Genomic DNA, 113,271 nt, shown 5'->3' on the forward strand with positions numbered 1-113,271 from the left:
CGACGCAAGGCCGCTCCTACAGGTGACCGCGTTGACCAGGCCAAGCGGTTGCCCACCCCAGAGCCCCGGCTTATCCTCCTCCCCTAGCCCACCAGCCCCCAGGAACGAGCCAATGATCCACAGCGCGCAGCACGCCGCCTCCTATTACGCCGCCAGCAGCGCGCCACACCCTGACTACTCCTTCCTGCAAGGCGAGCACAGCGCCGACGTATGCATCGTCGGCGGCGGCTACTCGGGCCTGAACACCGCCATCGAACTGGCCGAGCGCGGCTTCTCAGTCATCCTGCTGGAAGCGCGCAAACTGGGCTGGGGCGCCAGCGGGCGAAACGGCGGGCAGTTGATCCGCGGCGTCGGCCACGGCCTGGAACAGTTCCTGCCAGTAATTGGCGAGGAAGGCGTGCGCAGCATGAAACTGATGGGCCTGGAGGCCGTGCAGATCGTGCGCGAGCGGGTCGAGAAGCATGCCATCGCCTGTGACCTGACCTGGGGCTACTGCGACCTGGCCAACAAACCCGCCGAACTGCTGGGCTTTGCCGAAGACGCCGAAGAACTGCGCAGCCTGGGCTACGCGCATGAGCTGCGGCTGGTCGGCAAGGACGATATCCACAGCGTGGTCGGCGCGGACTGCTATGTGGGCGGGCTGGTCGACATGGGCTCCGGCCACCTGCACCCCCTCAACCTGGCCTTGGGTGAAGCGGCCGTGGCCAGCCGCCTGGGCGTGAAGCTGTTCGAGCAGTCCGAGGTCACCCGCATCGACTATGGCCCCGAAGTGCAGGTGCATACTGCCCAGGGCCGGGTACGCGCCAAGACCCTGGTGCTGTGCTGCAACGCCTACCTCAACGGCCTCAACCGCGAGCTGGGCGGCAAGGTGCTCCCGGCCGGCAGCTACATCATCGCCACCGAGCCGCTGGGCGAAGCGCGCGCCCGCGCATTGCTGCCGCAGAACATGGCGGTGTGTGACCAACGCGTTGCGCTGGATTACTACCGCCTGTCCGCCGATCACCGCCTGCTGTTCGGCGGTGCCTGCCACTATTCCGGCCGCGACCCGAAAGACATCGCCGCCTACATGCAGCCGAAGATGCTCAAGGTGTTCCCGCAGCTGGCCGACGTGCGCATCGACTACCAGTGGGGCGGCATGATCGGCATCGGTGCCAATCGCTTGCCGCAGGTTGGCCGCCTGGCTAGCCAGCCGAACGTGTATTACGCCCAGGCCTATTCAGGCCATGGGCTCAACGCCACCCACCTGGCCGCACGCCTGCTGGGCGAGGCCATCAGTGGCCAGGAAAGCGGGCGTTTCGATCTGTTCGCCAAAGTGCCGCATATCACCTTCCCCGGCGGCAAGCACCTGCGCTCGCCGCTGCTGGCGTTGGGGATGCTGTGGCACAGGCTCAAAGAACTGGCCTAAAAGTTCACACCGCCCTCCTTGTGGGAGCGGCCTTGTGTCGCGATAGGGCTGCGAAGCAGCCCCAGGGTTTCAGCGCAGATGCACAAATTGCTGGGGCCGCTTTGCGGCCCTTTCGCGACACAAGGCCGCTCCCACAACGATCGCATCAGTCTTTCCAGAAGGGTTTGCGCCCTTCTGTACGGGCCTGCTCCCAGCTCAGCCCGACATCGCGCAACTCGTCATCCGTCAGCTGCAACAGCGCCCTGCGGGTATGCCAGCGATGCAGCATCAGCCCCCAACGCCCAAGCCCTTCCGGCGCGTTGAATACCTTGGCCTGCTGCCCGGCTTCCAGTTCCCTGGCCATCAGTTGCAAGCGCACATCGCTCATGCCACCCATCACCGCACCCTCCCGTTCAGTTGATACCGTGGAGAAAGGATGCGCGTCGGCACCATCGACAATACAGATCCAATACAGCCTTATTATTCCCATACAGAATTGGCCAGCGGCCGACTGAATGCTGTATTTTCAGCCAAACTGTACCGGTCGCTATGCCAATGCAGCGCAGGAGTATGCCGTGACCCTCTACCTGAACCTGGCCGAACTGCTCGGTGCCCGTATCGAGCAAGGCCTTTATCGCCCCGGCCAGCGCCTGCCCTCGGTACGCGCCCTGAGCGTGGAACACGGGGTCAGCCTGAGTACGGTGCAGCAGGCCTATCGCATGCTGGAAGACAGCGGCATGGTCTCGCCCCGCCCCAAGTCGGGCTACTTCGTCAGCGACCATCGCCACTTACCCGCCCTGCCCGCGGTCAGCCGCCCGGCCCAGCGCCCTGTGGATATCTCGCAATGGGAGCAGGTGCTGGAGCTGATACGCAGCACGCCGCGCCAGGACGTGGTCCAGCTCGGTCGAGGCATGCCCGACATCAACAGCCCCACCCTCAAGCCGCTGCTGCGTAGCCTGGCGCAGTTGAGCCGGCGCCAGGACATGCCTGGCCTGTATTACGACAACATCCACGGCAACCTGGCCCTGCGTGAGCAGGTGGCCCGGCTGATGCTCGACTCCGGCTGCCGCCTGAGCCCGGCTGACCTGGTGGTGACCACCGGCTGCCACGAGGCGTTGTCGTGCAGCATTCGCGCGGTCTGCGAGCCAGGCGACATCGTCGCGGTCGACTCGCCCAGCTTCCACGGCGCCATGCAAACCCTGAAGGGCCTGGGCATGAAGGCGCTGGAAATCCCCACCGACCCGGTTACCGGCATCAGCCTGGAGGCGCTGGAGCTGGCCCTGGAGCAGTGGCCGATCAAGCTCATCCAGATCACCCCCAGCTGCAACAACCCGCTCGGCTACATCATGCCCGAGCCCCGTAAGAAGGCCCTCCTGAGCCTGGCCCAGCGCTACGACGTGGCGATTCTGGAAGACGATGTGTACGGCGACCTGGCCTTCACCTACCCGCGCCCGCGTACCCTCAAGTCGTTCGACGACGATGGCCGCGTGCTGTTCTGCAGCTCGTTTTCCAAGACCCTCGCCCCCGGCCTGCGGGTCGGCTGGGTGGCACCCGGGCGCTACCTGGAACGGGTGCTGCACATGAAGTACATCAGCACTGGCAGCAGCGCCAGCCAACCGCAGCTGGCCATTGCCGACTTCATTGCCGGCGGGCACTACCAGCCCCACGTGCGGCGCATGCGCAGCCAGTACCAGCGTGGCCGAGACCTGATGAGCGAATGGGTAACCCGCTACTTCCCGCCGGGTACCCGGGTCAGCCGCCCCCAGGGTGGCTTCATGCTGTGGGTGGAATTACCCGAACATTTCGACACGCTGCGCCTGAACCGGGCTTTACTGGAGCAGGGTGTACAGGTTGCCGTGGGCAGTATTTTCTCGGCCTCGGGCAAGTTTCGCCACTGCCTGCGCATGAACTTCGCCGCGCGGCCGACGCCGCAGATCGAGGCCGCCGTGCGCAAGGTCGGTGAAACCGCCCTTCGTCTACTGGATGAAGAAAGCGCCGACGCGTAACTTTGCGCCGCCCGCCACGGTCCAACTCCTTAAGCCCTTGCTGCACAGGACGATCCACCTTTGAGACTCCAGCGAGCCTTGCCTCTGTTGCTGGTGCTGCTGCTCGGCCTTGCCGGCTGTGCCAGCGTCGGCACGCCCCGTGAAACCAGCCAGGCGCTACCTGCCAACGACTCCGCCTTTGGCCGCTCGGTACTGCGCCAGGCAGCACCCTACGGCGGCCGCTCGGGTTTTCGCCTGCTGCCCAACAGCAATGAAGCGTTCCGCGCCCGTGCCGAACTGATCCGCAACGCCCAGGCCAGCATCGACCTGCAGTACTACATCGTCCACGACGGCCTCAGCACCCGCGCCCTGGTACATGAACTGCTGCGTGCCGCCGACCGCGGGGTGCGTGTGCGCATCCTGCTCGACGACACCACCAGCGACGGCCTGGACACCATCATGGGCACCCTCGATGCCCACCCCAACATCCAGATCCGTGTGTTCAACCCGCTGCACCTGGGCCGCAGCACGGGCGTAACGCGCGCCATGGGCCGGCTGTTCAACCTGTCGCGCCAGCACCGGCGCATGCACAACAAGCTGTTCCTGGTGGACAACAGCATGGCGATTGTCGGCGGGCGTAACCTGGGCGACGAGTATTTCGATGCCGAGCCCAACCTCAACTTCACCGACATCGACCTGCTGGGCGTAGGCCCGGTGGCCGAGCAGCTGGGGCACAGCTTCGACCAGTACTGGAACAGCGCCCTCAGCCGGCCGATCACCGACTTCCTCTGGCATGACCCGGATGCCAACGACCTGCGGGCCAGCCGCCACCGCCTGGAAGTGTCCCTGGCCGAGGCGCGTACCCAGCGCAAAGCCCTGTATGACCGTTTGATGGCCTATCAGGCGCAACCGCGACTGGATGTGTGGCGCAACGAGCTGATCTGGGCGCACGCCCAAGCGCTATGGGATGCCCCAAGCAAGGTGTTGGCCGACGACGAACCGGACCCGCAACTGCTGCTGAGCCAGCAACTGGCGCCTGACCTGGCCAACGTGCACCGCGAGCTCATTCTGGCATCGGCCTACTTTGTGCCGGGTGAACCGGGGCTGCTGTACCTGACCGGCCGCGCCGACGCCGGCGTTTCGGTGAAGCTGCTGACCAACTCGCTGGAAGCCACCGACGTGCCGGCGGTGCATGGCGGCTATGCGCCCTATCGCCGGGCGTTGCTTGAGCACGGGGTGGAGCTTTACGAGCTTCGCCGCCAGCCAGGCGACCCCAGTGCGGGGCGGTTGAGCTTCCGTGGCAGTTCGGATTCGAGCCTGCACACCAAGGCGATCGTGTTCGACCGGCGCAAGACCTTCATCGGCTCGTTCAACTTCGACCCGCGCTCGGTGTTGTGGAACACCGAGGTCGGGGTGCTGGTGGACAGCCCGGAGCTGGCGGAGTACACCCGCGAGCTGGCCCAGCAGGGTATGGCACCTGCGTTGAGTTACCAGGTGAAGTTGGCGGGGGGCAAGCTGGTGTGGGCGACCGAGGACAATGGCCAGCGGCATGTGCTGACGTCTGAACCGGGTGGGGTGTGGCGGCGGTTCAATGCGTGGATCAGCAAGGCGGTTGGCTTGGAGAAGATGTTGTAGCCGCTATTTTTTGGGGCTGCTTTGCAGCCCATCGCGACGCAAGGCCGCTCCCACAAAGGTACGGCGTACACCGATCAATGTGGGAGCGGCCTTGTGTCGCGAAAGGGCCGCAAAGCGGCCCCGAAATACTTCAGGCTGACACAGCCTCGAAAGCCCCGCGCCGCTGGGTCAACACCACCAGCCCGGCAGCCCCGGCGGCCATCAGGAACAGCAACGCATGCCCGCTGATCCACTGGCTCCCGGCCCCCGCCAGTAACGGCCCAAGCAGGCAACCAATACCCCACAGCTGCGCCACATGAGCGTTGGCCCGAACCAGCGCATCATCCCGGTAGCGCTCGCCAATCAGCACCAGCGACAAGGTGAACAAGCCCCCTGCACTGGCCCCGAACAACACCCACAACGGCCAGATCAGCGGCGTATGCAGCATCAGCGGGATCGCCAGGCTGGACATCAGCAGCGTTACCGCGCAGCCGGTGAACAGGGTGCGCCGCGACATATGGTCGGCCAGCGCGCCAATTGGCAATTGCAGTACTGCATCACCCACCACCACCGTACTGACCATGAACAGGGCGATCTCGGTGGTAAAGCCCTGCTGCAGGCAATACACCGGCAGCAAGGTCAGGATCATCGCCTCGAACGAAGCGAACAGGGCAATGGCCCAGGCGATCACCGGCAAACGCCGGCAGAACGCGAACAGGTCGCGGAAGGTAACGTTGCAGGCTTCCGTGCTCGGTGCGCCGCCACGCCCCATCAGGATCAGCGGCGCGATCAGCAGCAGGCCCGTGGCGGCCCAGAAACCAAAGTCGTCATCGGAGCCGAGGAAGCCCAGCACCAAAGGCCCGGCCAGCTGGCTCAGGGCGTAGCTGCTGCCGTACAGCGCCACCAGGCGGCCACGCCATTGCTCGACCACCAGTTGGTTGATCCAGCTTTCGCCGAGGATGAACACCACGGTCAGGGACATGCCGATCATCAGCCGCAGCAGCAGCCACAACGGGTAGCTGGGCAGCAGGGCGAGCAGGCCGATCGACAACGCCCCACCCCACAGGCACAGGCGCATCGCCGAAGGTACGCCAACCCAGCCTGCCAGGCGGCTGGCCAGGCTGGCACCCGCCAGTACGCCCAGCGCCGGCATCGCCGCCATCACGCCGATGGCAAAGCTGCCGTAGCCCCAGGCCTCAAGGCGCAGGGACACCAGCGGCATGCTCACGCCGAGGGCCAGCCCGACGCTAAGCACCGATGCCAGTACGGCGAAGTAGGTACCCCAACGCATTGCAGCCTCCCAGGCAGAATTCTTGAACAGCAAAAACGACGAAGCCGGGTCAGCGTGAACCGACCCGGCTATTGTTGGGGCTGCTGTGCAGCCCATCGCCGGCAAGCCGGGCTCCCACAGGGACAGCACATTGCTCTAGGTTTGCACTGTACCTGTGGGAGCGGGCATGCCCGCGAATGGGCCGCAAAGCGGCCCCCTGGAATTACAGCTTGATCCAGGTCGCCTTCAGCTCGGTGTATTTCTCCAGCGCATGCAGCGACTTGTCACGGCCGTTGCCCGACTGCTTGAAGCCACCGAACGGTGCGGTCATGTCGCCGCCGTCGTACTGGTTCACCCAGACGCTGCCAGCGCGCACGGCACGGGCGGTCTTGTGGGCCTTGGAAATGTCCGACGTCCAGATGCCAGCCGCCAGGCCGTAGGGCGTGTCGTTGGCAATGGCGATGGCTTCTTCGGCAGTGTCGAAGGCGATCACCGACAGCACTGGGCCGAAGATTTCTTCCTGGGCAATGCGCATGGCGTTGGTCACGCCGTCGAAGATGGTCGGCTCGACGTAGGTGCCGCCAGTCTCTTCCAGGGTGCGCTTGCCGCCGGCCAGCAGTTTGGCGCCGTCCTGGTGGCCCGCTTCGATGTACGACAGCACGGTGTTCATCTGCTGGGTGTCGACCAGGGCACCGACGGTGGTAGCCGGATCCAGCGGGTTGCCTGGCTTCCAGCCTTTCAGGGCCTCGACCACCATCGGCAGGAATTTGTCCTTGATCGAACGCTCGACCAGCAGGCGCGAGCCTGCGGTGCACACTTCGCCCTGGTTGAAGGCGATGGCGCTGGCAGCGGCCTCGGCGGCAGCTTGCAGGTCCGGCGCGTCGGCGAAGACGATGTTCGGGCTCTTGCCACCGGCTTCCAGCCAGATGCGCTTCATGTTCGATTCGCCCGCGTACACCATCAACTGCTTGGCGATCTTGGTCGAACCTGTGAACACCAAAGTGTCGACGTCCATGTGCAGTGCCAAGGCCTTGCCCACGGTGTGGCCGTAGCCTGGCAGCACGTTCAGCACGCCAGCCGGGATACCGGCTTCGATCGCCAGTTGGGCGATGCGGATGGCGGTCAGTGGCGATTTTTCGGACGGCTTGAGCACTACCGAGTTACCGGTGGCCAGCGCCGGGCCGAGCTTCCAGCAGGCCATCAGCAGCGGGAAGTTCCACGGGACGATGGCACCGACCACACCCACGGCTTCGCGGGTAACCAGGCCAAGCTGGTCGTGCGGGGTCGGGGCGACTTCGTCGTAGACCTTGTCGATGGCTTCGGCAGTCCAGTGAATGGCCTGGGCCGCACCCGGGATGTCGATGCTGGAGGAGTCGCCAATCGGCTTGCCCATGTCCAGGGTTTCCAGCAGCGCCAGCTCTTCGACGTTCTTGCGCAGCAGGTCGGCGAAGCGGATCAGCTTGGCCTTGCGCTTGGCCGGGGCCAGTTGCGACCACACACCGGAATTGAAGGTGGCGCGGGCGTTTTCTACAGCGCGGTTGGCATCGGCCAGGTCGCAGCTGGCAACCTTGGCCAGGAAGCGTCCGTCGACCGGGCTCAGGCACTCGAAGGTTTCACCGGATGCGGCATCGGTGTATTCGCCGTTGATGAAGGCACGGCCTTCGATCTTCAGTTGCTGGGCACGTTGTTCCCAGTCCGCACGGGTCAGGGTAGTCATACGAAACTCCTCCTCTTGTTTAGGTGCAACGCCGCACTGAGGACTCACAGGCGTTGTCAGAATTCTGGCCGGGCGACGAGCGCACACTGGCAAGCGATACCCTAAACCAGCCGGTGTAAACTATCAATATATTTGACACGAAAGGCTCAAAAGCCTACTGATGTTCATTTTATTAAACAAAAACAGGAGCCGCACCATGAGAATCGACAGCATCATCGACTTCGCGCAGATCATCACCGAGGCCGAACGCTACCGCCCGGCGGCGGAAAAAATCCTCAAGGGCGAGCCAGACCAAGCGGTCTATAACCACTACTCCAGCCCTTGCGGGCAGTTTGCCGCAGGCGTGTGGGAAGGTGAGGTGGGGCAGTGGACGGTGAACTACACCGAGCACGAGTACTGCGAGATCGTCCATGGTGTTTCGGTGCTGCGCGACCAGGAGGGCGATGCCAAGACCCTGCGTGCCGGTGATCGGTTTGTTATCCCGGCCGGGTTCACCGGCACCTGGGAGGTGCTGGAGCCTTGCCGCAAGATCTATGTGATGTTCGAGCAGAAATGATCTGACGCCCGTGCAGCCATAAAAAAACCCGCGTCCTTTCGGATGCGGGTTTTTTTCAGGTCGCCGATCAATTACTTGATCTTGGCTTCCTTGTACACCACGTGCTTGCGAACAACCGGATCATATTTCTTGATCTCGATTTTGTCCGGGGTGGTGCGCTTGTTCTTGTCGGTGGTGTAGAAGTGGCCGGTACCGGCACTCGAAACCAGACGGATCAATTCACGCATGATGTTCTCCCTTAAACCTTGGCGCCAGCTTTACGGATGTCAACCAGAACGGCGTCGATGCCGCGCTTGTCGATGATACGCATGCCCTTGGCGGAAACGCGCAGACGCACGAAACGCTTCTCGGATTCAACCCAGAAACGGTGGTGCTGCAGGTTCGGCAGGAAACGACGACGGGTTTTGTTGTTTGCGTGGGAAATGTTGTTCCCGGTTACTGGACCCTTACCAGTAACTTGACAGACTCTCGACATGACTCAGCCCTCTAAAACCACATGCCCAACCCGGCATGGGTTGGCCGCTTAATCTCTCAGTCTTTGGCGCCAGGGCGCCGTGATTCTGGAGGTCTTATCGACCGGATCCGCTTATGCGACAGGCCGAGCCCCTAGAAAAGAGCGCTGCTTTATACCAGAAAGACTTGCCTGCAACAACAGTAGATACACATTGCCGCAAGCCAGAACGCGCCGGGCCAGCATAGCGGCAGGCCCCGCCAGCCGTCGACCGCTCGTCGCCAGATTTGTAAAAAAGGATGTGGTCATTTGCCGGCGGGCACACTAGGGTAGGCCTTTTCCAGACTGCACTGGCAGATGGGCCACCGACAGCCAAGGAGCCACCATGCGTGCTGCCGCCCTTTCCTTATTGTTCAACTCTCTGTTCGCCGCCGGCGCCCTGTTCGCTGCCGGCGCAGCCCAGGCCGCGCCGCTGAGCGTTTGCAGCGAAGCCAGCCCCGAAGGCTTCGACGTGGTGCAGTACAACTCGCTGACCACCACCAACGCCACGGCTGACGTGCTGATGAACCGCCTGGTGGAGTTCGACGCGGCGCAAGGCAAGGTGGTGCCGAGCCTGGCAGCCAGCTGGACGGTGTCGGCCGACGGCCTGGTGTATGAGTTCACCCTGCGCGATGGCGTGAAATTCCACACCACCCCCTATTTCAAGCCAGGCCGCGAGCTGAACGCCGACGATGTGCTGTTCAGCTTCCAGCGCATGCTCTACCCCGCCCATGCCTGGCACAAGACCGCAGCGGGTGGCTACCCGCATGCCCAGTCGCTGCAACTGGGCAGCCTGATCAAGGCAATCGAGGCCCCGGCGCCGAACACCGTGCGCTTTACCCTCAGCCACCCGGACGCCACGTTCCTGGCCACGCTGAGCATGGGCTTCGCCTCGATCTACTCCGCCGAATATGCCGACAAGCTGCTGAAGGCCGGCACGCCCGAAAAGCTCAACAACCAGCCTATCGGCACCGGCCCGTTCGTCTTCCAGCGTTTCCAGAAGGACGCCGTGGTGCGTTACCGCGCCAACCCTGACTACTTTGCCGGCAAGCCTGCGGTCGACCCGCTGATCTTCGCCATCACCACCGATGCCAACGTGCGCCTGCAGAAGCTCAAGCGTGGCGAATGCCAGGTGGCCCTGTCGCCCAAGCCGCTGGACATTGCCGAGGCAGGCAAGGACGGCAACCTCAAGGTGGCGACCACCCCGGCCTTCATGACCGCCTTCGTCGCCATCAACAGCCAGCACCCGCCACTGGACAAGCCGGAAGTGCGCCAGGCTATCAACCTGGCGTTCGACAAACAGGCCTACCTCAAGGCCGTGTTCGAAGGCTCCGCAGTGGCCGCCAACGGCCCCTACCCGCCCAGCACCTGGAGCTATGCCAAGGACCTGCCCGGCTACCCGCTGGACCTGAAAAAAGCCAAGGCCCTGCTGACCAAGGCCGGCCTGGGCGATGGCTTCAGCACCACCATCTGGACCCGCCCGTCGGGCAGCCTGCTCAACCCCAACCCCAGCCTTGGCGCGCAGATGCTGCAGGCCGACCTGGCCAAGATCGGGGTAAAGGCCGAGATCCGCGTGATCGAATGGGGCGAGCTGATCCGCCGCGCCAAGGCCGGCGAGCATGACCTGCTGTTCATGGGCTGGGCGGGCGACAACGGCGACCCGGACAACTTCCTCAGCCCGCAGTTTTCCTGTGCTGCGGTCGAGTCGGGGACCAACTTTGCGCGCTTCTGCGACAACCGCCTGGACCAGCTGATCAGCGCCGGACGCACCACCAACGACCAGAGTGTGCGCAGCCGGCTGTACCAGCAGGCGCAGACGCTGATCCAGCAACAGGCGCTGTGGGTACCGCTGGCGCATCCGAAGGCGGCGACCCTGCTGCGCAAAGGCGTCGAGGGGTACCAGGTAAGCCCGTTCGGGCGGCTGGATTTCAGCAAGGTGTCGGTGACCCCGTAAACCTGCACCGGCCTCTTCGCGGGCTTGCCCGCTCCCACAGGTATCGCACCCACCTTGAGGGATGTGCAATACCTGTGGGAGCGGGCAAGCCCGCGAAGGGGCCGGTGCAGGCAGTACAAAACCTAAGCCACAATCCACCCCTGCTCCAGCATCGATAACGGTTCTCCATCGCCGATGATGATGTGGTCCAGCACCCGCACATCGATCAATGCCAACCCCCGCTTCAGCGACAAGGTCAGGTGCACATCGTCCTGGCTGGGCTCGTTGTTGCCCGAAGGGTGGTTGTGACACAGGATCAACGCCGCCGCGTTGTGCAGCAATGCCCGCCGCACCACCTCCCGCGGGTAGACACTCGCCCGGTCTATCGTGCCCCTGAACAAAATTTCAAACGCCAACGGCCTGTGCTTGGTATCGAGAAACAGGCACCCGAACACCTCACTGGCCTCATGTCGCAGCATCGCCTTCAAATAGCGCCGCACCGTTTCCGGGCTGTCCATGGCAGATTCCCGCTCAATCGACGTTGCAAGGTGCCTGCGCCCAATCTCCAGCAGCGCCTGCAACTGGCTGTACCTCACCGGGCCCAGCCCAAGCTCGCCAACGAAGGCCTCGCGGTCGGCCTCAAGCAACCGGCGCAAGCTTCCGAACTTCACCAGCAGGCCTCGCGACAACTCCACGACATTCCGCCCGCGCACACCTGAACCGAGAAATACCGCCAGCAACTCCGTATCGGTCAGGCTTCCAGCCCCGCGCAGCAGCAACTTCTCCCGTGGCCTTTCTTCAGCCGGCCATTCCCTGATATTCATCCCCGCCCCCTGCCCTTGCTGCGGCCCATTTCGACCCTGTGTTAATCTATTTCGCCTCGTACATGCGACGTACTGCCGCAGGCAATTTCAAACGTCGCCGCCCGCTCTCACTGGAAAAAGGCAAGCCTATGCAGCGGCTGTATCGCAAGCGCATCGTTCTCGGCGTAGGTGGCGGCATTGCCGCCTACAAAAGCGCCGAGCTGATTCGCCGACTCCTGGAGCACGGCGCGCAAGTGCGCGTCGTCATGACCCGTGGTGGTGCCGAGTTCATCACCCCGCTGACCCTGCAAGCGCTGTCGGGCCACCCGGTGCACATGGACCTGCTTGACCCTGCCGCCGAAGCGGCCATGGGCCATATCGAACTGGCCAAGTGGGCCGACCTGGTGCTGATCGCCCCGGCCACGGCCGACCTCATGGCGCGCATGGCCCAAGGCATGGCCGACGACCTGCTCACCACCCTGGTGCTGGCCACCGACGCGACCGTTGCCGTCGCCCCGGCGATGAACCAGGCCATGTGGCGCGACCCGGCTACCCAGGCCAACCTCGAACTGCTCAAGAGCCGTGGCATCCAGGTGTTCGGCCCGGCGTCCGGCAGCCAAGCCTGTGGCGACGTGGGCCTGGGCCGCATGCTCGAAGCCACCGACCTGGCCTGGTGCGCCGCAGAAAGCTTCAAGCGCCAGGCGCTGACCGGCAAGCACGTGCTGATCACCGCCGGCCCGACCCAGGAAAACATCGACCCGGTGCGCTACATCACCAATCATAGCTCCGGCAAGATGGGCTTCGCCCTGGCCGAAGCAGCTGCCGAGGCCGGGGCTCGGGTCACCCTCGTCACCGGCCCTGTGCACCTGCCAACCCCCGACCGGGTCAGCCGCATCGACGTGGTCAGCGCGCGGGACATGCTCGCGGCCTGTGAAGCAGCCATGCCGTGCGACCTGTTCATCGCCTCGGCGGCGGTTGCGGACTACCGCCCGGAAGTCGTTGCCACGCAAAAACTGAAGAAAGATCCTACGACTGGCGACGGCATGCTGCTGCAGATGGTGCGCAATCCCGATATCCTTGCCACCATTGCTGGCCGCAGCGACCGCCCGTTCAGCGTCGGCTTCGCCGCCGAAACCGAACACCTGCTCGATTACGCCACGCGCAAGCTCAAGGACAAAAACCTCGACCTGATCGTCGCCAATGATGTGGCCAACCCCAGCATCGGCTTCAACAGCGAAGAAAACGCCTTGACCGTGATCGACCGCCAGCAGCACCAGACCCTCTTCGCGCAGACCAGCAAGGGCAAGATCGCCCGGCAACTGGTCGCCTTCATCGCCGATCGGCTCAATCAGGTTCAATAAGTTACATGCACGCTCTTCAAGCCAAGATCCTCGACCCACGCCTGGGTACCGAATTCCCCCTGCCGACCTACGCCACCCCCGGCTCCGCCGGCCTGGACCTGCGCGCCCTGCTCAAGGAGGACACCGTCCTCGAGCCAGGCCAGACCCTGCTGATCCCTACCGGCCTGTCGATCTACATCGGCGACCCGGGCCTGGCAGCGATGATCCTGCCGCGCTCGGGCCTGGGCCATAAGCACGGCATCGTGCTGGGCAACCTGGTCGGCCTGATCGACTCGGACTACCAGGGCGAGCTGATGGTGTCGTGCTGGAACCGTGGCAACACGCCGTTCACCATCGCTGTGGGCGAACGTATCGCCCAGCTGGTACTGGTCCCGGTGGTACAGGCCCATTTCGACATCGTCGAAGCCTTCGATGAAAGCCAGCGTGGCGCTGGCGGCTTCGGTCACTCCGGCAGCCACTGAGCCGGCAAATGACCGTTCAGGCCAAGGATGGCGAACTCTCTGGCGAAAGCACCGTCCAAGCGTTCAGTTTGCGCCTGCCCAGAAAGCCTTTGACTATTGGAGCTTCCAGAGATGAACGACATGGCCCACCTGGTCCCCGCCGCACTACCAGACAGCATTTTCCGCGCGTATGACATTCGCGGCGTGGTCGGCAAAACCCTCCATGCCGATACCGCCTACTGGATCGGCCGCGCCATCGGCGCGCAGAGCCTGGCCCAGGGTGAACCGCAGGTTTCTGTAGGCCGCGATGGCCGCCTGTCGGGCCCGATGCTGGTCGAACAGCTGATCAAGGGCCTGGTCGATGCCGGTTGCCAGGTCAGCGACGTCGGCCTGGTGCCCACCCCGGCGCTGTACTACGCGGCCAACGTGCTGGCCGGCAAGTCGGGCGTGATGCTGACCGGCAGCCACAACCCGTCGGACTACAACGGTTTCAAGATCGTCATCGCCGGCGACACCCTGGCCAACGAACAAATCCAGGCCCTGCTGACCCGCCTGAAAACCAACGACCTGACCTTGGCCGAAGGCCGCGTGGAAAAAGTCGAGATCCTGGACCGCTATTTCCAGCAGATCGTCGGCGACGTGAAACTGGCGAAAAAACTCAAAGTGGTGGTGGACTGCGGCAACGGCGCCGCCGGCGTGGTCGCGCCGCAGCTGATCGAAGCCCTGGGCTGCGAAGTGATCCCGCTGTTCTGCGAGGTCGACGGCAACTTCCCCAACCACCACCCGGACCCGGGCAAGCCGGAAAACCTCGAAGACCTGATCGCCAAGGTCAAGGAAACCGGCGCCGATATCGGCCTGGCCTTCGACGGTGACGGCGACCGCGTCGGCGTGGTGACCAACACCGGCAGCATCGTCTACCCCGACCGCCTGCTGATGCTGTTTGCCCAGGACGTGCTGGCACGCAACCCGGGCGCCGAGATCATCTTCGACGTCAAATGCACCCGTCGCCTGACCCCGCTGATCGAACAGCTAGGCGGCCGCGCGCTGATGTGGAAGACCGGCCATTCGTTGATCAAGAAGAAGATGAAACAGACCGGCTCGCTGCTGGCCGGCGAAATGAGCGGTCACATCTTCATCAAGGAACGCTGGTACGGTTTTGACGACGGTATCTACAGCGCCGCGCGCCTGCTGGAGATCCTCAGCAAGGCCGGGCAAAGCGCCGAAAACCTGTTTGCCGCCTTCCCGAACGATATTTCCACGCCGGAAATCAATATTGATGTGACCGACGAGGGTAAATTCAGCATCATTGATGCACTGCAACGCGACGCCGACTGGGGCGAAGCCAACCTGACCACCATCGACGGTGTACGGGTCGACTACCCCCACGGCTGGGGCCTGGTTCGCGCCTCCAACACCACCCCGGTGCTGGTGCTGCGCTTCGAGGCCGACAGCGACGCCGAGTTGCAACGTATCAAGGATGTATTCCGTACCCAGTTGCTGCGGGTTGAGCCTGAGCTGCAACTGCCGTTCTGACCGACTATCTGTTCCTTACAGGAGCCCTGCATGACCCTCGATCGCGATGCCGCTTCCCATGTAGCCGAGGTTTTGTCCGAAGCACTGCCTTACATCCGCCGCTTTGTCGGCAAGACCCTGGTGATCAAGTACGGCGGCAACGCGATGGAAAGCGAGGAGCTGAAAACAGGCTTCGCCCGTGACATCGTGCTGATGAAAGCTGTGGGCATCAACCCGGTGGTGGTCCACGGTGGTGGCCCGCAGATCGGCGACCTGCTCAAGCGCCTGTCGATCGAAAGCCACTTCATCGACGGCATGCGCGTCACCGACTCGGCGACCATGGACGTGGTGGAGATGGTGCTGGGTGGCCAGGTCAACAAGGACATCGTCAACCTGATCAACCGCCACGGCGGCAGCGCCATCGGCCTGACCGGCAAGGACGCGGAGCTGATCCGCGCCCGCAAGCTGACCGTCAGCCGCCAGACGCCCGAGATGACCACCCCGGAAATCATCGACATCGGCCACGTGGGCGAAGTGGTGAGCGTGAACACCGACCTGCTGAACATGCTGGTGAAGGGTGACTTCATCCCGGTGATCGCGCCGATCGGCGTGGGCGCCAACGGTGAGTCGTACAACATCAACGCCGACCTGGTTGCAGGCAAGGTGGCCGAGGCGCTGAAAGCCGAGAAGCTGATGCTGCTGACCAACATCGCCGGCCTGATGGACAAGCAGGGCCAGGTACTGACCGGCCTGACCACCGAGCAGGTCAACGAACTGATCGCCGACGGCACCATCTACGGCGGCATGCTGCCGAAGATCAAGTGCGCACTGGATGCGGTGCAGGGCGGCGTGAACAGCTCGCACATCATCGACGGCCGCGTGCCGAACGCGGTGCTGCTGGAAATCTTCACCGACAGCGGCGTGGGCACCCTGATTACCAATCGCAAGCCACGCTGATTGGTGAGTTAGCCTGCCCCGGCCTCTTCGCGGGTGAACCCGCTCCCACAGGGATAGCACCGCCTTTGATGGCTGTGGAGATCCTGTGGGAGCGGGTTTACCCGCGAAGAGGCCGGAGCAGGCGACACAAAAAAGGCGACCCTCATGAAGGGTCGCCTTTTTCTTTACCCGGCCAGGATCAGATCCCGTACTGCGCCCGGTAAGCCTCGACAGCCGGCAGATGCTGCTTGAGCTGCGGGTCATCGGCCAGGAACTCCAGCACCTGGGTCAGCGAAACGATGCTGACCACCGGGATACCGAAGTCGCGTTCCACTTCCTGGATCGCCGACAGCTCGCCATTGCCGCGCTCTTCGCGGTTCAGCGCGATCAGCACTCCAGCGGCCTTGGCCTGCTGGGCGTTGATGATCTGCATGACCTCGCGGATAGCGGTACCAGCGGTGATCACGTCGTCGATGATCAGCACATCACCGGCCAGCGGCGCGCCGACCAGGCTGCCGCCTTCGCCGTGGTCCTTGGCTTCCTTGCGGTTGAAGCACCATGGCACGTCGAGCTGATGCTGATCGGCAAGGGCCACGGCAGTGGTCGCCGCCAGCGGGATACCCTTGTAGGCCGGGCCGAACAGCACGTCGAACGGGATCTTGCTGTCGACGATGGCTGCGGCATAGCACCGCCCCAGCTCGGCCAATGCAGAACCGGTGTTGAACAGGCCGGCATTGAAGAAATACGGGCTGGTACGCCCCGATTTCAGGGTGAATTCACCGAAACGCAGTACCCCGCGATCGATGGCAAAACGGATAAAGTCGCGCTGATACGGCTGCATGAATAGTCCCGGACACCACGGATTTAGCTAAATGGGTTGAGCTCGGGTATCATACACGCACGAGATTTTTGGGGCCATTTATGCGGATCATCAGTGTGAACGTAAATGGCATTCAGGCTGCGGCCGAGCGTGGTTTGCTCAGCTGGCTACAAGCCCAGAATGCCGACGTCATCTGCCTTCAGGATACCCGCGCCTCGGCCTTTGAACTCGATGACCCAGCTTTCCAGCTCGATGGCTATTTCCTTTATGCCTGCGACGCGGAGGTGCCTGCCCAAGGTGGTGTGGCCCTTTACTCGCGCATGCAGCCCAAGGCAGTCATCACCGGCCTGGGCTTCGAGACAGCCGACCGTTACGGGCGTTACCTGCAAGCAGATTTCGACAAAGTCAGTATTGCCAGCCTGCTGCTGCCTTCGGGCATGAACGGCGACGAAGACTTGAACCAGAAATTCAAGTTGATGGACGACTTCGCCAAGTACCTGGACAAACAGCGTCGCAAGCGTCGCGAATACATCTACTGCGGCTCGTTCTACGTGGCGCAGCAGAAGCTCGACATCAAGAACTGGCGTGACAGCCAGCAGTCGCCGGGTTTCCTGGCGCCGGAACGCGCCTGGATGGATGCGATTACCGGCGAGATGGGTTACGTCGATGCACTGCGCGAAGTCAGCCGTGAAGGCGACCAGTACAGCTGGTGGCCGGACAACGAGCAGGCCGAGATGCTCAATCTGGGCTACCGGTTCGACTACCAGATCCTCACGCCGGGCCTGCGCCGCTTTGTGCGCAACGCCCGCCTGCCGCGTCAGCCGCGCTTCTCCCAGCATGCGCCGCTGATCGTGGACTACGACTGGACGTTGACCATCTGAGTGCTGTTCAGACACGAAAAAGCCGACATCGATGTCGGCTTTTTCGCATCTACAGGAACAGTCAGTCAGCCAGAGCGGCCTGCTGCAGTTCGAAGATCTCGTTCATGCCTTTTTGCGCCAGCGCCAGCATGGCGTTGAAGTCTTCCGGCTGGAACGGCGCGCCTTCGGCGGTGCCCTGCACTTCGATGAAGCCACCGGCGCTGGTCATTACCACGTTCAGGTCGGTTTCGGCAGCGGAGTCTTCCGGGTAGTCCAGGTCGAGCACGGCTTCGCCCTGGTACATGCCCACCGACACGGCAGCGATCATGTGCTTGAGCGGGTTGCCGGCCTTCAGGCCACCGCGCTTCTTGATCACCGCCAAGGCGTCGCACAGGGCAACCATGGCACCGGTGATGGACGCGGTACGGGTGCCGCCATCGGCCTGGATCACGTCGCAGTCGACATACAGGGTGATGTCACCCAGCTTGCTCATGTCCAGCGCAGCGCGCAGCGAACGGCCGATCAGGCGCTGGATTTCGAGGGTGCGGCCACCCTGCTTGCCACGGCTGGCTTCGCGCTGGTTACGCTCACCGGTGGAGCGCGGCAGCATGCCGTACTCGGCGGTCAGCCAACCTTGGCCCTGGCCTTTGAGGAAGCGCGGCACACCGTTTTCCACGCTGACCGTGCAAATGACCTTGGTGTCACCGAACTCGACCAGTACCGACCCTTCGGCGTGCTTGGTGTAGTTGCGGGTGATGCGGATCGAGCGGAGCTGATCGGCGGCGCGACCACTTGGACGTTTCATCTGGGATACCTGTACTGGGACTTTGAATCTGCCGAGCATTATAGAGCCCGCAGCGCGGGGAAGACATGCCTATTGTCGCGCCCGACACAGCCCGTCGCCTTTTCCTGCTGCCATGGCCACCCCTCTGTAACATGGGTGGATTGGGCGCCGAGGCCCCACTGCGCTACAATCCTGCGCCTTGCAGCCGAGAGGCTCCCACCGTTCATTCATCTACGCGAGGTACTCCCCATGGTGCACAGCATGACCGCTTTTGCTCGTGTCGAGCGCGCCGGCAGCCAAGGCACCCTGATCTGGGAGCTGCGTTCGGTCAACCACCGTTACCTGGAACCCCACCTGCGCCTGCCCGAAGCCCTGCGCGATCTCGAAGGCGCCGTGCGTGAAGGCCTGCGCCAGGGCCTTTCGCGGGGCAAGGTGGAATGCACCCTGCGCCTCAATGAGGACAGCAACGGCAAGCCGCTGAAGGTAGACCGCGAGCGCGCCGCACAGCTGGTCGCAGCCGCCGAGGAAGTGGCCGGCCTGATCAAGCAGCCGGCACCGCTGAACCCGCTCGAAGTACTGTCGTGGCCGGGCGTGCTGGTGGCCGACACCAGCGACCCACAGGCGCTGAACGCCGAAGCCATGGCCCTGTTTGATGAAGCACTGGCCGAACTCAAGGCCGGTCGCCAGCGCGAAGGCCAGGAACTGGCCCGGCTGATCAACGAACGCCTGGACAACATGGCCAGCGAAGTCACCACCCTGCGCGCCCTGGTGCCGCAAATGCTGGCAGCGCAGCGGCAGAAGATTCTCGACCGTTTCGGCGACATGCAGGCCGAACTCGACCCGCAGCGCCTGGAGCAGGAGATGGTGCTGCTGGCCCAGAAAAGCGACGTGGCCGAGGAACTCGACCGCCTCAGCACCCACGTCACCGAAGTGCGCCGGGTGCTCAAGGGTGGCGGCGCCGCCGGCCGGCGCCTGGACTTCCTGATGCAGGAACTCAACCGCGAAGCCAACACCCTCGGCTCCAAGGCCTTCGACCCACGCAGTACGCAAGCGGCGGTCAACCTGAAGGTATTGATCGAACAGATGCGTGAACAAGTACAGAACATCGAGTAAGGCCAACCCGACCATGAACCACAGCAGCGGCACCCTCTACATCGTTTCGGCCCCTTCGGGCGCCGGCAAGACCAGCCTGGTAACGGCCCTGACCAAGGACGACCAGCAAATTCGCGTCTCGGTCTCGCACACCACCCGCGCCATGCGCCCGGGCGAGGAACACGGGGTGAACTACCACTTCGTGGTCCACGAAGAGTTCAAGGCGCTGATCCAGCAAGGCGACTTCCTGGAGCATGCCGAAGTGTTCGGCAACTTCTACGGCACCTCGCGCAGTGCGCTGCAGCAGACCCTGGATCAGGGCTATGACCTGATCCTGGAGATCGACTGGCAAGGCGCCCAGCAGGTGCGCAAGCTGATGCCGCAGGCGTTGTCGGTGTTCATCCTGCCGCCAAGCCAGGAAGCGCTTCGTCAGCGCCTGGACGGCCGCGGGCAGGACAGCGAAGAGATCATCGCCGGGCGCATGAAGGAAGCGGTCAGCGAGATGGTGCACTACGACGAGTATGACTACCTGATCATCAATGATGATTTCGACGTGGCGCTGGACGACTTGAAGGCGGTGTTCCGCTCGAACCGGCTGGTGCTGAAGAAGCAGCAACAGCGTCATGCGGCGCTGCTGAAGCAAATGATCGGCTGAGAAACGATTGGGGGCTGCTTTGCAGCCCTTCGCGGGCACGCCCGCTCCCACAGGTTAGTCACAGCCCTGAGGCTTGTGCTGTACCTGTGGGAGCGGGCGTGCCCGCGAAGGGCCGCAGAGCGGCCCCAATTATTTATTCCTGCAAAGGCAGGGTAGCCTGCTGACGCAGGGTAGCGCCCAGGAAATACGCCGGCGCCCGCATGCGCGACAGCATCATCAGCCCGATGCCAAGCACCGAGATGATCGCGGCAATCACGAACACCAGCCCCAGCCCACCCACATGCGAGCCACTGCCGAAGTCCGGCGAGGCGCTGTCGATGGCGGTCCGCGCGAAGATCACCGACAGGATCACCCCACCCACCAGCGGGCACATGCCGCGCATGATGAAATGGCGCAGGCTGCTGAACAGGCTGTCGCGGAAGTACCAGACACAAGCGAACGCGGTCAGCGAATAGTAGAAGCAGATCATCATGCCCAGCGCGGTGATGGTATCCGCCAACACGTTCTCGCTCAGGGTACGCATGGTCACGTAGAACAGGCCTGCCGCCACGCCGGCGCAAATGGTGGCGTAGCGCGGGGTTTGCGAGCGCGGGCAGACGCTGGCGAACTTCTGCGGTACCGCACCGTAGTAACCCATGGCCAACAGGGTGCGCGCCGGCGCCACGAAGGTGGACTGCAGCGACGCCGCGGTGCTGGCCAGCACGGCGATGGACATCAGGATTGCCAGCGGCCCCATGACCGGGCCAGCCAGGTGGGCGAAGACGTTCTCCTGGATGCGTGGGTTGTTCAGGCCCAGCCCCGTTTCGCTGACACCGGCAAACTGCAGGGTGGCGATGGCGGTGAACAGGTACAGGCCCAGGATCAACATCACGGTCAAGGTGGCGGCCTTGCCCGGCACCTCTTCGCTGCCCACCGACTCTTCGCTGACGGTCAGGCACGTGTCCCAACCCCAGAAAATGAAGATCGACAACGACAGCCCGGCGGCAAAGGCCGAGAACGACTCGACACCGAACGGGTTGAACCAGGCGAAATCGAACGCCAGCGGTGGCGGCGCAGTGGTGCCGCCGAAGGCGGCGAAGGCAAAGCCGATCAGCACCAGCAACTGCAGGGCCACCAGGCCGTACTGCACCGTCATGGTGGTGGCGATGCCTCGACAGCAGATCCACACGGCCAGGCCGATGAACACGCAACAGGTGCTGATGTTGATCAACAGGTTGTCGGCCAACGCTGCCAGCTCATGCTTGCCGGTGATCTGGCCAAGGAACAGGTAGAAGAAGTCGACCGCCACCCCCGCCAGGTTCGACAGCACGATGGTGGTGGCGACCACCAGCCCCCAGCCGCCAATCCAGCCGATCATCGGGCCGAAGGCACGCGCCGACCAGGTAAACGAAGTACCGCTGTCCGGTTCCGCCGAGTTCAGTTCGCGGTAGCCCAGGGCCACCAGCAGCATCGGCAGGAAGCCGACGATGAACACGGCGGGCAGGTGGGCACCCACCTCACGCACGGTCGGGCCAAGGGCGCCCGTCAGGGTGTAGACCGGGGCGATGGTGGAAATGCCCAGCACCACGCTGGCCAGCAGGCCCAGGCGGCCTTTGGCCAAGCCCTTGCCGCGTTGGGTGTTGCCCGCGTCGGCCGCCACATCGGGTGGGCGGCCGGCTTCTGTATAATTGCTCATGAGTATTTGCCGTAAATTTTGGAATTGTTTTCGCAGGCCTTGCGCACAAGGCCTGCTTTCACTCATTGAAAGCTTGCTGCCGGGAACAATCATCCGAGACCTTCGGCTGACGTCAGAATGCCTCCTGCCGTGCGCCCTCCCGTGCTGCGTAGGCAATGCAGGCCTCGCGAAACGCCTGGAACAGGCGCAGCGAGACCGGGTTTTCGGTGAAGCGCCACTCCGGGTGCCACTGCACGCCAAGCACAAAGCCCGGCGCCGCAGGCATGGACACCGCTTCGATCAGGCCATCCGGGGCCCGTGCCTCGACACGCAGGCCAGGGGCTAGGCGGTCGATGCCCTGGCTGTGCAGCGAGTTGACCTCGAACTGCGCCGCCAGGCCCAGGCGCTCGAACAACCCGCCTGGCTCGATGCCGACAGGGTGACGAGGGCCGTATTGCACCTCCAGGGGTGCGTCCTCAGGTTCGCGGTGGTCAAGGTACCCGGGCATTTCCTGCACGCGCTGGTGCAGGCTGCCGCCAAGCGCCACATTCAGTTCCTGGTAGCCACGGCAGATGCAGAAAACCGGCACGCCGGCGGCGATCGCTGCCTGCAGCAGCGGCAGGGTCAGGCGATCGCGCGCCAGATCGTGCCGGGTACCGGCTACGCTAGGGGCGCCATTGTAATGATGCGGTTCGATATTTGAAGGCGAGCCGGTAAAAACAATGCCGTGCAGCCGGGCCAGCAGCGCCTGCGGGTCGCTGCCCCCGTCTCGGGCCGGCAGGATCAGCGGCAAACCGGCAAAGCCGGCCGCCTCGACATACTTGTCGCCTACTGTATGCGACGAGTTCTTCCCCACCTGCTGGCGGCAGGCGCTGACACCGATCAGGGGGACCGCATTTGCGCTCATGGGCTTACACCGTGTGCAGGTACCAGTTGTACTCAAGGTCGGAAATCGACACTTCGAACTCGGCCAGCTCGCTTTCCTTGCAGGCCACGAAGATATCGATGTAGTCCGGGCTGATGTATTGGTTGAGCACTTCGCTGTCGTCCAGCGCGCGCAGGGCATCACGCAGGTTGTTCGGCAGGCTCTGTTCCAGCTGCTCGTAGGAGTTGCCCTCGATCGGGGCATCCGGCTCGACCTTGTTGGTCAGGCCGTGATGCACGCCGGCAAGGATGGCCGCGAGCATCAGGTACGGGTTGGCGTCGGCGCCGGCCACGCGGTGCTCCAGGCGCACGTTTTCGCTGCTGTCGGTAGGCACGCGCACGGCCACGGTGCGGTTGTCCAGGCCCCAGCTCGGTGCATTGGGCACGTAGAACTGCGCGCCGAAGCGGCGGTAGGAGTTGATGTTCGGGCAGAGGAAGGCCATCGACGCCGGCATGGTTTCCAGCACACCACCAATGGCGTGGCGCAGCGTGTCGCTTTGCAGCGGGTCATCGCTCGAGAAGATGTTCTTGCCGGTTTTCTTGTCCAGCAACGAGATGTGCACGTGCAGGCCGTTGCCTGCCTGGCCCGGGTAGGGCTTGGCCATGAAGGTGGTGTCCATCTCATGGTCGTAGGCAACGTTCTTGATCAGCCGCTTGAGCAGGATCGCGTAGTCGCAGGCCTTCAGCGGGTCGGCCACGTGGTGCAGGTTCACCTCGAACTGCGCCGGGGCGCTTTCCTTGACGATGGCATCGGCCGGCAGGCCCTGCTCCTTGGCCGCTTCGAGCATGTCCTGCAGGCAGTCGGCGTATTCGTCGAGGTCGTCAATCAGGTACACCTGGGTCGACTGCGGACGCTTGCCGGAAATGGGCGAGCGCGGCGGCTGCGGGCGGCCGTTGAGGTTGTCCTGATCGATCAGGTAGAACTCCAGCTCGAACGCCGCGCAAATGGTGAGGCCCAGATCGTCGAACTTGCTCACCACCTGACGCAGCACTTCACGCGGATCGGCGAAGAACGGCGCGCCTTCGATCTCGTGCATGGTCATCAGCAGCTGGGCGGTGGGGCGCTTCTGCCACGGCTCATCCGACAGCGTGCCGGGGATCGGGAAGCAGATGCGGTCGGCATCGCCGATGTCCAGGCCCAGGCCGGTGCTCTCTACCGTGGAACCGTTGATGTCCAGGGCGAACAGCGAAGCCGGCAGGTTGATGCCTTTCTCGTACACCTTGTGCAGGCTGGCCCGCTCGATGCGCTTGCCACGTACCACGCCATTCATGTCGGAAATCAGCAGGTCGACGTACTGCGTTTCCGGATGGGCCTGGAGGAAGTCATTCATCTCGCTGGAAGAACTGGCGCACGGGGTTACCGACGTCATGGTGTACATCCTTTGATGTGCTGCGGCGATGTGGGGATACGGCTGGCGCCTCACGGGCGACGATGGTTGCAGCTGTTGTTTTTTTCACTTTCCCATCGTGGGGATTGGTTACCCGACCGGACGCATTGATTCCGGGGGGCCGTTTCACTATAAAATGGCCCTGACGCAACAGACATTGGCAATTCGGCAAGCAGAGCGTGCACCAATGCAATATCAGATCACCCACGCCGACCTCTCCCTGGTCCTGGCACTGGAGCGTGGCCGCTCGCTGGCCAAGGCTGCCGAGTTACTCAAAGTCGACGTTTCGACGGTATTCCGCTCGATCCGACGGCTGGAGTCGGCGCTGGGCACCGCCTTGTTCGTCAAGAGCCGCAAGGGCTACCTGCCGACCGACACCGCCCAGGCCCTGGCCGAGCAGGCCGAGCGCGCGGAACAGGCGCTGGAGGCGGCGCGCATTGCCATGACCAGTGGCGAGCAGGTGGTCAGCGGCACGGTGCGGGTGACCTGCACCGAGGCGGTGATGCATAGCCTGCTGCTGCCGGCGCTGGCCGAGTTCATGCCCAACTACCCGGCCTTGTCGCTGGAGATGGGCACCTCGAACACCTTCGCCAACCTCAGCCGGCGCGATGCCGACATTGCCCTGCGCCTGACCAATACGCCGCCGGAGCACCTGGTGGGTCGCAACCTGGGGTCCACCTCCTATGTGGTCTGCGGCCAGCCGCAGTGGCGCGAGCGCCTGGCCGAGTCGCCCGTCAGCGTGCCATGGATCGCCCCCGACGACTCGATGCAGGACCACCCCACGGTGGTCTGGCGCAACCAGCAACACCCTGGGTTGAGCCCGCGCTACCAGTGCAGCGGCATGTCGACCATCGCCCAGTTGGTGACCGCCGGCCTGGGCGTGGCGGCCCTGCCGGACTACATGGTGCACGCCTTGCCCGGCGTGGATGCGCTGAGTGGACCGCTGCCGGGTTGCGACACCCAGCTGTGGCTGCTGACCCGGCCGGATTGCCGGGCGCTGCGCTCGGTGCAGACCCTGTTCGAAGAGCTGACACCGCGGTTGCGTGGCGCGATGCTCTGAGGTTATCGTCAGGCTCATGTATGAGGGTGTCTGTTCCGGCCCTTTCGCGGCTACAGCCGCTCCACAGGTAAAGCGGCGGCGGTGAGACCTGTGCAGGACGTGTGAAAGCGGGCGTGCTCGCGAAGAAGCGCACGCCGATCAGCCCGGCAAAACAGCGCTTCCCTATTGGCTGGTGAATTTTTATACTATCGAGTCCGCCTGCCCATTATTGGGCTGCACGCCCACCGCATTTGCTACTGAGGAAGACCATGGCCCGCGTAACTGTTGAAGACTGCCTGGAACACGTGGATAACCGCTTCGAGCTGGTCATGCTCTCGACCAAGCGCGCTCGCCAGCTGGCGACCGGCGGCAAAGAGCCACGCGTCGCGTGGGAAAACGACAAGCCGACCGTTGTTGCCCTGCGTGAAATCGCCGAAGGCATCGTCACCAACGAGTTCCTCGCCGCTGAAGAGATCGTCACCGAGGATCCGGTGTTCGCCGCCTTCGAGGACGAGAACAACGAGGCTGTCTGATTGATGCCAGGTCGACGTCGCACGGCGCAAGGCCCTCGCCCTCCGCAGGAGGTGAACCCATGCCGGGTATAGAAGCCTTGGCCGAACGGCTGTCGACCTACCTTGGCCCCGAACAGGTCAACCTGGTGCGGCGCGCCTATTTCTACGCCGAACAGGCCCACGACGGACAACGCCGCCGCAGCGGCGAGCCCTACGTGACCCACCCGCTGGCCGTGGCCAGCATCCTCGCCGACATGCACATGGACCATCAAAGCCTGATGGCGGCCATGCTGCACGATGTGATCGAAGACACCGGTATCGCCAAGGAAGCCCTCAGCCAGCAGTTTGGCGAGACGGTGGCCGAACTGGTCGATGGGGTCAGCAAGCTGACCCAGATGAACTTCGAGACCAAGGCCGAGGCGCAGGCCGAAAACTTCCAGAAGATGGCCATGGCCATGGCGCGCGACATTCGCGTGATCCTGGTCAAACTGGCCGACCGCCTGCACAACATGCGCACCCTGGAAGTGCTGTCCGGCGAAAAACGCCGGCGCATCGCCAAGGAAACCCTGGAAATCTACGCCCCCATCGCCAATCGCCTGGGTATGCACACTGTGCGCGTGGAGTTCGAGGACCTCGGCTTCAAGGCCATGCACCCGATGCGCTCGTCGCTGATTCACCGGGCGGTGAAAAGCGCACGCGGCAACCGCAAAGAGATCGTCGCCAAGATCGAGCACTCGCTGGCCAACTGCCTGGCTGCCGACGGCATCGAAGGCGAGGTCAGCGGCCGGCAGAAACACCTCTATGGCATCTACAAGAAGATGCGCGGCAAGCGCCGTGCCTTCAACGAGATCATGGACGTGTACGCCTTCCGCATCATCGTCGACAAGGTCGACACCTGCTACCGCGTGCTCGGCGCCGTGCACAACCTGTACAAGCCGCTGCCCGGTCGCTTCAAGGATTACATCGCGATCCCCAAGGCCAACGGCTACCAGTCGTTGCACACCACGCTGTTCGGCATGCACGGCGTGCCCATCGAAATCCAGATCCGCACCCGCGAGATGGAAGAGATGGCCAACAACGGCATCGCCGCGCACTGGCTGTACAAGTCCAACGACGACGAGCAGCCCAAGGGCAGCCATGCCCGCGCGCGTCAGTGGGTCAAGGGCATCCTCGAACTGCAGCAACGTGCCGGCAACTCGCTGGAATTCATCGAGAGCGTGAAGATCGACCTGTTCCCGGACGAGGTCTACGTGTTCACGCCCAAAGGCCGCATCATGGAGCTGCCCAAAGGCTCCACGGCGGTGGACTTCGCCTACGCGGTGCACACCGACGTCGGCAACAGCTGCATTGCCTGCCGCATCAACCGCCGCCTGGCGCCGCTGTCCGAACCGCTGCAAAGCGGCTCGACGGTGGAAATCGTCAGCGCCCCTGGCGCACGGCCGAACCCGGCCTGGCTCAACTTCGTGGTGACCGGCAAGGCGCGCACGCACATCCGCCACGCGCTCAAGCAGCAGCGCCGTTCCGAGTCCATCAGCCTGGGCGAACGCCTGCTGAACAAGGTGCTCACCGGCTTCGACAGCAGCCTGGAGAAAATCCCACAGGAGCGCATCCAGGCGATTCTCGCCGAGTACCGTCTGGAACTGATCGAAGACCTGCTCGAAGACATCGGCCTGGGCAACCGCATGGCCTACGTGGTCGCACGCCGACTGCTGTCGGCCGACGGCGAGCAACTGCCTGCACCGGAAGGCCCGCTGGCGATCCGTGGTACCGAAGGCCTGGTGCTGAGCTACGCCAAGTGCTGCACACCGATCCCTGGCGACCCGATCGTCGGCCACCTGTCGGCCGGCAAGGGCATGGTCGTGCACCTGGAGAATTGCCGCAACATCAGTGAAATCCGCCACAACCCGGAGAAGTGCGTACAGCTTTCCTGGGCCAAGGACATCACCGGTGAGTTCAATGTCGAACTGCGTGTCGAACTGGAGCACCAGCGCGGCCTTATCGCCCTGCTGGCCAGCAGCGTCAACGCCGCCGACGGCAACATCGAGAAGATCAGCATGGACGAACGCGACGGCCGTATCAGCGTGGTCCAACTGGTGGTCAGCGTGCACGACCGTGTGCACCTGGCGCGTGTGATCAAGAAGCTGCGTACCCTGACCGGTGTGGTCCGCATCACCCGCATGCGTACGTAGTCCGCCAACCGCAAGGAGTCATCATGAGCAAGACCGTCATCAATAGCGACAAGGCCCCAGCCGCCATCGGCACCTACTCGCAGGCGATCAAGGCCGGCAACACGGTGTACATGTCGGGCCAGATCCCGCTGGACCCTAAGACCATGGAACTGGTCGAAGGCTTCGAAGCCCAGACCGTGCAGGTGTTCGAGAACCTGAAGTCCGTGGCTGAAGCCGCTGGCGGTTCGTTCAAGGACATCGTCAAGCTGAACATCTTCCTCACCGACCTGAGCCACTTCGCCAAGGTCAACGAGGTAATGGGCCGCTACTTCGAGCAGCCTTACCCGGCCCGCGCCGCCATTGGCGTTGCCGCGCTGCCGAAAGGCGCCCAGGTCGAAATGGACGCCATCCTGGTCATCGAATGATGCCCCCGGTGACGGGCGCCCTGCCCGTCACCCCTCCTCTGCAAGGTTACCCCGTCATGCGTCAAGCACTGCCCCTCGCGTTGGCAGCCCTGCTACTGGGCGGCTGCGCCAGCCACAAACCCGAAGATTTCAACGGCACCTGGATCAACCAGGAGGCCATCACTGCAGCGGTCAAAAGCGGCAGCCTGCGCCAAGCGCTGAATGAACACGGCCCGGTGTTCGAATGGAAGCTCGACGTTGCCAGCCAGCAGGCCAGCTACAGCAATGGTTTCGAGGCCGCTGACGGCCAGCTGAGCAGCAACGAAAAGCAATGGCAAGCCAGCTTCGAGGGCGGCCAGACCGAGCAGCTGTCGCTCGACGGTGACGAGCTGCAAGCCGTCGACCAGCGCGGTGCCAAGCAGACCTTCGTCCGTGCCAAGGCGCCGGCGACTGCCAATGCGCCGCTGGGCAGCAGCTTCGAGAAAGCGCTGTACCAGGCCTACCTGGGCGGCAACTGGAAGGTAGTCGAAGGCGAAGGCAAAGGTGCCAGCGTCCGCTTCAGCGACACCGGCAACGTCACCGGCCTGCCGGGGCCAGACCGTTTTGCGCTGTGCCTGGCAGGCGACTGCGCGACCATGGGCGGCAGCAATGACAGCCTGTGGCTGGAGCGTAACCAGCGTGGTGCACCGTTCATCATCAAGCGCGATGGCGACAAGCTGGAGATTTTCCAGGCAGTGAACCGTGCGCAACCGGATGAAATGCCGGAGCTGGCCGCAGGCAAGCGCCAGTGGGTGCTGGAGCGTAGCTAAAGCAACACACGTCCCCTGTAGGAGCGGCCTTGTGTCGCGATAGGGCTGCGGAGCAGCCCCGGCATTCTATGCGGCGACGCTGAGATACTGGGGCCGCTGTGCGGCCCATCGCGACACAAGGCCGCTCCTACAGGGACCGCATCAAGACTGAGGCTGGTTTTTACCCTCAAGGATCGCGGCATAGCCTTCCTTGTAACTCGGATACACCGGCGCCCAGCCCAGCGCCCGGGCCCGGGCGTTGCTGCAGCGCTTGCTGCCGGTACGCCGCACCCGCTGCTCATCGGACCATTCGGTAACCCCCATGTACGCCCGTAGCCAGGCCACCACGTCGGCCAGCGGCGCCGGATCGTCATCAACGCCAATGTAGTAGTCGTCCAGCACCTCGCCATCGGCATCGGCCTGCAGCAGAAACGCCAGCAGGCTGGCGGCATCCTCGGCGTGGATGCGGTTGCCATACAGCGGCGGCTCCTCGGCCACACGGTAACCCTGGCGCACCTGGCTCAATAGCCACTCGCGGCCTGGGCCGTAGATGCCAGTCAGGCGCACAACGCTCGCCGGGGTACCACTGGCCAGCGCCAGCCGCTCAGCCTCCAGCATCACCCGCCCGGAATAACCTTCAGGCTCGGTGGCTGCGCCTTCCTCGACCCACTCGCCGTCCTTCTGCGCATACACGCTGCTGCTGGAGACGAACAGCAGGCGACGGGGGCGCTGGCCTCGCTCGGCGAGCCAGGCCAGCACATGCCGCAAGCCCTCCACATAGGCCGCCTGGTAGCCGGCCTCGTCGTGCTGGCTAGCCGCCACGCAATACACCAGGTAATCCAGCGGGCCCTGAGGCCATGCTTGCGGGATCGACGGTTCGGCCAAGTCCGCAGCAACCGGTTGGACGCCCGCAGGCAGCTGCCCGACAGAGCGGCGAAGGCCGCTTACCTGCCAGCCTTTGGCCATAAGTTGCTGGGCCAGACGCCCTCCCACATCACCACAACCCACCACCATCACGGAAAGGTCTGACATCTCTAAACTCCCTAGACCAATTGATCAGCCCGGCCACGCTACACGATGGGCGGCTAGACCATAGGCGAAAAAAGCAACAAGATTACTTTTGTTAACAAGAATTACTTGCAATAATGGCCGCCAATTTGTTCTCGGCCTACCTCGAGGCCTTGGAGAACGCTCACTTTTTTCTTCATCAGGTCCGGCCAGCATGACACGTACTCAACCTTCCGCTTCGCCAACCCCGTCGCGCGCCTGGCGCGCCATCGCCGCGCTGACACTCAGCCTGGTGCTGGCCCCGGTGGCCATGGCCGATGAGCCAACCGCCAACGCCGCCACGCCGGCCGCCGCCACTGCCCCGGCCGCACCTGCTGCTGCCCCGGCTGCCCCGGCTGCCGATGCACAGGCCCCTGCTGCTGCCGACGCGGCCGCTGCCACCCCGGCTGATGCACCGGCCGCGGTAGACCCAAGCGTTGAAGCCCTGGTTGAAGACACCTCGCTGGGCATGGCCCACGACCTGTCCCCATGGGGCATGTACAAGAACGCCGATATCGTGGTGAAGATCGTCATGATCGGCCTGGCCATCGCCTCTATCATCACTTGGACCATCTGGATCGCCAAAGGCTTCGAGCTGATGGGCGCCAAGCGTCGCCTGCGTGGTGAAATCGCGCAGCTGAAGAAATCCGCCAGCCTGAAAGAAGCCAGCGACGTTTCCAACAAGGAAGGCACCTTGTCCCACACCCTGGTCCACGACGCCCTCGAAGAGATGCGCCTGTCGGCCAACGCCCGCGAAAAAGAAGGCATCAAGGAGCGTGTCAGCTTCCGCCTGGAGCGCCTGGTACACGCCAGCGGCCGCACCATGAGCAACGGCACCGGCGTACTCGCCACCATCGGTTCCACCGCGCCGTTCGTCGGCCTGTTCGGTACCGTGTGGGGCATCATGAACAGCTTCATCGGCATCGCCAAGACCCAGACCACCAACCTGGCCGTGGTTGCCCCAGGTATCGCCGAAGCCCTGCTGGCCACCGCCCTGGGCCTGGTCGCTGCAATCCCGGCTGTGGTCATCTACAACGTCTTCGCCCGCTCCATCGCTGGCTACAAGGCCCAGGTGTCCGACGCCTCCGCCCAGGTACTGCTGCTGGTCAGCCGTGATCTGGACCACCAGGGCAGCGAGCGCGCTGCCCCGCACATGGTGAAAGTGGGGTAAGCCATGGGCCTGCATCTCAACGAAGGTGGCGACGACCTCGCCGAAAACCACGAAATCAACGTTACGCCGTTCATCGACGTGATGTTGGTGCTGCTGATCATCTTCATGGTCGCTGCTCCCCTGGCCACGGTCGACATCAAGGTCGACCTGCCGGCTTCCACCGCCAAACCGGCGCCGAGGCCCGAGAAACCGGTATTCGTCAGCGTCAAGGCCGACCAGAAGCTGTACGTCGGCGACGATCAGGTTGCTGCGCCCGAACAGCTTGGCCCGATGCTCGACGCCAAGACCAAGGGTGACAAGGAAACCACGATCTTCTTCCAGGCTGACAAAGGCGTGGATTACGGCGACCTGATGGAAGTGATGAACAACATGCGCGCGGCCGGCTACCTGAAGGTCGGTCTGGTAGGTCTAGAGACGGCAGCCAAGAAATGACGAAAACGCGCTCAAACATGGCGCGCTACGGTGGCAGCCTGGCGATCGTGCTGGGCGTGCACGTGGTCGCCGTGCTGCTGACGCTCAACTGGTCGGTGCCCCAGGCCATCGAGCTGCCCCCGGCAGCGATGATGGTCGAGCTGGCACCGTTACCGGAGCCTGCGCCACCACCGCCACCGAAAGCGGTTCCTCAGCCACCGGCACCGGTGGAAGAACTGCCGTTGCCGAAACTGGTAGAAGCGCCCAAGCCCAAGATCGCCGTCCACAAGCCGCCCAAGCCGAAGGCCAAGCCCCAGCCGCCCAAGCCTGAGAAAAAGCCTGAGCCGCCGACGGAAGCACCGCCGACCGAGCAGACGGTAGACGCACCGCCCAGCAACACGCCCCCGCAGAAGTCCGCGGCACCGGCGCCGAGCATCGCGTCCAACAGCAACGCCCTGCCAACCTGGCAGAGCGACCTGCTGCGCCACCTGGCGAAGTACAAGCGTTACCCGGAAGACGCGCGCCGTCGTGGCCTGCAGGGCATCAACCGCCTGCGCTTCGTGGTCGACGCCGAAGGCAAGGTGGTGTCGTACGCCATGGCCGGTGGTTCGGGCAGTGCTGCACTGGACCGGGCGACCCTGGAAATGATCCGTCGGGCTGGCACGGTACCCAAGCCGCCACCCGAGTTGCTGAACAATGGCACGATCGAAGTCGTGGCACCGTTCGTCTACTCGCTGGACCGCCGATAAGCGTTTTGCTTCTGTCACAAATCGGCAAGTCTGATAACGTGCGTCTATCGATTGCAGCCGCTATGCTGGGCCCGCAACTTCATGGACGCACGTTATGACCCTCACCGAATTACGCTACATCGTCACACTCGCCCAGGAACAGCACTTCGGCCATGCCGCCGAACGCTGCCACGTGAGCCAGCCGACCCTGTCGGTCGGTGTGAAGAAGCTCGAGGACGAGCTTGGCGTGCTGATCTTCGAGCGCAGCAAAAGCGCGGTGCGCCTGACCCCGGTTGGCGAAAGCATCGTCGCCCAGGCGCAGAAGGTACTGGAGCAGGCCCAGGGCATTCGCGAACTGGCCCAGGCCGGCAAGAACCAGCTGACCGCCCCGCTCAAGGTCGGTGCCATCTACACCGTCGGCCCCTACCTGTTCCCGCACCTGATCCCGCAACTGCACCGCGTAGCGCCGCAGATGCCGCTGTACATCGAAGAAAACTTCACCCACGTACTGCGTGAAAAACTGCGTAACGGCGAACTGGACGCGGTGATCATCGCCCTGCCGTTCAACGAAGCCGACGTGCTGACCCTGCCGCTGTACGATGAGCCGTTCTGCGCCCTGATGCCCGCCGACCACCCGTGGACGGCGAAAAAGACCATCGACACCGCCATGCTCAACGACAAGAGCCTGTTGCTGCTCGGTGAGGGCCACTGTTTCCGCGACCAGGTACTGGAAGCCTGCCCGACCCTGAACAAGGGCGGCGAAGGCGCCAGGCACACCACGGTCGAATCCAGCTCGCTGGAAACCATCCGCCACATGGTGGCCTCGGGCCTTGGCGTGTCGATCCTGCCGTTGTCGGCGGTGCACAGCCATCATTACGCCCCTGGCGTCATCGAAGTGCGCCCACTGACCGCACCGGCACCGTTCCGTACCGTGGCCATCGCCTGGCGCGCCAGCTTCCCGCGGCCGAAGGCCATCGAGATCCTCGCCGACTCGATCCGCCTGTGCTCGGTCGCCAAAGCCCCTGCGGAACAACCGGCCTGAGTCATGAGTGAGCTGTCGAAGGTCCCGGTCACGGTACTCAAGGGTGTTGGCGAGGCCATGGCGGAAAAACTCGCCAAGGTCGGCCTGGAGAACCTGCAGGATGTACTGTTCCACCTGCCCCTGCGCTACCAGGACCGCACCCGCGTGGTGCCGATTGGCCAGCTGCGCCCCGGCCAGGATGCGGTTATCGAAGGTGTGGTCAGTGGTACCGACGTGACCATGGGCAAGCGCCGCAGCCTGGTGGTGCGCCTGGGCGACGGCAGCGGCGTGCTGACGTTGCGCTTCTACCACTTCAGCAACGCGCAGAAGGAAGGCCTTAAACGTGGCACCCACCTGCGCTGCTACGGCGAAGCCCGCCCCGGTGCCTCGGGCCTGGAAATTTACCACCCGGAGTACCGCGCACTGAACGGTGACGAGCCGCCGCCACCGGTCGAACAGACCCTGACGCCGATCTACCCGTCCACCGAAGGCCTCACCCAGCAACGCCTGCGCCTGTTGTGCCAGCAGAGCCTGGGCCTGCTTGGCCCGCGCAGCCTGCCCGACTGGCTGCCAGACGAGCTGGCCCGGGACTACCAATTGGCGCCGCTGGACGATGCCATCCGTTACCTGCACAACCCGCCGGCCGACGCCGACCTCGACGAACTTGCCGAAGGCCAGCACTGGGCCCAGCACCGCCTGGCCTTCGAAGAACTGCTGACCCACCAGCTGTCGCAGCAACGCCTGCGCGAGAGCCTGCGCAGCCTGCGGGCGCCAGTGCTGCCCAAGGCCACGCGCCTGCAGGCGCAGTACCTGGCCAACCTGGGCTTTCAGCCGACCGGCGCACAGCAGCGGGTGGCCAACGAAATTGCCTACGACCTCAGCCAGCATGAGCCGATGATGCGCCTGGTGCAGGGCGATGTCGGTGCCGGCAAGACCGTGGTCGCCGCCCTGGCAGCGTTGCAAGGCCTGGAAGCCGGCTATCAGGTGGCGTTGATGGCGCCCACCGAGATCCTCGCCGAACAGCACTTCATCACCTTCAAGCGCTGGCTCGAACCGCTGGGTATCGAAGTGGCCTGGCTGGCCGGCAAGCTCAAGGGCAAGGCCCGGGCCGCTTCCCTGGAGCAGATCGCCAACGGTGCGCCGATGGTGGTCGGCACCCACGCGCTGTTCCAGGAAGAGGTGAAGTTCAAGCACCTGGCCCTGGCGATCATCGACGAACAGCACCGCTTTGGCGTGCAGCAACGCCTGGCCCTGCGCAAGAAAGGCGTGGCCGGCGAGTTGTGCCCGCACCAGCTGATCATGACCGCCACGCCAATTCCGCGAACCCTGGCCATGAGCGCCTACGCCGACCTGGACACCTCGGTGCTCGACGAATTACCCCCTGGGCGCACCCCGGTGAACACCGTGCTGGTAGCCGACAGCCGCCGCTTCGAGGTGGTCGAACGGGTTCGCGCCGCCTGCGCCGAGGGGCGTCAGGCCTACTGGGTGTGCACCCTGATCGAAGAATCCGAAGAGCTGACCTGCCAGGCCGCCGAAAGCACCTATGAAGAACTCGGCAGCGCCTTGGGCGAACTGCGTGTGGGCCTGATCCACGGCCGGATGAAGCCTGCGGAAAAAGCCGAGATCATGGCGCAGTTCAAGGCCGGTGAATTGCAGCTGCTGGTCGCGACCACTGTCATCGAAGTAGGCGTAGACGTCCCCAACGCCAGCCTTATGATCATCGAAAACCCCGAACGCCTGGGCCTGGCCCAGCTGCACCAGCTGCGCGGCCGGGTTGGCCGGGGCAGTGCCGTCAGCCATTGCGTGCTGCTGTATCACCCGCCGCTGTCGCAGATCGGCCGCGAACGCTTAGGGATCATGCGCGAGACCAACGACGGCTTCATCATTGCCGAGAAAGACCTCGAACTACGCGGCCCCGGCGAAATGCTGGGTACGCGCCAGACCGGCCTGCTGCAGTTCAAGGTCGCCGACCTGATGCGCGATGCCGACCTGTTACCGGCTGTGCGCGATGCCGCCCAGGCCCTGGTCGCCCGCTGGCCGGACCATGTCAGCCCGCTGCTCGACCGCTGGCTGCGTCATGGCCAGCAATATGGCCAAGTGTGACGTTAGTCCCAGAATGGATCCAGATTTGCTCGCAGGCTGGTTATACTTCGCGTTTAAAAGAATCAGTGGATACGGACCATGACTGAAGTTGCCCTGGACACCGCAACCCCACGCGCGCCCTCTGTTATCAGGCTGCTGCTCGACAAGGTCGGCGTCGCCTACCGCGAGGTGGTCGAAACCCCGCACCTGCCTGCGGCTTCGCGGGTGCAGGCGGTGCTTCTCGACGACGAGGTCGGCGCCCTCATGGTGCTGTTCCCGCAGAGCCAACTGCTGGACCTCAACCGCCTGGCCGAGCTGACCGGGCGCAAGCTGACCGCCGTGTCGGTGCCACGCCTCAAGCAAATGCTCGACAAGCACCAGCTCAAGGCCCTGCCCGGCATTCCGGCGCTGACCAGCTCCCCGTGCCAGTACGAAAAAAGCCTGCTCGACGCCGAGACGGTGTACATCCAGTCTGGCGAAGCCAGCCTGTTGCTGGAGATTGAACGCGCGCACTTCAAGCGCATGCTGGCCAAGGCCAGCGCCAGCAGCTTTGGCCAGGAGGTCGAGGCCATCAGCCCCAACCTCGACCGCCCCCATGACGACACCCGTGAAATCACCAATGCCGTTCAGGCCTTCACTGCCCGACGCATCCAGAAGCGCCTGGAAGAAACCATCGAGATCCCGCCGCTGGCCGACACCGCGCAGAAGATCATCAAGCTGCGGGTAGACCCCAACGCCAGCATCGATGACATCACCGGCGTGGTCGAAACCGACCCGGCGCTGGCGGCACAGGTGGTGAGCTGGGCGGCGTCGCCCTACTACGCGTCGCCGGGCAAGATCCGCTCGGTGGAAGACGCCATCGTGCGCGTGCTGGGCTTCGACCTGGTGATTAACCTGGCCCTGGGCCTGGCACTGGGCAAGACCTTGAGCCTGCCGAAAGACCAGCCGCAGCAGGCCACGCCATACTGGCAGCAGTCGATCTACACCGCCGCGATCATCGAAGGCCTGACCCGCGCCATGCCTCGGGCAGAACGCCCCGAGGCCGGGCTGACCTACCTGGCCGGGCTGCTGCACAACTTCGGCTACCTGCTGCTGGCACACGTATTCCCGCCACACTTCTCGCTGATTTGCCGCCATCTGGAGGTCAACCCACACCTGAACCACACCTACGTGGAACAGCACCTGCTGGGCATCAACCGCGAACAGATCGGTGCCTGGCTGATGAAGCTGTGGGACATGCCCGAAGAGCTGTCGACCGCGCTGCGCTTCCAGCACGACCCGGCCTACGACGGCGAGTACTCGGCGTTCCCCAACCTGGTGTGCCTGGCAACCCGCCTGTTGCGCTCGCGGGGGATTGGCTCCGGCCCGCAGGAAGAGATTCCTGACGAGCTGCTGGAGCGCCTGGGGATTACCCGGGAAAAGGCCGATGATGCGGTGAACAAGGTGCTTGAAGCCGAGAACCTGCTGCGCGAGCTGGCTTCACAGTTTCACGCACCGCATTAAGACTATTGGGGCCGCTTTGCGGCCCATCGCGACACAAGGCCGCTCCCACATTGATCGGCGTATGCAGGACCATGTGGGAGCGGCCTTGTGTCGCGATGGGCTGCGCAGCAGCCCCGGCAATGTCAGCCTTTCTTCTTCGGCTTCAGGTACTTCATCAACCCCTGGAACCACATCACCAGCGCCGGATTGCCCTTGATCTGGATGTTCTTGTCCTGAATCCCCTGCATGAACGCCAACTGCTTGTTGCCCGCCTGCATCGTGGCGTAGCCGTAGGCAGCGTCCTTGAAGGCGATGGCGAAGGCCGGCTGCGGATGCGCGCCGCCCTTGCTGCTGATGCGCTCGTTATTGACGACGAAGTGCCGGGCAACCTTGCCGTCCAGGGTCTGCATCTGGAACACCAGGTCCTTGCCCTTGAGCTGCTGCTGGAATGCCGGGTTGTTACGGCTGGCCCTGGCCATCAACAGCCCCATGGCCCAGAGAAGAAAGCGGAACTTCATCGACACGCCTCGATTGAAAAGTGACTAAGTTTCGCAGTTTATCCTCTTAACGACCTTTTTATGCAAGTTCGCAGCAGTTACTGCGTGTAAAGCACAACGGGCGCCATGAAGGCGCCCGTTCGGGATCAACGAATCGTCAGCGGATGCTTACTTTTTCTTGGCGGCCTTGGCTGGCGCGGCCGGGGGATTGACGCTGTCCTTGAGGTTCTTGCCTGGCTTGAAGGCCACGGTATTGCTGGCTTTGATCTTGACCGGCTCACCGGTTTGCGGGTTTTTGCCGGTACGCGCGCCGCGATGGCGTTTTTCGAAGGTGCCGAAACCGACCAGGGTCACCGTGTCCTTGTCCAGGGCACCGGTGATGCTGTCGAGAATCGCGTTCAACACCTGATTGGCCTTTTCCTTGGTCAGATCAGTCTTTTCCGCGATGACGGCGGCGAGTTCTGGTTTGCGCATAGTGAAGCCTCTTTGACGGAATTCTTGTTGTTATGCCGTGCTGCCTTTGGGAGCAGCGCTCAAGGCACCGCAGGCTCTAATCTGCGGCAGACGGAAGTGAGAATGGCACGTGCTCCGGGGCCGCGCCAGTATCAGGCCGGCCATTGTGCAGGCAACAACAGGATAAATCCGACAGAACGCCCTCTATTTACGCCATTACCGGCGGCAACTGGCGATTCAGTGCCAGCTTGTCCATCACGGCTGCCCCGGTCAGGGCATAGCCCAGCAATGCGCCGTCAGCACCGTGGCAGAGCACCTTGAGGTCACTGCCCTGGCCCTCCACCTGCCAAGTGCATTCCTGGCCCAGGGGCGGCGGCGAAACCACCAGCGGGCAGGCCGGGGTTTTCACGGTGATCGGCATCGGCCCGTAGGCAACCGCGGTCGGCTTGCCGGCCAGGGTTTGCGCCAGCGCCCGGGCACAGCTCATCAGCGGCATCACGTAGAGCAGGTTGATGCCATCGACCTCGGCACAGTCGCCGAGGGCGAAGATGTTGCCGTGGGAGGTACGCAGCTCGCGGTCTACGCGGACACCACGATTGGTCTGCAAGCCGGCTGCGGCAGCCAGGTCGATGCGTGGGCGCAGGCCGATGGCCGAAACCACCAGGTCGCAGGCGATCACGCTGCCATCCGACAGGTGCGCCTCCAGGCCCTGGGCCACCTGCTGCAGGCGGGTCAGCACCGGCCCCAGGTGGAAGCGCACACCCAGGCCTTCCAGCCCGCCCTGCACCGCCGCCGCAGCGGCCGGGTGCAGCAGGGTGGGCATGATCTGTTCGCACGGCGCCACCACGTCGACCTGGAAGCCGCCCCGGCTCATGTCGTTGGCGAATTCGCAGCCGATCAGGCCGGCACCGAGGATCAATACGCGTTGTTTGCCGACGGCGGCGGCACGGAAGCGGGCGTAGTCTTCCAGGTCGTTGATCGGGAACACCAGATGGCTGCCATCGCCTTCGATCGGCACCTGCACGGTCTGGGCGCCCCAGGCCAGCACCAGGTCTCGGTATTGCACGGCCTCTTCGCCGATCCACAGGCGCTTGTGGTCCGGGTCGATGCCGCTGATGCGGGTATGGGTGCGGATCTCGGCGTTCAGTTGCTCGGCCATGACGCCCGGCTCGGCCATGCACAGGCCGTCGGCGTCCTTCAGCTTGGCAAAGCCCATGGAGAGCATGGGCTTGGAGTAGGAGCGACCATCGTCGGCGGTGATCAGCAGCAGCGGCGTCTGCGCATCGAGCTTGCGAAATTCACGGGCCAGGTTGTAGCCCGCCAGGCCGGTACCGATGATTACCACAGGGGACGTCATGTCGTGCTTTCCTCGATTAGCCGATAAAGATCATTTCAAAGTCGCTTTTGCCGACGCCACAGTCGGGGCACAGCCAGTCTTCAGGCACATCTTCCCAACGGGTGCCGGGGGCGATGCCGTCATCGGGCCAGCCTTCGGCTTCGTCGTAGATCAGGCCACAGACAATACATTGCCACTTTTTCATCAGGTCTTTTTCCTCGGTTCAGGCTGGGGCTTGTGTTGCTGCTGATGGCCCTTTCGCGGGTAAACCCGCTCCCACAGGAATTACTACAACCTCGGGACCTGTGGAGTACCTGTGGGAGCGGGCATGCCCGCGAAAAAGCCAGCGCGCAATTCGTGGAGGGTTTGTAGCGGCCCTGCCCGCAGTATGCAAGCAGTCGGGGCAATCATGCTAAGCTCGCCGCCTCTCTGGTTGTTACAAGCAGACCGACGTGTCGTACGAATCCCCGCAAGCAGCCGCTGTCGCGTGGCTGCCGTATTCACAGCTGGCGACCGACTTCGACCAGCCTACCCTTGACTGGCTGTTCGACGAAGGCTCGCTCACCCGCCGCCTGACCCGCCTGTCCTCTGATCACTTCTCCGTCACCCCGCTGTTCGAGGGCTGGCAAGCGCTGCGCGACGATGAATGCCAGGCGTTGGGCATTGCTGCCGGCAGCGAAGGCTGGGTGCGCGAGGTGTACCTGCGCGGCCATGGCCAGCCTTGGGTGTTCGCCCGCAGTGTGGCCAGCCGCAGCGCCCTGGAGCGCGGCGGGCTGGACCTGGAAACCCTCGGCAGCCGCTCGCTGGGCGAGCTGCTGTTCTGTGACCAGGCGTTCATCCGCCACCCGATCGAAGTGTGCAGTTATCCACAGGCCTGGCTACCGACCGACGCCGCCCATGCAGCCCTGTGGGGGCGCCGCTCGCGCTTTGAACGAGGCGGCCTGGAGCTGCTGGTGGCAGAAGTGTTCCTGCCGGCATTGTGGCAAGCGGCCAGGGAGGAAAACCGCTGATGTACCTGCAACTGCTCAAGTCGCTGAACCGCCTGCACCCGCGGGCCTGGGACTTCGTCCAGCTCAGCCGCATGGACCGGCCGATCGGTATCTATCTGCTGCTGTGGCCAACGCTGTCGGCGGTGTGGATTGCCGGCAACGGTTCTCCCACCTTGGCCAACGTGCTGATCTTCGGCCTTGGTGTGGTGCTGATGCGGGCTGCGGGCTGCTGCATCAACGACTTCGCCGACCGCAAGGTGGATGGCCACGTCAAACGCACCGCCGACCGGCCGCTGGCCAGCGGCCGGGTCAGGCCGCGCGAGGCGCTGGCACTGTTTGCGATTCTGGTCGGGGTAAGCTTCCTGCTGGTGCTGTGCACCAACAGCCGCACGGTCTGGCTGTCGTTTGGCGCGGTGGCGCTGGCGTCCTGCTACCCGTTCATGAAGCGCTACACCTATTACCCGCAGGTGGTGCTGGGGGCGGCGTATTCCTGGGGCATTCCCATGGCCTTCACTGCTGCGGGTGGCGAGTTGCCGGCCAGCGCCTGGCTGCTGTATATCGCCAACCTGCTGTGGACGGTGGGTTACGACACCTATTACGCCATGGTCGACCGCGATGACGACCTGAAGATTGGCGTGAAGTCGACCGCGATCCTGTTCGGCGAGGCCGACCGCACCATCATCCTGACCTTGCAACTGCTGTCGCTGGGTTGCCTGTTGCTGGCGGGCAGCCGCTTCGAGCTGGGGGGCTGGTTCCACCTGGGGCTGCTGGGCGCTGCGGCGTGCTTTGCCTGGGAATACTGGTCGACGCGCAAGCTGGACCGCGAGTCGTGCTTCAAGGCGTTTTTGCACAATCACTGGGCGGGGTTGCTGGTGTTCATGGGTGTGGTGCTGGATTACGCGTTGCGCTGACAATTCTGGGGCTGCTTTGCAGCCCATCGCGACGCAAGGCCGCTCCCACAGGGGGGCCTGCGTACGCCGATCAATGTGGGAGCGGCCTTGCCGGGGCGCCGGACCGGTCGGAAAGGGCCGCGAAGCGGCCCCGGCAACCTCAAGGCTTGGCGATGTGCCAGACGTCTTTCACGCCATCACCGGTCTTGTCCCCGGCCTTCTTGTCCTTGACGAAGGTATACAGCGGCTTGCCGTCGTAGGCCCACTGCATCGAGCCGTCGTCACGCTTGATCTGCGTCCACTTGCCATCGGCTTTTTCGCCATCCATTACCTTCAATGGCGGCCAGTTGGTGGCGCAATCGCCATTGCACATCGACTTGCCGCCCGCATCCTTGTCAAAGGTGTACAGCGTCATGCCGGCATGATCGACCCACATGCCGTCCTTCTCCATGGCATGGTGGGCCGACGCCACCCCCGGGAGCGCCAGCGCAGTGAAAAGGGCCATCCAGCTCAGCGTTTGTCGTGTCATTGGATTCACCATTGTTTCGGGGGGGAAATAGGTTCGGGTTGCCGCCGCTGCGGCCCTTTCAAGCCTAGTTCAGTCACGGAATGTCGCCAGAACGGCCAACGCCCTGTCACACAGCTGCAATAATTCCGTTATCTAATGCGGGCCAAGACACCGAATCCAGGAGAGGTTTTGAGCATGGTTGGCAGGAACATTCTGATCGTCGACGACGAAGCGCCCATTCGCGAGATGATCGCCGTTGCCCTGGAAATGGCCGGCTATGACTGCCTGGAAGCGGAAAACTCCCAACAGGCCCACGCGATCATCGTCGACCGCAAACCGGACCTGATCCTGCTCGACTGGATGTTGCCCGGCACCTCCGGCATCGAGCTGGCCCGCCGCCTCAAGCGCGACGAACTGACCGGCGACATTCCGATCATCATGCTCACCGCCAAGGGTGAAGAGGATAACAAGATCCAGGGCCTGGAAGTGGGCGCTGACGACTACATCACCAAGCCGTTCTCGCCGCGTGAACTGGTCGCGCGCCTGAAAGCCGTGCTGCGTCGCACCGGCCCGAGCGACACCGAAGCACCGATCGAAGTCGGCGGCCTGCTGCTCGACCCGATCAGCCACCGCGTCACCATCGACGGCAAGCCAGCCGAGATGGGCCCCACCGAATACCGCCTGTTGCAGTTCTTCATGACCCACCAGGAGCGCGCCTACACCCGTGGCCAGCTGCTGGACCAGGTGTGGGGCGGCAACGTCTACGTCGAAGAACGCACCGTCGACGTACACATCCGTCGCCTGCGCAAGGCGCTGGGTGAAGCCTACGAAAATCTGGTACAAACCGTCCGGGGCACTGGCTACCGCTTCTCGACCAAGAGCTGATCGAGTTCAAGAGCGCCAAGCTGCACGTCGTTGTACAAGGACCGTCAATTGAACCAGAACTGGCACGCAACCCTGATTCGCCATCTGTTGTTGCTGACTACCGTCTGCCTGATCGGCGGGCTGGTCAGCGGCTACTATGGCTGGAGCCTGGCCATTGGCCTGGCGCTTTACCTGGGCTGGACCCTCAAGCAGCTGCTGCGCCTGCACGACTGGCTGCGCAACCACCAACCCGACGAAGCACCGCCTGATGGTTACGGCCTCTGGGGCGAGGTGTTCGACAGCATCTACCACCTGCAACGCCGCGACCAGCGTGTACGGGGCCGCCTGCAGGCAGTGATCGACCGGGTGCAGGAGTCCACCGCCGCGCTGCGCGACGCGGTGATCATGCTCGACAGCGACGGCAACCTGGAATGGTGGAACCGTGCCGCCGAGACCCTGCTGGGCTTCAAGACCCCGCAGGACGGCGGCCAGCAGGTCACCAACCTGGTGCGCCATCCGCGCTTCAAGGAGTACTTCGAGGCGGAGAACTACCTCGAACCGCTGGAAATCCCCTCGCCCATCAACGACCGCATGCGCGTGCAGTTGCACATCACCCGTTACGGCAACAACGAACACCTGATGCTGGTGCGCGATGTCACCCGCATTCACCAGCTGGAACAGATGCGCAAGGACTTCGTCGCCAACGTGTCCCACGAATTGCGCACGCCACTGACGGTGATCACCGGTTACCTCGAAACCCTGCTGGACAACGTCGAGGATGTGAACCCGCGCTGGACCCGCGCCCTGCAGCAGATGAGCCAGCAAGGCTCGCGCATGCAGACGCTGCTCAACGACCTGTTGCTGCTGGCCAAGCTGGAAGCCACCGATTACCCGTCGGACAACCAGCCGGTGGCGGTCGAAGCCCTGCTCGCCGCGATCAAGAACGACGCTCAGGCCCTGTCGGGGCCACGCAACCAGCGCATCACCCTCGAAGCCGCGCCCGGCGTGAAGCTCAAGGGCAGCGAGTCGGAGCTGCGCAGTGCCTTTTCCAACCTGGTGTTCAACGCGGTGAAGTACACCCAGGACGAGGGCAACATCCGCATCCGCTGGTGGGCCGATGCCCAGGGCGCGCACTTGTCGGTGCAGGACTCGGGGGTGGGCATCGACGCCAAGCACTTGCCGCGCCTGACCGAACGCTTTTACCGGGTGGACTCCAGCCGTGCGTCGAATACCGGTGGCACCGGGCTGGGATTGGCGATCGTCAAGCATGTGCTGATGCGCCACCGCGGCAAGCTGGACATCAGCAGCGTGCCGGGGCATGGCAGCACCTTTACCTGTCACTTTGCGCCGACACAATTGGCCAACGACAAGGCTTGAGATCGGGGCTGCTGCGCAGCCCTTCGCGGGCACGCCCGCTCCCACAGGGACCGCAATAAGCCCGCCACCCTTTGCTTTTACGGCCCTAGCCGCTACATTGGATCCCCTGTGCCAGCAAGAGCTGGCACTTTTTTTCTCTCAATCTCAAAGACGGACCCCGTAAAAACTCCATCATGGACCCTTCCCCTGGTATCAGCGTCACCTCGTTATTCGCCGATTTCGGCATGATCATCTTTGCCTTGCTGCTGGTGCTGCTCAACGGCTTCTTCGTTGCCGCCGAGTTCGCCATGGTCAAGCTGCGCTCGACGCGCGTCGACTCCATAGCCGAGCTGCACGGCTGGCGCGGCAGTATCCTGCGCAAGGTGCACAACCAGCTCGACGCCTACCTGTCGGCCTGCCAGCTGGGCATTACCCTGGCTTCGCTGGGCCTGGGCTGGGTCGGTGAGCCAGCGTTTGCCCACCTGCTCGAGCCGCTGCTGGCGTACTTCGGTGTCGACTCGCCCGAACTGATCAAAGGCGTTTCGTTCTTCATCGCGTTCTTTGTCATTTCCTACCTGCACATCGTGGTCGGTGAGCTGGCGCCCAAGTCCTGGGCCATCCGCAAGCCGGAGCTGCTGTCGCTGTGGACGGCCGTGCCGCTGTACCTGTTCTACTGGGCGATGTATCCGGCCATCTACCTGCTCAATGCCAGCGCCAACACCATTCTGCGCATTGCCGGCCAGGGCGAACCGGGCCCGCACCACGAACACCACTACAGCCGTGAAGAGCTGAAGCTGATCCTGCACTCCAGCCGCGGCCAGGACCCAAGCGACCAAGGCATGCGTGTACTCGCCTCGGCCGTGGAAATGGGCGAGCTGGAAGTGGTCGACTGGGCCAACTCGCGTGAAGACATGGTGATCATCGATGCCAAAGCGCCGCTGAAACAGATCCTGGGGCTGGTGCGCCGCCACAAGTTCAGCCGCTACCCGGTGTATGACGCCGAGCGTGAGGAGTTCACCGGCCTGCTGCACATCAAGGACCTGCTGCTGGAGCTTGCCGAACTGGAGCACTTGCCCGAGACCATCGACCTGGACGACCTTGCCCGGCCGCTGGAGCGCGTGTCGCGGCACATGCCGCTGTCGCAACTGCTGGAGCAGTTCCGCAAGGGCGGCGCGCATTTCGTGCTGGTGGAGGAAGCCGACGGCAAGGTAATCGGCTACCTGACCATGGAAGACGTGCTGGAAGTGCTGGTAGGCGATATCCAGGACGAACACCGCAAGACCGAGCGCGGCATCCTTGCCTATCAGCCAGGCAAGCTGCTGGTACGGGGTGATACCCCGCTGTTCAAGGTCGAGCGCCTGCTGGGCATCGACCTCGACCACATCGAGGCGGAAACCCTGGCGGGGCTGATCTACGAGACGCTCAAGCGCGTGCCTGAAGAAGAGGAAGTGCTGGAGGTCGAAGGGCTGCGCATCATCATCAAGAAGATGAAAGGGCCCAAGATCGTGCTGGCCAAGGTGCTGAAGCTGGATTGAGGGCCGTGGGGCTGCTTTGCAGCCCATCGCGACGCAAGGCCGCTCCTACAGGGGTTCGCGTAATCCTGTAGGAGCGGCCTTGCCGGGGCGCCGGACCGGTCGGAAAGGGCCGCAACGCGGCCCCAAAAATCTCAGGGGTTACCCGCAGTAAAGTCAGGCAACCCGCTGATCGGCCTGTCGAACCGGTAAGGTATCGATTCCAGCGCCAACCCCACATTGCGCTGCACCACGAAGTGCAGGTGCGGCCCCGTGCTGTTGCCGGTATTGCCCGACTTGGCCAGCATCTGCCCCTGGCGCACCCGCTGCCCCTCCGCCACCACCACCGACCCACGCATCAGGTGCAGGTACACGCCCATGGTGCCGTCCGGGTGCAGGACCCTGACAAAGTTACCCGAGGGGTTTGGCCCGCGCCCAATCTGGCTGCTCTCCGTCTTCACCACCACCCCTTCCCGCGCCGCGATGATGGTAGTGCCTTCGGGCATGGCGATATCCATGGCGTAGCGCCCCTTTGGCCCAAAATGGCTGACACGGCCGTTAGGGCCCTGGGTGACGCGGAACGGCCCGCCGACCCACGGGAACGCATAGCGGAAGCCCAGGGGCCGCTTGCCCGGGTCACCCATGGCCTGCAGCAGGGTCGAGCGATAGTTCAGCAGCAGCCCGGGCCGCCCCCTGAGCACGCTGAGCATTTGCGTGGTGCGCGGCGGCAGCAGCCGACGCACGATACGCGGGGCATTGCCGCCTTGGGCGTTCACCAGGTTGTCCAGGCGCAATTCGACCTCTACCGGCACATGCAGCTCGTTGCGTGCCGAAAAGCTCACGCCGCCGTCGAAGGTTTTCGCGTTCAGCAGCACCTGGCCTTCAAGCGTTTCGACCATGGGGTCGCGCAGCACCAAGGGCTTGGCCCCCGGGCCGGGCCGGTCGGTATAGGAGACGACACCGAAATCGTCGGTGATCTTGTAGAGCGTCACACCCAGGCTCGACGCCGAGGCCATGAGCAATGCACAGAACAGCAGCAGGCGGGCGGGCATGATAGTGGCTTTTTGACAGTTATGATCTGTCGAAGCCTAGCAGCGGGTTTTATGACAGGTATTGCAGTTGGTCGGATGGCTCAGGGCTGCGCGGGCTTTTTGTAGGAGCGGCCTTGTGTCGCGATAGGGCTGCGGCAGCAGCCCCAGGATTTCAGCTTCGCCGCAGGAATTGCCGGGGCCGCTTTTCGGCCCTATCGCGACACAAGGCCGCTCCTACACAAAGCACGCGGTACCGGGCTCAGGCGCCGGGTGTAAAGTGCTTCTGCGCGGTCCCGCGGGCAATCAGACGCGACAGGTAATCGAGCTTCTGGGCGTCCTGGTCGACAAACTTGAAGGTCAATTGCAGCCAGTCGCTGTCGGGCTTGGGTTCCAAGGCTGCGACGGCATGCAGGTAGCCGTTCAAACGCGCAACTTCAGCGTTCTCACCTTGCTCCAGGTCCAGCACGGCGCCCTCCAGCACCTGCGGCAGTGCTTCGCTGCGGCGTACCACCAGCAGCGCCTCCTTCAGGCTCAGCGCCTTGATCACGCACGGTTGCATGCCGCTGGCCAGGCGCAACTGGCCTTGGCCACGCCCCGTCGGCGCAGGGGCCGACGGCGTGGGTGCATTGATCAATGGCTTGGCAGCGGCAGGCGCCGCCGCGGGGGCCGTCACCTTGGCCGCTTCTGGCTTGCCACCTGTCAGGGCACTCAGCGAATCGTTGGCGAATGCCGAGTTGGTCCGCGCCGGGCCGATGGCCATCAGGCTCTCGAGCTTGCCGATCTTGGTCAGCGCCTTTTTCACCTTGGTCAGCAGTTGCTCGTTGGTGAACGGCTTGCCGACAAAGTCGGAAACCCCCGCCTGGATCGCCTGGATGACGTTTTCCTTGTCGCCACGGCTGGTCACCATGATGAACTGCAGGTTTTTCAGCGCTGGCTGCTGACGGCACCAGGTGAGCAATTCCAGGCCGGACATTTCCGGCATTTCCCAGTCGCACAGGACCAGGTCGAAGGCTTCCTTGTCCAGCATGGCCATGGCCTTGCGACCATTGACGGCGTCGTCGATGGCCATGCCCGGGAAGGCATTGCGCAGGCACTTGCGGACCAGGTCACGGATAAACGGGGCGTCATCCACGACCAGCACATTCACTTTACTCATCAATACTCCTTCTGAATCCCGACTAGCCTACTGCCAAATAATGGCTATTTGCTACAACCTGGTCACGCCGGGACTTCTTCACATCGTTCGCGGGTGCCTGCCGGCTCCTCGACCGCAAACGAAAACGCCCGGCCAAGGCCGGGCGTCGAAGCTCGGGAGCAACTTTACTTATCGTCAGATTTGCCCGGAACATTAGCCTTTTCGCCATCGGCGACAGCGGTACCCTGCACTTCTGCCGTCATGCGCTTGAGGCCCATGTGACGCACGTCGGTGCCGCGTACCAGGTAGATCACCAGCTCGGAGATATTGCGCGCGTGGTCACCGATGCGCTCCAGCGAACGCAGGGCCCAGATCACGCTCAGTACCCGCGAGATCGAGCGCGGGTCTTCCATCATGTAGGTCACCAGCTCGCGCAGGGCGGTCTTGTACTCGCGGTCGATGGTCTTGTCGTACTGGGCCACCGACAGCGCCAGGTCGGCATCGAAGCGGGCAAAGGCGTCCAGCGCATCGCGGACCATGTTGCGCACCTGGTCGCCAATGTGGCGTACCTCGACGTAGCCGCGTGGCGACTCGCCTTCTTCGCACAGCTGGATGGCGCGGCGGGCGATCTTGGTCGCCTCGTCACCGATGCGTTCAAGGTCGATCACCGACTTGGAAATGCTGATGATCAGCCGCAGGTCGGAGGCCGCCGGCTGGCGACGGGCGAGGATGCGCACGCATTCCTCGTCGATGTTGCGCTCCATCTGGTTGATCTGCTCGTCGACTTCGCGCACTTGCTGGGCCAGGCCCGAGTCGGCCTCGATCAGCGCGGTAACGGCGTCGTTGACTTGTTTTTCCACCAGGCCACCCATGGCCAGCAGGTGGCTGCGAACTTCTTCGAGCTCGGCGTTGAACTGCTGGGAAATGTGGTGTGTAAGGCTTTCTTTGTTGATCATCGTTCGCTCCGCGAAGAAGCTGCAAGCTTCAAGTAGTTCGTATCATTCCCTGTGGGAGCGGGCGTGCCCGCGAACACCGGCGAAGCCGGTGCCACACACCGCGGCGCCTGCTTCGCGGGCACGCCCGCTCCCACAGGGGCCGCGTGGCTGCTAGCCGTAGCGACCGGTGATGTAGTCTTCGGTCTGCTTCTTCGCCGGGTTGGTGAACAGGGTATCGGTATCCCCGAATTCGACCAGTTTGCCCATGTACATGAATGCGGTGTAGTCCGAAACCCGGGCCGCCTGCTGCATGTTGTGGGTCACGATGACGATGGTGTACTTGGATTTCAATTCGTAGATCAGTTCTTCGACCTTCAGGGTCGAGATCGGGTCCAGTGCCGAGCACGGTTCGTCGAGCAACAGCACTTCCGGTTCCACGGCAATGGTGCGGGCGATGACCAGACGCTGCTGCTGGCCGCCGGACAGGCCCAGCGCCGACTCGTGCAGGCGGTCCTTGACCTCGTCCCACAGGGCCGCCCCTTTGAGCGCCCACTCGACGGCTTCGTCGAGCACACGCTTCTTGTTGATGCCCTGGATACGCAGGCCGTAGACCACGTTCTCGTAGATGGTCTTGGGGAACGGGTTGGGCTTCTGGAACACCATGCCGACACGGCGGCGCAGCTCGGCCACGTCTTCGCCCTTGCGGTAGATGTTGTTGCCGTACAGGTTGATGGCGCCTTCCACGCGGCAACCGTCAACCAGGTCGTTCATGCGGTTGAAGGTGCGCAGCAGGGTCGACTTGCCGCAGCCGGACGGGCCGATGAAGGCGGTCACGCGCTGCTTGGGAATGTTCATGCTGACGTCGAACAGCGCCTGCTTGTCGCCGTAGAACAGGCTCAGGCCCGGCACTTCGATGGCCACGGTTTCTTGGGCCAGTTGCAGGCTCTGCTTGTTGCGGCCCAGGGCAGACATGTCGATGCCGTGGGTATGAGAATCTTGCTGCATGGTCAACTCCATACGCTATCAAGTCGTTTCAAAGGGCCGCCCGGCTCACCGGGGGCACGCTTGCAATCAGGCTCAGCTGTCGAGCGCCTTGTACTTCTCGCGCAGGTGGTTGCGGATCCACACGGCCGAGAGGTTGAGGGAGGCGATCACCAGCACCAGCAGCAGTGCCGTGGCGTATACCAACGGCCGCGCGGCCTCGACGTTCGGGCTCTGGAAGCCGACGTCATAGATGTGGAAGCCCAGGTGCATGATCTTCTGGTCCAGGTGCAGGTACGGGTAGTTTCCGTCCACCGGCAGCGACGGCGCCAGCTTCACCACACCCACCAGCATCAGCGGCGCCACTTCACCGGCGGCGCGGGCCACGGCGAGGATCATGCCGGTCATCATGGCCGGGCTGGCCATGGGCAAAACAATCTTCCACAGCGTTTCGGCCTTGGTCGCGCCCAGGGCCAGCGAGCCCTCGCGCACGGTACGCGGAATGCGCGCCAGGCCTTCTTCGGTGGCCACGATCACCACCGGTACCGCCAGCAGGGCCAGGGTCAGCGATGCCCACAGCAGGCCCGGAGTACCCAGGGTAGGCGCCGGCAGTGCTTCGGGGAAGAACAGGCGGTCGATCGAGCCACCCAGCACGTAGACGAAGAAGCCCAGGCCAAACACGCCGTAGACGATCGCCGGCACGCCAGCCAGGTTGTTCACCGCAATGCGGATCAGCCGGGTCACCGGGCCTTGCCGCGCGTACTCGCGCAGGTAGACGGCCGCCAGTACACCGAACGGGGTGACAATCACGGCCATGATCAGGGTCATCATCACGGTACCGAAAATGGCCGGGAAGATACCGCCTTCAGTGTTGGCTTCACGCGGGTCGTCGCTGAGGAATTCCCAGACCTTGGCAAAGTAGGTACCCAGCTTGGTGAAGCCGGACATGCCGTTCGGCTGGATGGCGTGCACCACCTTGCTCAGGTTGATTTCCACTTCGCGGCCGTTGCCATCGCGGGCCACGAGGCTGTCGCGGGCGAAGGCCTGGTGCAGGCCGCTCAAGCGGTCTTCGATGGCCTTGTAGCGGCTGTTCAGCTCGGCGCGGTCGGCGTCCATGTCGGCCTGGGCGGCGGCGTCCAGCTTGCCGTCCAGCTCCAGCTTGCGGGCGTGCAGGCGCAGGCGCTCCAGGCCATGGTTGATGGCACCGATGTCCTTCTTTTCCAACTGCTGCAGCTCACCGTTGAGCTGGCTGGCGCGCTTGAGGCGGGCCTGCAGTTCGTTCCAGGCGGCAGGGCCTTCGGCAACCACGCGGCCTTCTTCCTTGACGCTGACCAGGTAGCCGTAGAAGTTGCCCCACTCGCGACGCTCCAGGGCGATCAGGTCGGCCGGGCGCTGTTCATCGACCAGCCAGTCGCCGACCACCCAGGTGAAATCGCTGCCGTTGAGGTCGCGGTTACCCACCTTGATCAGCTCGCGGGTCATGAACTCCGGGCCCTGCTCCGGTACCGGCAGGCCGGCACCCTTCAGGCGGGCACGGGGTACTTCTTCCTTTTGCACCACTTCGCCGATGACGACGTGGTCAGCCTGGCCCGGCACCTTGTAGGTGGCCTGGACAAGATCGGCTGGCCAGAAGTGGCCCAGGCCGCGCACGGCAATCACCGCCAGCAGGCCGACGGTCATGATCACCGCCATGGCCACAGCGCCGCCGCTCATCCAGACGCCTGGGGCGCCGCTCTTGAACCAGCCTTTGAGGGAATCCTTTTTCACGGATCGCTACCTTTCTATCAAAGCGACGAGTATTTCTTGCGCAGACGCTGGCGAATCAGCTCGGCCAAGGTGTTCATCACGAACGTGAACATCAGCAGCACCAGGGCGGCCAGGAACAGCACGCGATAGTGGCTGCCACCGACTTCCGATTCCGGCATTTCCACGGCCACGTTGGCGGCCAGGGTGCGCATGCCCTCGAACAGGTTCATTTCCATCACCGGGGTGTTGCCGGTGGCCATCAGCACGATCATGGTCTCGCCCACCGCACGGCCCATGCCGATCATCAGCGCCGAGAAGATACCCGGGCTGGCGGTGAGGATGACCACGCGGGTCAGGGTTTGCCAGGGCGTCGCACCCAGCGCCAGCGAGCCCAGGGTCAGGCTGCGCGGCACGCTGAACACGGCGTCTTCGGCAATGGAGTAGATGTTCGGGATGACCGCAAAGCCCATGGCGATACCCACGACCAGGGCGTTGCGCTGGTCGTAGGTGATGCCGAGGTCGTTGGTGATCCACAGGCGCATGTCACCGCCGAAGAACCAGTTTTCCAGGTGCGGGCTCATGGTCAGGGCGAACCAGCCGGTGAACAGGATGACCGGTATCAGGATCGCGGCTTCCCAACCATCTGGCACACGCAGGCGGATCGACTCCGGCAGGCGGCTCCAGGTGAAGCCGGCCAGCAGGATGCCCAGCGGCATCAGCAGGAACAGGCTGAACACGCCAGGCAGGTGGCCTTCCAGGTACGGGGCCAGGAACAGGCCGGCGAAGAAGCCGAGGATCACCGTCGGCATCGCTTCCATCAGCTCGATCACCGGCTTGACCTTGCGGCGCATGCCCGGGGCCATGAAGTAGGCGGTGTAGATGGCGGCGGCAATGGCCAGCGGGGCAGCCAGGATCATCGCGTAGAACGCGGCCTTCAGCGTACCGAAGGTCAGCGGCGAAAGGCTCAGCTTGGGTTCGAAGTCGGTATTGGAAGCGGTCGATTGCCAGACGTATTTCGGTTCGTCGTAGTTCTCGTACCACACCTTGCCCCACAGCGCGCTGAAGGAAACTTCAGGGTGCGGGTTGCGCAGGCTAAGTGGCAGCAGCTTGCCGCCTTCTTCGATGATGATGCGGTTGGCACGCGGCGACAGGGCCAGGATGCCTGGGCCTTCGGCAGCCGGCTCGACCAGCAGGGTGCGGTGCGCGGTGCTGTGGAACACGCCCAAGTTACCGTCGGCATCCAGGGCGATGAAGCCCTTGCGGCGCTCTTCGGCGTCAATCTGCACGACCGGGGCCTTGCCCATCTGGAAGGTACGGATCTGCTTGAAGCGCGATTCGCCGTCCGGGTCACGGGCCATGAACCATTGGGCCAGGCCACCTTTGGAGTCACCGATGATCAGCGATATGCCGCCGACCAACTGGGCGCTGGCGGTAATTTCGGTGTCAGCGCTTTCGGCCAGCTTGTAGCGGCCGTTGAGGCTCTTGTCACGCAGGCTGAACACGTCGGCGGTGGCGCGGCCGTTGATCACGTAGAGCCACTGCTGACGCGGGTCGATGAAGATGTTCTTCACCGCTTCGGTCATCTGCGGCAGCACGATACGGTTCTGCTCGGTGGTGACCTCTTCGGTCATCATGTTTTCGGTGCGGGTCAGCTGCACCACCTGCAGGTGCGCGCCGGTGGAGCCGGCGAGTACCAGGGTGTCGCCATTGACGTTGACGTTGACGTGCTCCAGCGCACGGCCCTGTTCGTCGAGCACGAACGGCTGCTCGCCGTAGGGGTAGTCGATGCCGGGGGTGATGGTTTTCTTGTTGTCCGGGTAGGTGATCTTGTAGGTGTGGTGAAACACCAGCGCCTGACCATTGGACAAACCCAGCACCACCAGCGGGCTGCCCGGCTGGTCGGTACTGATCGAGGTGACCTGGGTATCTGCCGGCACTGGCAGGTCGACCCGCTTGAGCTCGTTACCGGTTTTGGTATCGAAGAACAACGCCTGGCCCTTGTCCGAAACTCGCATCCCCACCAGGTTCTGTTCTTCAAGCGCGATCAGCAGCGGCTTACCGGCATCCTGCTGCAGCCAGGTCGGCTCCAGGGCTTTCTTGCTAGTGAGCTCGGCGCCCTGGAACAGTGGCAACACCACATAGGCCAGGTAGAAGAAGATCAGGGTGATTGCCGCCAATACGGCAAGCCCGCCCACCAGTACATACCAGCGGGTCAGGCGGTCCTTCAGCGCACGCATGCGGCGCTTGCGTTGCAGCTCGGGCGTATTGAAATCAATGCGCACGGGCTGGGAGTTTTGGGTCATGTTGGAATTGGCCAGATCATTCATGCGCACACCCTAGCGGTCCCGTGTGACAAAAACATTACAAAGTGGTGACGCGCGAAAGCCCGCCGCACAGGGGACCTGGCTTCGGACTGGAAATTCGTGGAAGAGGCCGGGCATCAGCACCGGCCCCTTCTTCAGTTACTTACTTCTTTGCGACGTTACCCGCGTGGGACAGGCCCAGGTCAGCCAGGGTCTTGTCGACGACTTTGGCCGGCAGTGGGATGTAACCATCTTTCACCACGACCTGCTGGCCAGCTTGCGACAGCACCAGCTTGACGAACTCGGCTTCCAGCGGGGCCAGAGGCTTGTTCGGGGCCTTGTTGACGTAGACGTAGAGGAAGCGCGACAGCGGGTATTTGCCGTTCAGAGCGTTTTCTTCGTTGTCTTCGATGTACTCGGTGCTGCCTTTCTTGGCCAGGGGAACAGTCTTGACGCTGGCGGTCTTGTAGCCGATACCCGAGTAGCCGATGCCGTTCAGCGAGCTGCTGATCGACTGCACGACCGAAGCCGAGCCAGGCTGTTCGTTCACGTTAGGCTTGAAGTCGCCTTTGCACAGGGCTTCTTCCTTGAAGTAGCCGTAGGTGCCCGATACCGAGTTACGGCCGAACAGCTGCACGGGCTTGTTGGCCAGGTCGCCGGTCACACCCAGGTCGCCCCAGGTTTTCACGTCTGCCTTGCCACCGCACAGGCGGGTGGAGGAGAAGACTGCGTCGACCTGCTCCATGGTCAGGCCTTTGATCGGGTTGTCCTTGTGCACGAACACGGCCAGGGCGTCGACGGCAACCGGGATGGCAGTTGGCTTGTAGCCGTACTTCTGCTCGAAGGCCTGCAGTTCGACGTCCTTCATCTTGCGGCTCATCGGGCCGAGGTTGGCGGTGCCTTCGGTCAGCGCGGGTGGCGCGGTGGAAGAGCCGGCAGCCTGGATCTGGATGTTTACGTTCGGATATTCCTTCTTGTAAGCCTCGGCCCACAGCGTCATCAGGTTCGCCAGGGTGTCGGAGCCTACGCTGGAGAGGTTGCCCGATACACCGGTGGTTTTGGTGTAAGTCGGGATCGACGGGTCGACAGCAGCTACCGCGTTGGCGGTTGCAACGCCAGCGGCGGCGAAGGTAAGGGCCGCCATCAAACGCTTCAGTTTCATGCCTTGCTCCTAGCAGGAATATTGGGGTGTTGGATGGAACGGGCCCAAGTATCGGCAGGCCGCATGAATACGATATGACTTCATTGTGACAATTGGATGAAAGGCCATCACTGAAGGCAGGTCTGGCCTCTTCGCGGGCACGCCCGCTCCCACAAGGTTCAGCACAGTCCCTGTGGGAGCGGGCGTGCCCGCGAAGAGGCCAGCAGCCTTGAAGCAGATCAGCGCTTGTTGGCGAGCAGGTACAGGCCCACGGCCAGACCAACGGCACACAAACCTGCCACATAATAAGCAGGCGCCATCGGGCTTACCTTCAGCAGCGCGGTCACCACCATCGGCGTCAACCCGCCGAAGATCGCATAGGCCACGTTGTACGAGAACGACAGCCCGCTGAAACGCACCGCTGCCGGGAATGCCTTGACCATCACATAAGGCACCGCGCCGATCACACCCACGCACAGGCCGGTCAGCGCATACAGCGGGAACAGCAACTCGGGGCGGGTCGGCAAGCTGTGGTAGAAGGTCCAGGAACTGGCCAGCAGCAGCAGGCTGCCGATCACGAACACCCGGCCCGCACCAAAGCGGTCGGCCAGGCTGCCGGCACCGATGCAGCCGAAGCTGAGCAGCACGATGGCCATGCTGTTGGCCTTGAGCGAGTCGATCGGGCTGATGTGGTAGAAGCTCTGCAGCAGCGCCGGGGTCATCAGGATGACCACCACGATGCCGGCCGACAGCAACCAGGTCAGCAGCATCGACAGGATGATCGGGCCACGGTGGTCGCGCAGCACCGCGCGCAGCGGCAGCTCTTCGGCCAGCGCCTTGCGTTGCTGCATCTCGGCGAACACCGGGGTTTCATGCAGCCAGCGGCGCAGGTACACCGAGAACAGGCCGAACACCCCGCCAAGCAGGAACGGAATACGCCAGGCGTAGTCGGCCACTTCTTCGGCGCTGTACACGCTGTTGATCAGGGTTGCTACCAGCGAGCCCAGCAGAATGCCCGCGGTCAGGCCTGCGGTCAGGGTGCCACAGGCGTAGCCGGTATTGCGCGCAGGCACGTGTTCGGACACGAACACCCAGGCGCCCGGCACCTCCCCACCAATTGCCGCGCCCTGGATCACACGCATCAGCAGCAGCAGGATCGGCGCCCACATGCCGATTTGGGCATAGGTTGGCAGCAGGCCCATGATCAGGGTCGGCAGGGCCATCATGAAGATGCTCAGGGTGAACATCTTCTTGCGCCCGAGCAGGTCACCGAAGTGGGCCATGATGATGCCGCCCAGCGGCCGCGCCAGGTAGCCGGCGGCGAAGATGCCGAACGTTTGCATCAGGCGCAGCCACTCGGGCATGTCGGCCGGGAAGAACAGCTTGCCGACCACCGTGGCGAAGAACACGAAGATGATGAAGTCGTAGAACTCCAGTGCGCCACCCAGGGCGGACAGTGAGAGTGTCTTGTAATCACTGCGGGTCAGCGGCCGCGGGGGCTGCTCGATACTGCTCGGCACGGAAGTCATCGCTCGTTGTTCTCTTGTAGGGCATGCAGGCCGCTTGGCACGCGGCTTCTGGATTGGGAGACAGGCGAAGATAGCAAATTGCCGAGCTGCGCCGAAAGCGATACAAAAACCATACAGATATTCATGAATGCGCGGTCGTCGCTGGCGGTTATGCTCTATATACTGGTGATTCGTAGGAAAAGGTTGCTGCCAGCGTGGGATGTTGTGCGAAAACGCCGGTCTTTATGTCAGACGGTTTCGCAGAGTTTCCCTACGGCCGTCCAGTGAAACGAAATCGGCGTAGTATGTTTCAAGCTGAATCGTTTACCCGGCCTTTGCGCCACACCAACGATAAGCGTCACGGGTCAGAGGCCCCATCGCATGATTGAGCTCGAACAAGAAGATCCAATCCCGCAAGGCGACCTGGCCTTGCAGATCACTGCACTCCCGCGCGAAACCAACGGGTTTGGCGACATCTTCGGCGGCTGGCTGGTTGCCCAGATGGACCTGGCCGGCACCGCCATGGCCAGCCGCGTTGCCGGCGGCCGTGTGGCGACCGTGGCCATCGAACGCATGGCCTTCCTGGTACCCGTCGCGGTGGGCGCACAGCTGTCGTTCTATACCCAGACCCTGGAAATCGGCCGCAGCTCGATCCAGATGATGGTCGAAGTGTGGAGCGACGACCCGCTGTCCAGTGAATGGCGCAAGGTCACCGAAGCGGCATTCGTCTTCGTCGCCATCGACGGCAGTGGCCGTACCCGCTCCGTGCCTCGTCGCTGAGCCACGCGGGCGGTAAACTCATTGCATGTGCCCGGGTCCAAGGCCCACTGGCAATCAATGAGATGAACGCAATGGCTACCTACCAGGTCGTAACCGAGCAACATGGCGAACTCAACTGCTGGCGTATCAGCAGCGACCGCGCCGAACTCCTGATCGCCCAGCAGGGCGCCCAGATCCTCAGCTACCAGCGGGTCGGCGAACCGCCGCTGCTGTGGCTGAGCGACCAGGCCATCTTCCGCCAGGGCAAGTCGGTCCGCGCCGGTGTACCGGTGTGCTGGCCGTGGTTCGGCAACCTGCAGCGCAACCCCCAGGCCGTTCAGGCCATGTACCACGGCGAGCAGGCGCCTGCCCATGGGCTGGCACGCTCGCGTGACTGGCAGCTGCTGGGTATCGAGGAAGCGGGCAACGGCCTGCGCATCGAATTCCAACTGCCTGAAGCGCAGGGCGACCTGCCCGGCTGGCCTCATGACGTCGAGCTGAAACTGGTGGTGGAGCTGGGTGATGCGCTAAAGCTGAACCTCACCAGCCGCAACATGGGCAATACCCCCGTTACCATCAGCCAGGCCCTGCACAGCTACTTCGCGGTCAGTGACGTGCGCCAGGCGCGGGTCGAAGGCGTCGAGGGCCTGGGCTATATCGAAACGCTGGCGGACTGGGAACAGCGTCAGCAGCAGGGAGCACTGGCGTTTGCCGGGGAGACTGACCGGATCTACCTAGACACCCCGCAGACCCTGAGCATTGTCGACCCGCACTGGAACCGACGGGTTACCTTGACCAGCAGCGGGTCGCGCTCGGCGGTGATCTGGAACCCGTGGACCGAGCGGGCCAAGGAGCTGGCGGACATGGCTGACGATGGCTGGCAGCGGATGCTGTGCATCGAGACGGCGAATGTGTGGGATGACTTGGTGGAATTGAAGCCTGGGGCGAGTCACTCACTGAGCGTGGTAGTTGCCAGCGAAGCGCTTTGATCTGAAGCCCCCGGGACCGCTGCGCGGTCCTTTCGCGACACAAGGCCGCTCCTACAAGGGACCGCGCAATGCCTGAGGCTCGTGGTGACCCTGTGGGAGCGGGCATGCCCGCGAAGAGGCCGGTGCAGGCAATCAGAGGTCTGCGTCTTCCACCACCCTCACCTTCCCCGCATCCAGCGCATAGGCCGCATCGGCCAGGTCATTGCTGACCTTTTCCACCTTCAGCTTGCCGCTGACCCACAACGGCGTGTAGATGTCATCGATCTTCAACCCTTTCGGGTAGCGCACCAGCACCAGCTGGTTCGGCGGCGGTGGTGGCACATGGATGCATGCGCCCGGGTACGGCACCAGGAAGAACAGCGTGCTATTGCCCTTGGCGTCGCTTTCCAGCGGCACCGGGTAGCCGCCCAGGCGAATGTCCTTGCCGTTCATGGCCGCCACGGTCTTGGTCGAATACATCACCGCTGGCAGGCCCTTGCTCTGCTTCAGCCCGCCCTTGTCGGTAAAGGTGCCCATGGCTTCCGGCGAGTTGTGGTCGATTTCGGGCATTTGCTCGAGCGCCTTCTGGTCCGACTTGGGCATCAGCTCCAGCCAGTCGGTTTCAGGCAGTTCGGCATGGGCCAGGGTACTGGCCAACAGCAGGGGGACGAGGAAAAAGGCACGCATGGCAATGCTCGGCAACTCGAATGAATTGCCGGGCATTCTAACCAGTATTCAGCGTTTCTTGATGAATCCGTAGATCACCAGAAGGACCACGGCACCGATCAGCGCGCCAAGGAAGCCCGCCGCCTGCCCGGCCTGGTAAATGCCCAGTGCCTGGCCGCCATAAGTAGCCAATAAGGAGCCGGCAATACCCAGCAGGATGGTCATGATCCAGCCCATGCTGTCGTCGCCCGGCTTGATGAAGCGGGCCAGCAGGCCGACGATGAGGCCGATGAAGATGGTTCCAATGATGCCCATGGCAATCCCTCTGCAGTGAATATGGAACAAGCCAAAGCCTAGACGGGCTTTGGCTTGTTGCCATGTTCAGAGGGCAAGCCGCTTGCAGAAGTTCGATTTGCAGCCCGATCAGTTGCTGATCAGGGCCTCTACTTCGGCAATCTTGCGCTCGAGGGTGGCCATGTCATGGCAGCGCAGGGTGGCATGGCCAACCTTGCGGCCGACCTTGAAGGCCTTGCCGTAATGGTGCAGGTGGCAGTCACCGATGGCGACAACCTTGTCCACGGCCGGCACTTCACCGATGAAGTTGAGCATCGCGCTCTCGCCCACCTTGGCGGTCGAGCCCAGCGGCAGGCCGGCAACGGCGCGCAGGTGGTTCTCGAACTGGCTGCACTCGGCGCCTTCGATGGTCCAGTGCCCGGAGTTGTGCACACGCGGGGCGATTTCGTTGGCCTTCAGGCCACCGTCAACTTCGAAGAACTCGAAGGCCATGACGCCAACGTAGTCCAGCTTCTGCAGCACACGGCCCACATAGTCTTCGGCCAAGGCCTGCAGCGGGTGCGCCTGGCTGGCTACCGACAAGCGCAGAATGCCGCTCTCGTGGGTGTTGTGCACCAGCGGGTAGAAGCGGGTTTCGCCATCACGGGCACGCACGGCCACCAGCGACACTTCGCCGGTGAAAGGCACGAAGCCTTCCAGCAGGCACGGCACGCTGCCCAGCTCGGCGAAGGTGCCTACCACGTCTTCTGGCGTGCGCAGCACCTTCTGGCCCTTGCCGTCGTAGCCCAGGGTGCGGGTTTTCAGCACGGCCGGCAGGCCGATGCTGGCGACTGCAGCGTCCAGGTCGGCCTGGGAGAGGATGTCAGCGAAGGCCGGGGTCGGGATACCCAGGTCGCGGAACATGCTCTTTTCGAACAGGCGGTCGCGGGCGATGCGCAGCGCTTCGGCGCTGGGGTACACCGGCACGAACTGCGAGAGGAAGGCCACGGTCTCGGCCGGGACGCTTTCGAACTCGAAGGTGACCAGGTCGACTTCGTCGGCCAGCTGGCGCAGGTGGTCCTGGTCGCCGTAGTCGGCACGCAGGTGCTCGCCCAACGGCGCGGCACAAGCGTCCGGTGCCGGGTCGAGGAAGGCGAAGTTCATGCCCAGCGGGGTGCCCGCCAGGGCCAGCATGCGGCCCAGCTGGCCGCCACCGATTACACCGATCTTCATGGGTTGAGCCTCAAGCCTGGCGCGGGTCTGGGTTGTCCAGCACAGTGTCGGTCTGTTCCGTGCGGAACTGCTTGAGCGCCGCGTGGTACTGCGGGTACTTGGCGCCCAGGATGCTGGCCGACAGCAGCGCAGCGTTGATCGCACCGGCACGGCCGATGGCCAGCGTGGCAACCGGCACACCGGCTGGCATCTGCACGATCGACAGCAGCGAATCGACACCCGACAGCATCGACGACTGCACCGGCACGCCCAGCACCGGCAGGTGGGTCTTGGCGGCGCACATGCCTGGCAGGTGGGCTGCGCCACCGGCACCGGCGATGATCACCTCGATGCCGCGGCCTTCGGCCTCCTCGGCATACTGGAACAGCAGATCCGGGGTGCGGTGGGCAGAAACCACCTTCACTTCGTAGGGAATGCCGAGTTTTTCCAGCATATCGGCGGTGTGGCTAAGGGTGGACCAATCGGACTTGGAGCCCATGATCACGCCAACCAGTGCACTCATCGTCGAGCCTCTTCGCTTGTGCGCCCGCGGGCGCGTCAAAAAACAACAAGCCACGCGGGACGACCGGCGTGGCTTGTTTGCTGATCTGGACCGGACGCATCCGGTCGAAAGGCCGCGCAGTATACCGTAAGGTAGTGCGTTTAAGGCACCCCGGCGACCAACTGTCGGGCCTTATTTTTCGGGGCTTTGGCTGACTTTTGGGTCAACCGCCGCCGTACCCTCCAGCTTGCGCCACAACAGCCTGACGTTGGCCTTGCGCACCAGGGCGCAGCGGTACAGGCGAATTTCCAGTGGCACGTGCCACTGGCTGCCGCCGCAGACGGCCAGCTCGCCCCGTTCCAGCTCGCCACGCATCGACAGGCGTGGTACCCAGGCGATGCCCATGCCTTCCAGCGCCATGCTCTTGAGGCTGTCGGCCATGGCCGTTTCATAGACGGTGGTATAGCGCAGGTTGCGCTGGCGTAGCAGCAAATTGACCGAGCGGCCCAGGAAGGCGCCAGCGGTATAGGCCAACAACGGCACGCTGCCCTCACCTTCCAGGTCGAACAACGGCTTGCCCTCGGCATCCACGGCGCACACCGGCAACATTTCGGTGTTGCCCATGTGCAGCGACGGGAAGATTTCGGCATCCATCTGCAGGGCCGCGTCCGGGTCATAAAAGGCCAGCATCAGGTCGCAGCCACCTTCGCGTAATGCATGCACTGCATCTCCGACGTTAGTCGCAACCAGGCGCGTGGCGATGTTCAAACCGTCATTGCGCAACTGGGCCACCCAACGGGGGAAAAAGCCCGATGCCAGGGAGTGTGCCGCAGCCACCTGCACCACCTCGCCCTGCCCGCCCTCAAGATGATGCAAATGGCGCAGAATTTCGCCCAACTGGTCGACAACAGTGCGCGCCGTGACGAGAAACAGCTGGCCTGCCTCAGTCAGTTCGATGGGCGTGCGGGAACGATTCACCAGTTGCAACCCCAACGCCGCTTCAAGGCTGCGAATGCGCCGGCTGAAGGCCGGTTGGGTGACGAAACGCCGCTCTGCGGCCTGGGAAAAACTGCGGGTAGAAGCCAGCGCGCTGAAATCTTCCAGCCATTTGCTTTCAAGGTTCACGAAGCACATCTCCCGGCGTGCACCAAAATGGAACACGCTCGAATGTCAATTGGCGTCACATGAAACACTATGCCGTTTGTGCATAGGTTAGCGTGCAACAGCATTGGCCGCAAAATCACCTTCAGGCCTAGGATTGGCGCCATTCCGGCATGTGCCGGGTCAAAATCGAGATGATATACATCATGTCCTCCGCTGCATCGTTCCGCGTCGAAAAAGATCTGTTGGGTACCCTTGAAGTTCCTGCTGATGCCTACTACGGCATCCAGACCCTGCGCGCTGCCAACAACTTCCACCTCTCCGGTGTTCCGCTGTCGCACTACCCGAAACTGGTAGTCGGCCTGGCGATGGTCAAGCAGGCAGCTGCTGACGCCAACCGTGAGCTGGGGCACTTGAGCGATGCCAAGCACGCCGCGATCAGCGCAGCCTGCGCACGACTGATCAAGGGCGACTACCACGAGCAGTTCGTGGTGGACATGATTCAAGGCGGTGCTGGTACTTCTACCAACATGAACGCCAACGAAGTCATCGCCAACATCGCGCTGGAGGCCATGGGCCACCAGAAGGGTGAGTACCAGTACCTGCACCCGAACAACGATGTGAACATGGCGCAGTCGACCAACGACGCCTACCCGACCGCTATCCGCCTGGGCCTGCTGCTGGGTCACGACGCCCTGCTGGCCAGCCTCGACAGCCTGATCCAGGCCTTCGCTGCCAAAGGGAAAGAGTTCGACCACGTACTGAAGATGGGCCGTACCCAGCTGCAGGACGCCGTGCCGATGACCCTGGGCCAGGAATTCCGCGCCTTCGCCACCACCATGACCGAAGACCTCAACCGTCTGCGTTCGCTGGCGCCGGAGCTGCTGACCGAAATCAACCTGGGTGGTACTGCCATCGGTACCGGCATCAACGCCGACCCGGGCTACCAGATGCTCGCCGTACAGCGCCTGGCAACCATCAGCGGCCAGCCGCTGGTACCGGCTGCCGACCTGATCGAAGCCACCTCCGACATGGGCGCCTTCGTACTGTTCTCCGGCATGCTCAAGCGTACCGCGGTCAAGCTGTCGAAGATCTGCAACGACCTGCGCCTGCTGTCCAGCGGCCCGCGCACCGGCATCAACGAGATCAACCTGCCAGCGCGTCAGCCAGGCAGCTCGATCATGCCAGGCAAGGTCAACCCGGTTATCCCGGAAGCCGTCAACCAGGTCGCCTTCGCCATCATGGGCAACGACCTGGCCCTGACCGTCGCCGCCGAAGGTGGCCAGCTGCAGCTGAACGTGATGGAGCCGCTGATCGCCTACAAGATCTTCGACTCGATCCGCCTGCTGCAACGCGCCATGGACATGCTGCGCGAACACTGCATCGTCGGCATCACTGCCAACGAACAGCGCTGCCGTGAACTGGTCGAGCACTCGATCGGCCTGGTCACCGCCCTGAACCCGTACATCGGCTACGAAAACGCCACCCGTATCGCCCGCGTTGCCCTGGAAACCGGCCGCGGCGTACTGGAACTGGTGCGCGAAGAGAAGCTGCTGGACGAAGAGATGCTCAACGACATCCTGCGTCCGGAAAACATGATCGCTCCCCGTCTGGTTCCGCTGAAGGCGTAACCCGGCCGCTGCAAACAGTCTCACCAGGTTAAGGGACTAGACACCTCTCAACCTTTCAAGGCCCGAGCCATTGCTTCGGGCCTTTTTTTTGCCTGATGGATTGTGGGGCCGCAAAGCGGCACCCGGATATCGGCACACAACTTGCTCCATAATGCGTCCCAGCCCCCCGGGATTACCCAGCATGCTGCACAGCCACCTGACCACCCTCAACGCAGTTTCGCTGATCCTCAACGTCTTCCAGGCAGACGGTTGCGAGGCTTCGGCGCTGCTGGCCGGCAGCGGCATTGGCCCGGCAGACCTGGGGCACGCCGATGCGCGCATCACCACCCAGCAGGAACTGCAGGTGTGCGCCAACGCCGTGGCCCGGCGCGAGGACATCGGCCTGGAACTGGGCCGGCGCATGCATGTGTCGTGCTACGGCATGCTCGGTTACGCCCTGCTCTCCAGTGCCACTTTGGGTGACGCCTTGCGCCTGGCGCTGCAATATCCGGCACTGCTGGGAACAGTCTTCAAGCTGCGTTTGCTCGACGATGGCCAGCGGGTGTGGTTCAGCGCCAGCGATTACCACGACAGCCCGGCGCTGAGCGCTTTCAACGCAGAGTTCTGCCTGGTGTCGCTGAAAGTCATCTGCGACGACCTGCTTGGCCGCCCGCTGCCGCTGCTGGGCGCCCGCTTCGAACACCCACGGCCCGGCTACCACGCGCGCTATGCCGGTGCATTCCAGTGCCCGGTCGGTTTCGCCGCCGAGGACAATGCCTTTGCCTTCGAGCGGCGCTGGCTGGATACGCCGCTGCCGCTGGCCGACCCGATTACCCACAAAGCCATGAGCGAACGCTGCAGGCGCCTGAACCTTGAGTTCACCGGCCGTCAGGCGTGGCTGGGGCGGATTCGCCAGTTGCTGGCGCAGCAACTGGATGCCGCGCCAGGGTTGGAAGGCCTGGCACGGCAGATGAACTGCTCCTCGCGCACCTTGCGCCGGCATTTGCAGGCACTGGGCAGCAGTTATCAACAGCTGCTGGACGAACTAAGGTTCGAACGGGCCAAGCAATTGCTGGCCGATGAGCAGATGCCTATCTACCGCATTGCCGAGACCTTGGGGTTCAGCGAGACGGCCAGCTTCCGCCATGCGTTTCAGCGTTGGAGCGGCGTGGCGCCCAGCCATTTCCGCGGTTGACCTATTCCGGCCTCTTCGCGGGCTTGCCCGCTCCCACAGAAACTGCACAAGTCCCGAGTACTTTGGGGTACCTGTGGGAGCGGGCAAGCCCGCGAAGAGGCCCGCACAGGAAAAACCGGCCATAGAGCTTGGCCACATCGATCCCCTTTTGGCCGTTTGCGTCGTTCTCCGCCACTGACCCGCCCATGACAATGGACCCACGCCAGTACCCACCCGGAGAACAACAATGCTGACGATCTATTCCGATGACCACCGCCTGCACCACGGCCGCTGCGAGCTGATCGACGGCAAGCTGATGCCCTGCTTCGAAATGCCTTCGCGCGCCGACCATGTGCTCGATCAGGTGAAAAAGCGCAACCTCGGCGACGTCCAGGGCCCGACCGACTTCGGCCGTGCGCCATTGCTGCGCATCCACAGCGCCGACTACCTGAATTTCTTCGAAGGCGCCTGGGCCCGTTGGGCCGCACTGGGCCACGAGGGTGACCTGCTGCCCTTCACCTGGCCGGCCCGCACGCTGCGCCAGGTCAAGCCGACCGGCCTGCATGGCGAACTGGGTTACTACAGTTTCGACGCCGGCGCCCCCATCACCGCGGGTACCTGGCAGGCTGCCTACAGCGCTGCGCAAGTCGCCCTCACCGCCCAGGCAGCGATCCAGCAAGGCGCCCATTCGGCCTTCGCCCTGTGCCGTCCGCCAGGGCACCACGCCGCGGGTGAAGTGATGGGCGGCTACTGCTACCTGAACAACGCCGCCATCGCCGCTCAGGCGTTCCTCGACCAGGGCAAGCGCAAAGTTGCCATCCTCGACGTCGACTACCACCACGGCAACGGCACCCAGGACATCTTCTACAGCCGCGACGATGTGTTCTTCGCCTCGATCCACGGCGACCCGCAGGACGAATTCCCGTTCTTTTTGGGCTATGCCGACGAAACCGGCGAAGGTGCCGGCGAGGGCTGCAACATCAACTATCCGTTGCCGGCCGGCAGCGACTGGGCCGCCTGGAACACCGCTCTGGAAGACACCTGCCAGCGCATCGCCGACTATGACGCCGATGTGCTGGTGATCTCGCTGGGTGTGGACACTTTCAAGGACGACCCCATCTCCCAGTTCAAGCTGGACAGCCCGGACTACCTGGAAATGGGCAAGCGCATTGGCCAGCTCGGCAAGCCGACCCTGTTCGTGATGGAAGGCGGCTACGCTGTGGAAGAAATCGGTATCAACGCGGTCAATGTGCTGGAAGGCTTCCAGCGCGCCCAGCCAGGAGCCCGGTAATGGTCCCACTCAAGCGTCTGCTCGCCCCGTTCATCGCTGCCACCCTGTTCACCGGCGCCCTGCAAGCCCAGGCCGAGCAGCGCACCTTGCGTGTGTATAACTGGTTCGATTACATCACCCCGCAGACCTTGACCGACTTCCAGAAGGACAGCGGCGTCAAACTGATCTACGACATCTTCGACACCAACGAAGCGCTGGAGGCCAAGCTGCTCACCGGCAACTCCGGCTATGACGTGGTGGTGCCGTCCAACGTGTTCCTCGCCAAGCAGATCGAGGCCGGGGTATTCCAGCCGCTGGACCGCAGCAAGCTGCCGAACTGGCAGCACCTGGACCCGGCGCTGATGAAGCTGATCGAGGCCAACGACCCGGGTAACAAGTATGCCGTGCCGTACATGTACGGCACCGTGCTGATCGGCTTCAACCCGGCCAAGGTCAAGGCTGCGCTCGGCGACAATGCGCCGGTGGACAGCTGGGACCTGATCTTCAAGGAAGAGAACATCGCCAAGCTCAAGCAGTGCGGCGTCGCCCTGCTCGACTCGCCTTCGGAGATCCTGCCGCTGGCCCTGAAATACCTGGGCCTGGACCCCAACAGCGGCACGCCGGATGACTACAAGAAGGCCGAAGCCTTGCTGCTGAAGATTCGCCCGTACATCACCTACTTCCACTCCTCGAAGTACATGGCAGACATCGCCAATGGCGATATCTGTGTGGCGGTGGGCTACAGCGGCAGCTTCTCGCAGGCTGCCAACCGCGCCCGCGAAGCCAAGAACGACGTGGTAGTGGACATGCGCCTGCCCAAGGAAGGCGCGCCGATCTGGTTCGACATGCTGGCGATTCCGAAGAATGCGGCCAACCCTGAGGACGCCCATACGTTCATCAATTACCTGCTGCGGCCAGAGGTGATTGCGCCGATCAGCGACTTTGTCGGGTACCCCAACCCGAACAAGGATGCGACTGACAAGGTGAACCCGGCGATACGCAACAACCCCAACCTGTACCCGACGGCAGAGGCGATGGCCAAGCTGTACACCCTCAAGCCATTGGCGCGGGAAGCAGAGCGGGCCAGGACCCGGGCCTGGACGCGGATCAAATCCGGCACCTGAGTCGCCTGCTTCGCGGGCACGCCCGCTCCCACATTGATCGCATCACACCCGAACTCTGTGGGAGCGGGCATGCCCGCGAAGGGCCGCACAGCGGCCCCATTCACTTTTTCCAGACCTTGCGCAATTTCATCAGCGCCTCGGCAATCTCCCCTTCCGGCACCGCCGCAAACCCCAGCACCAGCCCCGCTCGCTTATCCACAGGCACCTCGCTGTCCGCCAACCAGAAATTACTCAGCGGTGTGACCTCCACGCCCACTGCTTCAGCCTTGGCCACCAGTTCCTGCTCCCGCGCAAAGTTATCCACATCGACCTTCACATGCAGCCCGGCCGCCACTGCCGGCATGGCGCCCAGCCCTGGAATATCCACAGGCCAGCCGGCCTTGAGCACATTACGCCGGCTCAACGCCGCCTTGCGCATGCGCCGGATATGCCGCTGAAAGTGCCCGCGGGCCATGAACTCGGCCATCACGCATTGGCTGCTGACCTCGGAATGCCGCACCGCCAACGCCTTGGCCTGGCTGAACGCCTGGGCCAGCTGCGGCGGCAGCACCAGGTAACCCAGGCGTAGCGCCGGGAAGGCGATTTTGCCGAAGGTGCCGACATACAGCACCCGCCCGTGCTGGTCGAGCGCTGCAAGCGGGGCCAAGGGCGCGCCGCTGTATCGGTACTCACCGTCGTAGTCGTCCTCGATGATCCAGCCATCGTTACGCTCGGCCCAGGCCAGCAATGCCAGGCGGCGCGCCAGGCTCATGGTCACCCCGGTCGGGTACTGGTGAGCAGGCGTCACATAGGCCAGCCGGCAATCCTCCAACTGCCCGAGCCTGCCGCAATCCATCCCCTCTTCATCCACCGGTACGCCAAGCACCCGGCCACCCGCCAGTGCGAAGGCATGGCCGGCCGCCCGATAGCCCGGGTTTTCCACAGCCACCGCGTCGCCCGGCTGCAACAGCAACTGTGCACAAAGGCTGATGGCCTGCTGTGCACCACTGGTGATCACAATTTGTTCAGCCATGCAACTCAGCCCACGCGAGCGGCGCAAGTAGGCAGCGATCAGTTCGCGCAGCATCGGCTCGCCCGCCGGGTCGCCATAACCCAGTTGTGCGGGTCTCGGATTACGCCAGAAACCCGCCTGCAGCTTGGCCCAGACCTCAAACGGGAACAGGTCGAATGCGGGAATACCGACGCGAAAAGCACGCGGCTGACCGCTTCTTGGCGGCGGCAAGTGGTTGGTTTTCAGCCGCTGCAAAGCTTCACTGGAGCGTCGGTTGCTGGATAAATCCTCAGTATCTTTTACTGAAAATGTGGATAAGCCTGTTGGTAACCCATGGGATAACCCTGTGGATACTTGTGTGGATAGTTTTGGTAGCCGGCTTACATAGGTGCCATCGCCCACCCGGCTTTCGATGTAGCCCTCGGCGTACAACTGGTCATAGGCCCGCACCACGCTGTTGCGTGACAGCCCCAGCATGCTGGCCAATTCGCGGGTGGCTGGCAGCCGGGTACCACTGCTCAAGCGCCCGTCCAGCACCCGCGCGCGCAGCGCCTGGTACAGCTGCTGACTGAGCCCGCGGCGGCGGTCCAGGGCGATGCCGGAAGGGTCGAAAGGCAAAACGAGGGGGCGATCACTCATGTTATTGGACCTATGAAAACAGGCAGTAATGGCTCTTACCCAGAACCAATAGCCTGCCTAGGATGGCACCATTGCACAAGGAAACCGAGCATGTACAACAGCAAACCCCACCAGGAACACGACCTGGGCCGCCTGCACCAGCACATGCTCGACACCCGCCTGGCCGTGCTGGTCAGCCAAGGCGAACAAGGCCTGTTGGCCACACACCTGCCGGTGCTGGTGAATACTGGCGAAGGCGAGTTCGGCACCGTCTATGCGCACCTGGCACGGGCCAACCGCCAATGGCAGGACCTGGCACAAGGCGGCGAAGCCCTGCTGGTCTTCCCCGGCGCCGATGCCTATGTCAGCCCCGGCTACTACCCAAGCAAAGCCGATAACCCCAAGGTCGTGCCGACCTGGAACTACCTGGCCGTACACGCCTATGGCCCGGCCGAGGTGATCCACGAGGCAGCAACGCTACTGACCATCGTCAGCCGCCTGACCGAGCGCCACGAACAAGGCCGCAACGAACCGTGGAGCGTCGCCGACGCCCCGGCTGACTACCTCGACGGCATGCTTCGCGCCATCGTCGGTATCCGCCTGCCCATCGCCCGCCTGCAAGGTGCGTGCAAGCTCAGCCAGAACCGCTCAGAGCAAGACATCGCCGGCGTGCGCGAAGGCCTGAGCGCCAGCCCCGATCAACTGGACAACCAACTCGCGGCGCACATGCGCCAACTGTGAAGGAATAGCCCCATGCCCAGCGTTACCCTGCGCCCCGTCAGCGCCCAAGACCATGCCGCCTGGCTCGCCCTGTGGCAGGCCTACCTGCACTTCTATGAAACCGAGTTGGCCGATGAAGTCAGCCTGAGCACCTGGCAGCGCCTGCTCGACCCGAGTGAGCCAACCCATTCGGCACTGGCCTGGGTCGATGGCAAGGCGGTGGGGATGGTCAACTTCATCTACCATCGTTCCAACTGGAGCATCGAAAACTCCTGCTACCTGCAGGACCTGTACGTGGACAACTCACAGCGTGGCCTGGGCATCGGTCGCCAGCTGATCGAGCACGTCTACACCACAGCCAAGGCCGACAACTGCATCAAGGTGCACTGGCTGACCCACGAAACCAATGCCACCGCCATCAGCCTGTATCAGCAGGTTGCCGAGCGCTCGGGCTTTATCCAATTCCGCAAAGGCTTGTAGGCCGAACATGACAGACGCCTTGAACTGGAAACCCGCCGCAACGCCCCAGGCCGAACCGATTGAAGGCCGCTTCATCCGCCTGGAAAAGCTCGACCCGGCGCGCCATGGCGACGACCTCTGGGAAGTGCTGCAAGGCCCAACTTCCGACCCGGTGCTGTGGGACTACCTGCCCTATGGCCCGTTCGCCGAACGTGTTGCCTTCGACCGCTGGCTGGAGGGCAACGCCGCAGGTCGCGACCCGCTGTTCTACACCGTCATCGACCGCCCCAGCGGCCAGGCCCAGGGCATTCTCAGCCTGATGTCGATCGTGCCCGATCACGGCCGCATCGAAATCGGCCACATCGCCTTCGGCGCCGCCATGCAGCGCACACCCAAAGGCACCGAGGCGGTGTACCTGCTGGGCAAGCTGGGCTTCGAACTGGGCAACCGCCGGCTGGAGTGGAAGTGCAACAACGCCAACGCCCGCTCCAAGCGCGCGGCAGAGCGGTTTGGCTTCACCTACGAAGGGGTGTTCCGCAAGCACTTGGTGGTGAAGGATCACAACCGCGATACGGCCTGGTATTCGATTACCGATGACGAGTGGCCGGCGGTGGCTGCCGGGTTCGAGCGGTGGTTGAGCGAGGAAAACCAGCAGCCGGGGGGCCAGGTAGAAACGCTTGAGGCATGCCGCAAAGGCTGAGAGGGGGCTCAGATGATTTTTCGCTGACGCCTGATAACCCCCATCTGCAAGCCGAAAGGCCGAAACACGGCATTCATTGATTTGAGTGTCGGGTTTCCTTCGCCTTTCTCGATCTGAATAAGCGTACGCAGTGAAATCTTGCACATCCGCGCAAACTGAGCCTGTTGCAGATTGGCCACCGTCACACGCAAATGCCTCACTCCAGCTCCCAGATCCCAAGTGCCATCGGCGATGCCCTGTTGAACATCATCGATCACCTGGGCGCGTTGTTCGGGTGTAAGCGTCATAGCAATTTCCACTCTTTCATTCGTTGCTCAAGCAGCCTCAAGTGGACCGCTGGATGATTCATGACGGCATCAGGCAAGCCCGCAGCACTGAGCAGATCTGGCAGCGCCAACAGACGCGCTGCATCCTGCTTCAACCGGTCAAAAGCCAGCGCCGGGGTGATCAGGTCGGCCAGGCTGTTGCACGCCGCCCACCAGTCGATGTCGCCAGCACGCTCTATGCCGGGCGCCCATTTGGTGGTCCGGGTAATACCTTCCGCATCCAGCACCATCGGCGCCAGATCATAGATAGGTGCCAACCTGACGGAATTGGCACCACGGATCACGGCCATGTTCCGCCCGTGGTTGTCGGCGTTCCCCAGAACCTTGTTGATAAGGTCCCGTCGCAAATAGTCGGATACCAGGTCATCGATCTGTTGCTCTTGCCCGGCCAGCCTCCAGAGTGCCGCCAGGTTCCTCAGCGCCTCCCCATGGTCCATCCGGCTACCGGGTTGGGTGACGCCCGACAACGAGTAGATGGACTCCACCGCACGTCGTTGCACACCGTGCGGGGTGATCTCACGGTCAAAACGGCGCATCCACAGGCTGGGCTTTGTACCCTCCTCCAAAGCCATGTCATCCGTAGCCACAGTCTCCACACCCAGTGTTTGCAATGCGCGGTAGTACAGAAATTCAGCCCGCAATATGTCCTGGTCGTTGTTCAGGCCCTGATTACGAGCGAACTTGATGAACCAGTGCCGACAAGCTTGCCCATCATCAAGTGCCGCATCGGGATACAGAAGGCCGTCCTCGCCTTCCGTCATCAGTAGCTTGGGCGCCTCGCCGCCCGCGCCGGTGGCGCCGCCGATGGCAGCGCCCTGTTCGTAGGCGTACTCAAGAAAACGCTGATCGCGACTGACCACATCCTGCCTGGTGAAGCCCATTGGCGCACGTGAGTCCAGGTAGTCCATGGACTCCTTGATACGCATGTTTCCCACGGGAGCCGGTGTACTCCTTGCCAGCAGAAACATGTCATCACTGACGCCGTCGGGCTTTGTCTGGCCGACATGCGACATGAGGAAGCGTTTGGCTGCACCGGACGGCGCAATATCGTGAACGAATGCAGGCGCAGCAGGCAGCACGAAGCTGTCGAAGTCTACCGGCAGCCGAGCGCTGACCGCCTTGGCGGCAAAGCTCTGGTATGCATCGAGGTTGTCTCTGATATACGACGCTTCATAGGCGACGGCGCAAGGCCCATTGAAGCCTTGTTCTGGCTGCGAAAACGATAGCGTCATGGCGTCCTGCCAAACGCCATCGGAGAAGACTTGCAGGGTTAGCGGGTACATAGACAACCTGCTGCGACTGTTCGGGCAATCTGCAATATAGTGCATTTTTTGCGTTGCTGCTTTTGCAAAATATGTATTTTATTGCATATTTATCATGTCGAACGGGGTTGTACATGCATTTAAATGCACAAAAAAAGGGGAGCATCCGCTCCCCAGAGGTTAACCGCTTGTAGATAAGGGCTTAAATCAGCCCTCGATCTCGATCAGGATTTCGCCCGGCGTCACGCGATCGCCCTTGGCCACGTGGATGGCCACGACCTTGCCGGCGATGGCCGCCTGCACTTCGGTTTCCATCTTCATGGCTTCGGTGATCAGCACGGCCTGGCCGGCCTTGACCACGTCACCTTCCTTGACCAGTACATCGACGATGTTGCCTGGCATGTTGGTGCTGACGTGGCCTGGGTCGGTGGCTTGCTTGCGCTTGCTGCCGCCGCCGACGAACTCGTTGAGTGGCTCGAACACCACTTCTTCCGGCATGCCGTCGATCGACAGGTAGAAGTGACGCTTGCCTTCGGCCTTCACGCCAACGCCGGTGATGTCGACGCGGTAGGTTTCGCCGTGCACGTCGATGACGAACTCGGTCGGTACGCCTTCACCGCCTGGCGCAGAAACGGCGCCAGCCTCCGGAATCGGCAGCAACGCTTCCGGGGTGAGGGTGCCGGCTTCGCGTTCTTCGAGGAACTTGCGGCCAATGTCCGGGAACATGGCGAACGTCAGCACGTCTTCTTCGCAACGGGCCAGGGCACCGATGTCGGCACGCAGCTTGGTCATCTCTGGCTTCAGCAGGTCGGCCGGGCGCACGTCGATCACTTCTTCGCTGCCGATCGCCTGACGGCGCAGCTGCTCGTTGACCACGCCCGGGGCTTTGCCGTAACCGCCTTGCAGGTACAGCTTCACTTCGTTGGTGATGGTCTTGTAGCGCTCGCCGGCCAGCACGTTGAAGAACGCCTGGGTGCCGACGATCTGAGAGGTCGGCGTCACCAGCGGCGGGAAGCCGAGGTCTTCACGCACACGCGGGATCTCTGCCAGCACTTCGTTCATGCGGTTGAGCGCGCCCTGCTCTTTCAGCTGGTTGGCCAGGTTGGAAATCATGCCGCCCGGCACCTGGTTGACCTGCACGCGGGTGTCCACGGCGGTGAACTCGCTTTCGAACTGGTGGTACTTCTTGCGCACGGCGTAGAAGTACAAGCCGATTTCCTGCAGCAGCTCCAGGTCCAGGCCGGTGTCGAACTCGCTGCCCTTGAGCGCAGCAACCATCGACTCGGTGCCCGGGTGGCTGGTGCCCCAGGCGAAGCTGGAGATGGCGGTGTCGATGTGGTCGGCGCCGTTTTCCACAGCCTTGAGCTGGCACATGGCGGCCAGGCCGGCGGTGTCGTGGGAGTGGATGAACACCGGCAGCGACTGCTCGGCCTTCAGTGCCTTGACCAGTTCACCAGCGGCGAATGGGGTCAGCAGGCCGGCCATGTCCTTGATTGCCACCGAGTCGCAACCCATGGCTTCCATCTGCTTGGCCTGGGCTACAAAGGCGTCGATGGTGTGCACAGGGCTGACCGTGTAGGCGATGGTGCCCTGGGCGTGCTTGCCGGCGGCCTTGACCGCTTCGATGGCCACGCGCAGGTTACGCACGTCGTTCATGGCGTCGAAGATGCGGAACACATCGATGCCGTTTACCGCAGCCTTGGCGACGAAGGCCTTGACCACGTCGTCGCTGTAGTGGCGGTAGCCCAGCAGGTTCTGGCCGCGCAGCAGCATTTGCAGGCGGGTGTTGGGCAGGGCGGCGCGCAGCTTGCGCAGGCGCTCCCACGGGTCTTCCTTGAGGAAGCGCACGCAGGCGTCGAAAGTGGCGCCGCCCCAGACTTCGAGCGACCAATAGCCGACTTTGTCGAGCTTGTCGCAGATCGGCAGCATGTCTTCGGTACGCATGCGGGTGGCCAGCAGGGACTGGTGGGCGTCGCGCAGGATCGTGTCGGTTACGTGAATTTTCTTGGACATTATAGGTTTCCTCACAGGCCTGCGTGGGCGGCGATGGCGGCGGCGATGGCCAGGGCCAGCTCTTCGGGTTTGCGCTTGATCGAGTAGTTGGTCAGTTCAGGGTGGCTTTCGACGAAGCTGGTATTGAACTGCCCGCTACGGAATTCCGGGTTGCGCAGGATTTCCTGGTAGTACGCGGCGGTGGTCTTCACCCCTTGCACGCGCATGTCGTCCAGGGCTCGCAGGCCGCGGTCCATGGCCTCTTCCCAGGTCAACGCCCACACCACCAGTTTCAGGCACATGGAGTCGTAGAACGGCGGAATGGTGTAGCCGGTATAGATCGCTGTATCGGTACGCACGCCCGGGCCGCCGGGGGCGTAGTAACGGGTAATCTTGCCGAAGCTGGGCAGGAAGTTGTTCTTCGGGTCTTCCGCGTTGATGCGGAACTGCAGCGCGTAACCGCGGTGCTGGATGTCTTCCTGCTTGACCGACAGCGGCAGGCCCGAGGCGATGCGAATCTGCTCACGGACGATGTCGATACCGGTGATCTCCTCGGTGATGGTGTGTTCCACCTGCACCCGGGTGTTCATTTCCATGAAGTACACCTCGCCATCGGCGAGCAGGAACTCCACGGTACCGGCGTTCTCGTAGTTCACCGCCTTGGCTGCACGTACCGCCAGGTCGCCGATGTAGGCGCGCTGCTCGGGCGTGAGCTGTGGGCTTGGGGCAATTTCGATGAGCTTCTGGTTACGGCGCTGGATCGAGCAGTCGCGCTCGAACAGGTGCACCACGTTGCCGAAGCTGTCACCGAGGATCTGTGCCTCGATGTGCTTGGGGTTGACGATGCACTTTTCCAGGAACACTTCGGCCGAACCAAAGGCCTTGGTGGCCTCGGAAATCACCCGTGGGAAGTTCTGTTCCAGCTCTTCGCGGCTGTTGCAACGGCGAATACCGCGGCCGCCACCACCAGAGGTGGCCTTGAGCATCACCGGGTAACCGATGCGCTCACCTTCGCTCAGGGCTTCATGAATATCGGCAACGTTGCCTTCGGTGCCCGGGGTTACCGGCACACCGGCGGCAATCATGGTGCGGCGCGCTTCGGTCTTGTCGCCCATGCCGCGAATGACGTCAGCGGCGGGGCCGATGAACTTGATCCCGCGTTCGGCGCAGATCTCTGCCAGTTCAGCGTTTTCCGACAGGAAACCATAGCCCGGGTGCAGGGCATCACAGCCGGTTTCCACAGCCAGGTTCACCAGCTTGCGCGGGTTCAGGTAACCGGCCAGCGGCTCGGCACCAATGCTGTGGGCTTCGTCGGCGCGCTTGACGTGCAAGGCGTGCCGATCGGCGTCGGAATAGATCGCTACCGAGCGTATGCCCATCTCGGCGCAGGCACGCACGATCCGAACTGCGATTTCACCTCGGTTGGCGATCAGGATTTTTTTTATCACTGGAGTCTTCCCAAAGCCGTAGGAACAGTCGAGCCGGTTCTACCGGTCGGCGCGTGACCAAGCGTTGCTGGCCAGTCGCATATTCACCCTAGCGCTGTAGGTCGATAAACAAAAATCAATATTTGTTAGAGGCAGCATTAGTAAAAGCTTATAGTGCAGTTACAAGGTGTTGCCGAAGGGCGGGTGAAAAATGCGTAAGTCATTGATGCGTATGACTTTGCGTCAATTGCAGATCTTCAATGAGGTGTGCGATTTGCGCTCGTACAGCCGGGCAGCGGAAGAGATGTCGCTGACACAACCCGCCGTTAGTCTACAGATCCGCCAGCTCGAAGAGCTGATCGGCCAGCCGCTGTTCGAGTACGTGGGCAAGAAACTCTACCTGACCGAAGCGGCCGAAGCCCTGCAACGCGCCAGCCGCGACATCTTCGGGCGCCTCGAGAGCCTGGACATGCAGCTGTCTGACATGCAGGGCTCATTGCAGGGGCAACTCAAACTGGCGATCGAGTCCAGCGCCAAGTACTTCGTGCCACACCTGTTCGCCGCCTTCAAGCAGCGTCACCCGGAGGTCAACCTGACCTTGACGGTGGTCAATCGCGCCCAGGCCATCCGCCGCCTTTCGGATAACCGCGACGACATCATCATCATGTCGATGGTGCCGCAGGACATGGGCCTGGAGTTTCTGCCGTTCCTCAACAACCCGATCATCGCGGTGGCGCCGCCCGAGCACCCGCTGTGCAAGCTGGAGCAGCTGCGCCTGCAGGACCTGGAGCCTCATACCCTGCTGGTACGCGAGCAGGGCTCAGGCACGCGCAAGGCCTGCGAGGAGTATTTCAAGGACAAGCGCGTGCACTTCACCCAGACCCTGGAAGTGGCGTCGGCCGATGCGCAGCGCGAGTGCGTGATCGCCGGCTTGGGCATCGCCCTGCTGACCCGCCATGCAGTCAACCTGGAACTGGCCACAGGTGTGCTGAAGGAGTTACCGGTGGAAGAGCTGCCGCTGTACCGCAGTTGGTGCGTGGTGCAGTCCAAGGCCAAGCGGCAGTCGCCGGTGGCCTTGGCGTTTCTGGCATTCATCCGCAGCGAACGTGCGTTGATCAGTGCGCTTGTTGAGCGTTTTTCGGGGAAGTTGCCGCTGAAGACTGCCACACCGTGAGTGCTTGCAACTCGGGATAATCCACCAGGTCGCGCAGCAGTTGACGTTGGTCGCAATACACCTCGATCGCGCGGCGGTATTCCATGCGGCGCTGATCCTTTTCCTGCTGCTTGCGAGCTTTGGCGTTGGGTTGGTAGATACCGTCGTGGTCACGTGCCATTGCCTGTCTCCCAGATAGGATGCGGGAGTTTCAGACTGGCCTTGAAGGTTTACGATTTGGCTGTGGGATGGTGACAAAATCGTGAATTTTTACTCCCTGTGCCGGCCTCTTCGCGGGCTTGCCCGCTCCCACAGGTAATGTGCACCGCTTGAAATCAGCGCAATTCCTGTGGGAGCGGGCAAGCCCGCGAAGAGGCCGGTACAGGTTGAATTCAGTCGTCTGTAGCCTTGATCGACTTGGGCGACAAACGCAGGCTGCGCAAGCTGCGCTTCACGCTTTTCAGGTGGTTGACCAGGCTTGGCCCGCGCGCCATGGCCACGCCCATGGCCAGCACGTCGATCACCACCAGGTGGGCGATACGCGAGGTCAGCGGGGTGTAGATTTCGGTGTCTTCATGCACGTCGATCGCCAGGTTCACGGTCGACAGCTCGGCCAGCGGTGTCTGGCTTGGGCACAGGGTAATCAGGTTGGCGCCGCTCTCACGCACCAGGTTGGCGGTGATCAGCAGGTCCTTGGAGCGGCCCGACTGGGAAATACACACCGCCACATCGCCAGGCCTCAAGGTAACCGCCGACATCGCCTGCATGTGCGGGTCGGAATACGCGGCCGCACTGAGCAGCAGGCGGAAGAACTTGTGCTGGGCGTCCGCCGCGACCGCGCCGGATGCGCCAAAGCCATAGAACTCCACCCGTTGCGCCTGGGCCATGGCGCTCACGGCCTGTTGCAGCGCATGCGGGTCGAGGTGCTCGCGCACTTCCATCAGCGTGTGCAGGGTGGTGTCGAAAATCTTCAGGCTGTAGTCGGCAACCGAGTCGTCTTCATGGATGGCGAACTGGCCAAAACTGGCCCCGGCGGCCAGGCTCTGCGCCAGTTTCAATTTCAGGTCCTGGAAGCCCGAGCAACCGATGGCCCGGCAGAAACGTACGATCGTCGGTTCGCTGATACCCACGCTGTGCGCCAGGTCGGCCATCGAGCTGTGCATGACCGCAGCCGGGTCGAGCAGCACGTGGTCGGCCACTTTGAGTTCCGATTTGCGCAGCAGGTGGCGCGATTGGGCGATATGTTGCAACAGATTCACGGGCTGGACTCGGTTATGATCGACTGGCCGGGTTGTAGCTTTCTTGTAGTTATACTACATGGACGCCAACCCGCCCAGTTAAACGAACGTGGAGAGTGGCGGTTTGACTATTCCTTGCGACATTCTGGTGTTCGGTGGCACCGGCGATCTGGCCCTGCACAAACTCCTCCCGGCGCTCTATCACTTGTATCGCGAGGCGCGCCTGAACAACGCGGTACGCATCATCGCCCTCGCCCGCCGCAACATAAGCCGTAACGAATACCTCAAGCTCGCAGAACGCCATTGCCGTGCGCAGATTGCCCGCAATGACTTCGACGAAGACGTATGGCAACGCTTTGCCGCGCGCCTCGATTACTTCCCCATGGATGCCTCGCAGAGCGCCGACTTCGGCCGCCTGGCGCGCTACCTCGGCGAACCTGGCGGGCTGACGCGCATCTTCTACCTGGCCACCGCTCCCAACCTGTTCGTGCCGATTGCCAACTACCTGCGTAACGCCGGCCTGGCCGACCCCGAAGCGCGCATCGTGCTGGAAAAGCCGATTGGTCACTCGCTGGCCTCGGCTACCGCCATCAACGAGGCGATTGGCGCAGTGTTCGACGAAAACCAGGTCTTTCGCATCGACCACTACCTGGGCAAGGAAACCGTGCAGAACCTGATGGCCCTGCGCTTCGCCAATGCCCTGCTGGAGCCGGTGTGGCGCAACAATCAGGTCGACCATGTGCAGATCAGCGTTTGCGAGACCCTGGGGGTAGAGAACCGCGGCGCCTACTATGACCGCGCCGGGGCAACCCGCGACATGCTGCAGAACCACCTGCTGCAGTTGCTGTGCCTGGTGGCCATGGAGCCACCTGCGCAGTTCGAGGCTGAAGCGGTACGCGACGAAAAGGTGAAGATCCTCCGGGCCCTCAAGCCCATCACCGGCCAGGATGTGCAGGACAAGACCGTGCGCGGTCAGTACGGTGCCGGGCACATCGGCGGCCAGGAAGTGCCGGCCTATTACTTCGAAAAGGACGTCGACAACGACAGCGATACCGAAACCTTCGTGGCCATCGAAGCGCACATCGACAACTGGCGCTGGGCAGGTGTGCCCTTCTACCTGCGCACCGGCAAGCGTATGGCGCGGCGCTCGTCGCAGATCGTCATTCAGTTCAAGCCGGTACCCCACGAGCTGTTCAGCGGTGGTCAGGTCAACCAGCTGTTGATCCAGCTGCAACCGGATGAGCGCATCAGCCTGCGCATGATGACCAAGAGCCCAGGCAAGGGCATGCGGCTGGAACCGGTCGAGCTGGACCTGAACCTGGCTCAGGTATTCAGCCAGACCCGCCGCTGGGAGGCTTACGAGCGGCTGCTGCTGGACATCGTCGAGGGTGATTCGACACTGTTCATGCGCCGCGATGAAGTGGAGGCGGCCTGGCACTGGATCGATCCGGTAATAAAGGGTTGGCAGGAGCACTTTCAGGCGCCACGCCACTATGCCGCCGGCAGCAATGGCCCGGAACAGGCCGGCAGCCTGCTGGCCAGGCATGGCAGGCATTGGCACAGCTGAAGCGCTTCGCTCTGCATTGCGGGTAGGCGCTGCAAGCAATCTGTCGCCCGGAGGGTACATACCGCCCTTCCCAAGACAGGAGTATCGAAATGATCATCGAATGCAAAGACTGGAAAGCCCAGCACGACAAGATGCCACCAGGCACACGCCTGCGGGTGCACGGCACAATCACCGTAAGTCATCCAGGCATAGTACCGGTACTGGTCAAGCGCAGAATGCAGGACAAGTCCTTTGCACTGGCACTGGAGCTTGAGCTGCACCAACAGGACGGCAACTTCATGCAGGTTGTCTGCGACAAGGAAGTGTCGTTCGAAACGCAAGACGAGCACGGCCAGATCCCTAAGGTGGACATTATCCACGACGGCAAACTGATCGCGTGCATCACCGACATCGTGGAAACCCATTGATGTAGACGCGGCGGCCACTGCAGGCGCATCGCCTGTAGTGGCCGCTTTGCAGGCTTTGCAGGGTGAATATTCATACAGTGCCATTTACCCTGCCCCTGCTGCGCCCTAGAATGGCCCGATGCACACAGATGACCTCTCCCTCCTGCTGAACTCCCTCAACGATGCTCAACGCCAGGCCGTCGCGGCCAAGCTCGGGCGTCAACTGGTGCTTGCTGGCGCCGGCTCCGGTAAAACCCGCGTGCTGGTGCACCGCATCGCCTGGCTGATCCAGGTGGAGCAAGCATCGCCGCACTCGATCCTGTCGGTGACCTTCACCAACAAGGCGGCAGCAGAAATGCGCCACCGGATCGAGCAACTGCTGGGGATCAACCCGGCGGGCATGTGGGTCGGCACCTTCCACGGCCTGGCCCATCGCCTGCTGCGGGCCCACTGGCAGGAAGCGCGGCTGGTGCAGAACTTCCAGATCCTCGACAGCGATGACCAGCAGCGCCTGATCAAGCGGGTCATGCGCGAGCTGGGCCTGGATGAGCAGAAGTGGCCGGCACGCCAGGCCCAGTGGTTCATCAACGGGCAGAAGGACGAAGGCCTGCGCCCGCAGCATATACAGGCTGGGGGCGACCTGTTCCTGGCGACCATGCGCGAGGTGTATACCGCCTACGAACAGGCCTGTGAGCGCGCCGGGGTCATCGACTTCTCCGAACTGCTGCTGCGCGCCCTGGACCTGTGGCGCGACCACCCGGGCCTGCTTGAGCACTACCAGCGGCGCTTCCAGCATGTGCTGGTAGACGAGTTCCAGGACACCAACGCCGTGCAATACGCCTGGCTGCGCCTGCTGGCGCGCGGTGGTGCCAGCCTGATGGCGGTGGGCGACGACGACCAGTCGATCTACGGCTGGCGCGGTGCCAAGATCGAAAACATTCACCAGTACACCGCCGACTTCCCCGACGCCGAAATGATCCGCCTGGAGCAGAACTACCGCTCCACCGGCGGCATCCTCAAGGCCGCCAACGCGCTGATCGTCAACAACACCGGGCGCCTGGGCAAGGAACTGTGGACCGACATGGGCGAAGGCGAACCGCTGACCCTGTACGCGGCCTACAACGAGCACGACGAAGCGCGCTACGTGGTGGAAACCATCGAAAGCCTGGTCAAGCAGGGCAATGCGCGTAACGAAATCGCCATCCTGTACCGTTCCAACGCCCAGTCGCGGGTACTGGAAGAGGCCCTGCTGCGCGAGCGTATCCCCTACCGCATCTATGGTGGCCAGCGCTTCTTCGAACGCGCCGAAATCAAGAACGCCATGGCTTACCTGCGGCTGATCGAAGGGCGTGGCAACGACGCTGCCCTTGAGCGGGTGATCAACGTGCCGCCACGCGGCATCGGCGAGAAAACCGTCGAAGCCATCCGCGAGCACGCCCGCCACAGCCAGGTGTCGATGTGGGAAGCCATGTGCCAGCTACTGGCGGCCAAGGCTATGAAGGGCCGTGCCGCCAGCGCCCTGGGTGCATTCATCGAGCTGATCGAGGGGCTGGCTGCCAAGGTCACGGACATGCCGCTGCATACCATGACCCAGGTCACCATCGAACAGTCCGGGCTGATCACCTACCACCAGGAAGAAAAGGGTGAAAAGGGCCAGGCACGGGTAGAAAACCTTGAGGAACTGGTGAGCGCGGCGCGCAACTTCGAGTCCACCGACGAAGACGCCGATCTCTCGCCGCTGTCGGCGTTCCTCGGCCATGCGTCGCTCGAAGCCGGCGATACCCAGGCCGACGAGCATGAAGACAGCGTCCAGCTGATGACCTTGCACAGCGCCAAGGGCCTGGAGTTCCCGTATGTGTTCCTGGTGGGCATGGAAGAGGGCCTGTTCCCACACAAGATGAGCCTGGAAGAGCCCGGCCGCCTGGAAGAGGAACGCCGCCTGGCCTATGTGGGGATTACCCGCGCCATGCGCCAGCTGGTCATGACCTACGCCGAAACACGTCGCCTGTATGGCAGCGAGACCTACAACAAGGTGTCGCGTTTCGTACGTGAGATTCCGGCGGGCCTGATTCAGGAAGTGCGCCTGTCCAACAGTGTCAGCCGCCCGTTCAGTGGGGCCAAGACGGCCACCAACAGCAACCTGTTCGCCAATGCCAACATTCCGCAGACCGCGTTCAACCTCGGCCAGCGTGTGCAACATGGCGTGTTTGGCGAGGGCGTGATTCTCAACTTCGAGGGTTCGGGCGCCCAGGCACGGGTGCAGGTGAATTTTGCCGAAGGCAGCAAGTGGCTGATGTTGGGGTATGCCAAGCTCGAGGCCATCTGAAGACCAAGGCCGCCCTGCCGGGGTGGCCTTGTAACATTCAGGCAAAAGCTCGAAACACTATGTCGCTGGTCATGTGCGCGGGAACCTGTGCACCATGACGCGCGTGCAATCCACAACAGGGGATATCCCACTTATGCAACGTTTTCTTAGCATCGCACTGGCGCTCTGCGTCGGCCTGACGCTGAGCCTGGACGCCAATGCCAAGCGGTTCGGCGGCGGCAAGAGCTCGGGCTCCGCGCCTATCCACCAGACCCGCCAGGCTACGCCAACCACGCCTGCCGCCGCACCGGCTGCCGCACCTGGTCGTGCAGCTCCGGCCGCCAGCGGTGCTTCGCGCTGGTTGGGCCCACTGGCCGGCCTGGCCGCCGGTGGTCTGCTGGCGTCCATGTTCATGGGTGACGGTTTCGAAGGCTTCCAGATCATGGACTTCCTGATCGTGGCGCTCATCGCCTTCCTGGTGTTCCGCTTCATTGCCGCACGCCGCCGCCAGCAGCAGCCGCAAATGGCCATGCCAGGCCATGCGCCGATGCAGCGTGAGGCTCACAACCAGCCGGCCCAGCAATCGGTCTTTGGTGGTTCGGCCGCACCTGCCGCCGCTGCCCCGGCGATCAACGCCCCGGCCTGGTTCAACGAGCAAAGCTTCCTGGCTGCTGCCCGTAACCACTTCCAGTCGCTGCAGCAGCACTGGGATGCCAACGAAATGGACAAGATCACCGAGTTCGTCACCCCGCAAATGCTCGAGTTCCTCAAGCGTGAGCGTGCTGAACTGGGTGACAGCTTCCAGTCCACCTACATCGACAACCTCGAAGTACAGCTGGACGGTATCGACGACCGCGCCGACCGTACCGACGCCACCCTGACCTTCCGTGGCGTGTCGAAGAACTCGCGCTTCGACCAGGGTGAAGTGTTCAGCGAAAGCTGGCACATGGTTCGCGCCCCAGGCGAGAACCAGCCTTGGCTGGTCGCCGGTATCCGTCAAAACGGCTAACCGCAGCGTGCTGTACAAAAAAACCCCGGGCCTGTCCCGGGGTTTTTGCTTTTGCCAGAGCGGCCTACTAGGGTATAACGCGCAGCGTTGTCATCTAGGTCAGAGGAAGTGAACCGTGGAAGAAGTGATCGAACAACTCCGAGAAGCCAATCAGCCAGTGCCGGTGCCCCTGGAGCTTCCCGACGAGGACCAGTTGGTCGAAATCGAGGAAGAGCTGTTCATCAACATACCGTTCGTGTTCAAAGAGTTTCTGCTGACCGTCAGCGACGTGGTGTATGGCTCGCTGGAGCCGGTGACTGTCACCGACCCACAATCGCACACCTACCTGCCCGACGTCGCCGCCAACGCCTGGGATGCCGGCGTGCCGCGTGACCTGATTCCGCTGTGCCAGGACGGCGACAACTACTACTGCGTCGAAGAAGACGGCACCGTGGTGCTGTGGGATGCCGAAGAGGAAATCGCCGGTGAAGACAGCTGGGAATCGGTGTGGCACTGGGCGCGGGATGTGTGGCTGGAGAGCTGATCTCCCCCCATTGCCTGGGTTACCACGATCCCTGTAGGAGCAGCCTTGCGCTGCGAAGAGGCCATTGCAGCCGCAGATAGTCGTTAGCCTTACCGGCCTCTTCGCAGCACAAGGCTGCTCCTACAAGTGATGTGTGATGTGCAAGAAAGTTGCTCCCACCAAGCCCGTCACAGCCTGCAGCTATAAAATTTATGGCTTAGTGCCATTACCCTGATTAAAATCGCCAGGCTTTCTGCGCCTGGCGACATTGCTACCGCTCCATCCCCTCGGACGACGATGAAACTTTGCGCAGGGAGCATTGCCCCTCAGTGCGTGTTCTCGCGGCTGTTTTCCAGCGTCTCCAGCAAGGCAATCTGCATGCGCGTGTGCACGCGGATGAACCAGCGCCACAACAAAGCCACCACCACCGCGGCCACCACGGCAATGACCAACAGCAACTCGCTGGTGGGCAGAATGCTCGCCGACAATGCCGACAGCAGCAGGAAAATCACCAGCAGCGACAACAGCGGGATAACCTCGGCGATCACGCGGCGCACACGCTGGGTATGCCGCCCGGCCATTTCCGGCTTCACGCCCATTTCTGCCAGCAGCATCGACAGCGCCTTGAGCTTGCGATAGGCGGCGATCAGGAACGGCAGCGACAGCAACAACGCTGCCCCCCAGATCATCGCCTTCTGCTGGCTGACATCGCTGACCCACTCACTGAGCCAGTTGCCGATAGGCTCTGCAAAGTAACCACCACTGAAGAAGATGGCGATCACCAGCGCCAGATTCACCCCCACCTGCAACAGGATGCGCCGGATCATCGCTGCGAGCATGGCGCTCTCGCCCTGCGGCTGGATGTTGCGCAACCACTCGCCATACAACGAAAGCACCCGCGCCAGGCGGGTGGGCACCACATTGCCAAGCTTCTGCGACAGTGGGTCGGCCGCACGGATCAGGTAGGGCGTCAACAGCGTGGTGATGGCCGAGACTGCGACCGCCACCGGGTAGAGGAAGTCGCTGGTCACCTGCAGCGTCATGCCCAGCGCGGCGATGATGAAGGAAAACTCGCCAATCTGCGAAAGGCCCATGCCCACCCGCAGCGACGTGCGCCCGTCATTACCGGCAATGAACGCCCCCATGCCACAGGAGAGCATCTTGCCCAGTACCACCGCCAGGGTGATGACCACGATCGGCCAGGCGTAATCGACGAGCACTTGTGGGTCGATCATCAGGCCGATGGCGACGAAGAAGATGGCGCTGAACAGGTCGCGTACCGGCTCGATCAGGCGCTCGATCTTCAGCAACTGGCGTGATTCGGCCATGATCGCGCCAATCAGGAAGGCGCCCAGCACCATGCTGTATTCCAGCTTCACCACCAGCAGGCAGAAGCCGAAGCACAGGCCAAGCACGGTAATCAGCAGCATTTCGTTGCTTTCGAACTTGGCCACGTAGGCCAGCAGCCGCGGCACCAGCAGGATGCCGATGACCAAGGCGACGATCATGAACAGCGACAGCTTGCCCACGGTGGAGAACACTTCGCCCGAGCTGACCGAGCCGCTGACAGCGATGCCGGACAGCAGGGCGATAATGCCGATACCGAGGATGTCCTCCACGATCAGCACGCCGAAGATCAACTGGGCGAAGCGCTCGTTCTTCATCTTCAGGTCGTTCAGTGCCTTGACGATGATAGTGGTCGAGGAAATGGCCAGGATGGCGCCGAGGAAAAGCGAGTCCATGGTGTTCCAGTCGAACCAGCGACCGATCTCGTAGCCGATCCAGATCATCAGCACGATTTCCAGGAACGCCGCGATGAACGCCGTGGCGCCCACCTTGAACAGCTTGCGCAGGCTGAATTCGAGCCCCAGGCAGAACATCAGGAAGATCACCCCCAGTTCGGCAAGGATCTTGATGGTCTCTTCGTCATGGATCAGGCCGAATGGCGGGGTGTGCGGGCCGATGATGAAGCCGGCGACAATGTAGCCCAGCACCACCGGCTGCTTGAGGCGGTGAAAGAGAATGGTGACCACGCCAGCGACCATCATGATGACTGCCAGGTCCTGGATGAAGCTGATGGCATGCATGGCGTGATACTCCTTTTCTCGTCTTTTTATGGATGCCTGGGCAGACCGCTCCTCTGCCAAGGCAAAACTGAGCGAGCAGCAAGTACATACTGTATTGAATGCAGGAAAGCCCATGGTGCATGGGCGTACTCAGGTTAACATCGCACCCCGCCGCAAAAGGCCGGTGCAATATGCAGAAACAGATCGGCTGGAAAAGCGCCGCTGATGGCATGATCAGCGTGACGACGGGGCGTCAGACAACGTCCCGTACCTGTAAGGCAAATTCAAAAGAGGGGAACAGAAGTGTCAGCAGATAACGCCCCCCATTCGCCCGATTCAGCGCAACCTCACCGTGAGCACACTATGGAACCTGGAAACGCCCAGCTGAGCATGACCGTCCTGATGACCCCGGACATGGCCAACTTTTCTGGCAACGTACATGGCGGCACCCTGCTCAAGTACCTCGACGAAGTGGCCTACGCGTGCGCCAGCCGCTATGCCGGCAGCTATGTGGTAACCCTGTCGGTCGACCAGGTGATCTTCCGCGAGCCCGTGCACGTGGGTGAACTGGTGACCTTCCTGGCATCGGTCAACTACACCGGCAACACCTCGATGGAGGTCGGCATCAAAGTGGTGACCGAGAACATCCGCGAGCGCTCAGTGCGCCATTCCAACAGCTGCTTCTTCACCATGGTCGCGGTAGACGACAACCGCCGCCCGGTCCCGGTGCCGCCGCGCCAGCCGCACAGCAGCGAAGAAAAGCGCCGCTTCCTTCAAGGCCAGCAGCGCCGCCAGATCCGCCAGGAGCTGGAGAAGCGCTACCGGGACCTGAAAACCGACGCGATCTAAAGCGCCAGCAACTGCGCCTCGAAGCGCACCCGCGGGTGGGCGATGCGATCCTGGGCCCGCACCAGCTGCAGTTCGTAGCTGGCGCAGGCCTGGGTTTCCAGCAGCACCTCATGCACGGCTGCAGCGGTGAACTCGAACGCTTGCACCCAGCTGTCGCCGAGCAGCACGCGGGCCAGGAACAAGCCTGAGGTCAGGTCACCCACGCCCACTGGCTGACGCGGGAACGCCAGCAGCGGGCGGCGCAGGTGCCAGCTTTGCTCGGCGGTCACCAGCAGCATTTCGAACTGGTCTTCGGCCCGCCCGGGGTAAACCAGGTGCTTGACCAGTACCACCTGCGGCCCACGCTGCAACAGGCTGCGCGCCATATTCACGCAATCTTCCAGCGACTGCGCGCGGCGCCCACAGAAGCTGTCCAGCTCCAGCTGGTTGGGGCACAGGATGTCGGCCCGGGCCGCCGCCTCGTCGAGCAGGAACTCGCTGACCTCCTGTGGCACGATGCAGCCCTTCTCCGGGTGCCCCATGACCGGGTCACACAAGTACAAAGCCTTCGGGTTCACCGCCCTGATCCGCTCGACACCCGCCAGGATCGCCCGCCCCTGCTCGGCACTGCCCAGGTAGCCAGAAAGCACCGCATCGCAGTGACCCAGCTCGCCAATGTTGGAAATACCTTCCACCAACGCGGGAATTTGCGCCGGAGCAAGCACTTCCCCCGCCCACTGGCCATACTGTGTGTGATTGGAGAACTGCACGGTATTGAGCGGCCAGACATTGACCCCGATACGCTGCATGGGAAACACCGCGGCGCTGTTGCCGGCGTGGCCGAACACCACATGGGACTGAATGGCGAGCAGGTGCGGGGTACGTTTCATGCAGGGGTTTCCAAAGCTGTTTCAAGGATTGTGCGCAGCGCAGTATGAACTCGATTGCCACCTGTACGACAGGCCAGGGACGCAGTTAAGCTGGATCTACCTGTTTGGAGCATATGCAAATGTTGACCCTGGAGAATGTCTTTGTCCTGATGCTGTTCGCCACGGCAGGCGGCTGGTTGTGGCACAACCATGGGTTACGCGAAAAAGCCGTGGAACGGGTCAAACAGCACTGCGCCAAGCTCGACCTCGAGCTGCTGGACGATGCCGTCGCACTCAAGCGCATCGCTTTTGTCCGTGATGCCAATGGCCGCAAGCGCCTGGCACGCATCTATGCCTTCGAGTTCACCGTCACCGGCGAGCAACGCCACCCGGGTACCGTGACCCAGTTCGGCGCGCACAGCGTGCAGATCGAACTGGCGCCCTACCCGTTCGAAATCAAGACCCCGCCACGCACCGACAATGTCATCGAGATGCAGCAGTGGCGCCAGGAACACAATCGCTGGCGCAACTGATCAACTGACGCGGCATTCGCTCAACCCCGCTTGCAGTGTGGGTTGCGATTGCGGCTGATCAAAAATCAGCTCGATACGGCTATCCCTTCGCCAGTCACTGGGCTGCCACATCGGCATGTCACCTTTGAGCCCATTGAATGACTGCCAGCCTTCCACGCTGTGGATAACCCCTTTGGCGCGCAGCCACGGCCAAGCATGCAAGAACGCCTCTAGCCGCTGTGGATAAAACTGCTGTGCGGGATGCCAGCGCCAGCCAATGCTCCAACCTCCCTCCCCCTCCTGGGCAAGACAGATCGGCTGGCTGGGGTCTGTCCACAATATTGTTGGGGCACTTCCAAGATTGTCGACAATCCTGTTTTCCTCAAATGGGCTGTCGACAATCTGTACGAGGGAGCCAGGAAGGCTTGATAGCGGCACCTGACCCTGCACCGACCACATCACGTTCTTGTCGTTAAATTTATTAGTTATCAACAACTTAGATTTTTCATCCACAGCCTCTGACTTGTTGAAAACCACGTATTCAGACGCGTTGAAAGCCTGCTGCTGGGCCTCCGGAAGCGGCTCGTTTCGCACCATGGATTGAGCATCGACAACCATCACCAATGGCTGGATTGTCAGCACTCCAACCCATGGAGCCTGCTGTAGTTGAGCAAGCAGCTGCAACGGGTGACCCAGGCCGGAAGGCTCGATAAACAGCCGGTCGGGCCGGGATTTGCGCAATAACCGGCCCAGGCCCACCTGGAACGGCATGCCGTTGACACAACACAGGCAGCCGCCTGCAACCTCGCCGATGGCGATGCCATCTTCGTCACGGCTGAGCAAGGCCGCATCCAGGCCAACAAGGCCGAATTCGTTGATCAATACCGCCCAGCGTTCGTTGCCCGGGCGCTGGGCGAGCAGATGGCGGATCAGGGTGGTCTTGCCGGCCCCCAGCGGGCCAGCAATCACATGGGTGGGGATGTTCTGCAGCATGGGATGGCTCAGGCGGGGTGATGGCTCACTATGCGCCGTCAGGCTAGCCAGTCAAGGCTGAGCAGCAGGCGCCCCTGCTGGCCCGAGGGCGAGCGGTGCACCAGGCCTGCACCTTCGTTGCCCTGCCACTTCTCGCCCTTGAGTACGGCCACTTCACCGACGCGCAGCTGCTGAATGTTGTCCACAGAAGGTTCAGCTGTGTGTAACTCCCCGCGCGGGGTTTCCAGCTCTCGCAACCACTCGCTACCAGGGCCCGCATAAGTGGTGAGCAGCCGCAACGGCACGTTATCCACATGGAAGCGCGGGCACATGGGCCCGGTGAGCACCCGTAGACGCAAACCGACCCGCCGTGCGCCAACCAGGCAGGTATAGGCCGCTAACAGCCAGGCCACATCGGCCACGAACGCTTCGTAACCGTGCAAGTCCGCCGCTTCGCGTAGCAAATCCGACAAAACCGGCGTCTGCTGCTCGTCCACATCGATGACACGTTGATCAGCCAGGTCTTGCCCAAGGCTAACTACCAACTCGGCAAAATCCTCCAGCTGTGGTGGCAAGCGCCGGCGCCACACCGCCAGGTTCACGCCGTCCTGCAGCACGTCCCCCAACACCAGCGGCGTTTCGCCAAACACCTGGAAGATATCCACAGGCTTGCGCGCCAGGCTCATGCTGCCTCCTCCTGGTGCCAAGGTCCAAATGGATCGGGCAAACGCAACCAGCTCATGTGCCCCAACTCCATTTCTTCATCCGTCAACAGGCAGGCTTCAAGATCTGTGGATAACTTTTTGAAGTCGATGTTCTGCCCGATGAACACCAGTTCCTGCCGGCAGTCACCGGTTTCGGCGGTCCAGTGTTTCAAGATATCGGCAGTGTTATCCACATCCTGCGGCCACTGCTCGCGCGGCACGAAACGCCACCAGCGACCCGCCAGGCCGTGGCGCATCATGCCACCTGCCTGGGACCAGCTACCGGCTTCCTGGTACTTGCTGGCCAACCAGAAAAAACCCTTCGAACGCAGCAGCCGTCCATTGCTCCAGGGCATGTGGATAAAGTCGAAAAAGCGCTGGGGATGAAGTGGCCGCCGGGCCTGCCAGGTCGTGGCCGCGATGCCGTACTCTTCTGTCTCTGGCACATGCTCGCCGCGCAACTCTTGCAGCCAGCCAGGCGCTTGGGCCGCTTGGTCGAAGTCGAACAGGCCAGTGTCCAGGATGCGCGCCAGCGGTACCTGGCCCATGACCATGGGCACGATCTGCGCCCGGGCGTTGAGGCTGCGCAAAATGGCCATGAGTTCTTCGCGCTCGTGCTGGCTGATCAGGTCGATCTTGCTCAGCAACAGCACATCGGCGAACTCCACCTGCTCGATCAGCAGGTCGCTGATCGACCGCTCGTCCTCTTCACCCAAGGTTTCGCCACGGCTGGCCAGGCTGTCTGCTGCCTGGTAATCGCGCAAGAAATTCAGGCCATCGACCACAGTGACCATGGTGTCCAGCCGCGCCATGTCGGAAAGGCTGCGGCCCTGCTCGTCGCGAAAGGTGAACGTCTCGGCAACCGGCAGTGGCTCCGAGATACCCGTGGACTCGATGAGCAAATAATCGAAGCGGCCTTCTTCGGCCAGCCGCGCCACCTCTTCGAGCAGGTCTTCACGCAGGGTGCAGCAGATGCAGCCGTTGCTCATCTCGACCAGTTTCTCTTCAGCGCGGTTGAGGCTGACGTTGCGCTGCACCTCGCTGGCGTCGATGTTGATTTCACTCATGTCGTTGACGATGACCGCGACCCGCAGGTTGTCGCGGTTACGCAGCACATGGTTGAGCAAAGTGCTCTTGCCGGCGCCAAGGAAGCCAGACAGCACGGTGACAGGGAGACGATTGGACATGGCGAAACCTCTTCAGGCGAGCGCATTCGAAACGATGCATTGCACAATGTTATAAAGTAACAATACAATTTCGCCAAGCCGTTCTCGACGGACGCGTATTCACCGGGGATGAAAAATGAACCTGCCACGCGCCATGGTGTTGCTGTTGCTCGCCATGTCCACTTCGCTGTTCGCCATGCCAAAGAGCAGCCCGTTAGCGGTGTGTACACGCAGCGCGACACTGCTTGCCTGCGAGGACGGCAAGGGCAGTTACTACAGCGTGCGCAGCGAAGGCAGCACGTTCTACCTGCGCGGCTACGACTTCAACAGCCGGCGCCTGTGGGCACAAACCAACAGCCGCTATGGCACGTTGACCTTTTTCACCGGCCTGGCCAGCGATGGCGAAGCCTGGGTGGGTTATAGCCGTCGCGTTGGCTGGACCACCCTGAACCGCGTATCCAGCTCCAGTGGGCAGCACTTCAAGCTGCACTGCAGCCTGGTGGGCGGTTGCCACTGATGTCTCATTTTGTTTGGAAAGCCAGATGACCCAGCTCAAGCTCCCCGACATCGCAGCACAAACCCTGGAGTACACCTTGCCTTTGGACTGGGTGGGCATGTGCGGAATCGCCTTGCCTGTGCAATTCGAAGGGCGCACCGCAGCCGCCAAAATCGATGCTGGGGTAAGCCTGGTAGACGGCAGCTCACGCGGCATCCACATGTCGCGGCTTTACCTTGCCCTGGAGTCATTGGAGCACCAGCCCCTCACTCCGCTGGCAATCAGGGAGCTACTGGCTGATTTCCTGAGTAGCCATGAAGGCCTTTCGTCTGCTGCCTACCTGCGCCTCAGCTTCGAGCATCTGCTGAAAAGGCCAGCTTTGATCAGCCCATTGGCAGGCTGGAAAAGCTATGCCGTTACGGTCGATGCAAGGATAGAAAATGAAATGTTCCACGTGGAACTATTTGTTTCTGTGCCTTACTCCTCGACCTGTCCATGCTCGGCTGCACTTGCACGGCAGCTGATTCAGCAGCAGTTCCTGGGCGATTTCAGCGAGGAGCAGGTCGAAAAATCCGAAGTATTGCGGTGGCTTGGTAGCGCCCAGGGCATAGTGGCGACGCCCCATAGCCAACGAAGTAGCGCGCAAATCCAAGTCCGGCTGCGCAGCACTCAGCCCGCGTTACCCATCACCGAATTGATCAATTGCATTGAGGCAAGCTTGGGAACCGCTGTGCAGACCGCAGTGAAACGTGCGGACGAGCAGGCCTTCGCTTTGGCCAACGGGCAAAACCTGATGTTCTGTGAAGACGCCGCACGACGCCTGCACAAGGCGCTACGGCAACTGGAATGGAGCACGGCCTTCAAGCTGCGCGTGGAACATGCAGAAAGCCTGCATGCCCACGACGCCGTCGCCACCAGCCAATGGCAATGGGACGTCAGCTGCGCGGTTTGACCGTGCCGCAGTCATTGCCCAGCCACACCGCACGGGTGTTCATGCTGCCTTGCTGCTGCACACCCGAAGCGTTGAACGTACCATTGACCTGGGTGGTGAATTCCCGGTCGCTGAGGAAGGTGGCTTGGCCAGTACCCTGTGCCTTGGGGCAGCTGAACTGGAACTTCCACACATTACCGGTGCGGTCGGTAATCTTCTGGGTGCAGCCTGACTTCGGGTCCTGCAGCGGGATGTCGTTGGTTGCCACCTGCTCTGGTGTCAGGCACGAACGCACGCCGTTGCCACCGACCGTCACCCCTTGTTTGGCCAACACCCCTTCCATCATCGCGCGCTGCTCTGGCGGCAGGTTTTTCAACTGACCGAGCATGAACTGCATGTCGGGTAACGGCTTGCCATCGACCTGCATGTTGCTGGTGGTCAGCTCCCACAAACCTGGTTGCAGCACCTGCGCATGCACCAGCGGGCTGCTCATGGCTAGGGCCAACGCCAACAGTGGCAGACGAATCTTCATGGACGATCGCTCCTGGAAAAAACCGGCCAAGCGGGCCGGGCTGAACCTTGGACGCCAAATCCACCTTCAGGTTGCAAGGCGGACCGGGAACGTGTTCTGTTAGCTCAAGTGTACTCGGCAAGCAGGATGCATATGGATTACCACAGCCCCTACTTTTTTGGTTACCTACTCGGACTGATTCACCTACTGGGTATCGTCGCCGCACTGCACGCGATCTTCACCGTGCGTACCGCCCAAGGCGCGATAGCCTGGGCCATGCCGTTGTTCTTCATCCCCTACCTTACCTTGATCCCCTATCTGGTCTTTGGCGCCCGCTCGTTCTATGCCTACATCAAGGCCAGGCGCCAGGCCAACCAGGAAATGCACGTGGCCATGGCCAATCTCAACTGGCGGCCTTGGGTGGAAGAAGCCCTTACCGCCCGTGAGTCAGAAAGCTATGCAGCCCTTCGCGCCATGCCCAAACTGGGGCGCATGCCCTGCCTGGCGAACAACCAGGTGAAGTTGCTGATCGATGGAAAAGCCACCTTCGATGCCATCTTCGCTGCCATCGAAAAAGCCCGCGATGTGGTGCTGGTGCAGTTCTTCATCATCCATGACGACACCCTCGGCAAGGCATTACAGCAACTGCTGCTACGCAAGGCTGCCGAAGGGGTGCAGGTGTTCGTGCTGTATGACCGCGTCGGCAGCCATGCCTTGCCGGCCCGTTACAGCCAGCAACTGCGCGACGGCGGTGTGCAGATTCATGCCTTCGCCACCCGCCGCGGTTGGTTCAACCGCTTCCAGGTGAACTTCCGCAACCATCGCAAGATCGTGGTAGTGGATGGCCTGCGGGGCTTCATCGGTGGGCACAACGTAGGTGACGAATACCTCGGGGAGCACCCGAAACTTTCCCCCTGGCGCGACACCCATGTCCAGATCGGCGGGCCGGTGCTGGCCTGCCTGCAGGAGTCGTTCGCCGAGGACTGGTACTGGGCCACGCGCCAGCTGCCGCCGCTGATCCTGCCGGATACCTACCCGGATAACGGCGTGCTGTGCCAGGCCTTGGCCAGCGGCCCGGCCGACCCGCAGGAAACCTGCTCGTTGTTCTTCCTCGAAGCAATCCATTCAGCTACGCGACGGGTATGGATCACCAGCCCCTACTTCATCCCGGACGAGGCGGTGTTCGCCGCGTTGCGCCTGGCGGTACTGCGTGGGGTCGATGTGCGCGTGCTGATCCCGTCACGGCCTGACCACCGCGTGGTCTATGCCGCCTCCAGCCTGTTCGCTTTCGAAGCGGTGCGTGCAGGTGTGCGCATGTTCCGTTACCAGCCGGGCTTCCTGCATCAGAAGGTGGTGCTGGTGGATGATGATGTGAGTGCGATCGGCAGTGCCAACCTGGACAACCGCTCGTTCCGGCTGAATTTCGAGATCACCCTGCTGACCGTCGACCGCAGCTTCGCAGACCAGGTCGAGCACATGCTGATCAATGACTTTGAACAGTCGCGGGAAATTACTGCCGAGGACAGCCTCGACACTCATAGACTGCAGCAATTGGGGATGCGGATTGCACGGCTGATTTCGCCGATCCTTTAAGGTAGAAGCTGCCTACTCTAGCCCCATCGCTGGCAAGCCAGATCCCACAGGTACTGCATAAGCCTGAAGCCTGCGCGGTCCCTGTGGGAGCGGGCATGCCCGCGAAGAATCCTGCGCGGTGTATGGCACCGGCTTCGCCGGTGTTCGCGGGCACGCCCGCTCCCACAGTGATCGCGCAAACGCTTAGAGTTTGACCAAGACAGTTGCTCCCACAAAGTCCGCATCTACGTTCTTAGCGATACAGGTCTTCGCGCGTCCAAGGCAGGTCATGGTGCCCATCGGCGTATGGCTTCACCGCCAGTATCTGGTGCAAGTTGATCCAGCCCTTCTCAAAGGCATACGCACAGCCTGCGAGGTACAGACGCCAGATGCGCAGGGTCTTTTCCGGCACCAGCGCTGCCGCCTTGTGCAGCTGGTTCTCAAGGTTTGCGCTCCAGTGATGCAAGGTCTTGGCGTAGTGCAGGCGCAGGCTTTCCACGTCCACCACCTCCAGCCCCGCTTCACAGATGTTGGCGCTGATCATCGACAGGTGAGGCAGCTCGCCATGGGGGAACACGTAGCGGTCGATGAACTCACCTGCACCACGCCCGACCGGGCGCCCATCGATGTGCTTGGCGGTGATACCGTGGTTCATCACCAGCCCCCCTTCCCTCACGGCGCCGAACAACTTCTGGCAATACAACGCCAGGTTGGCATGCCCGACATGTTCGAACATGCCAACGCTGACCACCTTGTCGAAGCGGCCATCCTGAGGCAGGTCACGGTAGTCGAGAATCTGCAGGTCGACCTTGTTGGCCAGGCCTTCGGCCTTGACCCTCTGCCGGCCGAGCTTGAGCTGCTCCTTGCTCAAGGTGATGCCGAAGACCTTGGCGTCATATTCACGTGCCGCGAAGCGCGCAAGCCCACCCCAACCACAGCCAACGTCCAGCAGGTAGTCGCCGGCATTCAGGCGCAGCTTGCGGCATAGGTGGTCGAACTTGTCCTGCTGCGCCTGATCGAGCGTGTTATCCGGCTCGCGAAAGTAGGCGCACGAATAGGCCATGTCCTGGTCCAGCCACAGCCGGTAGAACGCATTGGAAACATCGTAGTGATAGGAGATGGCTTCGGCGTCAGTGCTCTTGTCATGGGCAAGCCGCGGCGGCAAAGCATTGTCGTCATCAGCCAGCAGCGCCTCGCTCAGCTCATCGCATACGCGGATGGCTTCACCGATATCGCCTTCCAGCTCCAGCTTGCCTTCGACGAATGCGGTGCCCAACTGCTCCAGGCTCGGGTGCGTCAACTGGCTGATCAACTGTGGCTCTTTGACCAGAATGGTGACCTGCGGGCTAGGCCCCAGATCGAACTGGTTACCGTCCCACAGTTTCAGCCGCAGCGGCAGACACAGGCTCTGCAGTGCTGGTGGAAGTTGCGCGAGCATGAACAACCCTCCTATCCGTGTTTGGCCACGACGCCTGATATTTCGAACGTCGCCGGATCAGAGTAGTTCATTGGTGGGAGGTTTCCTCTAAACGAGACCAAGGTCTAGAACCAACTGATCTTATCCACACAGCAGATTGTATACAATTCTCGCATCTCAGCTTAACCTTGTGCCCCTCTCGCGCTTCTACATCCTGGAGTTGAACCCATGAAATCCTATGACGTGGTGATCATCGGCGGTGGCCCTGGCGGCTACAACGCAGCCATCCGCGCTGGCCAGCTGGGCCTGAGCGTCGCCTGCGTGGAAGGCCGCTCGACCTTGGGCGGCACGTGTTTGAACGTGGGCTGCATGCCCTCCAAGGCACTGCTGCATGCGTCCGAGCTGTACGAGGCCGCCAGCGGTGAGGAGTTCGCTCACCTCGGTATCGAAGTTAAGCCCACCCTCAACCTCGCCCAGATGATGAAACAGAAGGACGAGAGCGTGACCGGCCTGACCAAGGGCATCGAATACCTGTTCCGCAAGAACAAGGTCGACTGGATCAAGGGTTGGGGCCGCCTGGACGGTGTCGGCAAGGTTATGGTCAAGGCTGAAGACGGCAGCGAAACTGCGCTGCAAGCCAAGGACGTGGTCATCGCCACCGGCTCCGAGCCCACTCCTCTGCCGGGCGTGACCATCGACAACCAGCGCATCATCGACTCGACCGGCGCGCTGTCGCTGCCGCAAGTGCCCAAGCACCTGGTTGTCATCGGTGCCGGCGTGATCGGGCTTGAGCTGGGTTCGGTCTGGCGCCGCCTGGGTAGCCAGGTCACCGTCATCGAATACCTCGACCGCATCTGCCCAGGTACCGACACGGAAACCGCCAAGACCCTGCAAAAGGCACTCGCCAAGCAAGGCATGGTGTTCAAGCTGGGCAGCAAAGTGACTCAAGCCACTGCAAGTGCCGATGGCGTGAGCCTGACCCTGGAGCCTGCCGCCGGCGGCACCGCAGAATCGCTGCAGGCCGATTACGTGATGGTGGCTATCGGCCGTCGCCCTTATACCAAAGGGCTGAACCTTGAAAGCGTGGGCCTGGAAACCGACAAGCGCGGCATGCTCGGCAACGAACACCACCGCACTTCAGTGCCAGGTGTGTGGGTGATTGGTGACGTCACTTCCGGCCCGATGCTGGCGCACAAGGCCGAAGACGAAGCGGTCGCCTGCATCGAGCGCATTGCCGGCAAGCCCCACGAGGTCAACTACAACCTCATCCCTGGCGTGATCTACACCCGCCCGGAGCTGGCCACCGTGGGCAAGACCGAAGAGCAGCTCAAAGCCGAAGGGCGTGCTTATAAAGTAGGCAAGTTCCCCTTCACCGCCAACAGCCGCGCCAAGATCAACCACGAGACCGAAGGCTTCGCCAAAGTCATCGCCGATGCCCAAACCGATGAAGTGCTGGGTGTGCACCTGGTGGGCCCAAGCGTCAGCGAGATGATCGGTGAGTTCTGCGTGGCCATGGAGTTCTCGGCCTCGGCAGAAGACATCGCCCTCACCTGCCACCCCCACCCGACCCGCTCCGAGGCCTTGCGCCAGGCAGCGATGAATGTGGACGGCATGGCGATGCAGATCTGAGCCGTCTGGCTACGCTTTTTCTTAGGTATCAGAAAGAAAAAAGCCCTCCATATGGGGGGCTTTCGAACCGGGAACTCTGTGTTGGTTACTCGACAGTAACCGACTTGGCCAGGTTACGCGGCTGGTCCACGTCGGTGCCTTTGAGCACGGCCACGTAGTACGACAGCAGCTGCAGTGGAATGGTGTACAGGATCGGCGCCAGCGCATCGGCGATGTGCGGGACCTTGATCACGTGAGTGCCTTCACCATTGGTCATGCCAGCGTGCTCGTCGGCGAACACCACCAACTCGCCACCACGGGCACGCACTTCCTGCAGGTTGGATTTCAGCTTTTCCAGCAGTTCGTTGTTCGGGGCAACGGTAACCACCGGCATGTCGTTATCCACCAGTGCCAACGGGCCGTGCTTCAGCTCGCCTGCCGGGTAGGCTTCGGCGTGGATGTAGGAGATTTCCTTGAGCTTGAGCGCACCTTCCATCGCCACCGGGTACTGTGCGCCTCGGCCGAGGAACAGGGTGTGATGCTTGTCGGCGAACAGCTCGGCGATTTTCTCGACAGTAGCGTCCATGGCCAGGGCTTCACCCAGGCGGGTCGGCAGGCGACGCAGCTCTTCAACCAGCTCGCCTTCGACACCCTCTTCCAGGGTACCGCGCACCTGGCCCAGGGCCAGGGTCAGCAGCATCAGCGACACCAGCTGAGTGGTGAAGGCTTTGGTCGAGGCCACACCGATTTCCGGGCCGGCCAAGGTCAGCAGAGTCAGGTCCGACTCACGCACCAGCGAGCTGATGCCCACGTTGCAGATTGCCAGGCTGCCGAGGAAGCCCAGCTCCTTGGCGTTACGCAGCGCGGCCAGGGTGTCGGCGGTTTCGCCAGACTGCGAGATGGAGACGAACAGGGTATCCGGCTGCACTACTACTTTGCGGTAACGGAATTCGCTGGCCACTTCCACCTGGCACGGGATGCCAGCCAGGCTTTCGAGCCAGTAACGGGCGACCATACCGGCGTGGTAGCTGGTGCCACAGGCAACGATCTGCACGTTGCGCACTTTGGCGAACAGGTCGGCAGCTTTCGGGCCGAAGGCCTGGACCAGCACGTTGTCCTTGCCCAGGCGGCCTTCCAGGGTGCGCTGAACAACGCTTGGCTGCTCGTGGATTTCCTTCAGCATGAAGTGGCGATAGTTGCCCTTGTCGGCAGCTTCGGCACCTTCATGGTACTGCACGGTTTCGCGCTGGACCTTGTTGCCTTGCTGGTCCCAGATGGTGACCTGGTCACGGCGGATTTCAGCGATGTCGCCTTCTTCAAGGTACATGAAGCGGTCGGTGACCTGGCGCAGGGCCAATTGGTCGGACGCCAGGAAGTTTTCACCCAGGCCCAGGCCGATGACCAGCGGGCTGCCGCTGCGTGCAGCCACCAGGCGGTCAGGCTGCTTGGCGCTGATCAGTGCCAGGCCATAGGCGCCGTGCAGGCGCTTCACCGCTGCTTTCAGCGCATCGGTCAGGTCCGGAACGCTCTTCAGGGTGTGGTGGATCAGGTGGACGATGACTTCGGTGTCGGTCTGCGAAGTGAAGACGTAGCCCAGGCCTTTCAGCTCTTCGCGCAGCTCTTCGTGGTTCTCGATGATGCCGTTGTGCACCACAGCCACTTCATCGCCCGAGAAGTGCGGGTGAGCGTTGCCTTCGGTCGGCGCACCGTGGGTAGCCCAACGGGTGTGGGCAATGCCCAGCTGGCCGGCCAGCGGGTCAGCGGCAACAGCGGCTTGCAGCTCGCTGACCTTGCCAATACGGCGGCGGCGCTCCAGCTCACCCGCCTGGGTCAGAACGGCCAGGCCGGCGCTGTCGTAACCACGGTACTCAAGACGCTTGAGGCCCTCGATCAGGATGGCTGTGATATTGCGCTCGGCGACAGCACCAACGATTCCACACATGTTTTATTGCTCCTGGCTGATCGCGGCGCAGATCAGGTTGATGCCGCGAGCTTGAATTTGTTCGCGTGCCGCTGCGGGCAGGCGTTCGTCAGTAATAAGGGTGTGCACACTGCCCCAGGGCAGCTCGAGGTTGGGGATCTTGCGCCCCACCTTGTCCGACTCGACCATCACGATCACTTCACGGGCAACTTCGGCCATGACCCGGCTAAGCCCGAGCAATTCGTTGAAGGTGGTGGTGCCCCGGCCCAGGTCGATGCCGTCGGCACCTATAAACAGCTGGTCGAAATCGTATGAGCGTAAAACCTGCTCGGCCACCTGGCCCTGGAACGACTCGGAATGGGGGTCCCAGGTGCCACCGGTCATCAATAGCACCGGCTCGTGTTCGAGGTCGCAGATGGCACGGGCCACGTTCAGCGAATTGGTCATCACCACAAGGCCGGGCTGGCGCCCTAGCTCGGGGATCATGGCTGCCGTGGTACTGCCGCTGTCGATGATGATGCGCGCATGTTCGCGGATACGACCGACGGCGGCACGCGCAATGGCCTTCTTGTAGGAAGACACAGGCTGGGCCGGCTCACCGAGCAGTTCTTGCGGCACCGGTACCGCACCGCCGTAGCGGCGCAGCAACAGGCCGTTGGTTTCGAGGGCGGCGAGGTCTTTGCGAATGGTCACTTCCGAAGTTTCGAAACGCTTGGCCAGGGCGTCCACGCTCACCTCACCCTGCTCGCTGAGCAAAGCCAGGATATTGTGCCGCCGCTGCGGTGTGTTTCGTTTCGACATGAGCGTCTAAGTTTCGTTTCGAAAGATAATGGTTGCAATCAAAACCTAAGACGGTCGTTTCGTCAAGCAGTAGCTGCCCTGTGGATAGTTTTTCGTGCCTGATGTGGCAGCGGCCTTGCGTCGCGAAAGGGCCGCAAAGCGGCCCCAAGGGTTTCAACGGGAATGCACACATTGCCGGGGCTGCTTTGCAGCCCTTTCGCGACGCAAGGCCGCTCCCACAAAGAGAACCGTTCAGCCAAAAAAAAGCCGACTTATTCACATAAGTCGGCTTTCGATCGAAACAGCTGTGAATAACTCAGCTCTTCTTGATCTTCTCCGGCCGCTTCCAGCCCGAGATGTTGCGCTGGCGCGCACGGCCCACAGCCAGGTCAGCGGCTTCGACGGTCTGGGTGATGGTCGAACCGGCTGCGGTGGTCGCGCCGGCCTTGATTTCCACAGGCGCCACCAGCGAGTTGTTCGAACCGATGAACACGTCCTCGCCCATCACCGTCTTGAACTTGTTGGCGCCATCGTAGTTGCAGGTGATGGTGCCAGCGCCAATGTTGGTGCGCGCACCAATCTCGGCATCGCCCAGGTAGGTCAGGTGACCGGCCTTGGCGCCTTCACCCAGGTGGGCGTTTTTCAGTTCCACAAAGTTACCCACATGGGCCTTGGCGTCCAGCACGCTGCCTGGGCGCAGGCGGGCGAACGGGCCGGCATCGCTGCCCTCACCCATCACGGCGCCTTCGAGGTGGCTGTTGGCCTTGACCACCGCGCCTTTGCGCAGGGTGGTGTTCTTGATGACGCAGTTAGGGCCGATCTGCACATCGTCCTCGATGACCACCTTGCCTTCGAGAATCACGTTGATGTCGATCAGCACGTCACGACCAACGGTCACTTCACCGCGTACATCGAAGCGCGCCGGGTCGCGCAGGGTCACACCCTGGGCCATCAGGCGGCGGCCTTCACGCAGCTGGTAGTGACGCTCCAGCTCGGACAGCTGACGACGATCGTTGGCGCCCTGCACTTCCATCGGGTCGTGTGGCTGTTCGGTGGCCACCACCAGGCCGTCAGCCACCGCCATGGCGATGACGTCGGTCAGGTAGTACTCGCCCTGGGCGTTGTTGTTCGACAGGCGGCCCATCCAGTCAGCCAGGCGCGCGGCTGGCAGGGCCAGAATACCGGTGTTGCCTTCCTTGATCGCTTTCTGCGCGTCGTTGGCGTCCTTGTGCTCAACGATGGCAGTCACCTGGCCTTGCTCGTCACGCACGATGCGGCCATAGCCGGTCGGGTCGTCGAGCGTGACCGTAAGCAGGCCCAGCTGCTGGTCATTGGCCTTGGCCAACAGACGTTGCAAGGTCTCCACTTCGATCAACGGTACATCGCCGTACAGCACCAGCACGGTGTCGGCGGTCACGGCCGGCAGTGCCTGGGCTACCGCATGGCCGGTACCCAACTGTTTTTCCTGCATGACGAAGTTCAGGTCGTCAGCGGCCAGGCGCTCGCGAACCAGCTCGGCACCATGACCAATGACCACGTGAATACCTTGCGGCTGCAGTTGGCGCGCGCTGTGGATAACATGGCCGAGCATGGAGTTGCCGGCTACCGGGTGCAGCACCTTGGGCAGCGCCGAGCGCATGCGGGTGCCTTGGCCGGCGGCGAGAATAACGATATCGAGTGACATTACTGGCTACCAATCCTGGGCGGTCAGTGAAAGACCGGGGGGGAGAAAAATCAGAAAAAGAAAAAGGGTAGCCGAGGCTACCCTTTTACTCAATCGCAACAGAAGTTATCAGCCGTGGCCGATTACTTGCCTTTGCGCATTTGCTGGACGGTACGCAGCTGGGCTGCGGCCTCGGCCAGACGTGCAGCGGCGGCACTGTAGTCGAAGTCCGCGCCTTTCAGATTCAGGGCGTTCTCGGCAGCCTTGAGGGCTTCCTGAGCTTGCGCTTCATCCAGGTCTGCAGCACGTTGCACGGTATCGGCAAGCACCTTGACCATGTTCGGCTGAACTTCGAGGAAACCACCAGAGATGTAGAACACCTCTTGGGCACCACCCTGCTTGGTCAGCGTGATCGGACCTGGCTTCAGATTGGTGATCAGCGGCGCGTGGCCTGGAGCGATACCAAGATCACCCAGGTTACCGTGCGCAACCACCATCTCGACCAGACCGGAGAAAATTTCTCCTTCCGCGCTGACGATATCGCAATGGACTGTCATAGCCATCTGCTTGCCTCAACCTGATAGCGCCCCTTGCGGGGCGCAGGAATTACAGTTTCTTGGCTTTCTCGATCGCTTCGTCGATGCTGCCGACCATGTAGAACGCTTGTTCTGGCAGGTGGTCGTAGTCACCTTTGAGGATGCCGCTGAAGCCAGCGATGGTGTCTTTCAGGGAAACGTACTTGCCTGGCGAACCGGTGAAGACTTCGGCCACGAAGAACGGCTGCGACAGGAAGCGCTGGATCTTACGAGCGCGGGCTACCAGTTGCTTGTCGGTCTCGGACAGTTCGTCCATACCCAGGATCGCAATGATGTCCTTCAGCTCTTTGTAGCGCTGCAGAACATACTGAACGCCACGAGCGGTGTCGTAGTGCTCGTTGCCGATCACGTTCGGGTCCAGCTGGCGCGAAGTCGAGTCCAGTGGATCGACCGCTGGGTAGATACCCAGGGAGGCGATGTCACGGGACAGAACGACGGTGGCGTCCAAGTGGGCGAAGGTGGTCGCTGGCGACGGGTCGGTCAAGTCGTCCGCAGGTACGTATACGGCCTGGACGGAGGTGATCGAACCTTCCTTGGTGGAGGTGATGCGCTCTTGCAGAACGCCCATCTCTTCAGCCAGGGTCGGCTGGTAACCTACTGCCGAAGGCATACGGCCCAGCAGTGCGGATACTTCGGTACCGGCCAGGGTGTAACGATAGATGTTGTCGACGAACAGCAGAACGTCGTTACCTTCGTCACGGAACTTCTCAGCCATGGTCAGGCCGGTCAGCGCTACGCGCAGACGGTTTCCTGGTGGCTCGTTCATCTGACCGTAGACCAGCGCTACTTTGTCGAGAACGTTGGAGTCCTTCATCTCGTGGTAGAAGTCGTTACCCTCACGAGTACGCTCACCCACACCAGCGAACACGGAGTAACCGCTGTGTTCCATGGCGATGTTACGGATCAGTTCCATCATGTTTACGGTCTTGCCGACACCGGCACCACCGAACAGACCAACCTTACCACCCTTGGCGAACGGGCAAACCAGGTCGATAACCTTGATGCCGGTTTCCAGCAGGTCGTTGCCGCCTGCCTGGTCAGCGAACGAAGGCGCTGGCTGGTGGATACCGCGACGCTCTTCTTCACCGATCGGGCCGGCTTCGTCGATCGGGTTGCCCAGTACGTCCATGATACGGCCCAGAGTGGCCTTACCAACAGGAACGGAAATGGCAGCACCGGTGTCGACGACGTCCAGACCGCGCTTCAAGCCTTCGGTGGAGCCCATCGCAATGGTACGAACCACGCCGTCGCCCAGCTGCTGCTGAACTTCGAGGGTGGTTTCCGCGCCTTGTACTTTCAGCGCGTTGTATACACTCGGCACGCCGTCACGTGGGAATTCCACGTCGATGACGGCGCCGATGATTTGAACGATACGTCCGCTACTCATAGCTGGATCCTCTGAATATGTGAACCGTTAAACCGCGGCAGCGCCGCCGACGATTTCCGAGATCTCCTGGGTGATCGCAGCCTGACGCGCCTTGTTGTAGATCAATTGGAGCTCTTTGATCAAATCACCGGCGTTGTCTGTGGCGTTTTTCATGGCGATCATCCGGGCCGCTTGTTCAGCAGCGTTGTTCTCGACCACCGCCTGGTATACCTGCGACTCCACGTAACGCACCATCAAGCCGTCCAGCAGCTCTTTTGCGTCGGGTTCGTACAGGTAGTCCCAGTGGTGCTTGAGTTCCTGATCCGGGGTTGCCACCAACGGTACCAATTGCTCGACCGTTGGTTTCTGGGTCATGGTGTTGATGAACTTGTTCGAAACCACCGAGAGGCGATCGATACGGCCGTCCAGGTAGGCGTCCAGCATCACTTTGACGGAGCCGATCAGATCGTTGATCGATGGCTCTTCGCCCAAGTGGCTGATCGCTGCTACGACGTTGCCGCCAAAGATGCGGAAGAAAGTCGCACCCTTGCTGCCGATCACGCACAGGTCGATTTCCACGCCCTGTTCGCGGTTTGCGCTCATGTCCTTGACCAAGGCCTTGAACAGGTTGGTATTCAAGCCACCGCACAGACCACGGTCACTGCTCACCACGATATAACCGGCGCGCTTTACAGGGCGCTCGATCATGAACGGGTGGCGGTATTCCGGGTTGGCGTTGGCCAGATGACCGATCACCTGGCGGATACGCTCCGCGTAAGGACGGCTAGCAGCCATGCGCATTTGTGCCCTGCGCATCTTGCTGACCGCCACTTTCTCCATGGCGCTGGTAATTTTTTGCGTGCTTTTGATGCTCGCAATCTTACTGCGAATCTCTTTTGCGCCTGCCATGTATCACCTATCAGGTTAGCAAGCGGGGGCCAGGGCCCCCGCTGCGGCTTACCAGGTCTGGGTGGCCTTGAACTTCTCGATACCGGCTTTCAGGCCTGCGTCGATTTCGTCGTTGAAGTCACCCTTCACGTTGATCTTCGCCATCAGTTCAGCGTGATCACGGTTGAAGAAGGCGATCAGTGCTTGCTCGAAGCTGCCGATCTTGGAGACTTCTACGTCGGTCAGGAAGCCACGCTCAGCGGCGTACAGCGACAGGGCCATGTCCGCGATGGACATTGGCGCGTACTGCTTCTGCTTCATCAGCTCGGTAACGCGCTGACCATGCTCCAGCTGCTTGCGGGTCGCTTCGTCCAGATCGGACGCGAACTGGGCGAATGCAGCCAGTTCACGGTACTGAGCCAGCGCGGTACGAATACCACCGGACAGCTTCTTGATGATCTTGGTCTGAGCGGCACCACCTACGCGGGATACCGAAACACCGGCGTTCACTGCAGGGCGGATGCCCGAGTTGAACATGGCCGATTCCAGGAAGATCTGACCGTCGGTGATGGAAATCACGTTGGTCGGAACGAACGCGGAAACGTCGCCAGCCTGGGTTTCGATGATCGGCAGAGCGGTCAGGGAACCGGTTTTGCCAGTGACAGCACCGTTGGTGAACTTCTCGACGTACTCTTCCGAAACGCGCGATGCACGCTCCAGCAGACGGGAGTGGAGATAGAACACGTCGCCTGGGTACGCTTCACGTCCTGGTGGACGGCGCAGCAGCAGGGAGATCTGACGGTAGGCAACGGCCTGCTTGGACAGGTCATCGTAAACGATCAGAGCGTCTTCACCGCGGTCACGGAAGAACTCGCCCATGGTGCAACCGGCGTATGGCGCCAGGAATTGCAGTGCGGCGGATTCCGAGGCACTGGCAACCACCACGATGGTGTTTTTCAGTGCGTCGTTTTCTTCCAGCTTGCGAACGATGTTGGCAACGGTGGAACGCTTCTGGCCGACAGCAACATAAACGCAGAAAATACCGGAGTCTTTCTGGTTGATGATGGCGTCGATGGCCATGGCGGTCTTGCCGATCTGACGGTCACCGATGATCAGCTCACGCTGGCCACGGCCGACAGGGATCATGGCGTCGACGGATTTGTAGCCAGTCTGTACAGGCTGGTCTACCGACTTACGCCAGATCACGCCTGGAGCTACTTTCTCGACCGCGTCGGTCTGGGTGTTGCCCAGAGGACCTTTGCCGTCGATCGGGTTGCCCAGTGCGTCGACGACGCGGCCCAGCAGTTCCTTACCAACCGGAACTTCCAGGATGCGGCCGGTGCACTTGGCGCTCATGCCTTCGGCGAGGGTGTCGTAGGCACCCAGGATCACTGCACCTACGGAGTCTTGCTCCAGGTTCAGTGCCATGCCGTATACGCCGCCCGGGAACTCGATCATTTCGCCGTACATGACGTCGGCCAGACCGTGGATCCGCACGATACCGTCGGAAACCGAAACAACGGTACCTTCGTTACGGGCTTGGGAGCTCACATCGAGGTTGTCGATGCGGCCCTTGATGATTTCACTAATTTCGGAAGGATTGAGTTGCTGCATTGCTCTGCTGCCCCTTCAAACTCAAGATTTCAATGCTTCGGCCAGTTTCGCGATTTTGCCGCGAACAGAGCCATCGATTACCAGGTCACCAGCGCGGATGACGACGCCGCCAATCAGGCTGGCATCCTCCGACGCGTGCAGGCGCACTTCCTGGCCTAACCGTGCACTGAGAACCTTGGCGAGTTTGTCTTGCTGTTCTTGGTTCAACGCGAAGGCACTGGTGACTTCCACGTCCACGGATTTCTCTTGCTCGGCCTTGTACAGGTCAAACAGAGCGGCAATCTCCGGCAGAAGCAGGAGACGGTCGTTTTCCGCGGCAACATGAATGAAATTCTGTGCCTGTGCATTGAACTTGTCACCGCACACGTCAATGAACGTGGCGGCCTTTTCTGCGCTCGTCAGTCGCGGGGCCTTGAGCAGGCGCTGCATGGTGTCGTCTTGCGACACCGCAGCAGCCAGGCCGAGCATGGCTGACCAATTGGCCAGTTGCTGATGGGCCTGGGCATGCTCAAAGGCAGCCTTAGCGTAAGGTCGGGCCAACGTGGTCAGTTCTGCCATGATCGCCCTCGCTTAAATTTCAGCGGCCAGTTTGTTAACCAGCTCCGCATGCGCGTTTTGATCGATTGTGGCGCCAAGGATCTTTTCAGCACCGCCAACGGCCAGAGCACCCACTTGGGCACGCAGGGCGTCTTTAGCGCTGTTCAGTTCCTGTTCGATCTCGGCCAGAGCCTGAGCCTTCACACGGTCAGCTTCGACGCGGGCCTGTTCACGGGCTTCCTCGACAAGCTGAGCAGCGCGTTTCTTGCTTTGCTCAATGATTTCGGCTGCCTGTGCTTTAGCTTCACGCAGTTGCTGACCCGCTTTCTCTTGGGCCAGCTCCAGGTCGCGAGCTGCGCGGTTGGCAGCGTCCAAACCGTCGGCAATCTTCTTTTGGCGCTCTTGCAGAGCAGTGATGACCGGAGGCCATACATACTTCATGCAGAAGAGTACAAAAATCAGGAAAGCAACGGATTGGCCAATCAGGGTTGCATTAATGTTCACGCCAACACCTCGCTCGGTCTTAATTCATACAGCCATCAACTCGTGGTGACGAGTGATTAGCCGGCGATCTGACCAACGAACGGATTCGCGAAGGTGAAGAACAGAGCGATACCAACACCGATCATGGTTACGGCGTCGAGCAGACCGGCAACGATGAACATTTTAACCTGCAGCATCGGAACCATTTCTGGTTGACGAGCAGCGCCTTCCAGGAATTTGCCGCCCAGCAGGCCGAAACCAATGGCGGTACCCAGAGCACCCAGGCCGATCAGCAGAGCAACAGCGATAGCGGTCAGACCAACTACAGTTTCCATCTTTCCTCCCGACTTTTACGTCGTATTGGTTAGGTTTTTAGTTTGAAGCGGTAAAACAAATCGTGAGTACAGCTGCCCTTGCGGACTTTTTAAGCCCTCCCCCCGAACAGGCGGGGAAGGCTATCAGACACGCCAGGCGGTCTTAATGGTTATCTTCGTGCGCCATCGACAGGTAGACGATGGTCAGCATCATGAAGATGAAAGCTTGCAGGGTGATGATCAGGATGTGGAACACAGCCCACGCCCATTGCAGCACCACACCCAGGCCGCTGAGCCACAGCAGGCCCGAACCGAACATGACCGCGATCAGGATGAACACCAGTTCGCCGGCATACATGTTGCCGAACAGACGCAGTGCCAGCGAGATCGGCTTGGCGATCAGGGTGACGAATTCCAGCAGGAAGTTGACCGGAATCAGCAGGATCTGCAGGAAGATGTTCTTGCTGCCGAACGGGTGCAGGGTCAGCTCACCGAGGAAGCCGCCCAGGCCCTTGACCTTGATGCTGTAGAAGATGATCAGGGCGAACACGCTGAAGGCCATGGCCAGGGTCGCGTTCGGGTCGGTGGTCGACACGGCGCGGAACGGAATGTGCGGGTCACCGGAAATCAGGATGGCCAGCTGAGGAATCCAGTCGACCGGTACCAGGTCGACGGCGTTCATCAGGAATACCCAGACGAAAATGGTCAGCGCCAGCGGTGCAATTACCGGGCTACGGCCGTGGAAGGAGTCCTTCACGCTGCCGTTGACGAAGTCGACCATCACTTCAACGAAGTTCTGCAGGCCGCCGGGTTGGCCGGAAGTCGCCTTCTTGGCCGCCATGCGGAAGATGAACAGGAAGATCAGACCCAGCGCGACGGACCAACCCAGGGTGTCCAGGTGGAACGCCCAGAAGCCCATTGCCTTGGCTTCTGCAGCCGAATGGGCGAAGCCCCAGCTGCCGTCTGGTAGTTGACCGTAGGTCAGGTTCTGCAAGTGGTGCTGGATATAGCCCGAAGCGGTTTCTGCTGCCATGGTTGCCTCAAACGCCCTAAGGTCTCGAAAGTCTTTTATTCATCAGCAGGGGCGCGAACCAGCTGACCCAAAGGGTCAACACGAAGACGCCGAAGACTGCTAACGGCGCCAGTGGCTTCACTCCTGCGAAGGTCAGTGCAAAAAGCACTGCCGTCAAAATCATCTTGCCTGCCTCGCCAGCGTAAAACGACTTGACGATAGCCTGTGCTGCCCGAGCTCCGCTGAAGCGAAAAGCCTTCCAGGCGAAATACACATTGGGCAGCCAAGCAATCAAACCTCCGCAAAGGCCTGAATATCCACTGACCGCCCCTTTCCACTGCCACAACACCAACGTTGCCAGCAGCAGTACGACAAATTGAGCCAGCAGTACCGGAAAAACCGCCCAGCGATGGAAAGGCAGGCGGTTTGGCGTGCGGATTTCCATCACAACTGCTCCTCGGAAGTCGACCAACAAGTCAGCTATGACTTGGCATAATTTGTGCCGACAAAATGCGCGCAGAGTATAGGGGTGGATTAACCCCTATTCAACTCTTCGTAGTGATTTCCGACTGCGCGCTACAACAGGAATTGTTTCAGCGGATGTGAGCAAGCACGCCTTGCAACTCGTCAAGCGAGTTGTAACGAATAACCAACTGGCCTTTGCCCTTGTTGCCATGACGGATCTGAACGGCCGAGCCCAGGCGCTCTGCGAGCCGCTGTTCAAGGCGTGCGATATCCGGATCAGGTTTGCTCGGTTCGACCGGATCAGGCTTGTCACTGAGCCACTGACGAACCAGTGCCTCGGTTTGGCGCACGGTAAGGCCACGTGCGACAACATGACGCGCCCCCTCCTCCTGACGGTTTTCGTCCAGGCCGAGCAATGCGCGTGCGTGACCCATCTCCAGGTCACCGTGGGCGAGCATGGTCTTGATCGCCTCCGGCAGCGTGATCAGGCGCAGCAGGTTGGCCACGGTTACCCGCGACTTGCCCACGGCATCAGCCACCTGTTGCTGGGTGAGCTCGAATTCCTGCTGCAGGCGCTGCAGGGCCATGGCCTCTTCCAGCGGGTTGAGGTCTTCGCGCTGGATGTTCTCGATCAGCGCCATGGCAATGGCGGCTTCATCGGCCACTTCGCGGACCATGGCCGGGATCGTGTCCAGGCCGGCCTGCTGGGTCGCGCGCCAGCGGCGCTCACCGGCGATGATCTCGTAGCGGTTGTCGCCAACCGGGCGGACCACGATCGGTTGCATGACGCCATGGCTGCGAATCGAGTGCGCGAGCTCTTCCAGCGCCTGCGGGTCCATGTCCCGGCGCGGCTGGTACTTGCCACGCTGGATCAGCTCGACCGGCAGGTGTTGCAGTTCTTTCTGGTCGATCTTCACAGCCTGCTCTTCGAGCGCGCTGACGGAAGGACCACTGAGCAGTGCATCCAACCCACGTCCGAGACCCCGTTTCTTGACGGCCATACGGATTCCTTAAGTTGTTTGTGCAGTGCGTGATGGACGGCGCTGACGGCGAACCAGTTCCCCAGCCAGGGCCAGATAAGCCAGCGCGCCGCGCGATTGCTTGTCGTAGGCCAGGGCCGGCATGCCGAAGCTGGGGGCCTCGGCCAGGCGAATGTTGCGCGGAATGACCGTGTCGTACAGCTGCGGGCCAAAGTGTTCCTTCAGCTGCGCCGAAACATCGTTGTTCAGGCTCAGGCGAGGATCGTACATGGTCCGCAGCAAACCCTCGATCTTCAGCTCCGGGTTCAACCGGGCGGCGATGCGCTTGATGTTATCCACAAGGTCGCTGAGACCTTCCAGTGCGTAGTACTCGCACTGCATGGGGATGATCACGCCATCGGAAGCGACCAGGGCGTTGAGCGTGAGCATCGACAGCGACGGCGGGCAGTCGATGAGGATGTAGTCGTAGTTCTCACGGATGGGCGCCAGGGCGTTGCGCAGACGGCTCTCCTTGACCTGCATTTCCAGCAGCACCACCTCGGCGGCGGTCAGGTCGCGGTTGGCCGGCAGCAACTGGAATCCACCGTGCTCGGAGTAATGCATGGCCTGGGCCAGGTCGCATTCCCCGATCAGCAGGTCGTAGACCGAGTGCTCGAGCTCGTGCTTGTCCACACCGCTGCCCATGGTGGCGTTGCCCTGCGGATCGAGGTCGATCAGCAGCACACGGCGCTTGGTCGCGGCCAGCGAGGCGGCGAGATTGATACAGGTGGTGGTCTTGCCTACACCACCTTTCTGGTTCGCGATTGCGAATACCTTAGCCATTGATGCGCGTGTTCCCAGTCATGCCTTGCGGCGCAGTATCAGCAGATGGCGCTGGCCCTGGCAACCTGGAACGGTCAGGGCCTGTTCGCTTTCCACTGTGAAGTCTGCGGGCAATGCTACCAGTTCATCGGCAGGATGCAGCCCCTTCATTGCAAGCCATTGCGTCCCGGTGTCGCCCAGATGGCGGGTCCAGTTGGTGAAGTTCTCCATGCTGCTGAAGGCGCGGGAGATGATTCCGTCGAACGGCTGAGCCGGCTGGAAGGCTTCGACCCGGCTGTGGATAACCGTAAGGTTGTCCAGTTTGAGCTCCATTTTCACCTGGGTCAGGAAGCGGGTCTTCTTGCCGTTGGAGTCCAGCACCGTCACGCGCTTGTGTGGATGCAGGATAGCCAATGGAATACCCGGCATGCCACCGCCGCTGCCGACGTCCAGCCAGTTGTCACGCTCGCTGTGGATAAACGACATGACGCTCAGGCTGTCGAGCAGATGGCGCGACACCATCTCGTCCGGATCGCGCACAGCAGTGAGGTTGTAGGCTTTGTTCCATTTGATCAACAGGGCCAGGTAGCCAAGCAGTTTCTCGTGATGCTCGGCGCTCAGCTCGACACCGAGCTGGCGTGCACCTGTGGACAACTCTTCGGCGTGTTGCGGGGTGACCAGGGAACTCAAGCGCTTTGCTCCAATTCGCGGCCAGCGCCGCGTTTTTTCAAGTAAATCAGCAACAGGGAAATCGCCGCCGGGGTCACGCCAGGGATGCGCGAAGCCTGGCCCAGGGTTTCCGGACGGGTCTGGCCAAGCTTGCCCTGTATCTCCTTGGACAGGCCGGAAATCGTCGTGTAGTCGATATCCACAGGCAGGCGGGTGTCTTCGCTGGCGCGCAGGCGAGCGATTTCATCCTGCTGGCGGTCGATGTAGCCGGCGTACTTGGTGCGGATCTCGACCTGCTCGGCGACCTGTGGATCGATTGCGTCACCGCCGGTCGCCTCGATCAGCCCGGCGTAGTCGATTTCCGGGCGCGCCAGCAGGTTGAGCAGGCTGTACTCGTGGCTGAGCGGCGTGCCGAACTTATCCACAATGGCTTGGCCTTGCTCGGTGTTCGGCCGTACCCAGGTCGACTTCAGGCGCTGTTCCTCACGCTCGATGCCGTCACGCTTGGCGCAGAAGGCGGCCCAGCGCTGATCGTCGATCAAGCCCAGTTCACGGCCCTTCTCGGTCAGGCGCAGGTCGGCGTTGTCTTCGCGCAGGATCAAGCGGTACTCGGCACGCGAGGTGAACATGCGGTACGGCTCCTGGGTACCCAGGGTGATCAGGTCGTCGACCAGCACCCCGATGTACGCCTCGTCGCGGCGCGGGCACCAGCTGTCGCGGCCCTGCGCGCGCAATGCGGCGTTGGTCCCGGCCAGCAGGCCCTGGGCACCGGCTTCTTCGTAACCGGTGGTGCCGTTGATCTGCCCGGCGAAGAACAGGCCGCCGATGACTTTGGTCTCGAGGCTGTACTTGAGGTCACGCGGGTCGAAGTAGTCGTACTCGATGGCGTAGCCCGGGCGGACGATGTGGGCGTTTTCCATGCCGCGGATCGAACGCACCAGCTCCAGCTGCACGTCGAACGGCAGCGAAGTGGAAATACCGTTGGGGTACAGCTCATGGGTGTTCAGGCCTTCCGGCTCGATGAACACCTGGTGGCTTTCCTTGTCGGCAAAGCGGTGGATCTTGTCTTCGATCGATGGGCAGTAGCGCGGGCCGACGCCTTCGATCACACCCGAGTACATCGGCGAACGATCAAGGTTCGAGGCGATGATCTCGTGGGTACGCGCATTGGTGTGGGTAATCCAGCAGCTCACCTGCCGCGGGTGCATTTCGGCATTGCCCATGAAGGACATGACCGGGATCGGCGTATCACCTGGCTGCTCGGTCATCACCGAGAAATCCACAGAGCGGCCATCGATGCGTGGCGGAGTACCGGTTTTCAGGCGGCCGACGCGCAGCGGCAGTTCACGCATGCGGTGGGCCAGGGCGATCGAGGGTGGATCACCGGCACGGCCACCGGAATGGTTTTGCAGACCAATGTGAATAAGCCCGCCGAGGAAGGTACCGGTGGTCAGTACCACCGAGTCGGCGAAGAAACGCAAACCCATCTGGGTAACCACGCCCTTGACCTGGTCCTGCTCGACGATCAGGTCGTCGCAGGACTGCTGGAATATCCACAGGTTCGGCTGGTTTTCCAGGATTTCACGCACCACCGCCTTGTAGATGGCGCGGTCGGCCTGTGCACGGGTGGCGCGTACCGCCGGGCCCTTGCGGTTGTTCAGAACGCGGAACTGGATGCCGCTCTTGTCGGTGGCCAGCGCCATGGCGCCGCCGAGGGCATCAATCTCTTTCACCAGATGGCTTTTGCCAATACCGCCGATGGCGGGGTTGCAGCTCATGTGACCGAGGGTTTCCACGTTATGGGTCAGCAGCAGGGTTTTCACACCCATGCGTGCAGACGCAAGCGCAGCCTCGGTACCGGCATGGCCGCCGCCGATGACGATCACTTCAAAACGGGAAGGGAAATCCACCACGCACCTCGTGCCTGTTTTTGCGAATAGAGAAGGTAAGCCGACAAGTATAGGGACTTCACCCCCTTTAAAGAAACCGTCTGAGCAAATT

The 113,271-nt window shown here is 62.4% G+C and carries 108 protein-coding genes and 1 pseudogene; 49 read left to right on the forward strand and 60 right to left on the reverse strand.

The features are described from left to right. Positions 1-112 precede the first annotated feature (112 nt). On the forward strand, positions 113-1,405 hold the full coding sequence (locus AK81_RS13835; RefSeq protein ID WP_043199805.1) for an NAD(P)/FAD-dependent oxidoreductase: 1,293 nt from the start codon (positions 113-115) through the stop codon (positions 1,403-1,405). Positions 1,406-1,550: 145 nt separating this feature from the next. Here AK81_RS13835 and AK81_RS13840 read toward each other — a convergent pair whose 3' ends face one another. Continuing rightward, a complete protein-coding gene (locus AK81_RS13840; protein ID WP_016502218.1) occupies positions 1,551-1,781 on the reverse strand; it encodes a DUF1127 domain-containing protein in 231 nt (76 codons plus the stop codon). Positions 1,782-1,959: 178 nt separating this feature from the next. Between AK81_RS13840 and AK81_RS13845 the strand changes: the two genes are divergently transcribed. Both AK81_RS13845 and AK81_RS13850 read left to right on the forward strand, forming a co-directional pair. Then, entirely contained in the window at positions 1,960-3,390 is a 1,431-nt protein-coding gene (locus AK81_RS13845; protein WP_162491975.1) for a PLP-dependent aminotransferase family protein, read from the forward strand. A 60-nt stretch (positions 3,391-3,450) separates the two neighbouring features. Next, positions 3,451-5,004, forward strand: a complete 1,554-nt coding sequence (locus tag AK81_RS13850; RefSeq protein WP_043199809.1) for a phospholipase D family protein — start codon at positions 3,451-3,453, stop codon at positions 5,002-5,004. A 130-nt stretch (positions 5,005-5,134) separates the two neighbouring features. Here the strand turns inward: AK81_RS13850 and AK81_RS13855 are convergent, their stop codons facing one another. Together AK81_RS13855 and AK81_RS13860 are read right to left on the reverse strand one after the other, a co-directional pair. Beyond that, positions 5,135-6,274, reverse strand: coding sequence for an MFS transporter (locus AK81_RS13855; RefSeq protein ID WP_043199810.1), 1,140 nt, complete (start codon positions 6,272-6,274; stop codon positions 5,135-5,137). A 202-nt stretch (positions 6,275-6,476) separates the two neighbouring features. Continuing rightward, a complete protein-coding gene (locus AK81_RS13860; RefSeq protein WP_043199812.1) occupies positions 6,477-7,970 on the reverse strand; it encodes an aldehyde dehydrogenase in 1,494 nt (497 codons plus the stop codon). A gap of 196 nt (positions 7,971-8,166) precedes the next feature. Here AK81_RS13860 and AK81_RS13865 point away from each other — a divergent pair, with 196 nt between their 5' ends. Continuing rightward, positions 8,167-8,526 carry a cupin domain-containing protein gene (locus AK81_RS13865; RefSeq protein ID WP_043199813.1) on the forward strand — a complete coding sequence of 120 codons (360 nt, stop codon included), beginning with the start codon at positions 8,167-8,169 and terminating at the stop codon, positions 8,524-8,526. Between the two features lie 71 nt (positions 8,527-8,597). Here AK81_RS13865 and rpmG read toward each other — a convergent pair whose 3' ends face one another. Beyond that, positions 8,598-8,753 carry a 50S ribosomal protein L33 gene (rpmG, locus tag AK81_RS13870; protein ID WP_003253507.1) on the reverse strand — a complete coding sequence of 52 codons (156 nt, stop codon included), beginning with the start codon at positions 8,751-8,753 and terminating at the stop codon, positions 8,598-8,600. 11 nt (positions 8,754-8,764) lie between these two features. Then, positions 8,765-9,001 carry a 50S ribosomal protein L28 gene (rpmB, locus tag AK81_RS13875; protein ID WP_003253504.1) on the reverse strand — a complete coding sequence of 79 codons (237 nt, stop codon included), beginning with the start codon at positions 8,999-9,001 and terminating at the stop codon, positions 8,765-8,767. A gap of 361 nt (positions 9,002-9,362) precedes the next feature. Between rpmB and AK81_RS13880 the strand changes: the two genes are divergently transcribed. Continuing rightward, on the forward strand, positions 9,363-10,970 hold the full coding sequence (locus AK81_RS13880) for an ABC transporter substrate-binding protein (RefSeq protein ID WP_043199814.1): 1,608 nt from the start codon (positions 9,363-9,365) through the stop codon (positions 10,968-10,970). Positions 10,971-11,092: 122 nt separating this feature from the next. Here the strand turns inward: AK81_RS13880 and radC are convergent, their stop codons facing one another. Beyond that, positions 11,093-11,773 (reverse strand): RadC family protein, encoded by a 681-nt coding sequence (radC, locus tag AK81_RS13885; protein ID WP_043199815.1) that lies wholly within the window; start codon positions 11,771-11,773, stop codon positions 11,093-11,095. Positions 11,774-11,901: 128 nt separating this feature from the next. On the opposite strand from radC, the gene coaBC reads away from it, so the two are divergent. From coaBC to argB, 4 genes and pseudogenes are all read left to right on the forward strand, one after another. Next, positions 11,902-13,113 carry a bifunctional phosphopantothenoylcysteine decarboxylase/phosphopantothenate--cysteine ligase CoaBC gene (gene coaBC, locus AK81_RS13890; RefSeq protein WP_016489816.1) on the forward strand — a complete coding sequence of 404 codons (1,212 nt, stop codon included), beginning with the start codon at positions 11,902-11,904 and terminating at the stop codon, positions 13,111-13,113. Positions 13,114-13,118: 5 nt separating this feature from the next. Continuing rightward, positions 13,119-13,574 carry a dUTP diphosphatase gene (gene dut, locus AK81_RS13895; protein WP_043199816.1) on the forward strand — a complete coding sequence of 152 codons (456 nt, stop codon included), beginning with the start codon at positions 13,119-13,121 and terminating at the stop codon, positions 13,572-13,574. 144 nt (positions 13,575-13,718) lie between these two features. Then, a pseudogene (locus AK81_RS13900) lies at positions 13,719-15,086 on the forward strand (phosphomannomutase/phosphoglucomutase); the annotation flags it as partial. Positions 15,087-15,116: 30 nt separating this feature from the next. Beyond that, entirely contained in the window at positions 15,117-16,022 is a 906-nt protein-coding gene (argB, locus tag AK81_RS13905) for an acetylglutamate kinase (RefSeq protein ID WP_004575216.1), read from the forward strand. Positions 16,023-16,200: 178 nt separating this feature from the next. Here the strand turns inward: argB and pyrE are convergent, their stop codons facing one another. After that, positions 16,201-16,842, reverse strand: coding sequence for an orotate phosphoribosyltransferase (pyrE, locus tag AK81_RS13910; protein ID WP_003253405.1), 642 nt, complete (start codon positions 16,840-16,842; stop codon positions 16,201-16,203). A gap of 80 nt (positions 16,843-16,922) precedes the next feature. Between pyrE and AK81_RS13915 the strand changes: the two genes are divergently transcribed. Next, positions 16,923-17,702, forward strand: a complete 780-nt coding sequence (locus AK81_RS13915) for an exodeoxyribonuclease III (protein WP_003253401.1) — start codon at positions 16,923-16,925, stop codon at positions 17,700-17,702. A 61-nt stretch (positions 17,703-17,763) separates the two neighbouring features. On the opposite strand, the gene rph is transcribed toward AK81_RS13915, so the two are convergent. Further along, complete coding sequence (gene rph / locus AK81_RS13920) at positions 17,764-18,486, reverse strand: ribonuclease PH (RefSeq protein WP_012274825.1); 723 nt, start codon at positions 18,484-18,486, stop codon at positions 17,764-17,766. A 228-nt stretch (positions 18,487-18,714) separates the two neighbouring features. Between rph and AK81_RS13925 the strand changes: the two genes are divergently transcribed. Next, positions 18,715-19,578, forward strand: coding sequence for a YicC/YloC family endoribonuclease (locus AK81_RS13925; protein ID WP_043199818.1), 864 nt, complete (start codon positions 18,715-18,717; stop codon positions 19,576-19,578). A 13-nt stretch (positions 19,579-19,591) separates the two neighbouring features. Next, positions 19,592-20,212 (forward strand): guanylate kinase, encoded by a 621-nt coding sequence (gene gmk, locus AK81_RS13930; RefSeq protein ID WP_043199820.1) that lies wholly within the window; start codon positions 19,592-19,594, stop codon positions 20,210-20,212. Between the two features lie 133 nt (positions 20,213-20,345). Here gmk and AK81_RS13935 read toward each other — a convergent pair whose 3' ends face one another. The 3 genes from AK81_RS13935 to AK81_RS13945 form a co-directional block, all read right to left on the reverse strand. After that, entirely contained in the window at positions 20,346-21,887 is a 1,542-nt protein-coding gene (locus tag AK81_RS13935) for an APC family permease (protein ID WP_043199822.1), read from the reverse strand. A 112-nt stretch (positions 21,888-21,999) separates the two neighbouring features. Further along, a complete protein-coding gene (locus tag AK81_RS13940) occupies positions 22,000-22,773 on the reverse strand; it encodes a gamma-glutamyl-gamma-aminobutyrate hydrolase family protein (protein WP_043199824.1) in 774 nt (257 codons plus the stop codon). Between the two features lie 4 nt (positions 22,774-22,777). Beyond that, complete coding sequence (locus tag AK81_RS13945) at positions 22,778-24,160, reverse strand: glutamine synthetase family protein (RefSeq protein WP_016502231.1); 1,383 nt, start codon at positions 24,158-24,160, stop codon at positions 22,778-22,780. Between the two features lie 205 nt (positions 24,161-24,365). On the opposite strand from AK81_RS13945, the gene AK81_RS13950 reads away from it, so the two are divergent. The 5 genes from AK81_RS13950 (at position 24,366) to AK81_RS13970 (ending at position 29,110) form a co-directional block, all read left to right on the forward strand. Further along, entirely contained in the window at positions 24,366-25,238 is an 873-nt protein-coding gene (locus AK81_RS13950) for a LysR family transcriptional regulator (RefSeq protein WP_043199825.1), read from the forward strand. A gap of 248 nt (positions 25,239-25,486) precedes the next feature. Further along, complete coding sequence (gene rpoZ / locus AK81_RS13955; RefSeq protein WP_043199827.1) at positions 25,487-25,750, forward strand: DNA-directed RNA polymerase subunit omega; 264 nt, start codon at positions 25,487-25,489, stop codon at positions 25,748-25,750. Positions 25,751-25,809: 59 nt separating this feature from the next. Further along, positions 25,810-27,918, forward strand: coding sequence for a bifunctional GTP diphosphokinase/guanosine-3',5'-bis pyrophosphate 3'-pyrophosphohydrolase (gene spoT, locus AK81_RS13960; RefSeq protein ID WP_016502233.1), 2,109 nt, complete (start codon positions 25,810-25,812; stop codon positions 27,916-27,918). A gap of 23 nt (positions 27,919-27,941) precedes the next feature. Further along, positions 27,942-28,322, forward strand: coding sequence for a RidA family protein (locus tag AK81_RS13965; RefSeq protein WP_043199829.1), 381 nt, complete (start codon positions 27,942-27,944; stop codon positions 28,320-28,322). Positions 28,323-28,378: 56 nt separating this feature from the next. Beyond that, positions 28,379-29,110 (forward strand): hypothetical protein, encoded by a 732-nt coding sequence (locus AK81_RS13970; RefSeq protein WP_043199830.1) that lies wholly within the window; start codon positions 28,379-28,381, stop codon positions 29,108-29,110. Positions 29,111-29,251: 141 nt separating this feature from the next. On the opposite strand, the gene AK81_RS13975 is transcribed toward AK81_RS13970, so the two are convergent. Further along, positions 29,252-30,121 carry an SDR family oxidoreductase gene (locus AK81_RS13975; RefSeq protein WP_043199832.1) on the reverse strand — a complete coding sequence of 290 codons (870 nt, stop codon included), beginning with the start codon at positions 30,119-30,121 and terminating at the stop codon, positions 29,252-29,254. A 190-nt stretch (positions 30,122-30,311) separates the two neighbouring features. On the opposite strand from AK81_RS13975, the gene exbB reads away from it, so the two are divergent. The 6 genes from exbB to AK81_RS14005 all read left to right on the forward strand — a co-directional run bounded on the left by exbB (position 30,312) and on the right by AK81_RS14005 (position 37,052). Then, positions 30,312-31,307: a tonB-system energizer ExbB gene (gene exbB, locus AK81_RS13980; protein WP_043199834.1), complete on the forward strand. Its 996-nt coding sequence runs from the start codon at positions 30,312-30,314 to the stop codon at positions 31,305-31,307. A 3-nt stretch (positions 31,308-31,310) separates the two neighbouring features. Beyond that, entirely contained in the window at positions 31,311-31,739 is a 429-nt protein-coding gene (exbD, locus tag AK81_RS13985) for a TonB system transport protein ExbD (RefSeq protein ID WP_012274837.1), read from the forward strand. Next, complete coding sequence (locus tag AK81_RS13990; protein WP_043199835.1) at positions 31,736-32,467, forward strand: energy transducer TonB; 732 nt, start codon at positions 31,736-31,738, stop codon at positions 32,465-32,467. Before exbD ends, AK81_RS13990 begins: the two co-directional genes overlap by 4 nt. 94 nt (positions 32,468-32,561) lie before the next feature. Then, a complete protein-coding gene (locus tag AK81_RS13995; protein ID WP_043199836.1) occupies positions 32,562-33,488 on the forward strand; it encodes a hydrogen peroxide-inducible genes activator in 927 nt (308 codons plus the stop codon). 3 nt (positions 33,489-33,491) lie between these two features. Continuing rightward, entirely contained in the window at positions 33,492-35,570 is a 2,079-nt protein-coding gene (gene recG, locus AK81_RS14000; RefSeq protein ID WP_043199837.1) for an ATP-dependent DNA helicase RecG, read from the forward strand. 78 nt (positions 35,571-35,648) lie between these two features. Beyond that, a complete protein-coding gene (locus AK81_RS14005; RefSeq protein ID WP_043199839.1) occupies positions 35,649-37,052 on the forward strand; it encodes an aminoacyl-tRNA deacylase and HDOD domain-containing protein in 1,404 nt (467 codons plus the stop codon). 122 nt (positions 37,053-37,174) lie between these two features. On the opposite strand, the gene AK81_RS14010 is transcribed toward AK81_RS14005, so the two are convergent. The 4 genes from AK81_RS14010 to rubA form a co-directional block, all read right to left on the reverse strand. Beyond that, positions 37,175-37,549 (reverse strand): SCP2 sterol-binding domain-containing protein, encoded by a 375-nt coding sequence (locus AK81_RS14010; RefSeq protein ID WP_016502241.1) that lies wholly within the window; start codon positions 37,547-37,549, stop codon positions 37,175-37,177. Between the two features lie 147 nt (positions 37,550-37,696). After that, positions 37,697-38,002, reverse strand: a complete 306-nt coding sequence (locus AK81_RS14015) for an HU family DNA-binding protein (protein WP_043199840.1) — start codon at positions 38,000-38,002, stop codon at positions 37,697-37,699. Positions 38,003-38,189: 187 nt separating this feature from the next. Continuing rightward, complete coding sequence (locus AK81_RS14020) at positions 38,190-39,338, reverse strand: NAD(P)/FAD-dependent oxidoreductase (RefSeq protein WP_043199842.1); 1,149 nt, start codon at positions 39,336-39,338, stop codon at positions 38,190-38,192. A gap of 16 nt (positions 39,339-39,354) precedes the next feature. Then, positions 39,355-39,522: a rubredoxin RubA gene (gene rubA, locus AK81_RS14025; RefSeq protein WP_019096637.1), complete on the reverse strand. Its 168-nt coding sequence runs from the start codon at positions 39,520-39,522 to the stop codon at positions 39,355-39,357. 247 nt (positions 39,523-39,769) lie between these two features. On the opposite strand from rubA, the gene AK81_RS14030 reads away from it, so the two are divergent. Both AK81_RS14030 and ubiA read left to right on the forward strand, forming a co-directional pair. Next, entirely contained in the window at positions 39,770-40,327 is a 558-nt protein-coding gene (locus AK81_RS14030; protein WP_043199846.1) for a chorismate--pyruvate lyase family protein, read from the forward strand. After that, the gene (gene ubiA, locus AK81_RS14035; protein WP_043199847.1) at positions 40,327-41,217 is read left to right on the forward strand and encodes a 4-hydroxybenzoate octaprenyltransferase; all 891 of its coding nucleotides are present in this window, start codon (positions 40,327-40,329) and stop codon (positions 41,215-41,217) included. The genes AK81_RS14030 and ubiA overlap by 1 nt, the downstream gene beginning before the upstream one ends. Positions 41,218-41,356: 139 nt before the next feature. Here ubiA and AK81_RS14040 read toward each other — a convergent pair whose 3' ends face one another. Next, complete coding sequence (locus tag AK81_RS14040) at positions 41,357-41,725, reverse strand: COG4315 family predicted lipoprotein (protein WP_043199848.1); 369 nt, start codon at positions 41,723-41,725, stop codon at positions 41,357-41,359. A 174-nt stretch (positions 41,726-41,899) separates the two neighbouring features. Between AK81_RS14040 and phoB the strand changes: the two genes are divergently transcribed. The 3 genes from phoB (at position 41,900) to AK81_RS14055 (ending at position 45,459) form a co-directional block, all read left to right on the forward strand. After that, on the forward strand, positions 41,900-42,589 hold the full coding sequence (gene phoB, locus AK81_RS14045; protein WP_008091627.1) for a phosphate regulon transcriptional regulator PhoB: 690 nt from the start codon (positions 41,900-41,902) through the stop codon (positions 42,587-42,589). Positions 42,590-42,637: 48 nt separating this feature from the next. Beyond that, positions 42,638-43,945, forward strand: a complete 1,308-nt coding sequence (gene phoR, locus AK81_RS14050; RefSeq protein ID WP_043199850.1) for a phosphate regulon sensor histidine kinase PhoR — start codon at positions 42,638-42,640, stop codon at positions 43,943-43,945. 173 nt (positions 43,946-44,118) lie between these two features. Then, positions 44,119-45,459 carry a hemolysin family protein gene (locus AK81_RS14055; RefSeq protein WP_043199851.1) on the forward strand — a complete coding sequence of 447 codons (1,341 nt, stop codon included), beginning with the start codon at positions 44,119-44,121 and terminating at the stop codon, positions 45,457-45,459. Between the two features lie 131 nt (positions 45,460-45,590). On the opposite strand, the gene AK81_RS14060 is transcribed toward AK81_RS14055, so the two are convergent. The 8 genes from AK81_RS14060 to AK81_RS14095 form a co-directional block, all read right to left on the reverse strand. Continuing rightward, the gene (locus AK81_RS14060; protein WP_043199853.1) at positions 45,591-46,487 is read right to left on the reverse strand and encodes a peptidoglycan DD-metalloendopeptidase family protein; all 897 of its coding nucleotides are present in this window, start codon (positions 46,485-46,487) and stop codon (positions 45,591-45,593) included. Between the two features lie 238 nt (positions 46,488-46,725). After that, positions 46,726-47,622 carry a response regulator gene (locus tag AK81_RS14065; protein ID WP_043199855.1) on the reverse strand — a complete coding sequence of 299 codons (897 nt, stop codon included), beginning with the start codon at positions 47,620-47,622 and terminating at the stop codon, positions 46,726-46,728. A 164-nt stretch (positions 47,623-47,786) separates the two neighbouring features. Beyond that, positions 47,787-48,557: a phosphate signaling complex protein PhoU gene (phoU, locus tag AK81_RS14070; RefSeq protein ID WP_043199857.1), complete on the reverse strand. Its 771-nt coding sequence runs from the start codon at positions 48,555-48,557 to the stop codon at positions 47,787-47,789. Positions 48,558-48,707: 150 nt separating this feature from the next. Beyond that, the gene (gene pstB, locus AK81_RS14075; protein WP_043199858.1) at positions 48,708-49,541 is read right to left on the reverse strand and encodes a phosphate ABC transporter ATP-binding protein PstB; all 834 of its coding nucleotides are present in this window, start codon (positions 49,539-49,541) and stop codon (positions 48,708-48,710) included. A 72-nt stretch (positions 49,542-49,613) separates the two neighbouring features. Next, complete coding sequence (gene pstA / locus AK81_RS14080) at positions 49,614-51,230, reverse strand: phosphate ABC transporter permease PstA (protein ID WP_176393861.1); 1,617 nt, start codon at positions 51,228-51,230, stop codon at positions 49,614-49,616. A gap of 71 nt (positions 51,231-51,301) precedes the next feature. Continuing rightward, positions 51,302-53,590 carry an ABC transporter permease subunit gene (locus AK81_RS14085; RefSeq protein WP_043199860.1) on the reverse strand — a complete coding sequence of 763 codons (2,289 nt, stop codon included), beginning with the start codon at positions 53,588-53,590 and terminating at the stop codon, positions 51,302-51,304. Positions 53,591-53,729: 139 nt separating this feature from the next. Then, positions 53,730-54,728 carry a phosphate ABC transporter substrate-binding protein PstS gene (locus tag AK81_RS14090; RefSeq protein WP_043199861.1) on the reverse strand — a complete coding sequence of 333 codons (999 nt, stop codon included), beginning with the start codon at positions 54,726-54,728 and terminating at the stop codon, positions 53,730-53,732. Positions 54,729-54,946: 218 nt separating this feature from the next. Next, positions 54,947-56,236 carry an MFS transporter gene (locus AK81_RS14095; RefSeq protein WP_019470241.1) on the reverse strand — a complete coding sequence of 430 codons (1,290 nt, stop codon included), beginning with the start codon at positions 56,234-56,236 and terminating at the stop codon, positions 54,947-54,949. 360 nt (positions 56,237-56,596) lie between these two features. On the opposite strand from AK81_RS14095, the gene AK81_RS14100 reads away from it, so the two are divergent. Together AK81_RS14100 and AK81_RS14105 are read left to right on the forward strand one after the other, a co-directional pair. Next, positions 56,597-56,995, forward strand: coding sequence for an acyl-CoA thioesterase (locus AK81_RS14100; protein ID WP_016489852.1), 399 nt, complete (start codon positions 56,597-56,599; stop codon positions 56,993-56,995). A gap of 71 nt (positions 56,996-57,066) precedes the next feature. Next, complete coding sequence (locus tag AK81_RS14105) at positions 57,067-57,963, forward strand: D-hexose-6-phosphate mutarotase (RefSeq protein WP_043199862.1); 897 nt, start codon at positions 57,067-57,069, stop codon at positions 57,961-57,963. A gap of 132 nt (positions 57,964-58,095) precedes the next feature. Here the strand turns inward: AK81_RS14105 and AK81_RS14110 are convergent, their stop codons facing one another. From AK81_RS14110 to AK81_RS14130, 5 genes are all read right to left on the reverse strand, one after another. After that, positions 58,096-58,629, reverse strand: coding sequence for a DUF3299 domain-containing protein (locus tag AK81_RS14110; RefSeq protein ID WP_161775560.1), 534 nt, complete (start codon positions 58,627-58,629; stop codon positions 58,096-58,098). Positions 58,630-58,677: 48 nt separating this feature from the next. Then, a complete protein-coding gene (locus AK81_RS14115; protein ID WP_012054121.1) occupies positions 58,678-58,923 on the reverse strand; it encodes a GlsB/YeaQ/YmgE family stress response membrane protein in 246 nt (81 codons plus the stop codon). 108 nt (positions 58,924-59,031) lie between these two features. Beyond that, positions 59,032-60,114, reverse strand: coding sequence for a 5-(carboxyamino)imidazole ribonucleotide synthase (locus AK81_RS14120; protein ID WP_016502259.1), 1,083 nt, complete (start codon positions 60,112-60,114; stop codon positions 59,032-59,034). 10 nt (positions 60,115-60,124) lie between these two features. Next, entirely contained in the window at positions 60,125-60,616 is a 492-nt protein-coding gene (gene purE / locus AK81_RS14125) for a 5-(carboxyamino)imidazole ribonucleotide mutase (RefSeq protein WP_016489856.1), read from the reverse strand. A 171-nt stretch (positions 60,617-60,787) separates the two neighbouring features. Then, complete coding sequence (locus tag AK81_RS14130) at positions 60,788-61,720, reverse strand: LysR substrate-binding domain-containing protein (protein ID WP_162491976.1); 933 nt, start codon at positions 61,718-61,720, stop codon at positions 60,788-60,790. A gap of 182 nt (positions 61,721-61,902) precedes the next feature. Here AK81_RS14130 and aspA point away from each other — a divergent pair, with 182 nt between their 5' ends. The 4 genes from aspA to AK81_RS14150 all read left to right on the forward strand — a co-directional run bounded on the left by aspA (position 61,903) and on the right by AK81_RS14150 (position 66,874). Then, on the forward strand, positions 61,903-63,327 hold the full coding sequence (aspA, locus tag AK81_RS14135) for an aspartate ammonia-lyase (RefSeq protein ID WP_041168153.1): 1,425 nt from the start codon (positions 61,903-61,905) through the stop codon (positions 63,325-63,327). A gap of 181 nt (positions 63,328-63,508) precedes the next feature. After that, positions 63,509-64,501, forward strand: coding sequence for an AraC family transcriptional regulator (locus AK81_RS14140; protein ID WP_043199864.1), 993 nt, complete (start codon positions 63,509-63,511; stop codon positions 64,499-64,501). A gap of 226 nt (positions 64,502-64,727) precedes the next feature. Next, complete coding sequence (locus tag AK81_RS14145) at positions 64,728-65,771, forward strand: histone deacetylase family protein (protein WP_043199865.1); 1,044 nt, start codon at positions 64,728-64,730, stop codon at positions 65,769-65,771. Next, positions 65,771-66,874 carry a polyamine ABC transporter substrate-binding protein gene (locus tag AK81_RS14150; RefSeq protein ID WP_043199867.1) on the forward strand — a complete coding sequence of 368 codons (1,104 nt, stop codon included), beginning with the start codon at positions 65,771-65,773 and terminating at the stop codon, positions 66,872-66,874. Before AK81_RS14145 ends, AK81_RS14150 begins: the two co-directional genes overlap by 1 nt. 100 nt (positions 66,875-66,974) lie before the next feature. Here AK81_RS14150 and AK81_RS14155 read toward each other — a convergent pair whose 3' ends face one another. Next, positions 66,975-68,504: a PLP-dependent aminotransferase family protein gene (locus AK81_RS14155; protein WP_043199868.1), complete on the reverse strand. Its 1,530-nt coding sequence runs from the start codon at positions 68,502-68,504 to the stop codon at positions 66,975-66,977. A gap of 90 nt (positions 68,505-68,594) precedes the next feature. Here AK81_RS14155 and AK81_RS14160 point away from each other — a divergent pair, with 90 nt between their 5' ends. Genes AK81_RS14160 through AK81_RS14170 form a run of 3 tightly spaced genes read left to right on the forward strand, consistent with a single transcriptional unit; the run spans position 68,595 to position 70,362 of the window. Further along, on the forward strand, positions 68,595-69,224 hold the full coding sequence (locus AK81_RS14160) for an FMN-binding negative transcriptional regulator (RefSeq protein ID WP_043199870.1): 630 nt from the start codon (positions 68,595-68,597) through the stop codon (positions 69,222-69,224). A 12-nt stretch (positions 69,225-69,236) separates the two neighbouring features. Further along, positions 69,237-69,683 carry a GNAT family N-acetyltransferase gene (locus AK81_RS14165; protein ID WP_043199872.1) on the forward strand — a complete coding sequence of 149 codons (447 nt, stop codon included), beginning with the start codon at positions 69,237-69,239 and terminating at the stop codon, positions 69,681-69,683. Positions 69,684-69,690: 7 nt separating this feature from the next. Continuing rightward, positions 69,691-70,362: a GNAT family N-acetyltransferase gene (locus AK81_RS14170; RefSeq protein ID WP_043199875.1), complete on the forward strand. Its 672-nt coding sequence runs from the start codon at positions 69,691-69,693 to the stop codon at positions 70,360-70,362. Between the two features lie 8 nt (positions 70,363-70,370). Here the strand turns inward: AK81_RS14170 and AK81_RS14175 are convergent, their stop codons facing one another. From AK81_RS14175 to AK81_RS14190, 4 genes are all read right to left on the reverse strand, one after another. Beyond that, positions 70,371-70,649 carry a helix-turn-helix transcriptional regulator gene (locus AK81_RS14175; RefSeq protein WP_043199876.1) on the reverse strand — a complete coding sequence of 93 codons (279 nt, stop codon included), beginning with the start codon at positions 70,647-70,649 and terminating at the stop codon, positions 70,371-70,373. Then, complete coding sequence (locus AK81_RS14180) at positions 70,646-71,971, reverse strand: type II toxin-antitoxin system HipA family toxin (protein WP_043199877.1); 1,326 nt, start codon at positions 71,969-71,971, stop codon at positions 70,646-70,648. Before AK81_RS14180 ends, AK81_RS14175 begins: the two co-directional genes overlap by 4 nt. Positions 71,972-72,157: 186 nt before the next feature. Further along, on the reverse strand, positions 72,158-73,963 hold the full coding sequence (oadA, locus tag AK81_RS14185; RefSeq protein ID WP_016502269.1) for a sodium-extruding oxaloacetate decarboxylase subunit alpha: 1,806 nt from the start codon (positions 73,961-73,963) through the stop codon (positions 72,158-72,160). Between the two features lie 11 nt (positions 73,964-73,974). Beyond that, complete coding sequence (locus AK81_RS14190; RefSeq protein ID WP_043199878.1) at positions 73,975-75,390, reverse strand: acetyl-CoA carboxylase biotin carboxylase subunit; 1,416 nt, start codon at positions 75,388-75,390, stop codon at positions 73,975-73,977. Between the two features lie 190 nt (positions 75,391-75,580). Between AK81_RS14190 and AK81_RS14195 the strand changes: the two genes are divergently transcribed. Next, positions 75,581-76,543 carry a LysR family transcriptional regulator gene (locus AK81_RS14195; RefSeq protein WP_043199881.1) on the forward strand — a complete coding sequence of 321 codons (963 nt, stop codon included), beginning with the start codon at positions 75,581-75,583 and terminating at the stop codon, positions 76,541-76,543. On the opposite strand, the gene AK81_RS28280 is transcribed toward AK81_RS14195, so the two are convergent. Together AK81_RS28280 and hexR are read right to left on the reverse strand one after the other, a co-directional pair. Further along, positions 76,485-76,703, reverse strand: a complete 219-nt coding sequence (locus AK81_RS28280; RefSeq protein ID WP_081042070.1) for a PA3496 family putative envelope integrity protein — start codon at positions 76,701-76,703, stop codon at positions 76,485-76,487. The genes AK81_RS14195 and AK81_RS28280 overlap by 59 nt on opposite strands. 211 nt (positions 76,704-76,914) lie before the next feature. Beyond that, the gene (gene hexR, locus AK81_RS14200) at positions 76,915-77,781 is read right to left on the reverse strand and encodes a transcriptional regulator HexR (protein WP_016489869.1); all 867 of its coding nucleotides are present in this window, start codon (positions 77,779-77,781) and stop codon (positions 76,915-76,917) included. 103 nt (positions 77,782-77,884) lie between these two features. On the opposite strand from hexR, the gene zwf reads away from it, so the two are divergent. The 5 genes from zwf (at position 77,885) to AK81_RS14225 (ending at position 83,550) form a co-directional block, all read left to right on the forward strand. Then, positions 77,885-79,327 carry a glucose-6-phosphate dehydrogenase gene (gene zwf / locus AK81_RS14205; RefSeq protein ID WP_043199883.1) on the forward strand — a complete coding sequence of 481 codons (1,443 nt, stop codon included), beginning with the start codon at positions 77,885-77,887 and terminating at the stop codon, positions 79,325-79,327. An 89-nt stretch (positions 79,328-79,416) separates the two neighbouring features. Further along, the gene (locus AK81_RS14210; RefSeq protein WP_043199884.1) at positions 79,417-79,734 is read left to right on the forward strand and encodes a hypothetical protein; all 318 of its coding nucleotides are present in this window, start codon (positions 79,417-79,419) and stop codon (positions 79,732-79,734) included. A gap of 118 nt (positions 79,735-79,852) precedes the next feature. Continuing rightward, a complete protein-coding gene (uvrD, locus tag AK81_RS14215; protein ID WP_043199886.1) occupies positions 79,853-82,039 on the forward strand; it encodes a DNA helicase II in 2,187 nt (728 codons plus the stop codon). Positions 82,040-82,172: 133 nt separating this feature from the next. Next, the gene (locus AK81_RS14220; protein ID WP_043199887.1) at positions 82,173-83,027 is read left to right on the forward strand and encodes a Tim44 domain-containing protein; all 855 of its coding nucleotides are present in this window, start codon (positions 82,173-82,175) and stop codon (positions 83,025-83,027) included. Between the two features lie 115 nt (positions 83,028-83,142). Beyond that, a complete protein-coding gene (locus AK81_RS14225) occupies positions 83,143-83,550 on the forward strand; it encodes an SMI1/KNR4 family protein (protein ID WP_016489874.1) in 408 nt (135 codons plus the stop codon). A gap of 305 nt (positions 83,551-83,855) precedes the next feature. On the opposite strand, the gene AK81_RS14230 is transcribed toward AK81_RS14225, so the two are convergent. Beyond that, on the reverse strand, positions 83,856-85,616 hold the full coding sequence (locus tag AK81_RS14230; protein WP_043199889.1) for a cation:proton antiporter: 1,761 nt from the start codon (positions 85,614-85,616) through the stop codon (positions 83,856-83,858). Between the two features lie 342 nt (positions 85,617-85,958). On the opposite strand from AK81_RS14230, the gene AK81_RS14235 reads away from it, so the two are divergent. Then, a complete protein-coding gene (locus tag AK81_RS14235; RefSeq protein WP_043199891.1) occupies positions 85,959-86,444 on the forward strand; it encodes an acyl-CoA thioesterase in 486 nt (161 codons plus the stop codon). On the opposite strand, the gene pdxY is transcribed toward AK81_RS14235, so the two are convergent. Continuing rightward, the gene (pdxY, locus tag AK81_RS14240; RefSeq protein WP_043199893.1) at positions 86,441-87,313 is read right to left on the reverse strand and encodes a pyridoxal kinase PdxY; all 873 of its coding nucleotides are present in this window, start codon (positions 87,311-87,313) and stop codon (positions 86,441-86,443) included. The two genes, AK81_RS14235 and pdxY, sit on opposite strands and share 4 nt — an antisense overlap. 119 nt (positions 87,314-87,432) lie before the next feature. On the opposite strand from pdxY, the gene AK81_RS14245 reads away from it, so the two are divergent. Then, the gene (locus AK81_RS14245; RefSeq protein ID WP_043199894.1) at positions 87,433-87,825 is read left to right on the forward strand and encodes a DUF3301 domain-containing protein; all 393 of its coding nucleotides are present in this window, start codon (positions 87,433-87,435) and stop codon (positions 87,823-87,825) included. Here the strand turns inward: AK81_RS14245 and AK81_RS14250 are convergent, their stop codons facing one another. Genes AK81_RS14250 through zigA form a run of 3 tightly spaced genes read right to left on the reverse strand, consistent with a single transcriptional unit; the run spans position 87,826 to position 90,667 of the window. Beyond that, positions 87,826-88,797, reverse strand: a complete 972-nt coding sequence (locus AK81_RS14250) for a CobW family GTP-binding protein (RefSeq protein ID WP_043199896.1) — start codon at positions 88,795-88,797, stop codon at positions 87,826-87,828. 38 nt (positions 88,798-88,835) lie between these two features. Continuing rightward, positions 88,836-89,462: a DUF1826 domain-containing protein gene (locus AK81_RS14255; RefSeq protein WP_043199897.1), complete on the reverse strand. Its 627-nt coding sequence runs from the start codon at positions 89,460-89,462 to the stop codon at positions 88,836-88,838. After that, a complete protein-coding gene (gene zigA, locus AK81_RS14260; RefSeq protein WP_043199898.1) occupies positions 89,459-90,667 on the reverse strand; it encodes a zinc metallochaperone GTPase ZigA in 1,209 nt (402 codons plus the stop codon). Before zigA ends, AK81_RS14255 begins: the two co-directional genes overlap by 4 nt. Before the next feature lie 115 nt (positions 90,668-90,782). Between zigA and AK81_RS14265 the strand changes: the two genes are divergently transcribed. Beyond that, positions 90,783-91,163 carry a hypothetical protein gene (locus AK81_RS14265; protein WP_043199900.1) on the forward strand — a complete coding sequence of 127 codons (381 nt, stop codon included), beginning with the start codon at positions 90,783-90,785 and terminating at the stop codon, positions 91,161-91,163. Positions 91,164-91,188: 25 nt separating this feature from the next. Beyond that, on the forward strand, positions 91,189-92,094 hold the full coding sequence (gene folE2, locus AK81_RS14270; RefSeq protein ID WP_043199901.1) for a GTP cyclohydrolase FolE2: 906 nt from the start codon (positions 91,189-91,191) through the stop codon (positions 92,092-92,094). Here folE2 and AK81_RS14275 read toward each other — a convergent pair. Further along, positions 92,078-92,605 (reverse strand): DUF3617 domain-containing protein, encoded by a 528-nt coding sequence (locus tag AK81_RS14275; RefSeq protein WP_043199903.1) that lies wholly within the window; start codon positions 92,603-92,605, stop codon positions 92,078-92,080. The two genes, folE2 and AK81_RS14275, sit on opposite strands and share 17 nt — an antisense overlap. Positions 92,606-92,737: 132 nt before the next feature. Between AK81_RS14275 and cls the strand changes: the two genes are divergently transcribed. Beyond that, the gene (cls, locus tag AK81_RS14280; protein ID WP_043199905.1) at positions 92,738-94,177 is read left to right on the forward strand and encodes a cardiolipin synthase; all 1,440 of its coding nucleotides are present in this window, start codon (positions 92,738-92,740) and stop codon (positions 94,175-94,177) included. Between the two features lie 232 nt (positions 94,178-94,409). Here the strand turns inward: cls and cfaB are convergent, their stop codons facing one another. Beyond that, positions 94,410-95,594 (reverse strand): C17 cyclopropane fatty acid synthase CfaB, encoded by a 1,185-nt coding sequence (cfaB, locus tag AK81_RS14285; RefSeq protein ID WP_043199906.1) that lies wholly within the window; start codon positions 95,592-95,594, stop codon positions 94,410-94,412. 207 nt (positions 95,595-95,801) lie between these two features. Here cfaB and lpdA point away from each other — a divergent pair, with 207 nt between their 5' ends. Beyond that, on the forward strand, positions 95,802-97,202 hold the full coding sequence (lpdA, locus tag AK81_RS14290; protein WP_043199908.1) for a dihydrolipoyl dehydrogenase: 1,401 nt from the start codon (positions 95,802-95,804) through the stop codon (positions 97,200-97,202). A gap of 85 nt (positions 97,203-97,287) precedes the next feature. Here the strand turns inward: lpdA and glmS are convergent, their stop codons facing one another. The 16 genes from glmS to mnmG all read right to left on the reverse strand — a co-directional run bounded on the left by glmS (position 97,288) and on the right by mnmG (position 113,180). Further along, entirely contained in the window at positions 97,288-99,123 is a 1,836-nt protein-coding gene (gene glmS / locus AK81_RS14295) for a glutamine--fructose-6-phosphate transaminase (isomerizing) (RefSeq protein WP_043199909.1), read from the reverse strand. A gap of 3 nt (positions 99,124-99,126) precedes the next feature. After that, the gene (locus tag AK81_RS14300; RefSeq protein ID WP_012274906.1) at positions 99,127-99,903 is read right to left on the reverse strand and encodes a DeoR/GlpR family DNA-binding transcription regulator; all 777 of its coding nucleotides are present in this window, start codon (positions 99,901-99,903) and stop codon (positions 99,127-99,129) included. Positions 99,904-100,198: 295 nt separating this feature from the next. Next, complete coding sequence (glmU, locus tag AK81_RS14305; protein ID WP_043199910.1) at positions 100,199-101,566, reverse strand: bifunctional UDP-N-acetylglucosamine diphosphorylase/glucosamine-1-phosphate N-acetyltransferase GlmU; 1,368 nt, start codon at positions 101,564-101,566, stop codon at positions 100,199-100,201. A gap of 122 nt (positions 101,567-101,688) precedes the next feature. Next, on the reverse strand, positions 101,689-102,108 hold the full coding sequence (locus AK81_RS14310; RefSeq protein ID WP_041167946.1) for a F0F1 ATP synthase subunit epsilon: 420 nt from the start codon (positions 102,106-102,108) through the stop codon (positions 101,689-101,691). A 43-nt stretch (positions 102,109-102,151) separates the two neighbouring features. Further along, positions 102,152-103,528: a F0F1 ATP synthase subunit beta gene (gene atpD, locus AK81_RS14315; protein WP_043199911.1), complete on the reverse strand. Its 1,377-nt coding sequence runs from the start codon at positions 103,526-103,528 to the stop codon at positions 102,152-102,154. A 27-nt stretch (positions 103,529-103,555) separates the two neighbouring features. After that, positions 103,556-104,416, reverse strand: coding sequence for a F0F1 ATP synthase subunit gamma (gene atpG / locus AK81_RS14320; protein WP_043199913.1), 861 nt, complete (start codon positions 104,414-104,416; stop codon positions 103,556-103,558). A 48-nt stretch (positions 104,417-104,464) separates the two neighbouring features. Next, positions 104,465-106,009, reverse strand: a complete 1,545-nt coding sequence (gene atpA / locus AK81_RS14325; protein ID WP_027592078.1) for a F0F1 ATP synthase subunit alpha — start codon at positions 106,007-106,009, stop codon at positions 104,465-104,467. Positions 106,010-106,030: 21 nt separating this feature from the next. Then, positions 106,031-106,567: a F0F1 ATP synthase subunit delta gene (locus AK81_RS14330; RefSeq protein ID WP_003253191.1), complete on the reverse strand. Its 537-nt coding sequence runs from the start codon at positions 106,565-106,567 to the stop codon at positions 106,031-106,033. 12 nt (positions 106,568-106,579) lie between these two features. Continuing rightward, complete coding sequence (locus AK81_RS14335) at positions 106,580-107,050, reverse strand: F0F1 ATP synthase subunit B (protein ID WP_003253189.1); 471 nt, start codon at positions 107,048-107,050, stop codon at positions 106,580-106,582. A 56-nt stretch (positions 107,051-107,106) separates the two neighbouring features. Beyond that, positions 107,107-107,364: a F0F1 ATP synthase subunit C gene (atpE, locus tag AK81_RS14340; protein WP_003097235.1), complete on the reverse strand. Its 258-nt coding sequence runs from the start codon at positions 107,362-107,364 to the stop codon at positions 107,107-107,109. Positions 107,365-107,506: 142 nt separating this feature from the next. Next, a complete protein-coding gene (gene atpB / locus AK81_RS14345; protein ID WP_043199915.1) occupies positions 107,507-108,376 on the reverse strand; it encodes a F0F1 ATP synthase subunit A in 870 nt (289 codons plus the stop codon). Between the two features lie 16 nt (positions 108,377-108,392). Then, on the reverse strand, positions 108,393-108,800 hold the full coding sequence (locus tag AK81_RS14350) for a F0F1 ATP synthase subunit I (protein ID WP_043199916.1): 408 nt from the start codon (positions 108,798-108,800) through the stop codon (positions 108,393-108,395). Positions 108,801-108,948: 148 nt separating this feature from the next. Then, complete coding sequence (locus AK81_RS14355) at positions 108,949-109,821, reverse strand: ParB/RepB/Spo0J family partition protein (RefSeq protein ID WP_043199918.1); 873 nt, start codon at positions 109,819-109,821, stop codon at positions 108,949-108,951. Between the two features lie 9 nt (positions 109,822-109,830). Continuing rightward, on the reverse strand, positions 109,831-110,622 hold the full coding sequence (locus tag AK81_RS14360; protein ID WP_016502297.1) for a ParA family protein: 792 nt from the start codon (positions 110,620-110,622) through the stop codon (positions 109,831-109,833). A gap of 18 nt (positions 110,623-110,640) precedes the next feature. After that, positions 110,641-111,291 (reverse strand): 16S rRNA (guanine(527)-N(7))-methyltransferase RsmG, encoded by a 651-nt coding sequence (gene rsmG / locus AK81_RS14365; RefSeq protein WP_043199920.1) that lies wholly within the window; start codon positions 111,289-111,291, stop codon positions 110,641-110,643. After that, positions 111,288-113,180: a tRNA uridine-5-carboxymethylaminomethyl(34) synthesis enzyme MnmG gene (gene mnmG / locus AK81_RS14370; RefSeq protein ID WP_043199941.1), complete on the reverse strand. Its 1,893-nt coding sequence runs from the start codon at positions 113,178-113,180 to the stop codon at positions 111,288-111,290. Before mnmG ends, rsmG begins: the two co-directional genes overlap by 4 nt. Between the last annotated feature and the right edge of the window lie 91 nt (positions 113,181-113,271).

Origin of the sequence: Pseudomonas putida W15Oct28 (assembly GCF_000708715.2) — a bacterium.
In the GTDB taxonomy this organism is placed as follows: Bacteria; Pseudomonadota; Gammaproteobacteria; order Pseudomonadales; family Pseudomonadaceae; genus Aquipseudomonas; species Aquipseudomonas putida_R.

Excerpts from the sequence above, each read along its gene's own strand:
- AK81_RS14095 (WP_019470241.1), bottom strand. The coding sequence starts at position 56,236 with ATGACTTCCGTGCCGAGCAGTATCGAGCAGCCCCCGCGGCCGCTGACC.
- glmS (WP_043199909.1), bottom strand. The coding sequence starts at position 99,123 with ATGTGTGGAATCGTTGGTGCTGTCGCCGAGCGCAATATCACAGCCATC.
- AK81_RS14100 (WP_016489852.1), top strand. The coding sequence starts at position 56,597 with ATGATTGAGCTCGAACAAGAAGATCCAATCCCGCAAGGCGACCTGGCC.
- pstB (WP_043199858.1), bottom strand. The coding sequence starts at position 49,541 with ATGCAGCAAGATTCTCATACCCACGGCATCGACATGTCTGCCCTGGGC.
- radC (WP_043199815.1), bottom strand. The coding sequence starts at position 11,773 with ATGAATATCAGGGAATGGCCGGCTGAAGAAAGGCCACGGGAGAAGTTG.
- atpD (WP_043199911.1), bottom strand. The coding sequence starts at position 103,528 with ATGAGTAGCGGACGTATCGTTCAAATCATCGGCGCCGTCATCGACGTG.
- gmk (WP_043199820.1), top strand. The coding sequence starts at position 19,592 with ATGAACCACAGCAGCGGCACCCTCTACATCGTTTCGGCCCCTTCGGGC.
- AK81_RS14085 (WP_043199860.1), bottom strand. The coding sequence starts at position 53,590 with ATGAATGATCTGGCCAATTCCAACATGACCCAAAACTCCCAGCCCGTG.
- AK81_RS14350 (WP_043199916.1), bottom strand. The coding sequence starts at position 108,800 with ATGGAAATCCGCACGCCAAACCGCCTGCCTTTCCATCGCTGGGCGGTT.
- AK81_RS14175 (WP_043199876.1), bottom strand. The coding sequence starts at position 70,649 with ATGACGCTTACACCCGAACAACGCGCCCAGGTGATCGATGATGTTCAA.
- AK81_RS13925 (WP_043199818.1), top strand. The coding sequence starts at position 18,715 with ATGGTGCACAGCATGACCGCTTTTGCTCGTGTCGAGCGCGCCGGCAGC.
- AK81_RS13915 (WP_003253401.1), top strand. The coding sequence starts at position 16,923 with ATGCGGATCATCAGTGTGAACGTAAATGGCATTCAGGCTGCGGCCGAG.
- AK81_RS14160 (WP_043199870.1), top strand. The coding sequence starts at position 68,595 with ATGTACAACAGCAAACCCCACCAGGAACACGACCTGGGCCGCCTGCAC.
- AK81_RS14110 (WP_161775560.1), bottom strand. The coding sequence starts at position 58,629 with ATGCGTGCCTTTTTCCTCGTCCCCCTGCTGTTGGCCAGTACCCTGGCC.
- AK81_RS13945 (WP_016502231.1), bottom strand. The coding sequence starts at position 24,160 with ATGACGTCGGTAACCCCGTGCGCCAGTTCTTCCAGCGAGATGAATGAC.
- AK81_RS14300 (WP_012274906.1), bottom strand. The coding sequence starts at position 99,903 with ATGTCGAAACGAAACACACCGCAGCGGCGGCACAATATCCTGGCTTTG.
- cfaB (WP_043199906.1), bottom strand. The coding sequence starts at position 95,594 with ATGCTCGCGCAACTTCCACCAGCACTGCAGAGCCTGTGTCTGCCGCTG.
- AK81_RS14105 (WP_043199862.1), top strand. The coding sequence starts at position 57,067 with ATGGCTACCTACCAGGTCGTAACCGAGCAACATGGCGAACTCAACTGC.
- AK81_RS13855 (WP_043199810.1), bottom strand. The coding sequence starts at position 6,274 with ATGCGTTGGGGTACCTACTTCGCCGTACTGGCATCGGTGCTTAGCGTC.
- AK81_RS13865 (WP_043199813.1), top strand. The coding sequence starts at position 8,167 with ATGAGAATCGACAGCATCATCGACTTCGCGCAGATCATCACCGAGGCC.
- folE2 (WP_043199901.1), top strand. The coding sequence starts at position 91,189 with ATGACCCAGCTCAAGCTCCCCGACATCGCAGCACAAACCCTGGAGTAC.
- aspA (WP_041168153.1), top strand. The coding sequence starts at position 61,903 with ATGTCCTCCGCTGCATCGTTCCGCGTCGAAAAAGATCTGTTGGGTACC.
- AK81_RS14040 (WP_043199848.1), bottom strand. The coding sequence starts at position 41,725 with ATGACACGACAAACGCTGAGCTGGATGGCCCTTTTCACTGCGCTGGCG.
- cls (WP_043199905.1), top strand. The coding sequence starts at position 92,738 with ATGGATTACCACAGCCCCTACTTTTTTGGTTACCTACTCGGACTGATT.
- AK81_RS13975 (WP_043199832.1), bottom strand. The coding sequence starts at position 30,121 with ATGTCAGACCTTTCCGTGATGGTGGTGGGTTGTGGTGATGTGGGAGGG.
- AK81_RS14170 (WP_043199875.1), top strand. The coding sequence starts at position 69,691 with ATGACAGACGCCTTGAACTGGAAACCCGCCGCAACGCCCCAGGCCGAA.
- pyrE (WP_003253405.1), bottom strand. The coding sequence starts at position 16,842 with ATGCAGCCGTATCAGCGCGACTTTATCCGTTTTGCCATCGATCGCGGG.
- AK81_RS28280 (WP_081042070.1), bottom strand. The coding sequence starts at position 76,703 with ATGGCACGTGACCACGACGGTATCTACCAACCCAACGCCAAAGCTCGC.
- AK81_RS14055 (WP_043199851.1), top strand. The coding sequence starts at position 44,119 with ATGGACCCTTCCCCTGGTATCAGCGTCACCTCGTTATTCGCCGATTTC.
- AK81_RS14115 (WP_012054121.1), bottom strand. The coding sequence starts at position 58,923 with ATGGGCATCATTGGAACCATCTTCATCGGCCTCATCGTCGGCCTGCTG.
- rph (WP_012274825.1), bottom strand. The coding sequence starts at position 18,486 with ATGAAACGTCCAAGTGGTCGCGCCGCCGATCAGCTCCGCTCGATCCGC.
- AK81_RS14355 (WP_043199918.1), bottom strand. The coding sequence starts at position 109,821 with ATGGCCGTCAAGAAACGGGGTCTCGGACGTGGGTTGGATGCACTGCTC.
- AK81_RS14210 (WP_043199884.1), top strand. The coding sequence starts at position 79,417 with ATGATCATCGAATGCAAAGACTGGAAAGCCCAGCACGACAAGATGCCA.
- AK81_RS13970 (WP_043199830.1), top strand. The coding sequence starts at position 28,379 with ATGCGTCAAGCACTGCCCCTCGCGTTGGCAGCCCTGCTACTGGGCGGC.
- AK81_RS14065 (WP_043199855.1), bottom strand. The coding sequence starts at position 47,622 with ATGAGTAAAGTGAATGTGCTGGTCGTGGATGACGCCCCGTTTATCCGT.
- AK81_RS13965 (WP_043199829.1), top strand. The coding sequence starts at position 27,942 with ATGAGCAAGACCGTCATCAATAGCGACAAGGCCCCAGCCGCCATCGGC.
- spoT (WP_016502233.1), top strand. The coding sequence starts at position 25,810 with ATGCCGGGTATAGAAGCCTTGGCCGAACGGCTGTCGACCTACCTTGGC.
- uvrD (WP_043199886.1), top strand. The coding sequence starts at position 79,853 with ATGCACACAGATGACCTCTCCCTCCTGCTGAACTCCCTCAACGATGCT.
- AK81_RS14255 (WP_043199897.1), bottom strand. The coding sequence starts at position 89,462 with ATGAGCCTGGCGCGCAAGCCTGTGGATATCTTCCAGGTGTTTGGCGAA.
- exbD (WP_012274837.1), top strand. The coding sequence starts at position 31,311 with ATGGGCCTGCATCTCAACGAAGGTGGCGACGACCTCGCCGAAAACCAC.
- phoB (WP_008091627.1), top strand. The coding sequence starts at position 41,900 with ATGGTTGGCAGGAACATTCTGATCGTCGACGACGAAGCGCCCATTCGC.
- dut (WP_043199816.1), top strand. The coding sequence starts at position 13,119 with ATGCACGCTCTTCAAGCCAAGATCCTCGACCCACGCCTGGGTACCGAA.
- rubA (WP_019096637.1), bottom strand. The coding sequence starts at position 39,522 with ATGAAAAAGTGGCAATGTATTGTCTGTGGCCTGATCTACGACGAAGCC.
- AK81_RS14145 (WP_043199865.1), top strand. The coding sequence starts at position 64,728 with ATGCTGACGATCTATTCCGATGACCACCGCCTGCACCACGGCCGCTGC.
- ubiA (WP_043199847.1), top strand. The coding sequence starts at position 40,327 with ATGTACCTGCAACTGCTCAAGTCGCTGAACCGCCTGCACCCGCGGGCC.
- AK81_RS14020 (WP_043199842.1), bottom strand. The coding sequence starts at position 39,338 with ATGACGTCCCCTGTGGTAATCATCGGTACCGGCCTGGCGGGCTACAAC.
- rpmB (WP_003253504.1), bottom strand. The coding sequence starts at position 9,001 with ATGTCGAGAGTCTGTCAAGTTACTGGTAAGGGTCCAGTAACCGGGAAC.
- rpmG (WP_003253507.1), bottom strand. The coding sequence starts at position 8,753 with ATGCGTGAATTGATCCGTCTGGTTTCGAGTGCCGGTACCGGCCACTTC.
- recG (WP_043199837.1), top strand. The coding sequence starts at position 33,492 with ATGAGTGAGCTGTCGAAGGTCCCGGTCACGGTACTCAAGGGTGTTGGC.
- AK81_RS14235 (WP_043199891.1), top strand. The coding sequence starts at position 85,959 with ATGGAACCTGGAAACGCCCAGCTGAGCATGACCGTCCTGATGACCCCG.
- AK81_RS13860 (WP_043199812.1), bottom strand. The coding sequence starts at position 7,970 with ATGACTACCCTGACCCGTGCGGACTGGGAACAACGTGCCCAGCAACTG.
- AK81_RS13935 (WP_043199822.1), bottom strand. The coding sequence starts at position 21,887 with ATGAGCAATTATACAGAAGCCGGCCGCCCACCCGATGTGGCGGCCGAC.
- AK81_RS14090 (WP_043199861.1), bottom strand. The coding sequence starts at position 54,728 with ATGAAACTGAAGCGTTTGATGGCGGCCCTTACCTTCGCCGCCGCTGGC.
- AK81_RS14120 (WP_016502259.1), bottom strand. The coding sequence starts at position 60,114 with ATGAAGATCGGTGTAATCGGTGGCGGCCAGCTGGGCCGCATGCTGGCC.
- AK81_RS14010 (WP_016502241.1), bottom strand. The coding sequence starts at position 37,549 with ATGAAGTTCCGCTTTCTTCTCTGGGCCATGGGGCTGTTGATGGCCAGG.
- AK81_RS13950 (WP_043199825.1), top strand. The coding sequence starts at position 24,366 with ATGCAATATCAGATCACCCACGCCGACCTCTCCCTGGTCCTGGCACTG.
- coaBC (WP_016489816.1), top strand. The coding sequence starts at position 11,902 with ATGCAGCGGCTGTATCGCAAGCGCATCGTTCTCGGCGTAGGTGGCGGC.
- AK81_RS14165 (WP_043199872.1), top strand. The coding sequence starts at position 69,237 with ATGCCCAGCGTTACCCTGCGCCCCGTCAGCGCCCAAGACCATGCCGCC.
- pdxY (WP_043199893.1), bottom strand. The coding sequence starts at position 87,313 with ATGAAACGTACCCCGCACCTGCTCGCCATTCAGTCCCATGTGGTGTTC.
- argB (WP_004575216.1), top strand. The coding sequence starts at position 15,117 with ATGACCCTCGATCGCGATGCCGCTTCCCATGTAGCCGAGGTTTTGTCC.
- pstA (WP_176393861.1), bottom strand. The coding sequence starts at position 51,230 with ATGAGCGGCGGCGCTGTGGCCATGGCGGTGATCATGACCGTCGGCCTG.
- zigA (WP_043199898.1), bottom strand. The coding sequence starts at position 90,667 with ATGTCCAATCGTCTCCCTGTCACCGTGCTGTCTGGCTTCCTTGGCGCC.
- AK81_RS14180 (WP_043199877.1), bottom strand. The coding sequence starts at position 71,971 with ATGTACCCGCTAACCCTGCAAGTCTTCTCCGATGGCGTTTGGCAGGAC.
- AK81_RS14005 (WP_043199839.1), top strand. The coding sequence starts at position 35,649 with ATGACTGAAGTTGCCCTGGACACCGCAACCCCACGCGCGCCCTCTGTT.
- atpG (WP_043199913.1), bottom strand. The coding sequence starts at position 104,416 with ATGGCAGGCGCAAAAGAGATTCGCAGTAAGATTGCGAGCATCAAAAGC.
- purE (WP_016489856.1), bottom strand. The coding sequence starts at position 60,616 with ATGAGTGCACTGGTTGGCGTGATCATGGGCTCCAAGTCCGATTGGTCC.
- AK81_RS14195 (WP_043199881.1), top strand. The coding sequence starts at position 75,581 with ATGCGTAAGTCATTGATGCGTATGACTTTGCGTCAATTGCAGATCTTC.
- lpdA (WP_043199908.1), top strand. The coding sequence starts at position 95,802 with ATGAAATCCTATGACGTGGTGATCATCGGCGGTGGCCCTGGCGGCTAC.
- AK81_RS13940 (WP_043199824.1), bottom strand. The coding sequence starts at position 22,773 with ATGAGCGCAAATGCGGTCCCCCTGATCGGTGTCAGCGCCTGCCGCCAG.
- AK81_RS14155 (WP_043199868.1), bottom strand. The coding sequence starts at position 68,504 with ATGAGTGATCGCCCCCTCGTTTTGCCTTTCGACCCTTCCGGCATCGCC.
- glmU (WP_043199910.1), bottom strand. The coding sequence starts at position 101,566 with ATGTCACTCGATATCGTTATTCTCGCCGCCGGCCAAGGCACCCGCATG.
- AK81_RS13995 (WP_043199836.1), top strand. The coding sequence starts at position 32,562 with ATGACCCTCACCGAATTACGCTACATCGTCACACTCGCCCAGGAACAG.
- AK81_RS14220 (WP_043199887.1), top strand. The coding sequence starts at position 82,173 with ATGCAACGTTTTCTTAGCATCGCACTGGCGCTCTGCGTCGGCCTGACG.
- AK81_RS13880 (WP_043199814.1), top strand. The coding sequence starts at position 9,363 with ATGCGTGCTGCCGCCCTTTCCTTATTGTTCAACTCTCTGTTCGCCGCC.
- phoU (WP_043199857.1), bottom strand. The coding sequence starts at position 48,557 with ATGATCAACAAAGAAAGCCTTACACACCACATTTCCCAGCAGTTCAAC.
- AK81_RS14275 (WP_043199903.1), bottom strand. The coding sequence starts at position 92,605 with ATGAAGATTCGTCTGCCACTGTTGGCGTTGGCCCTAGCCATGAGCAGC.
- oadA (WP_016502269.1), bottom strand. The coding sequence starts at position 73,963 with ATGTCCAAGAAAATTCACGTAACCGACACGATCCTGCGCGACGCCCAC.
- AK81_RS14360 (WP_016502297.1), bottom strand. The coding sequence starts at position 110,622 with ATGGCTAAGGTATTCGCAATCGCGAACCAGAAAGGTGGTGTAGGCAAG.
- AK81_RS14245 (WP_043199894.1), top strand. The coding sequence starts at position 87,433 with ATGTTGACCCTGGAGAATGTCTTTGTCCTGATGCTGTTCGCCACGGCA.
- AK81_RS14330 (WP_003253191.1), bottom strand. The coding sequence starts at position 106,567 with ATGGCAGAACTGACCACGTTGGCCCGACCTTACGCTAAGGCTGCCTTT.
- AK81_RS13835 (WP_043199805.1), top strand. The coding sequence starts at position 113 with ATGATCCACAGCGCGCAGCACGCCGCCTCCTATTACGCCGCCAGCAGC.
- AK81_RS14015 (WP_043199840.1), bottom strand. The coding sequence starts at position 38,002 with ATGCGCAAACCAGAACTCGCCGCCGTCATCGCGGAAAAGACTGATCTG.
- AK81_RS14140 (WP_043199864.1), top strand. The coding sequence starts at position 63,509 with ATGCTGCACAGCCACCTGACCACCCTCAACGCAGTTTCGCTGATCCTC.
- AK81_RS14310 (WP_041167946.1), bottom strand. The coding sequence starts at position 102,108 with ATGGCTATGACAGTCCATTGCGATATCGTCAGCGCGGAAGGAGAAATT.
- AK81_RS14230 (WP_043199889.1), bottom strand. The coding sequence starts at position 85,616 with ATGCATGCCATCAGCTTCATCCAGGACCTGGCAGTCATCATGATGGTC.
- AK81_RS13990 (WP_043199835.1), top strand. The coding sequence starts at position 31,736 with ATGACGAAAACGCGCTCAAACATGGCGCGCTACGGTGGCAGCCTGGCG.
- AK81_RS14150 (WP_043199867.1), top strand. The coding sequence starts at position 65,771 with ATGGTCCCACTCAAGCGTCTGCTCGCCCCGTTCATCGCTGCCACCCTG.
- atpA (WP_027592078.1), bottom strand. The coding sequence starts at position 106,009 with ATGCAGCAACTCAATCCTTCCGAAATTAGTGAAATCATCAAGGGCCGC.
- atpB (WP_043199915.1), bottom strand. The coding sequence starts at position 108,376 with ATGGCAGCAGAAACCGCTTCGGGCTATATCCAGCACCACTTGCAGAAC.
- AK81_RS14060 (WP_043199853.1), bottom strand. The coding sequence starts at position 46,487 with ATGCCCGCCCGCCTGCTGCTGTTCTGTGCATTGCTCATGGCCTCGGCG.
- exbB (WP_043199834.1), top strand. The coding sequence starts at position 30,312 with ATGACACGTACTCAACCTTCCGCTTCGCCAACCCCGTCGCGCGCCTGG.
- AK81_RS14265 (WP_043199900.1), top strand. The coding sequence starts at position 90,783 with ATGAACCTGCCACGCGCCATGGTGTTGCTGTTGCTCGCCATGTCCACT.
- AK81_RS14250 (WP_043199896.1), bottom strand. The coding sequence starts at position 88,797 with ATGCTGCAGAACATCCCCACCCATGTGATTGCTGGCCCGCTGGGGGCC.
- rpoZ (WP_043199827.1), top strand. The coding sequence starts at position 25,487 with ATGGCCCGCGTAACTGTTGAAGACTGCCTGGAACACGTGGATAACCGC.
- atpE (WP_003097235.1), bottom strand. The coding sequence starts at position 107,364 with ATGGAAACTGTAGTTGGTCTGACCGCTATCGCTGTTGCTCTGCTGATC.
- AK81_RS13840 (WP_016502218.1), bottom strand. The coding sequence starts at position 1,781 with ATGGGTGGCATGAGCGATGTGCGCTTGCAACTGATGGCCAGGGAACTG.